Origin of the sequence: Streptacidiphilus albus JL83 (assembly GCF_000744705.1) — a bacterium.
In the GTDB taxonomy this organism is placed as follows: Bacteria; Actinomycetota; Actinomycetes; order Streptomycetales; family Streptomycetaceae; genus Streptacidiphilus; species Streptacidiphilus albus.
Map to the genome: position 1 here is coordinate 399763 of NZ_JQML01000001.1, position 113730 is coordinate 513492.

The following is a 113730-nucleotide window of genomic DNA, read 5'->3' on the forward strand; positions in this document are numbered from 1 at the left end:
TGGAGGTTCCGATGCTGTGCAGGGCGGTGGCCTGGGTCGCCGTCAGCGGCTGGCTGTAGACCGACACGTCGGCGATGTCGCCGTCGAAGGAGTCGGCGTAGCCGGTGTAGTTGTCCGTCGCTTGGTGCGGTTCGTCCGGCCAGGTCCCGCCCCAGAAGCCCGCGCCCACGTAGACGTAGCTGCTTCCGTAGGCGTTGTAGGGCTCGACCTGCCCGGTCGCGTCGCCGACCAGGGAGCCGTCCAGGTACATCGCCTGTGTCGTGCCCGCGGCCGCGAGCACGACGTGGTGCCACGCGCCGTCGGTGACGACCTGGCCGGAGGCCATCGGGTCGACCTCGCCCGAGTACCAGAACTCCCCGTGCAGCTTCCCGTCCGAGCCGACGTACAGCGACGGCGTGTAGTAGCCCCCGACGTAGGTGGCGGAGGTGACCGGGGCCGTCTGGTAGGAGAACAGCACGCCGGCCGTGGTGGTCTTGAACCACAGCGAGATCGACTGGTTGCTCGCCGCCGTCGCCAGGGTGCTGGGCAGTGCCAGGCTGGAGCTGGTGCCGTTGAACCGTGCCGCCGTGGCGGTGGAGCCGGCCAGCGGGCTGCCGTCGGCGCCCAGCGTCACGTTCGCGTAGGTGCCCGCGTCGTCCTGCTCGTTCGCCAGGACCGAGGAGGCCGCCTTGCCGCTGCCCGCGGCGTCGTCCAGCCGCCAGTACGAGGTGGGGCCCGCGTCCAGTGCCGCCGCCGGATAGTTGGACCCGGGCGTGTAGGTGTAGCCGTAGCAGCTGGTGGACGCGGTCGCCGACGCGGCCTCCGAGGGCGGGCAGACCGAGGTGAGCTGGTCGCCGGTGTAGCCGTAGCTCCACAGCGAGGCCGTGGACGCGACCCCGGACGTCGCGTCGCCCGTGGTCACCGTCGCCACGTGCGCGTGCGCGGCCCCCGACGGGGTCGACCAGGCGAAGTACAGCGAACGCGAGGAGACGTTGTTCTCCTCCTGCGTCAGCTGGTAGGACGCGTTGTAGGTGAACGACTCCGAGAGCCCCGCATGCGTGGTGATCTTCGACAGCAGCCAGGTGTTCGTCCCGCCCGCCGCGCCGAACGTGTACGTCGTCCCGTCGGTCTGCGTCAGCCCGTAGCCGCCGCCCGACAGCGCCACCAACGTCGCATAGGTCCCCAGCGGAGGTATGTATCCGGAGCCGGAGTAGCCGTAGCGCTGCTCCTGGCCGCCGTCATTGGTGATCACGACGTTCTTCGTACCGTCGTCGTCCATGACGGCCCGCATGTCCGGCAGCGAGGACCAGCCTGCCCCGAACGCCCCCGCGGTACTGGTGTCCAGCGAATTGTAGGAGCGGTCCACCTCCAGCGCCGGCCCGGCGGTCGCCACCGTGGCATCCGTCGCACTGGTCGTGTAGTTCCCCGCCTCCTCGTCGTACCCGTGCCCCGAGTTCTGCGCCAGCCGCGAGGCCACCAGCGGCTGCGACACCTGCGTCGTGAACGCGCTCGTACTGCTCGTCTTCGCCAGGAAGCCGTCGTACGCCGTGACTGTCCAGTAGTAGCTGGTGCTCCAGGACAGGTCGCCCGACGGGACCGTCCACGCCGTGGAGGACTGCTTGGCCGAGGACACCACCTCCTTGCCCGCCGAGTTGTACACCGCGAAGTCGTAGGTCAGGGCGTCCGGCCAGGAGTCCGGGTCGACCGCCTGCACCTGCAGCTCGGGCGTCAGCTTGGGCGACACATAGCCGGAGGCCGGGAACATGTGCTCGACATCGGGGGCCGCGTCCGGCGCGTAGGTGATCGTCAAGTACGGGGTCTCGTCGACCACCTGCGAGGAGTCGAACTGCTTCCACGCCGAGGAGTTCGTGCCCGAGGAGAACACCGCCAGGCCGTTGTTCGCTGTCGTGCCCAGCGCGATGTCCTGCAAGTACGAGGTCGACAGCGTGGTGTCCTGCCACTGCCCTGTCGACGAGTCCAACGACGAGTTGGAGCAGGTGGAGGCTGCGGCTTCACCGGTCCAGGTCCCGATCGCGGCAGCGGTGGGGGGCAGATCCGACCACGACTTCGCGCCGGTCACGCTCCACGACGCGGTGATCGGATACGTCGAGTAGGACTGGGAGCTCCCGCAGGTGGCCGACCAGATGTCGAACATGTGCAGGACGGCGCCCTCGATGCGATAGCCGTTGCTCGTCGGCACCGTGGGGAACTTCAACAGCGACTCGCCGATGTGCGCACCGCCGTCATAGGTGCCGACCTTCAGCTGCCCGGCGGAGGAGAAGTCCTCGTCGTAGGGGTACTCCGCATAGGTGGTCTCCGTCTGCCCGGGCAGCGACACGTTGATCGACGGGTCCACCGTCACCGGGAACTGGATGTCCGAACCCGCGAGCCATGTCGGGTCCAACGACATCTGCACCGACGGCACGCCGTCCACCGTCGCCACCGTGTACGACACCGACCAGTTCTCGTGGTGCTCCCCCGAGACCGGGTCCACGTAGGAATCGTACGCGTACGCCTGCGGCAGTGTCGCGACCACGGCACCCGTGCCGTCGACCAGCTCCACCGTGCCGTCCGCAGCCGTCGTCAGCGACAGCCCCGTCAACGTCATCGGGAAGTCCCAGGTCGTCGCCGCTGCGGACGAGGTAAGAACCATGGACTCCTTCACACCGTCAGCGGTCGGCTGCAGCACCAGGTTGGTGTCCGGCAGGATCCCGTCGTACTCGGCCGTCGACCCGGTCACCGACACCGGCACGTCATCCGCGCCCGCCAGTGACCAGGAGACCGACTCGGAGGAGGAGACCGTCAGCGTCGCCAGCGCGCCGGTCGAAGAACCGCCGGAGACCACCGAGTCGGCCTGCACCGCACGGCCGAAACTCCACGGCAATGCTGATGGACCGGCCGAAGGCGTCAAGAACGAGGCGTCCTGGGCCGTGGAAGGGGCCGGCGTCGGCACCGGGGACGCCGCGGCCGCTCCCGTGGACGTGGGCGCGAACGAGACCTTCAGCGAGTTGGCCTTCTCCTGCCACCGCCCATCGCCAGCCCGCTCCAGGCCAGTGTCCAACGGCTGCCAGGAACCGTCACTGGCCTGGTAGTTGATCGGGTTCTGCGACACCTTGCGGGTGAAGCTGCCGTCCGCGTTCTGGTAGTAGTCGAACTTCTGGCCCGACTTGGCCGCGACCAGCTTCGACGTCCGGGTGTCGAACCCGCGGGACACCCGGCCGGAGGCACCCACCGCCGGGGCCGCCGCCCGAAAAGCGGCGTACGCCGGCACCTGCCCGCGCCCCCGCCCCGGCGCCGAACCGCTCGGGTGCCCGGCCCCGCTGCGCGCCCGGTGCACCTGCGACGCGTCACCCGTCTCCGAACGGACACCGCCCGAACCCGCCGCCCGGAGCCACTTGGCGAACGACCCCGCCGCAGAGCCGAGTGACGGAGTCGGGACAGACGCCGCGAGCGCGGCCCCGCCCTGCGCCCAGAACCCGAGCACCAGAGCGAAGACAACCACCCAGGACTGCCAACGCGAAACGCGACGCACCGCACACCGACTCTCAACGCAGAAACAGCGCAGCACCAACACCGCGACCACGGCGAAGGAGTACTGCGCATGAGCAGCAAATAACTACCGGCAGCGGAAAGCGCCACGCGAGATGCGTATTCAAACAGAAATAGGAGCGGCATCCTTCCGTGATCAAACGAAAGGATTTAGCAGACACTCCTCACAAGTCGGACTCCCATGGAAGGCACCACTGGACCCCGACCACTTTCGTGGACACTGGAAGTAGTTCATCGCAGTGTCAAGTGGGAAGTGCACGATGGTTTCAAAGCGGAAGAAGTACGCTCCGGAATACAAGGCAGAGGCCGTAGAGCTTGTAGTGAGCTCCGGCCGGCCCGTGGCTGAGATCGCCCGGGACCTCGGCCTGAACGAGGGAACCCTCGGGAGCTGGGTAAATGCCGCAAAGAGGAGCGGAAGCATCAAAGACAAGCCGCTTACTATCGATGAGCGCGTCCATATGAAGGAACTCGAAGAGGAAAACCGAAAGCTCCGAATGGAGCGGGATTTTCTAAAAAAAGCAGCGGCGTGGTTTGCAAGCCAGAATCAATAAAGTTCGCCTTTATCCTGCAAGTCAGAGACGAGCAGGCTGGCAAGCCGCGCCGCTTCAGGTATCCCATCAACTTCATGTGCCAGATGCTGCATGTATCTCGAGCCGGCTTCTATGCGTGGATCGGCAGGGAGGAGTCCCGGCACGCGCGGCGCGATGTCGAGCTCACGCGACTCATCATCGCCATCGACAAAACGAATAAGGGAAGGTACGGAATCGATCGGATACACGCCCAGCTGGCCCGCCAGGGCGAGCGCGTGTCGCCCAAGCGTGTCCGGCGCCTGGCCAGGGCTGCTGGACTGGCCTGCGTCCACCCCAGCCCCTACAGGGCCACCACCCTCCAGGACCCCGCGAACCGACGGGGCCTGGTGGATCTCGTCGAGCGCAACTTCGTCCCGGAAAAGAAAGACCAAATATGGTACGGGGACATCACATATATTCATACCGCAGAGGGCTGGGCCTATATGGCCACGGTGATCGACGGATACTCGCGCAAGCTCATCGGCTGGTCCATCGCTGACAATATGCGTGAAGACATGGTGGTCCAGGCGCTCGATATGGCCATCCGCAACCGCCGGCCAGGCCAGGGAGAAGCCGTGATGCACACGGATCGTGGCAGCCAGTACACCGGCAGTAGATTTCGCGACCACTGCCTTGACAACGGGGTCATCCCTTCGGTAGGAAAGACGGGGATCTGCTTCGACAACGCTGCGGCCGAGTCCTTCAACGCAACCCTCAAGAAGGAACTCATTCACCTGCATGTATGGGCAACAATCAAGCAGGTCAAAACCGCCATATTTGAATATGTCGAGTCCTACTACAATAGAAGCAGGATTCAGCGGGAACTTGGCTACCTATCGCCCTATGAATTCGAGAGCAGGTCTACATTTAGCGCAGCACTAGCAGCATAGAAGACTGTCTTCGAAATCGGTCGGCCTCCACCACCGAACTGCACTGATGCCAGCAAATGGCGGCGCGCCGACCCTGACGCCCGGCCACCGCCGGAAGTGGTATCCACTCCCGGTAGAATTTCCACAGCCGATCAACAGGCTTCGCACAGGCAGAGAAATGGTAAGGATATCTTGCCTTCAATGCATACCGGCCCACCACCCGCGACATACCGAGTGGCTATGATCCGCAGGAGAAATCGCACCGGGGACGGAGAAGTCAATGCGAAGGACGCCGAAGCCGCGCACGGCGGCCATCGCGGCAGCCGCGGGCACCCTGGCGGCAGCGGCGGCCGCAGTGATCGGCCTCTCGGGCGGCGGCACTTCGCACGCGAGTACCCCTGCGCCGGTGTCGAGCATCGACAGCGAAGCACGGGCCTGCCTGCTCACCGGCCCCGGCGCGAGCCCCGCCCTGACCGCAGCCGCCTGGACAGGCATGCGCCAAGCCGCCGCCTCCTCAACACACCTGCTGGTGCAGCAGTTCGCCCTCCCGCCCAACGCGACGCCGGCGACCTTCCTCGACACCCTCACCCAGATGCGCTGCACGACCATCGCGACCGTCGGCAGCAGCCTGGACACCGCAGTACCCCCCACCGCCAACCGCACACCGTCCGTCCGCTTCCTGATCATCGGTGGCGCCCCGGCCCTCGCCCACAACATCATCGACCTCAGCCCAACGCAGGCAACACCAGCACGCGTGGCCCAGGAAGTCAGCAAGGCCGGTTGACCGGGGCGGACTCTGAACAGTCGGCGGCACCACGGGACAGACGCACCGAGGTGGCGTGCAAGGGGCCGTTGTGCAGGCTGTATCGGCAGGCAGCGGCATTCTCGCCGCCGAGCGAGCCTTGCCGTTCGTCCCCGCCGGCCCCGCTCGTTTCGGGCACCGGCAGCATGCGGGTGGACCTCATTGACGGGTGGAGTGGACCGATACGGTCCACTCCACCCGAACCACTGCCGGACGGCCCGTCAGGCGACGGTCGCCGGGGCGTCCCGCAGCGTGACGTTGGCGTGGCTCTCCTGGAAGCTCTGCTCGGAGACCAGGGTCAGCCGGGCCGTGGACCGGAACTCCGCAAGCGTGGTGGAACCGCAGGAGACCATCGTGGTCCGGAGTTTGGCAATGGTCAGGGCGAGCCCCTCATTGAGGTCGCCGGCGTAGGGGACGTAGCCGTCGACGCCCTCCTCGAAGATCAGGCCCTGGCCGCCCTGGCCGTAGCGCTGCCAGTTGCGGGCCCGGTTCGAGCCCTCGCCCCAGTACTCCTTCACAAATCCGTCCCGGGTCGGGAGCTTCGCGCCGGCCGCCTGGTCGAAGCGGGCGAAGTAGCGTCCCATCATGACGAAGTCGGCGCCCATCGCCAGAGCCAGGGCCACGTGGTAGTCGTGGACCAACCCACCGTCGGAGCAGATCGGCACGTATGCGCCGGTGCGCTCCGCGAAGGCGTCCCGGGCCGCGGCGACGTCCAGCACCGCGCTGGCCTGGCCGCGGCCGATGCCCTTCTGGTCGCGGGTGATGCAGATGGAGCCGCCGCCCACGCCGACCTTCACGAAGTCCGCTCCGGCCTCGGCGAGGAAGGTGAACGCCTCCCCGTCGACCACGTTGCCGCCGCCGGTCGGGATCTCCGGGTAGTGCTTCTTCACCCAGGTCAGGGCCTGCGCCTGCCAGTCGCTGTAGCCGTCGGAGGAGTCGAAGCACAGGACGTCGGCGCCCGCCTCCAGCAGGGCGGGGACGCGCTCCCGGTAGTCGTGGGTGTTGACGCCCGCGCCCACGCGCAGCCGCTTGGCAGCGTCCACGGCCTGGTTCGGGAAGCGCTTGTTATCCGCATAGTCGGACCGGAACACCAAGTACTGCAGGTGTCCCCCGGCGTCGAGGACGGGGAGGCAGTCGAGCCGCTGGTCCCACAGCCGCGCGTTGGCCTCGGACAGCGTGGTGTCGGCTGCGGCGTGGGGCAGGTCGGCGATGGCGGTCATCCGGCCGCCCACGGGCCCGTCGAGGTCGTGGCGGCCGGGGTGGAAGTCGCGGGAGGTCACCAGGCCCAGCAGCCGGCCGGTGGCGCTGCCGTCGTCGGTGACTGCGGCGGTGCTGTGACCGGTGCGCTGCATGACGGCGACCATGTGCCGCAGGCTGTCGTCCGGCCGGACATTGGTGTCACTGGTGACGAACCCGGCCTTGAAGTTCTTCACCTGGCAGACGGCCGCGGCCTGGTCCTCGATCGACTGGTTGTGGTGGAGGAAGCTCAGGCCGCCGTTGCGTGCCAGCGCGATCGCGAGTTCCGGCGTACTGACCGCCTGCATGATCGCGGACGTGAACGGCGAGCCGAGTTCGATCGCCGACCGCTCCCCCGCCACGTGGCGGACCAGGGGTGTGCGCAGGTCGACCGTCGCGGACGAACAGTCGGTTCGCGTCCGGTTCGGCAGGAGCAGAAACTCGTTGAACGTCCTTGAGACCTCGGCGATGATCTTTGCCACTCGTTCCTCCTGGCCCTTCGACCGGGACCCGACTGCCCGGCCGGTGAAGACCGTCCGGTGCCCCGAGACCCGGGCAGCCAGGTTCCGGCACGGCAGTCGTGGAGGTGCCACGAACTGCGGCAGAGCCTGACCCTCCCGTGGTTCTCACCGGGTGCGGTCGTGACCTGGAACCTTATCGACTGCCCGGCAGCTGCACGAATCGCCTCCGCCGGGGGCCGGGCCCGGACGGGATGACGGTCAGTCAGTTACCGTTGGCAACCTAACAAACGCTTGGTAGCGTGCTTAGGTCGTTGCCGCTCCAGGAAAGGCAGACGCGCCATGGCTGACAGGCGAATGACAGCGGATCAGGTCGTCGCGGAGCTGCGCTCCGGCATGACCGTGGGCATCGGCGGCTGGGGGTCGCGGCGCAAGCCCATGTCCCTGGTGCGCGCCCTGCTCCGCTCCGACCTGACCGATCTGACGGTGGTCGGCTACGGCGGTCCCGACGTGGGGCTGCTCTGCGCCGCGGGCAAGGTGAAACGGCTGGTCTACGGCTTCGTGTCGCTGGACTCCATCCCGCTCGAACCGCACTTCCAGGCCGCCCGCCAGTCCGGCGCGGTCCTGGCCACCGAGTACGACGAGGGCATGCTCCAGGCCGGGCTGTACGCGGCGGCGCAGCGGCTGCCGTTCCTCCCGGTCCGGGCCGGGCTCGGCTCCGACGTGATGCGGGTCAACCCGGAGCTGCGCACCGTCGCCTCCCCCTACGGGGACGGCGAGGAGCTGGTGGCCGTCCCCGCGCTGCACCTGGACGCCGCGCTGGTGCACCTGAACCGGGCCGACGCTGCCGGGAACGCCCAGTTCCTCGGCCCCGACCTCTACTTCGACGACCTCTTCTGCGCCGCCGCCGACCGCGCCTACGTCTCCTGCGAGCGGGTGGTGCCCACCGAGGAGCTGGCCAGGACCGCCGACATCACCCGGCTGCGGATCCACCGCTGGATGGTCGCCGGCGTGGTCGAGGCCCCCAACGGCGCCCACTTCACCTCCTGCGCCCCCGACTACGGCCGCGACGAGGGCTTCCAGCGGGAGTACGCCGCCGCTGCCAAGGACCCGCAGGCGTGGGAGCTGTTCCGGAAGACCTACCTCGGCGGCGACGAGCAGGACTACCAGCGCGCGGTCGCCGACCGCGCCGCCCGGATCGGAGCGAGCGCGTGAACGCCACCGTCACCAGGGCCGAGGTCTGTGTCGCCGCCTGCGCGGACGCCTGGCGCGGCGACGGCGAGATCCTGGCCAGCCCGATGGGCCTGATCCCCGGCATCGGCGCCCGGCTCGCCCGGGCCACCTTCGAGCCCGACCTGCTGCTCTCCGACGGCGAGGCCACCCTGGTGGCCGGCGTCTGGGCGATCGACGAGCCGGCCCCGGCCACCGCCGAGGGCTGGGTGCCCTACCGCACCATCTTCGACCTGCTGGCCGGCGGCCGACGGCACGTCATGATGGGCCCCAGCCAGCTCGACCGCTACGGCAACGCCAACATCTCCGCCATCGGCGACTTCGCCCGGCCCAGGCGCCAGCTGCTCGGCGTCCGCGGCGCCCCCGGCAACACCGTCAACCACGCCACCAGCTACTGGGTGCCCCGGCACACCGCCCGCACCTTCACCGAACGGGTCGACGTGGTCTGCGGCGTCGGCCACGACAGCGCCGCCCGGGCCGGCTACTCCGCCAGCCGCTTCCACGACCTGCGACGGGTGGTCACCAACCTGGCCGTGCTGGACTTCGGCGGCCCCGGGCACACCCTGCGGCTGCGCTCGCTCCACCCCGGCGTCACGGTGGACGCCGTCGCCGCCGCCACCGGGTTCGCGCTGCACACCGACGGCGAGGTCCCCGAGACCCGGTTACCGACGGCGGAGGAGCTCGCCCTCGTCCGCACCGTCCTCGACCCCAGGGCGCTGCGCGACCGGGAGGTCCCGCAATGACGCACCCCGCGCTGCACACCCCGCTCTGCGAGCTCTTGGGGGTCCGCTACCCGATCGTGCAGACCGGCATGGGCTGGGTGTCCGGGCCCGAACTCACCGCCGCCACCGCGCGGGCGGGCGGTCTGGGCATCCTGGCCGGCGCCACCCTCTCCCCCGACGGGATCCGGTCGGCGATCCACGCGGTGCGCGAGCGCACCGACGCGCCGTTCGGGGTGAACCTGCGCGGTGACTCCCCGGACGTGGCCGAGCGGGCCGCGATCCTGATCCAGGAGGGGGTCAGGGTCGCCTCCTTCGCGCTCGCCCCCGACGAGAGGGTGCTCCGCACCCTCAAGGACGCCGGACTGGTGGTGGTGCCCTCCGTCGGCGCCCGCCGGCACGCGGAGAAGGTCCAGGCGTGGGGCGCGGACGCGGTGGTGGTCCAGGGCGGCGAGGGCGGCGGCCACACCGGCAGCGTGCCCACCTCGATCCTGCTGCCGCAGGTGGTCGACGCGGTCGACATCCCGGTGGTCGCGGCCGGCGGGTTCCACGACGGACGCGGCCTGGTCGCCGCCCTCGCCCAGGGCGCGGTCGGCATCGCGATGGGCACCCGCTTCCTGCTGACCAGCGACAGCACCGTGCCGGAGGCGGTCAAGGCCGAGTACCTCAAGCGGGGCGTCGCCGACACCGTGGTGACCCCGGTCCTGGACGGCGTTCCGCAGCGGGTGCTGCGCACCGAGCTGGTGGACCGGCTGGTCGCCGCGGGCCCGGTCGCCCGCTCCGCCCGCTCGCTGCGCCATGCCGTGGCGTTCCGGCGGATGTCCGGCCTCCCCTGGTCAGCCATGGTCCGCCAGGGCCTGACCATGCGCCGCGACCACGGTCTCGGCTGGTCCCAGGTGCTGATGGCCGCCAACACCCCGATGATGCTGCACGCCGCCATGGTCGACGGGCGGGTGGACCTGGGCACCCTCGCCGCCGGACAGGTCGCCGGGCTGATCGAGGACCTGCCCAGCTGCGCCGAGCTGATCGACCGCATCGTCGCCGACGCCGACGCCGTGCTCCGCAGGCTGACCGCCGACACCCCCGCAGTCGACGCCCCCGCACCCGTCTCCCCCGCAGGAGGACACCGATGACCGACGAGAAGAGCGTCACCTGGGGCGTGGACGCCCGCGGCATCGCCGAGGTGGTGGTCGACCGTCCGCCGGTCAACGCGCTGCCGGTGGCCGGCTGGTACCGGCTGGCGGAGGTGCTGGAGCAGCTGGGCCGCGACCCCGCCGTCCGGGTGGTGGTGCTCCGGGCCGAGGGCCGGGGCTTCAACGCCGGGGTGGACATCAAGGAGATCCAGGCCGACGCGGGCTTCACCGCGCTGATCGGCGCCAACCGGGGCTGCTTCGCGGCCTTCGCGGCGGTGTACGACTGCGCGGTGCCGGTGGTCGCGGCCGTCCACGGCTTCTGCCTCGGCGGCGGGATCGGCCTGGTCGGCAACGCGGACATCGTGGTCGCCGCCGACGACGCCGTCTTCGGCCTGCCGGAGGTGGACCGGGGCGCGCTGGGCGCGGCCACCCACCTCTCGCGGCTGGTGCCGCTGCACCGGGCGCGGGCGATGATGTACACCTCGGCCACCGCCACCGCGGCCGAACTGCACGGCTACGGCTCGGTGCTGGACGTGGTCCCGGCCGAGCGGCTGCGGGGGCGGGCACTGGAGGTCGCGGCCGGGATCGCGGCCAAGAACCCGGTGGTGATCCGCGCCGCGAAGGAGGCCTTCGCCGGGATCGACCTGTGGGACGTCAAGCGCAGCTACCGCTACGAGCAGGGCTTCACCTTCGAGTTGAACCTCTCGGGGGTGGCCGACCGGGTGCGCGACGGCTTCGGCGCGCGGCCCACGACCGAGGCGGAGCGCTGAGATGGACCTGACCTGGAGCGCGGCGGAGCAGGACTTCCGGCAGCAGGCCAGGGTCTGGCTGTCCGCCAACGTCCCGGGCAGCCCGCTGCCCTCCGGCGACACCCGCGCCGGCTTCGCCGCCCATCTGGAGTGGGAGCGGCGGCTGTTCGAGGCGCGCTGGTCGGTGGTGTCCTGGCCGGAGGCGTTCGGCGGCCGGGACGCCACGCTGTGGGAGTGGCTGATCTTCGAGGAGGAGTACTACCGGGCCGGGGCTCCGCAGCGGGTCACCCAGAACGGCATCTTCCTGCTCGGGCCGTCCCTGTTCGAGTTCGGCACCCCCGAGCAGCAGCAGCGGCTGCTGCCCCGAATGGCCGCCGCCCAGGACCTGTGGGCCCAGGGCTGGTCCGAACCGGGCGCGGGCAGCGACCTGGCGGCGATCAGCAGCCGCGCGGTGCGCGACCGGGCGGCCGGCGGCTGGCGGCTGAGCGGGCAGAAGACCTGGACCACCCGCGGCGCCTTCTGCACCCACCTCTTCGGCCTGTTCCGCACCGACCCCGAGGCGCAGCGGCACCATGGCCTCACCTACTTCCTGGTCAAGCTGGACGCACCGGGCGTGACCGTGCGCGGCTTCGAGCGGCTGGACGGCGACGAGGGCTTCGCCGAGGTCTTCCTCGACGACGTCTTCGTGCCGGACCAGGACGTCCTCGGCGGCGTGGACCAGGGCTGGTCGGTGGCGATGGCCACGACCGGCTCCGAGCGCGGCCTGACCCTGCGTTCACCGGGCCGCTTCCTCAGCGCCGCCGACCGGCTGGTGGAGGCGGCCAGGGCGCACCCGGAGCGGGCCGCCGCGCAGCGGGACCAGGTGGTGCAGGCGTGGATCGACGCGCAGGCCTACCAGCTGTTCACCCTGGAGCAGGTCACCGCCATCAGCGAGGGGCGTCGGATCGGCGCCGAGTCCAGTCTCAACAAGCTGTTCTGGTCCGAGCTGGACATCCGGCTGCACCAGACCGCCCTGGAACTGCTCGGCCCCGAGGCCGAGTTGGACGGCCCGTGGAGCCGGGGCTTCCTGTTCTCGCTGGCCGGGACGATCTACGCGGGCACCAACGAGATCCAGCGCACCATCGTCGCCGAGCGGCTGCTCGGCCTGCCGAGGAAGTGAGGTGGGCGATGCGATTCCGGATCGCCGAGGACGACGCGGCGCTGGCGGCGGCCGCCGCCGGGCTGCTGGCCAAGGAGGTCACCCCGCAGGAGATCCGGGCGGGCTGGCCGGGGGGCTCCGCCGGGCGGGTCGACGCCGCCTGGCGCAGACTGGCCGAGCTGGGCGCGCTCGGCACGCTGGTACCGGAGGCGGCAGACGGCCTCGGCCTCGGCCTGGACGAGAACGCGCTCGCGCCGCTGCTGTTCGAGCTGGGGCGGTCGGGCCTGCCGGTGCCGGCGGCGGAGAGCATCGCGGTCGGCGCTCCGCTGCTGGCGGCCGCCGGATCGCCGCTGCTGGCCGAGGTGCTGTCGGCCCGGCTGCTGCTGACCGCCGCGCTGGACGGCTCCGGTCCGGTTCCGTTCGGGCAGCGCGCCGACCTGCTGGTGCTGGAGGCGGGTGCGCAGCTGCGGCTGTACCGGCGCGACGAGCTGGAACTGGAGCCGGTGGCGGCGGTGGACGGCTCGCGGGCGCTGGCCCGGCTCCGGCGCCCGCCGGACGGCGGCGGGGTACTGCTCGCCGAGGGCCCGATAGCCGTGGACCGGGCCCGGCAGCGCGGGGTGCTGGGCACGGCCGCGCTGCTGGTCGGGCTCTGCGAGCGGATGCTCGACCTGACCGTCGACTACGTCCGGCAGCGGCGCCAGTACGGCGCGCCGATCGGCTCCTTCCAGGCGGTCCAGCACGCGCTGGCGGGCGCGGCCGGGGCGGTGCGCTTCGCCCGTCCGGCGGTGCTGGCGGCGGCCTGGTCGCAGGCGTCCGGGGAGCCTGCTGCGGCGGTGGCGACCTCGCTGGCGAAGGTGCTGGCCTCGGACGCCGGACGGCTGGTGGCCCGGACCGCGATCCAGTGCCACGGCGCGATCGGCTACACCACCGAGTACGACCTGCACCTGTACGCCAAGCGGGCCTGGGCGCTCGCCGCCGCCTGGGGCGGCCCCGCCGACCACCGCGAACTGATCGCCCGTGAACTCCAGTTGACGAGAGTGGGTTGAACCCGGATGACCGCAGAGCAGCAGGGGACCGACGACGGGGTGGTCCGGTACCAACGGCGCGGTCCGGTCGCGGTGGTGACCATGAACCGCCCCGAGTACCGCAACGCGCAGAACTCCGCCATGACCTACGCCCTGGACGACGCCTTCTACCGGGCCGCCGCCGATCCGGAGGTCAAGGTGGTGGTGCTGGCCGGGGCCGGCGAGCACTTCTCGGCCGGGCACGACATCGGCACCCCGGAACGGGACGTCGACACCTCCTTCGACCGCCGGGCCGGGCTGTGGTGGGACCATGTCGGCCGGTCCGGCGGCGAGAGCCGGTTCGCCCGGGAGCAGGAGGTCTACCTGGGCATGTGCCGGCGCTGGCGGGAGCTGCCGAAGCCGGTGATCGCCCAGGTGCAGGGCGCGTGCGTGGCCGGCGGGCTGATGCTGGCCTGGATCTGCGACCTGATCGTCGCCGCCGACGACGCCTTCTTCGCCGATCCGGTGGTGCGGATGGGCATCCCCGGCGTGGAGTACTTCGCGCACCCGTGGGTGATGGGGCCCCGCTTCGCCAAGGAGTTCCTCTACCTGGGCGAACGGGTGCCCGCGGAACGGGCGCTGAGCCTCGGCATGGTCAACCGGGTGGTGCCGCGCGGGCAGTTGGAGCAGGAGGTGCTCTCCATCGCCGGGCGGATCGCCGAGATGCCCGCGCTCGGTCTTGCGCTCACCAAGAAGGCGGTCAACCAGGCCGAGGACCAGATGGGCCTGCAGACCGGCATGGACTCGGCGTTCGGCCTGCACCACTTCGCCCACGCGCACAACGCCGAGGTCGGCCGGGACTCGCTGGCCGGCCACGACGCCCGCAGCATGCGGGACGCGCAGCGGACGAAGGGGAGCGGGGAGTGACGGGGAGCTGCGAGGGCCGGGTGGTGGTGGTGACCGGCGCGGGCCAGGGCCTGGGGCGCGAGCACGCGCTGGCGCTGGCCGCCGCCGGGGCCCGGGTCGTGGTCAACGACATCGGCGCGGCGGCGGAGGCCGTGGCCGAGGAGATCACGGCGGCGGGCGGCGCCGCCGTCGCCGACGCGGGCGACGTCAGCGACTGGGCCTACGCCGCCGCGCTGGTCGACCGGGCGGTGGCGGAGTTCGGCACGCTGGACGCGCTGGTCAACAACGCGGGCGTGAACCGGGACCGGATGCTGGTGTCGATGACGGAGGAGGAGTGGGACCTGGTCCTCCGGGTCGACCTCAAGGGGCACTTCGCGCCGCTGCGGCACGCCGCCGGCTACTGGCGGGAGCAGCGGAAGCAGGGGCGCGAGGTGGCCGCGCGGATCGTCAACACCAGTTCCGGCGCGGGCCTGATGGGCAGCGTGGGCCAGGGCAACTACGGGGCGGCCAAGGCCGGGATCGCGGCGCTGACGCAGATCGCGGCGGTGGAGCTGGCCCGCTACGGCGTCACCGTCAACGCGATCGCGCCGTCCGCGCGCACGCCGATGACGGAGGCGGTCTTCGCCGAGCGGATGCGCGCGCCGGAGTCCGGCTTCGACGCCATGCACCCCGGCAATGTCTCCCCGCTGGTGGTGTGGCTGGCGGGGGCGGAGTCGGGCGACGTGACCGGGCGGGTCTTCGAGGTCGAGGGCGGCAGCATCAGCGTCGCCGACGGCTGGCAGCACGGCCCGCAGCTGTCGCGCGACCGCCGCTGGGAGCCGTCCGAGGTCGGCCCCGCCGTCCGCGAACTCCTGCGCCGCGCCCCCGCCCCGGCCCCGGTCTACGGGGCGTAGCGTCCGGCGCCTGAAGTTCGATGAACCCGGACGTCGACGAGCGGCCGAACTGGCGGGACCTGCGGCCACTGCTCGACAACGCGCACCTGCTGCTGGCACTCCGCGTTGCTGTACCGGACGCCCGGATCGTCACCCGCGCCAACGGCGACGGGCTCACGGCGTGGGTCCACGACAGCACCGCATCCTGGGCGCGGCTGACCGCAGCCACGATCCGGCAGGGCGGTCCACGGCGCCTCGCCGACGAGTTGGACGCCGCCTGGGACCAGTGGCTCGGCCTCGGCTCGCCGGAACTGTACGACTACGGGCTGACCGTCACTGCAAGCGAGCAGCACGCGTGGGCGATCGACCCGCAAACCGGGCCGCGGTGGCCGGCACAGGCCAACTCGCCCGTACCCAACCGTCAGGAGCACCGTACGGGCCGAGCTGCGCGCACCCTCGGACGAGAACGTCAACGCCGTTCCGGCCGCCGCCGCAAACGGGACGTCACCTGGTCGTCCCGGGCGGCCTGTTCCTGCCGCTTCGTACCGGAAGGACTTGCTGCCTATTCGGGCGGGGCCTGAGCCGGATCGATGCCGGATCGTGCTCCGTCTTCGAGGCCGGCCTCGATGAGCGCGGCGGTGATGGTCTGTTCAAGTGAGGGGAACTCAGCCCCATCCAGAATCCGCAGTGCCTGGTGCAGCCGTGTGCGAGCGGTGTCGCGGTCTGCCTCGTCCTGGGTCATGGCGATGCGGGCCAGGCCGTAGGCCGCGCGGGCCCTGACGACCGCTTCCGATTCCTCCTCCGAGGCAAGCACTCCTTGGTAGAGCTCTGCGGCACCGGCGAGGTCACCAAGGGCGAGCAGCGCGTCGCCGCGGTGTTGCGGCAGGGGCAGGACCCACCGGTGATAGGGACGGTCTTGCTGACGAGCAGCGGCTTGGTCGAGAAACTCCAGGGCCGCGGCTGGATCGTCGGCTCGCAGGGCGTTGACCCCGAGCTCGAACAGAGCTTCGGTTTCCTCGCCCCAGTCGCCGATCTCTCGGGCGAGTTCCTGCGCGCGCCGATACTCGCGGGCGGCTTCCTGGTAGTCGCCGCGCTCGGTGGCAAGCATGCCGAGGACGTTGATCGCACCGGCCAGGCGTCGGTGGGCGCCGGTCTGCTCGGCGAGGGCCGTGGCCTCGGCCAGGACGGCGGCGGCCTGGTCGTGCTCGCCGAGCAAGCTCCTGGTCAAGCCGATGGGGATCAGGACGAACGTCTGGTGGTCCTTGTTCCCGGTCTCCTGATACAGCACCAGGGCCTGGGTCAACCAGTCCAGGGCTTGACGGTGACGGCCCATTGCGCAGGCGCCGATGCCCATGTTGTGCAGGCAGCTTGCTTCGCCGTGGCGGTTGCCGGTCTCCCGCATGAGGGCGAGGGCCTCATGGAAGATCTCCATGCCCTGCCCGTACTGACTCATGTCGGACAGGACGCAGCCCAGATTGCCGAGGGTGGCTGCGGTCTTCGCACGGTCGCCTGCGATCTTGCGCAGCCGTAGAGCCTCACGGGTGTACGGCAGTGCCCGGTCCAAGCGGCCCGCCACGACTTCGAAGTTTCCGCGGGCGTGCCAGAGCTCGGCCTGCGCGGCGGCGTTGCCGTCCGCCTCGGCTGCGGCCAGGCCGTAGTGAAGGCTCTGGGCCCAGTCGGAATTGAGGCCCGATGCGTAGTAGTAGGCCCACAGTGCCTGGGTGAACCGCCAGGCGTGTCCCGTCCAACCCTCGGTGGCGGCGTGCCGGGTGGCCGCCAGCAGGTTCGCACGCTCGGCCGACAGCCAGGCGCGGGCTTCCTCGTCATCGGTCGGCTCAGCCACCGGGAGTGCCGGCGGGCGCGGCAGGTCGCCGTTGCGGTACCGGTTCCGGTTGACCAGGTCCGTGACCGCGTAGACGGAGTGCAGGTACCAGTCCAGCCACCGGGTCACTGCGGCATTCCGTTCCGCGAGCGAATCGACGGCCCGACTGGTCTCGCCGGCGAAGGCCCGCACCAGGTCGTGCAGCTCGTATCGGCCGAGTACCTGCTGTTGCACCAGGTGCTCGTCCTGCAGCATCTCCAGCAGCCGGTCGGCCTCGTCCAGGTCGATGCCGGCCATCGCTGCGACAGAGTCGACGGTGGCGTCCAATCCGGGGTCGGTGCCCAGCAGGCGCAAGACGCGCTGGGCGGTCTTCGGCAGCCCCTGGTAGGACAGGTCGAGTACCGCTGTCACGCCCGGTTCCGGGCCTGCTCCTTTGGCCAGTCGGTCAGCGAGCTTTTGCAGGCTCCAGGCCGGACGGGAGCGGAGCCTGGCAGCGGCCAACGCCACGGCCAGCGGAAGGCCACCGCTCAGTTCGACGAGCCGCCGCGCGCTCTGCGGCTCGGCGTCGACCCGGTCTGCGCCGGCGATCCGGGCGAGCAACTGCAGGGATTCATCCTCCCTGAACACCTCGAGCCGCACCACTGTCGCCTCGGGTAGCTCGGTCAGGCTGCGCCGACTCGTGATCATCACCAGGCAGGTGGGGCTGCTCGGGATCAGCTCCCGTACCTGGCCGACATCTGCCGCGTTGTCCAGAACCACCAGGGCGGCGCGACCGTGCATGCGGTCGCGGAACATAGCCGCCCGTTCCTCCAACGCCTGCGGGACGTGCTGGGCCGCGACTCCCAACTGCCGCAGAAAGGAATCCAGCACGGCCGCCGGGTCGGCGGGCGGCCGGTCAGGGTCGTACCCGCGCAGATTCGCGTACAGCTGGAGGTCGCTGTAGTCGCCGGCCCGGACCAGCCTGTGCGCGGCATGCAGCGCCAACTGGGTCTTGCCGACTCCGGCCATGCCCTCGATCACCGATATCCGCACCGTCGGCTCCCCGGCAGACGGCCCCGTGGCAGTCTCCAGCAGCCGGGCGATCTCCCTGTGCCGTCCCGTGAACGTGGCCAGGTCCGCCGGCATCTGCCGGAGCACACCAGCCTCCCCTTCCGTCTTCGCCTCGCGGTGAACCCGAAGACAGGCCTCTCGCCAACAACCCACGCCCTCCTCGTCCACCCCCAGGGCCCGCACGATCGCCGTCACCAGGTCCACATCGAGACGGCGGCGCCCGACTTTGAAGGTGTCCACGACCGTGGATGGCGACACGACACGCGCCGGCCGCACCACTGCTCCGACCCGCTTGGCCAGCAACCGGTACGAGGGCATCCCCGCCCGTTCCCGTAGCTCGCCCAGCAGGCCGATGAACTCGGCCAGATCGACCGCACCGCTCGGATCCGGCACCCTGCCCCGCTGCTCGACCACAACGCCCCCGCGTCATCCAGCTGTGTTCCTGACAGGCGAAGTCTACGAGTCAGATGTGTGGATTCGTGCGGGAAGCGGGACTCAAGACGGGTGCCCCGGGCACTGTGGTCGTGCTGCTTCGCGCTAGACCGGTCCAAGCGGCGCAAAACGGGGAGGCTGCCGCGCCTGCACGGGTGGCGGCTCAGAGAAGCATCCGGCCGTCGCACACGCTGCGGCCATATGCGTCTCCGCGCTTCCGGTCCGGATGGACCGTCAGGTACCGGGCCGGGAGCTCGCCGCCGCCGTGGACGGCGAGGTCCGCGCCGTTGACGTAGCCGGCCAGCGGGCCGGCCAGGAAGAGGCAGGCGCCGGCGACGTCGGCCGGGACGGCCATCCGGCCCATCGGGATGATCCCCGCCAGCGCCGCGCCGCCGTCCTCGCCGTAGCCGGCCGCCGCGCTCTCGGTGCGGATCAGCCCGGCGGTGATGTGGTTGACCCGCACCCGCGGCGCCCACTCCAGCGCCAGCGCCCGGGTCAGCGCCAGCAGCCCGGCCTTGGCCGCGGTGTAGGCGGCGGTGCCGGGCTGCGGGTCGTGCGCGGAGACGCTGCCGATATTGACGATGGCGCCGCCGTCCGGCTGTTGACGCATCACCAGGTTCGCGGCCTGCGCGACGTAGAAGGGGGCCAGCAGGTTCAGCGCGACGATCTTCTCCACGAACCGGGGCGAGACGGTGGCCGCGTCCGCGTCCGGGGAGCCCCCGGCATTGTTCACCAGGACGTCCAGCCGCCCGAACCGGGTGGCGGCGGCGTCGACCAGCGGTGCCGCCTGCGCGGGGTCGCGGACGTCGCAGGTGTGGAACGCCGCCGTCCGTCCGCCCGCCGAGGGCAGCGCCGCCGGTTCGCCGCGCCCGCAGACCAGCACCTCCGCCCCGGCGGCGAGGAAGGCCTCGGCGATGGCGCGGCCGATGCCCTTGGTGCCACCGGTGACCAGTACCGCCCGGCCGGTGAAGTCCAGCGGGTTGCCGGTGCTCTCGGTCATGCTGCCTGCCTTCTCTGTCGCAGTGTCAGTTCCTGGCCGACCGACGATCACCCTAACAAGCGTTTGTTCATCGGACCAGGCTTCGGCCGCCCCGGCCGGCCGCCGACTCCCGCGGCCCCACAAATCGTGGGCTCCGCGAGAGTCGGGTCGACCCGGCCCCGGACAACCGGGCACTATGGGACCGAGTGCCGGACAGCCGCAGCCTCAGCCCTGGTGCCACCGGCCCGTTGGCCCCGACGCAGGAAGTGGGTAGGACACCCGCATGTATGACGCAACCCTGAGCCGTCCCGGCTACCGGGTCCCGGCGAACACCCTGTTCGCCCAGACCATGACCTATGTGGCGGGCACCGCGGGCCTCTTCGCGCTCGGCTCCTACCTCGGCCGGAACCTGACCGGGTTCGCGAGCCTGATCGGCTTCGTCGCCGCCTTCGTCTGCCTGCTGGCCATGCGGGCCACGACCGGCCGGTCCCGTGCCGGGACGCTGGCCCTGCTGGGCGCGTTCGGCCTGTTCATGGGCGTGTCCGTCGCCCCGACCATCGCGTACTACGCCGCCGCGAACCCGCAGGCGCTGTGGCAGGCCGGTGGCGCGACCGCCCTGTTCATCGGCGCGCTCGGCTCGGCCGGCTACGCCACCCGACGCGACCTGTCCGGGCTCTCCCGGGCCTGCTTCTGGGCGCTGCTGGTGCTGATCCTGTTCGGGATCGTCACGATCTTCGTCCGGATCCCCCACAGCTCCCTGATCTACTCGATCGCCGGACTCGTGATCTTCGCCGGATTCACGCTGATCGACTTCCAGCGGCTGCGGCGCTCGCAGAACATCGAATCGGCCCCCTTCCTCGCGGCGTCGATCTTCCTCGACATCCTCAACGTCTTCCTCTTCTTCCTGAACATCTTCGGTCGGCGCGACTGAGGCGAGCCGCCCGGGTCCGTTCACACGCGCTGGGTCAGCGCGTCCTCGGCGACGGCACCCGCGGGGGCGGCGTGCTGCTGTCGCTCCGTCAGGAACAGCGAGCAGAGGAACCCGCCCAGGCCGAGGGCGGCGATCAGCACGAAGACGGCGCGGACGCTGCTGCTGTCGGCGGGGCCGCCGAGCGCCGGGGTGAGGAAGCCGCCCAGCGACAGTGACAGTGACAGTGCGAGCGACAGTGACAGTGACAGTGACAGCCCGAGGGTGGCCCCGCTCGCGGTGCCGACATGCCGGGGCAGGTAGGCGTGCGAGAGCGTGATCTGCGGGGCGAAGGGCAGGAACAGCCCGCATCCGAGGATCCCGGAGGCGGCCACCACGGTGATGGTGTCCCGGGCAGGACGATCACGACGGTCGCCAGCGCGGCCAGGAGGTAGCCGCCGCGGATGGTCCGCATCCGGCCGAACCTGTCCGCTGCCGGCCCCCTACAGGGGGACCGCCAGTAGGTCGGTGCCGCGGTGGGTCCGCTGGTACAGGACCTGCTGTCCGGTGCGGGTGCGGGTGACCAGTCCGGTGCGGTGCAGGATGCCGAGGTGGTAGGAGACCGTGCTGGTGGTGAGGAAGTGGCGCTCGCTCAGCTCCGTGGTGGTGCGGCCGGTGTGCAGGTCGGACAGCAGGCGTGCCCGGGTCACCCCGAGCAGGTCGTGGACCGTTGGCCTGGTGCGGGTCTCCGGCCCGCGCCGGCAGGGGTAGGCGAACATGGGCTGCCGTGTGGCGGGTCCCGGTATCGAGTCGATGACCACCCGTAGGTCCGTGGTGAACACCGAGGGAGTCAGCACCAGCCCGGTGCTGCCGGAGATCCGGCCTCGGAAGCGGCTGACCAGACTCAGTTGATCGTCGCTCCAGAGCAGTCCGGGATGCAGGGTGGCCAGCATGCCGGACAGTCCGTGGCGGGCGGTCGTCCGCGCCCGCCGGCCGATGTCCTCCTCCATGAGGGTGCGCAGAGCCATCCACTGCGGGGCGACGGCCCCCTCCCACAACTGGTGCAGCTCCGCCGCCGCCCGCTCGGCGAAGTCATGCTCCCCCTGCTCCAGGGCGTCGCGCACGGCCACGGGAACCGTCCGGCCCGCCAGGCGCTCCTCGCTGACGCCCCGGGCCATGGCCTGCAGCTCCCAGCGCAGACGGGCGGCATCGACGGTCGCGACCGCGTGCAGTTCCTCCTGCAGCTCGGCCGCCGGGGTCCGGGGCTGCGGGGTCAGGAAGTCCGGCACGTAGTCCCACGAACCGCTGAACAGCGAGCCCAGCAGCACGAGCCTCCGGTCGCGGACCGTCTCCTGGATCCTGCCCCGCCAACCACCGCCGCCCGGCGACGTGTTGTCACGCAGGAGGCCGAGCGCGCCGATCGCGGTGCTGAGCGGCGAGATCGCGAACCGGGTATTCGCGACGACGGCGCGGTCCATGTCGAGGTGGAGCACGGGACCTCCCGAGGTGAGCTGCCGGCCGCCCGAGCGTCCGGCGTCATGAGTATTCGAACCTGATCGAATCACTCGAGAGGCAGGCCCGTCCTCCGGTTTCCTTCAATCGGGAACGAACGGCAGGACGCCGATCACCTCTGCCGTCGTCGCTCCCACCGGTCGTCAGAGGGGAAGAGCCATGACCTAGCTCACGCGTACTGCGGTGTCCGGCGCCAACGCCGGACGCCTCCGGGGGTTCCCTCACGACGCCCCCGGACTCCGAGGAGCGATCTCGACTCCCGGAGCCAATCAGCCACCGAACACCAGGAGACACTGATGATCAGGAAGCACACCTCCGTCCGCCTCGCCGCTGCCGCCGCCACCGTCGGCTCGCTCTGCTTCATCGGCGTCGGGACGGCCTCGGCCACCGTGGTCCCGCCCGGCGACGGCGGCACCGCGTCCCTGCAGAACGCGGCGACCGGCAAGTGCATCGACGACAGCAACTACGGCCTGCGCGACTTCGTCTGCCAGGACCCGACCGGTCCCTACGCCGGCTTCCAGCAGTTCTCGCTCATGGTCCAGCCCGACGGCAACTTCGTGCTGCAGAACGCCGCCACGGGCAAGTGCATCGACGACAGCAACGCCGGTCTGCGGGACTTCGTCTGTCAGGACCAGAGCGGCCCCTACGCCGGCTTCCAGCAGTTCTCCCTCACGGTCCAGCCCGACGGCAAGTACGTGTTCAAGAACGCCGCCACCGGCAAGTGCATCGACGACAGCAACTACGGCCTTCGCGACTTCGTCTGCCAGGACCAGAGCGGCCCCTACGCCGGCTTCCAGCAGTTCTCGATCAGCTAGCACGGAGCGGTCAGCACCGCCCCCGGAGGTGCCGCTGCCCGCTGCCGAGGAATTGTCGGCAGCGGGCGGCGGGTGGGGAGAGCGCTAGAAGGCGCTCAGGCCGTTGGGGGTGCCCATGCCGGTGGGGCCGTCGTAGCCGGGCTTGGCGGTGCACTGGTAGTCGCCGCCGCAGTTCAGTTTGTAGACGTTGCTACCGGTGGTGATGTCGTTGAGGCCGGCCTTGGCGGCGGGAGCGTACAAGGCGGAGGCATTGGGGAACTTGCCGGGGTTGCCGGCCAGGGCGATGACGCCGGCGACGAAGGGGGTGGAGACGCTGGTGCCGCCGACCTCGCCCCAGCCGTTGAAGCCGTCGCTGGTGGCGTAGATCGCGGGGGCGGTGCTCGGGTCGCCGTCGGCGGCGACGTCCGAGGTCATGCGGCCGGGGCAGTTGGGGTCGGTCTGCCAGGCGGGCTTGGCGAACCAGGCCGAGCAGCCGCTGCCGCCGCGGTTCAGGGCGGATTCGGTCCAGCCACGGGCGTTGGTGGCCTTGGTCAGGGTGGTGGCGCCCACGGCTATGACGGTCGGATAGGCCGCCGGTGCCTCGGGGATGCCGTAGCCGTCGTCGCCGGAGGAGGCCAGGATGGCGACGCCGGGGTGGGAGTAGTCCTTGGCGAACTGCACGGCGGCGCCGGATTCGTCGTAGCCGTAGCTGTTGGAGATCTCGGTCGCGCCCAGCGTGGCCGCTTCGTCCACGGAGGCGGCCGTGTCGGCCTCGTTGCTGGAGTTGGCCTCTACCAGCAGGATGTGGCACTGCGGGCAGGCGGCCGAGACCATGTCGAGGTCGAGGGCGATCTCCACGCCCCAGTTCTGGTCGTAGGGGAGCGGGGCGGCGGCGCCGGTCTGGTTGACCTTGTGGAAGCAGCCGTTGGCCGTGGTGCAGGCCGGCAGGCCGTAGGTCGTCCGGTAGACGGCCAGGTCGGCTTCGGCGGTGGCGTCGTCCCCGGCGTCGACGATGGCGACCGTCTGACTGGCGCCGCCGGTGGCGGGCAGCTTGTAGGCCGATCGCAGGTCGGCGGGGCTCAAGCCCTTCGGCAGGGCTGTGGCCGCGCCGGTCTTGGCGGCCAGGCCGCGTACGCCGGTGCCGCCGTGGACGTCGGTGCGCAGCTCGGCGAAGCAGCGCGCGTGGCCGGGCGTGGCCGGGCCGCACACGTCGCGGACATTGCTCGTCGGCGGGGCCGCGTTGTGGCTGGTGGCCGCGTCGGCCGTGGTCGGAGCCAGGGTCAGCACGGCGGCGGCCAGTGCGGCGAGGCCCGCGCGGAGACGGTGGGTGTTCGAAGTCGTCATGTTCTGCTCCCGCGCTAGCTCAGTGAGCCGATGGTGTAGGCATTGGCGACGGTCTGGCTGATCGAGCCGGCGACGGCGTCGGTCGCGGTGACCTTCAGCCACGGGGTGGTGCCCTTGGCCGCGTTGTTCGGCCAGGTCGCCTTGTAGTGGCCGCCGCCGGTCGACACTGCCGTCGCCGCGACCCAGGTCTTGCCGGCGTCGTAGGACACCGAGACCGTCGCGCCGGTGATGGCTGCCGTGGAACCGGTCCCGTTGTAGCTCTGGTGCCCGACGGTCAGGTCCAGGGTCTGCACCGCCGAGTGGCTGGTGTTCAGGCCGTCGGTGCCCTGCAGGGCGTAGCTCAGGTTCAGCAGCGGCAGGATCTGGCAGCGGGTGGTGCTCGTGCCCTGTGCGGAGCAGGTGTCACCGGACGGCAGGGTCGGGTTGCCGGTCGGCTGGTACCGGAACGAGAGGTCGGTGTGCGTCGAGGTGGACTGCGTGAACCCGAAGGCGCTCAGGTCCTGGTCGAGCACCATGCGGTAGGTACCGGCCTGCTGGGTGATCCCGGTCAGTTCGGTCTTCGCGGCGTTGGGGACGGATGCCACCTGAGTGCCGTCCCGGTAGACGGTCAGGCTGCCGGTGACCGCGCCCCCGATCGAGCCGGAGGAGTCCGGGTTGGTATCGTCCAGCGGCGACAGGCCGAGGTCCATGGTCGTGCCGTCCACGCAGGCGTTGCACGGGAGTGCGCCCTTGAACTGGCCCACCTGCGGGGTCAGCGGACCCTGGCCCCACGTGCGGGTGACGGTCTTGCCCACCGGGTAGGCGGTGGCGGGGTTGCTGGTGTCCAGCGAGACCGACCCGTAGACGGGGTTCGTCGGGAGCGAGGCGTAGAAATAGCCCTGACCCCAGCTGTAGCCCGGCAGCGGGGCGCTGAGGTAGTCGGTGAGCGTGCCGGGGGTCGGCACGGACTCCGAGTCCTCGATCGCGCTCGCGGCGGCGGAGACGGGGCCGACCTCGTAGGTCCCGCTGTCGCCGCTCGCGACGGCCGGGTCGATGTCGAAGACGTCGCGGTTGGTGGCCAGTTGGCTCTGGGCGACGCTGAACACCTGCTTCGCGTCGATGTGGTTGGCCGACGGGAACATCAGGTCGTAGCGGTACTGGTCGGAGGTGCCGGCCGGTCCGACGCCGGCCCAGTCGACCTGCTCGGCGAAGGAGCCGACCTTGGCCGCCGGTGCCGGGCTCACGTAGATCGGCCCGCCACCGAACAGGTTCACGCTGCCCGTCAGACCGGCGGCGTCACCGCGAGTCAGGTTGACCTGTGCCATGTCGGCGGTGGCCGGCTTCGGCGTGGCGACCGTGACCGGAACCGTCGCGGTCCGCTCGTTGACGTTCAACTGCGTGGTGACGGAGGGGGCGACCGTGAAATCCTGGGTCGCGACCAGGTACGTCGTCACGACGCCCGTCGTGGGGTTGGTCTCGTAGAACGTGGTGTAGGCGGCGTAGTGGCCGGTCGGCACCGCGACCCGGGCGACGCCGCTCGCGATGGCCATCGGCGTGGACCATCTGGTGACCGAGTCCGTGTTCACCAGGAACACCGACCCGCTGGCCGTGGTCGTCGAGCCGGTGAGGTCGGTGGCGTTGACCTGCAGGATGCCCATCACATAGTGCGCGACCGCACCGTTCGGCCCGGCCGCGGCAGCCGGGGCGGCCGAGGAGAGCGTGGGGATGTCGTACTTCGACATGTCGATCGGGGGGCGGCCCGCGGCCAGCGCCGCCAGCGGGATCACGTAGGCGTGGCCGGCACCGACGTCGTACTTCACGGCCGGGACCGGGCGGCCCTTCGCGTCGAGCACCGAGTACCCGGCGTGCGCCCCCGATCCGTGGACCAGCACGCGGTCTCCGCTCGGCAGGGGGTACGCCCGTGCGGAACCGCCGACTGACGATCCGTTCGCGGGAATGCCGTTCGCGGACGCTCCGGTCGGGGCGACCACAACGAGCATGCCGCCCGCGAGCACCGCAGTCGCGGCGAGCGCGACGCGTCGAGATATCGCTACCAAAACACTTCCTCCATACCTGGTTCGGTCTCTGTGATGCATCGAGGCGATGAACCGACCGGAGAGACGAAGCAGCACCGGACCAGGTTGTAAAGAGATGGCAAAACTCCCAGGAATGGCAACTCCCTGGGTGAGCACCGCACTGTCGAATCCGCCGCAGGTGCGGGCCGACCTGCTCGGCCGGTCTCCGCACACGGAGGGATGGCTGTACGCGAACATCGACGCCGGGAACAGCATCGCCGCGGCGCTCGGCCGTCAACGCGATTTCGCTCGCCGTCGAAATCGAATTCCTGCACGCTTCCTGCACGTCCGGCCGGACGGTCCCCCCAGCCCATCCACCCATCGCCACGGGAACGAGTCCGGCCGACGCACCCCCGGGGCCGGAACTCCGAACTCTCATCGACGGCGTCACCAGCGGCTGCGGTCCTGGTTCGCCCGGGCCCGCCAGTGAGCGAGGTTGTGCTCGGTGATGAGGGTCTCGGGGTGCTTCGGTCCGAGTACTCGCCGACGGTCGGCCAGCAGTTGTTCGTATGCGGTGACGGCGGCGGCCGGGTCGCCTGCCTGGCCGCGGAAGTGGGCGAGGTTGTTGCGGCTGGTGAGGGTGTCGGGGTGGTCCGGGCCGAGTACCCGCAGGCGGTCGGCCAGCACTTCCTCAGCAGCGGTGGCGGCGCCGGCCGCGTCCCCTGCCCGACTCCGCCAGAGGGCGACATTCTCCCGGCAGGTGAAGGTCTCGGGGTGGTCCGGGCCGAGCACGCGCACCACGGCGGTCAGCAACTCGGTATAGGCATCGACGGCGCCGGTCGCGTCCCCTGCCAGACCCCGACAGCGCGCGAGCGAGTTCCGGGTGCGGAGGGTGTCCAGGTCGTCCGGGCCGAGCGCCCGGACGATGCCCGGCAGTACCTGTTCGAAGCCGGTGACGGCGCCGACCCTGTCCCCCGCCTCTCCCCGCCAGTGCGCCAGCAGACCGCGGTGGTTGAGGGTGATGAGATGGTCCGGACCGAGTACCTGGACCATGTCGGACAGCAGTTGTTCGAGCGCGGCGAGGGCGCCCGGAACATCCCCCGACTGGCCCCGCCAGTGCGCTTGTACGCCCCGGGTGTTGAGGGTGTCGGGGTGGTCGGCGCCGAGCACCCGGACCATGTCGGTCACCAGCTGTTCGAACGCGGCGCCGGAGCCCACCGCATCCCCCGCCTCGGCCAGCGAGGAGGCGTGGTAGTGCTGGGTGGCGAAGGCCTCGAAGTGGTCCTGGGCCTCCAGCCGCCGCACCGCGTGGTCCAGTGCCTGGCCGAAGTCCGGGTCCTGCTGGGCGGCTTCGTCCAGCGCCTCCCGCACCCGCTGCCGGGTGCGGTCGCTCGGTGCGTCCTGCCCGGCCTCGGCCTCCTCGGCCAGCTTCCTGAGCGCGGGGGCATCGCCCAGCTTGCGGCTGACCAGATCGTGGAGCCGGTCCGTCCAGGCCTCCAGGGTGTACTCGACCTCCGCACCCGCCGGTTCCGCCCGCTGCTCCTCCCCGCGGGCCGCCCGCGCGAACACGTACCCGACCGCGATCTCTCCGACTGCCACCGAACCCCCAGTTGATCTCCGACGTCGGAGCAGACCGTACCCGTCACCCGCCCGGAGAAGAAACAGCCGATCACCGGCAGGCCGGTGTCCGCCGGCTCCGTCGGCCCCCGCTGAGCTGGGCTTCGGCCCGGGCAACCACTGTGCCGCGCCTTGATTTGCGCAGTCGGATTGCGTAGTTCTACCGATGCGTTCGGCTTCCGCCGCTGGGCAGAGTCGGCTCGGGTCTCGCGGTTGCTCGGAGCGACTGGCGCGGACGGCGACCCGGACGCGCACGGCGTCACAGCCGTTCGAGCAAATCGGTCATGCGTTTCACAGTTGACACACAGTAAGGCAAATCTCGGCCCATGCCTGCAGATGAGCAGACCGTCCCGGTGCCCGGGACCGCGCCGAACCCCACGGCGCCGCAGGCCGAGGCGAAGGGCAGCTCCTGGAAGACGCTGCTGGCCGTCGCCGTACTGGTGGCGCTCGGCGGCTCGCTGGCCGGGTGCCGCTGACCGAGAGCGGCAAGTCGAGCACCACCGGCAGCAGCAGCGCCGGGCGGGTCCCGGCCGCCGCGAAGTCCCCGACCGCGACCGCGACCACGACCACGACCGCCGGCGCGGCGAACCCCGGTGCCTCGTCGGCCGGCGGCCTGCCCGGCTCCGTCGGCGGCGGCTCGGCGTCCGCCACCGCAGCGAGCTACACCCCGCTGGTGAGCAAGGTCGAACTGGACATCCCGGCGAGCCTGTACGCCACCGAGGCCGACCAGGTCGACCTGGTCGGCGGCAAGGTGGCCCCTCCCACCACCGCCCCGAAGTGGGCGCTCGAACTGGTGCACGCGAGCCCCACCGGTAGCGCCACGGCCGACTCCTTCACCGGGGCCGGCTTCGACCCCTCCGACTTCGCCGTGCTCACCGACCCGGCGTCCACCCCGGCCCAGTGCAACACCGCGATCGACACCCAGCCCGAAGCCACCGTCGGCTTCGCCCAGGTGAACGGCGGCCGGCTGCTCTGCATCCGCGACCGCGGCACCAACAGCATCGCGATCGCCACCATCGAGACCGCCGACGTGCAGACCGGCGAGGTCAAGCTCTCGGTGAGCACCTGGCAGGCCGACTCCTGCCCCCGTTCCACCCGGCCCGGCTCAGCTGTCCGCGGTGAGTTGCTCCCACGCGGGGTCGGGCCGGTGTCCGGCCATGAAGTGCAGGAACTCGGTGGTGAAGGCGGCTCTGGTGAGGTCTCCGTCGGGGGTGGTGGCCAGTTGGTGCGAGAAGCCGGTGTGCAGCAGCCGGTGGTACTCCTCGGGGGAGATCGTGCCGCTGTGCTCGCTGTCGGTGGCGTCGAACAGGACGTCGGCGAGGTTGACCAGCGCCGGCGTGGGCAGGGTCGAGGCGCCGTCCACGTACTGCTGCATGGTGATCACGCCGTCGCCGTCGGCGTCCAGGGCCGTGCTCAACTCCTGCCACCAGTCGTGGAACGCGGCGTACACGGCCGACTCCGGTTCGGCGTCCAGGTCCAGGCGGCAGGCGACTTCACGGGCGAGCGAGGCCAGGTCGGGCCAGCCGAGAGTGCCGTCGCCGGTCTGGTCGAGCACCTGGGTGAAGAAGCGCTCCGCCGGCCACGCCGCGGCCTCCCGGCCGGGCCGGGCGGTGGCGGCAGTGGCGGTGGCGGCCGCGTTCGGGCGGACGGTTCGGACGACCGAGGTCAGGGCGCTGGCACCGCGCAGCAGCGCCCCGAACACCGCGGCGACCGGCTGCTGGTCGTCCTCGGCGTCCAGCAGGTCCGCCAGGGCCCAGGGACTGGTCACGCTCGGCAGACAGAGCGCTGCCAGGCCAGTGCCCTGGTACGCGCCGACCATGAGCACGTCCGAGAGGACGGTGCTGTTGATCCGGACGCGGTCGCGGAACGTCGGAGGCAGCGAGGCGATGGTGATGTGGGCGGCTATCGGCCCGGCGATCGAGCGGACCGCGACCCACGCGCTCCGCTGGCTTCGCAGCAGCGGGGGCGGGGGCACCGTGTCGAGCAGGCGGTGCAGGACGGAGTCGACGGCGGCGGAGTGTTCGAGGCGTTCGGAGAGCATCCGCTCGTAGTAGGGCCAGAAGTGCGGGAGCTGCTCGGGCAGCGCCGCCGGGTCGTCGCCGAAGGCGGCCAGCAGCAACCGGAACTCCGCGTAGAGCTGTTGCTGGGCGGCCCAGTCCAAGGGACGGGTGCTGTTGCGGCGCATGGCCACCGTGGATTCGAAGAGGGTCGCGTGGACCCAGGCGCGCGCCTCCGGGTCCATGGCGGTGAACCCGGCCCCGTCCGCGCCGACGCCCGTGATCCGGGCGTGCATCCGGTTGAGCCTGGCCACTTCGCGTTCCCGCACCTCGGAGCGCTCGTCGAAGAGGCGTTGCAGGCTGACCATGGTGTTGTGCAGCCGCCGCCACGGATGGGTGAGGAAGGTGGAGTCATCCATCAGGGCGGCGGCGATCTGCGGATGGGCCGCCTGCAGGACGACCGCGCGGACCATCGCGAGCCCCCAGCCGAGCTCGCCGCTCAGCTCGCGCAACAGGGGGTACGGGGTGGTGTCCGGCATCGATTCAGGCAAGGTTCGCTCCCATGGGGACATGCGCGGTGGTCTGCGGGCGGGCGCCGAATCGGCGCTGACGGCGGCTGAAGGCGTCGAGGCACCGCAGGAAGGGTTCGGTGCCGAAGTCGGGCCACAGCTCCGGCGGGAAGATCCACTCCGCGTAGGCGACCTGCCAGAGCATGAAGTTCGAGATCCGCTGCTCCCCCGAGGTGCGGATGACCAGATCGACATCCGGTGTGTCGGGGAGCGGCAGATGCGCTGCGAGCAGTTCCTCGGTCACCGCGTTCGCCGGGATGCCGCTGCGGATCAGCGACTGGGCGGCCTGGACCAGATCGCCGCGTCCGCCGTGGCCGAACGCCGCGGTGAGCGTCATGCCGCGGTTCTCCCGCGTCAGATTCTCCAGATCGGCGATGTCGCGGCGCAGCGCGGCGGGGAACCGGGGGTCGGCGGCGCCCAGGAAGCGGCAGCGGATGCCTTTCGCGTGCAGCCCCAGCGCGTGTCGGCGGATGGTGCGCTGCACCAGCTTCATCAGGAACGCCACCTCGTCGGGCGGGCGGCGCCAGTTCTCGCTGGAGAACGCGTACAGGGTGAGCCAGCGCACACCGACGCTGCGCGCCGCGTCGATGACATCCAACGCCGCGTCCTGGCCGGCGCGGTGACCGGCGTTCTCCGGCAGGGATTGCCTCGCGGACCATCTCCTGTTGCCATCCATGATGCAGGCCACGTGGGCGGGAGGAGTAAACGACACAAGAGCATGTGTGCCCGCCGAATGGCCGGGAAAGCCCATATGACACGAACGAGGTACGCAATGCGATGCGTCGAGCTGCCCTGGCAGGACGGCGACTTGGCGGCACCGGGCCAGGATCCCGGTGTCCGGCCGAGGCGTTGGTCGCGTCGGGTGGCACCGGGTGGCACCGGGTGGCGCGTCCCGGGTCAGCCCCGGAGCCGGTCGGTGACCCATGCGTGGAACGCCCCGATGTGGTGCTCGCTCGGCACCAGGACGCCGCCGGCCCGGTAGGCGCGCGAGTCCATGGCGGGCTGGCAGCGCTCGCAGGCCTCGAAGTCCTGCACATTGACCCGGTGGAACAGCTCCACCGAGCGGGAGACGTCGGTGCCGGCGTCGACGACGTCCTTGACGAAGAGCCAGTCGCACTCGACCACCGTGCGGTCGGCGGCGAGCGGGAACATCCGGTGCACGATGACGTGGTCGGGCACCAGGTTCACGAAGACCTGCGGCTTGACGGTGATCGCGTAGTACCTGCGGTCCTGGTCGTCGGAGACGGTCGGGATCCGGTCCACGCCCGCGCTGCCGTCGACCGTGAAGCCCTCGACCTCCCCGGCGAACTCGGCGCCGTGGCCCACGTAGTACTGCGCGGCGTATCCGCTGGCGAACTCGGGCAGTACCTCGGTCAGTTCGGGGTGGATGGTCGCGCAGTGGTAGCACTCCATGAAGTTCTCGACGATCAGCTTCCAGTTGGCGCGCACCTCGTAGCGGATCCGGCGGCCGACCGAGAGCCCGTCGATCTGGTAGCGGTCGATGGCGGCCGGGTCGCCGAGCCGCTCCGTCGCGGCGGCGATCACGTCCGCCTCGAACGACGGCGGTTCGTCGGCCAGGCAGACCCACACGTAGCCGAGCCACTCGCGCACCTGCACCGGGACCAGCCCGAAGGCGGTCCGGTCCACGTCCGGCATGCTGGTCAGGTTGGGCGCGGCGACCAGCTTGCCGTCCAGGCCGTAGGTCCAGGCGTGGTACGGGCACTGGAAGGCGCGCTTGACCTCGCCGCTCTGCTCCGTGCACAGCCGCGCCCCCCGGTGCCGGCAGATGTTGAGGAACGCCTTGACGCCGTGGTCGCGGGCGCGGGTCACCAGCACGCTCTCCCGACCGACCTGCACCGTCCGGAAGCTCCCCGGCCGGTCGAGGTCGCCCGCGCGGACCGCGCAGAACCACATCCGCTCGAAGATCTGCTCCTGCTCCAGCGCGAAGATCTGCGGATCCGTGTAGGAGGATCCGGGAAGGGTGCGGATCAGGCTCGGAGGGAGCTCGGTCGCGGTCACGGCGGTGTGCCTTTCGTCAGGAGAGCGCACGGCTGGGGAACGTCCGGCGGGGGCCGGCGCGGCGGGGGCGGGCCCGGCGGGGCGGCGCGGGTCGAACCGCGCGCGGCGGGCGGTCAGCAGCGGAGCCGGGTCATCTTCGGGTCGAACAGCGGCTCCTCGGTGACCGTGGCCGGCAGGTGCTCGCCGAAGTACCCGACGGTCACCCGGGTGCCGGGTTCCGCGGCGGCCCTGGGCAGCCAGGCGTAGGCGATCGAGGCGCCGATGGTGTAGCCGTACGCCGCGCTGGTGACGTAACCGGCGGGGGCGCCGTCCAGGTGCACCGGCTCCCTGCCCATGACCACGGCCCGCGGATCGTCCAGCAGCAGGCAGGCGAGCCTGCGGGACACGGTCTGCTCGCTGAGGCCGAGCAGCGCGTGGCGTCCGACGAAGTCGCCCTTCTCCATCCGGACGGCGAAGCCGAGACCCGCCTCGTAGGGGTTGTGCTCGGCGGTCAGGTCGGTTCCCCAGGAGCGGTAGCCCTTCTCCAGCCGCAGGCTGTTGAAGGCGCTGCGTCCGGCGGCGACCACGCCGAGGCGCTGCCCGGCGGCCCACAGGGTGTCCCACAGCCTGGGGCCGCAGTCGGCGGTGGTGTAGAGCTCCCAGCCGAGCTCGCCGACGTAGGACAGCCGCATCGCGGTGACCGGGACGTCGCCGAGGGCGGCCTGCTTGGCCTTGAAGTAGCCGAAGCCCCGGTGGGAGAAGTCCGCGTCGGTGAGCGGCTGGACCAGGTCGCGGGCGAGCGGACCCCACACGCCGATGCAGCAGGTGCCGGCGGTGGTGTCGCGGACCTGGACCGTGCCGTCCTCGGGCAGGTGGCGGGTGATCCAGTCGAGGTCCAGGGCGCCGTTGGCGCCGACCTGGAACCGCTCCCGGCCGAGCCGGGCCACCGTCAGGTCGCTGCGCACGCCGCCGGTCCCGTCCAGCATCAGGGTGTAGGTGACGGAGCCGACCGGCTTGTCGAGCTGATTGGTGGTCAGGTACTGCAGCAGGGCCAGCGAGCCGGGACCGGTGACCTCCAGCCGCTTGAGCGCGGTCATGTCGTACATCGCCACGCGCTCGCGGGTGGCGATGGCTTCGGCGCCCGCGATCGGGGACCAGTAGCGCGAGGCCCAGGACCCGCGACCGGGGACGGCCGCGACCTCGGGCAGCTCCCCGTTGGCCTCGTACCAGTGCGGCCGCTCCCAGCCGGTGGCCTCCAGGAAGAAGGCGCCGAGCTCGCGCTGGCGCGCGTGGAAGGGGGACACCCGCAGCGGGCGCGGCTCCGCCATCGGCTGGAGGGGGTGGATGATGTCGTAGACCTCGACGAAGTTCTGGCAGCTGCGCCGGTGGACGTAGGCGGGGGTGAGCTGCACCGGCTCGAAGCGGTTGAGGTCGCACTCGTGGACGTCGGTCCGCGGCGCGCCCTCGACCAGCCACTCGGCCATCGCCTTGGCCACGCCTGCGGAGTGGGTCACCCAGACCGCCTCGGCGACCCAGAAGCCGCGCAGCTCCGGGGACTCCCCCAGCAGCGGGAAGCCGTCGGCGGTGAAGGAGAAGATCCCGTTGAAGCCCTCCTCCACCTCGGCCCGGGCGAGCGCGGGCAGCAGTTGCCGCGAGTCGGCCCAGGACCGGGCGAAGTCCTCCTCGGTGAACGGCAGCACCGAGGGCATCGGCGCCGTCGGCGCGGTCGGGGGCGGAGCCACGTCGTCGATGTCGACGGGCATGGGGCGGTGGGCGTAGGAGCCGATGCCGATCCGGTCGCCGTGTTCGCGGTAGTAGAGATCGCGGTCCTGGTGGCGGAGGATCGGCTTGGACGCCTCCAGCTCGTCGGTGTTGTGGCCGGCCAGGTCGGGCACCGGGGTGGTCCTGGCGTACTGGTGCGCGAGCGGGACCAGCGGAACGGTCAGCCCGGCCATCCGGCCGATCTTCGGGCCCCAGAACCCGGCGCAGGAGACGACCACATCGGCGCGGAAGTCGCCCCGGTCGGTGACGACGGCGGTGATCCGCCCGCCGGACGACTCGAAACCGGTGACGGTGTGGTGCGGCAGGAACCGGGCGCCGCGTTCGATCGCGCGCCGGGCCTGCGCCTCGCCGGCGCGGACGGCCTTGGCCAGTCCGTCGGTGGGCACGTACAGGCCCCCGAGGACCCGGTCGCGGTCGAGCAGCGGGTGCCGGGTGGCGCACTGGTCGGGGTCGAGCAGTGCGGCTGTCACTCCCCAGGAGGTCGCCAGCCCGTGCCTGCGGTTCAGTTCGGCGAGCCGCTCCGGGGTGGTCGCCACCTCCAGCCCGCCGACCTGCCGGAAGCACCACTGCCCGTCGAGGGTGAGCTCCGAGTACTTGCGCACGGTGTACGCGGCGAACTCGGTCATGGTCTTGGACGCGTTGGTCTGGAAGACCAGTCCGGGTGCGTGCGAGCTCGACCCGCCGGTGGCGAAGAGGGGGCCCTGCTCCAGCACGGTGACATCGGTCCAGCCCCGTGCGGTGAGCTCGTCGCTCAGCGCGCAGCCGACGATGCCGGCGCCGACGATCACGACTCTCGGTTGGACTGTCAAAGCATCCGTCCCCTCGGGAGGTTGCTGCGGCGGGCTGGGGCCGGCCGGCGGTCCAACCGGCTGGGACAGCGGGCCGATCGGCCAGGACAGTGCACAAGTTGCATATAGCGCACCGCTATGCGTGATGTGAGACAGCCTCATCCGCGCGGCGCGGCCTGTCAAGAGCCCCGCCCCGGGAGGCGCGGCCGGGGTCGACGGCGCCCGCCCGCCACCCCCCTTGACAGGGGTATGGGGCCCTTCCATACTCACCGCAAGTTGCGGATGGGGACAGACGTCTCGCATCGCGCAACTCCCTGAGGAGGCGGCAGCCTGTGCCCTCATCCACCGACCCAGCGCGCCTGCTCATCGACGGCGTATGGACGCCCGCCGAGTCGGGCCGACGACGAGCGGTCGTCAACCCCTTCGACGCGTCCGTGGTGACGAGCGCCGCCGAGGCGTCGGCAGCCGACACGGACCGCGCCGTGCGCGCCGCCCGGGCCGCCTTCGACGAGGGCTCCTGGGCCCACGCGCCGACCGCCCGCCGTGCGGGCGTGCTCACCGCGACCGCGGACGCACTCCAGGAGCACCGCGAGGAGTTGGCCCGGCTGGAGACGCTCGACACCGGCAAGACCCTGGCGGAGAGCCGGATGGACGTCGACGACGCCACGGCCGTACTGCGCTACTACGCGGCGCTGGCGACCTCCGACGCGGGCCGCACGGTGGACACCGGACGACCCGACGCGATCAGCCGCGTGGTGTACGAGCCGGTCGGCGTGTGCGCGCTGATCACGCCCTGGAACTACCCGCTGCTGCAGATCTCCTGGAAGCTCGCCCCCGCCCTCGCCGCGGGCAACACCCTGGTGGCCAAGCCCAGCGAGGTCACCCCGCTGACCACGGTCCGCCTCTTCGAGCTGCTGCAGGAGCAGTTGACGCAGGCCGGCGCCCCCAGCGGCACGGCCAACCTGGTCCTGGGCGGCGGCGCCGTCGGCGCCGCCCTCGCCGAGCATCCGCAGGTCGACCTGGTCTCCTTCACCGGGGGCGCGGTCAGCGGCCGTTCGGTGATGCGGGCCGCGGCCCTGACGGTCAAGAAGGTCGCCCTGGAACTCGGCGGCAAGAACCCCAACATCGTCTTCGCGGACGCCCACCTCGACGCCGCCGTCGACTTCGCGCTCACCGCCGCCTTCCTCCACTCCGGCCAGGTCTGCTCGGCAGGCTCACGGCTGCTGCTGCACCGCAGCCTGCACGCCGGCTTCACCGCCGAACTGGCCCGCCGGGCCGACCTGATCCGGCTCGGCGACGGTCTCGCAAAGGGCACCGAGACCGGTCCGCTGGTCACCGCCGAGCACCGCGACAAGGTCGAACGCCTGATCGCCGGCGCCGTCGCCGAGGGAGCGGTGCTCCGGGCCGGCGGCGGTCGGCCCACCGAGCCGGAGCTGCAGGCGGGCTTCTTCCTGCGGCCCACCGTGCTGGACGGCTGCCACGCCGGCATGACCATCGTCCGCGAGGAGGTCTTCGGACCGGTGCTGACCGTCGAACTCTTCGACGACGAGGACGAGGTGGTGGCCCTGGCCAACGACACCCCCTACGGCCTGGCCGGCGCCGTGTGGACGCAGGACGTGGGACGCGGCGAGCGCGTCGCGTCGCGGCTGCGCCTCGGGACCGTCTGGATCAACGACTACCACCCCTACGTGCCGCAGGCCGAGTGGGGCGGGTTCAAGCAGTCCGGCACGGGTCGCGAGCTCGGCCCGTCCGGTCTCCGCGAGTACCAGGAGGCCAAGCACATCTGGCGCACCGTCACCCCTGCCGCCCAGCACTGGTTCGCCGGCTGACGGCAACAGCTCTCCCCGGTCCTCGCAGCACGCACACTCCCCACGCCCCTGCCTGCCTATGGAGCGACCATGCGCAATCCGGGAACCACCAGCACCACGGCGCCGCCGAACGAGGACAGCACCGACCTCGCCCGCTTCGGCTACACCCAGCAGTTGGAGAGATCCCTCGGCTCCTTCTCCAGCTTCGCCGCAGGCTTCAGCTACATCTCGATCATGACCGGCGTGTTCCAGCTGTTCGGCTTCGGCTTCGCCTCCGGCGGCCCGGCCTTCATCTGGACCTGGCCGCTGGTCTTCATCGGCCAGGGGGCGGTGGCCCTCTGCTTCGCCGAGATGGCGGGCCAGTTCCCGCTCGCCGGCTCCGTCTACCAGTGGTCCAAGCAGATAGCGCGACCGGGCACCTCGTGGATGTCCGGCTGGATCATCACGGTGGGTTCGATCGTCACGGCGGCCGCCGTGGCCGTCGCCTACCAGATCATCCTGCCGCAGGTCTCGCTGGTCTTCGAGATCGTCGGCGGCTCCTCCGACGCGGGCGTCACCACCACCCCCGCCGGCGCGCAGAACGCGATCATCCTCGCCCTGGGCCTGGTCGTCTTCACCACCATCGTCAACATCGTGGGCGTCCGACTGATGGCGAAGATCAACAACTTCGGCGTGGCGGTCGAACTGGTCGGCGTCACCCTGCTGATCATCATGCTGGCCATCCACATCAAGCGGGGCCCCCAGGTCGTGCTGCAGACCCAGGCCACCGGAGCCGGGCACTCCTGGGGATATCTGGGCGCCTTCCTGGTGGCCTCGCTGATGAGCGCCTACGTCTTCTACGGCTTCGACACCGCGGGCTCGCTGGCCGAGGAGACCAAGGAGCCCCGTCGCCACGCACCCCGCTCCATCCTCCGCGCCCTCACCGCCGCCGCCATCGCGGGCGGGCTGCTCATGCTCGTCGGCATGATGGCGGTCGGCAACATCAAGTCGTCCGAGATCGGCACGCTCGGCATGCCCTACCTGATCAAGAGCACGCTCGGCAACAGCCTCGGAGACGTCTTCCTGCTCTGCTCGGCGATCGCCATCACCGTCTGCTGCCTCGCCGTGCAGACCGCTGCCATCCGGCTGCTCTTCTCCATGGCCCGCGACGGACGGCTCCCCTTCGGCGCCCGCATCGCCAAGGTCAACCCCAGGTCCGGCACCCCGGTCCTGCCCGCCGTCATCACCGGCGTGCTGACCATCGTGCTGCTGCTGGTCAACATGGGCAACCAGCGGGTGTTCTACATCCTCACCTCGGTCGCGATCATCCTCTTCTACATCCCCTACCTGCTGGTGACCACCCCCATGCTGGTGCGCCGCCTGCGCGGCGACTGGCCCCGGGCGGACCACGGTCCGTTCTTCAGCATGGGCCGGTGGGGGGTCGTGGTGAACCTCGTGGCCGTGCTCTACGGCGCGGCGATGACCGTCAACCTGGCGTGGCCGCGGGCCGCCGTCTACGGCAGCGACCACTGGTACTACCAGTGGGGCGCCATCGTCTTCACCGGCGCGATCTCCGCCGTCGGCGGCCTGCTCTACCTGCGCTACCGGCACCGGACCGCACCTCAGGGTCCGGCGACGGTACGGCTGGTGACCGCCGAGGGCCCCACGGCCGAGTCCTGACCACTCCACCGGCGGCGTGAGGTCGCGGAGGAGGGGCGCCGGGTGCTCCCGGCGCCCCTCCTCCGCGACGTCACGCCGGGCGGAGGTACCCGAGCCGTGCCGAGACCTCGTCGGCGGCGGCCCGCACGGCGGCGGCCACGGCCGGGATGCGCTCCTCGGTCAGCCGGAAGGACGGCCCGGAGGCGCTGATGGCCGCCACCACCTGCCCGTTCAGCGCGTGCACCGGAGCCGCGACGGCGTTCAGGCCCTGCTCCAACTCCTCGACGCAGAAAGCGAAACCGTCCGTCAGGATCTGCTCCAGCTGGGCGGCGAGAGCCTTGCGGCCGGTCACGGTGCGCGGCGTGTACCGCTCCAGCGGGGCGGCGAGCCGCTTCTTCAGGAGTTCCGCCGGCAGATGCGCCAGCAGCACCTTGCCACTGGACGTCGCGTGCAGCGGCGTGCGCTGGCCGACCCAGTTGTGCGTGGTCAGCGCCGAAGGGCCGAACACCTGGTCGATGTTGACGGCCTGGTCGTCGTCGAGGATCGCCACATTGATCGTCTCGGCCACCTCGACCGCCAGCCGCTCGCAGACCGGGCGGCTCTGCTGCGACAGGTCCATCCGCACGGTCGCCGCACCCGCGAGCCGGACCAGGCCCAGGCCCAGGCGGTACTTGCCGCGCTCCCCCGGCTGCTCGACCAGGCCGCGCATCTCCAGCGCCGCCGTGAGCCGGAACGCCGTCGACTTGTGCACACCGAGCGCTGCCGCGAGCTCGGTGACGCCGGTCTCCCCCCCGCGGGCGAGGATCTCCAGGATGGTCACCGCACGGTCGACGGACTGCACCGGGGACTCCGTCCGCTGCGAGCTCCCCGGCCCCTCGGAGGACTTGCCGTACCGACTGTTGCTCATAACGCAACATTATGCACGCCGCCCGGTCGCGGCGGGTCGACCCCTTGACAAGCCCCTGGCGAGCCGAAACCATGTTGCGCAATACGCATCGAGTTGTGTAATACGATGCGCGCCCCGTCGGTGGGGTGAGGATCCGAAGCTGGAGGTTCCCATGATCACGGTGTGCCGGATCGAAGACCTGCCGCCGGGCGAAGCACTCCGAGTGACCGAGGGCGTACCGGCCCCGGTCGCCCTCTTCAACGCCGACGGCACCGTGTACGCCGTCGACGACACCTGCACCCACCAGGACGCCTCACTGGCCGACGGCTGGCTGGAGGGCTGCTTCGTCGAGTGCCCGCTGCACGCGTCCTCGTTCGACCTGCGCAGCGGCCGGCCGACCTGCCCGCCCGCGAGGCGGCCGCTGAAGACCCATCAGGTCACCCTGGTCGACGGCTACGTGGTGCTGCACGTCACGGTCGGCGAGCCCGCGTGAGGCCGGCCACCGACCGGCCCGGGGCGCCGGGTCAGGCCCCGACCGGCCGGTGCCGGTAGAACCGGGCCGGGTCGGGCTCCAACGGGGTGTTGCCCAGGATGAGGTCGGCGGCCTTCTCGGCGAGCATCATCACCGGGGCGTAGATGTTGCCGTTGGTCACGTACGGCATCGCGGACGCGTCGACCACGTGCAGCCCCTCCAGTCCGTGGACCCCCAGGCTGGACGGGTCGAGGACCGACAGCTCGTCGGTGCCCATCCGCGCGGTGCAGGAGGGGTGCAGGGCGGTCTCGCCGTCCTTGGCGACCCACTGCAGGATCTCCTCGTCGGTCGCGACCTCCGGGCCGGGCGAGATCTCGCCGTCGCTGTACTCGGCGAAGGCGTCCTGGCCGAGGATGCTGCGGGTGACCCGGACGGCCTCGACCCACTCCCGCCGGTCCTGCTCGGTGGACAGGTAGTTGAACCTCAGCGCCGGATGCTCGCGCGGGTCCCTGGACCTGATCTTCACCGAGCCGCGGGCGTCCGAGTACATCGGGCCGATGTGGACCTGGTAGCCGTGCCCGCCGGCCGGGGCGGAGCCGTCGTAGCGGACCGCGATCGGCAGGAAGTGGAACATCAGGTTGGGGTAGTCGACCTCCTCGTTGCTGCGGACGAAGCCGCCGCCCTCGAAGTGGTTGGTCGCCCCGGGTCCCTTGCGCAGGAAGAGCCACTCGGCCCCGATGAAGGGGCGCCGCCACATCTTCATGGCGGGCTGCACGGACACCGGCTGCTTGCACGCGTGCTGGACGTACACCTCCAGGTGGTCCTGCAGGTTCTCGCCGACGCCGGGCAGGTGCTGGAGGGTCCTGATGCCCAGCGCCTCCAGCTCCGCCGCATTGCCGATTCCGGAGAGCTGGAGCAGCTGCGGGGAGTTGACGGCGCCGCCGGAGAGGATGACCTTGCCGCCGCCGACCCGGTGCACGGTCCTGCCCCTGCTGTACTCCACCCCGGACGCGCGCTTGCCGTCGAACAGCACCCGGGTGACCAGTGCGCGGGTCCGCACGTCGAGGTTGGGGCGGCCCATGACCGGATGCAGGTAGGCGCGGGCGGCGCTGAGCCTGCGGCCGCGGCGCAGGTTGCGGTCGAAGGCGGCGAAGCCCTCCTGGCGGAAGCCGTTGACGTCGTCGGTGAGCGGGTAGCCGGCCTGCTGCACGGCCTCGAAGAAGGCGCCGAACAGCGGGTTGGTGACCGGTCCGCGTTCCAGCACCAGGGGGCCCTCGTGTCCGCGGAAACCGTGCCCCGCAGCGGCTCCGGGTCCGGCGTCCCGGCCCTGGTCCGCGAGGCAGTTCTCCATCCGCTTGAAGTAGGGGAGGCAGTGGGCGTAGTCCCAGTCCTCCATCCCGGCGTCGGCGGCCCAGCGCTCGTAGTCGAGCGGATTGCCGCGCTGGAAGATCATGCCGTTGATGCTGCTCGAACCGCCGAGGACCTTGCCACGGGCGTGGTAGATCTTCCGCCCGTTCATGAACGGCTCCGGCTCGGACTCGTACTTCCAGTCGTAGAACCGGCTGCCGATCGGGAAGGTGAGCGCGGCCGGCATGTGGATGAAGACGTCCCACGGGTAGTCGGGCCGGCCCGCCTCCAGCACCAGCACCCGGTTGGCGGGGTCGGCGCTCAGCCGGGCCGCGAGCGCACAACCGGCAGAGCCTCCGCCGACGATGATGAAGTCGTACTGCTGCAAGGTCATTGTGTCCTGCCGTTGCTCTCCGGGGCGGTGACGCCGATTTCCGAGTCAGGCGAGGTGCTGCGAGCAGCGAGTTTCTCTACACGAAACTGCGTTCGTACTGCGCAACAGTTTCGGGAACCCGTCAGGAGCCGTCAAGGCCGCGACCGCCCCCTTGCAAAACTGTTGTGATAGGCGCAACAGTGTGCATAGTCAGAAACAGTTGAGCTCCTGCCCCCGCCCTCGGACGCCGCCGACTGCACCGACCCCCGACGCCGCACCTCTCCAGGAGTCCCGCGATGTCCCACCAGCTGCCCGAGCACCCCGACTGGCTGTGGCGCACCCCCGACCCCAAGCGCTCCTACGACGTGGTCATCGTCGGCGCGGGCGGGCACGGGCTGGCGACCGCCTACTACCTGGCCCGCAACCACGGCATCAGCAACGTCGCCGTGCTGGAACGGGGTTGGCTGGCCGGCGGCAACATGGCCCGCAACACCACCATCATCCGGTCCAACTACCTCTGCGAGGAGAGCGCGGCGCTGTACGAGCACGCGCTCAAACTCTGGGAGGGGCTGCCGGCGGAGCTGGACTACGACTTCCTGTTCAGCCAGCGCGGCGTGCTCAACCTGGCGCACACCCTCCAGGACGTCCGCGAGGGCACCCGCCGGGTCAATGCCAACCGGCTGGGCGGCGTCGACGCGGAATGGCTCGACACCGAGCAGGTGCGCGACTTCTGTCCGATCGTCAACACCTCCCCCGACGTCCGCTACCCGGTGCTCGGCGCCACCCTGCAGCGCCGGGCCGGCATCGCCAAGCACGACCACGTCGCCTGGGCGCTGGCCCGCCGGGCGGACGAGTACGGCGTCGACCTGATCCAGGGCTGCGAGGTCACCGGGTTCCTGCGGGACGGCGACCGCGTGGTCGGCGTGCGGACCGACCGGGGCCCGATCGCCGCCGGGAGGGTCGCGCTGGCCGCAGCCGGGCACAGCAGCGTCCTGGCCGAACTGGCCGGGCTGCGGCTGCCGGTGCAGAGCCACCCGCTGCAGGCACTCGTGTCCGAACTGCTGGAACCCGTGCACCCCACCGTGGTGATGTCCAACCACGTGCACGTGTACGTGAGCCAGGCGCACAAGGGCGAGCTGGTCATGGGCGCGGGCGTGGACTCCTACAACGGCTACGGCCAGCGCGGCTCCTTCCACCTGATCGAGCACCAGATGGCGGCCGCGCTCGAACTGTTCCCGATCTTCGCCAGAGCGCACGTGCTGCGCACCTGGGGCGGCATCGTCGACGTCACCCCCGACGCCTCGCCCGTCATCGGCCCCACACCGGTGGCCAACCTCTACCTCAACTGCGGCTGGGGCACCGGAGGTTTCAAGGCCACCCCCGCCTCCGGCTGGGTCTACGCGCACACCATCGCCACCGGCGAGCCGCATCCGCTGGCCGCCCCCTTCGCGCTGGACCGGTTCACCACCGGCGCCCTGATCGACGAGCACGGCGCCGCCGCCGTGGCCCACTGACCACCACCCGGCAGGAGTCCCCATGCTGCTGATCGCCTGTCCCTGGTGCGGCGAACGCGAAGAGCTCGAATTCCACTACGGCGGCCAGGCCCACGTCCCCTACCCGGCCGACCCGTCGGCGCTCTCCGACGCCGAGTGGGGCGAGTACCTGTTCGTCCGCGACAACCCCAAGGGGCCGTTCGCCGAGCGCTGGTCGCACGCCGCCGGATGCCGGCGCTGGTTCGACGTCGTCCGCCACACCGTCACCCACGAGATCCTGGCCGTCCAGGGCGTTCGCCCGGTGGCGACCGACCAGCCGAGGCCGGTGATCACCCCATGACCACGCCGCACCGACTCCCCGGCCGCCTCCCCTCCGGGGGCCGCGTCGACCGCTCCGCTCCGCTGCGCTTCAGCTACGACGGGGTGCAGTACACCGGACTGCGCGGTGACACCCTCGCCTCCGCCCTGCTCGCCAACGGCGTGCCGGGCGCGGCCCCCAGCCTCCACCGCAGGCGGCCGCGCGGCATCGCGACGGCCGGGGTGGAGGAGCCCAACGCCCTGGTCCAGCTCGACGGCCCCTGCTCCGAGCCGATGCAACTGGCGACGACGGTCGAGCTGTACGACGGCCTGACCGCGACCAGCCTCTCCGGACTCGGCCGGCTCGACCCCGCCCCGGACGGGTCCGGCTACGACAAGATGCACGTCCACACCGACGTCCTGGTCGTCGGCGGCGGCCCGGCCGGCCTGGCCGCCGCCCTGGCGGCGGGGCGGTCGGGCGCACGTGTGGTCCTGGTCGACGACCAGCCGGAACTCGGCGGATCGCTGCTCTGCGACCGGGAGGAGATCGACGGCGCGCCGGGCCTCGACTGGGTGCACGCCGTCCGCACGGAACTGTCCGCGCAGCCCGACACCCGGATCCTCAGCAGATCGACCGCCACCGGCTACTACGACCACAACTACCTGCTCGTCGCCGAGCGCCGCACCGACCACCTCGGCCCGCACCCGGTCCCCGGCGTCTCCCGGCAGCGGCTGTGGCACCTCCGGGCCCGGCGGGTGGTGCTGGCGACCGGTTCCCACGAGCGGCCGATCGTCTTCGCCGGCAACGACCTGCCCGGCGTCATGTCCGCCGCCGCCGTGCGCAGCTACGTCAACCGGTACGCGGTGCTCCCCGGCCGCCGCGCCGTCGTGCTGACCACCAACGACCACGCCTACGCGACCGCGCTCGCGCTGGTCGCGGCCGGGGCGGAGGTGCCGGCGCTCGTCGACACCAGGCCCGAACCGCCCACCGGCCTGGTCGAGGCGGCACGCCGCGCCGGGATCGAGGTCCGCTGCGGCTCGGCCGTGGTCGGCACGCGCGGGGACGCGCGCATCACCGCCGTCCGGATCGCCGCCCTCGACGCCGACGACGCGATCACCGGCCCGGTCCGCGAACTGCCCTGCGACCTGCTCGCCGTGTCGGGGGGCTGGAGCCCGGCCGTGCAGCTGTGGAGCCAGTCCCAGGGCACCCTGCGCTACGACGAGGCCCTCGCCGCGTTCGTCCCGGACCGGGCGGCGCAGCAGGTCGACAGCGTCGGCGCCGCTCGCGGCGTCCTCGACCTCGGCGGATGCCTCGACGACGGGTTCGCCGCCGGCGCGCGGGCGGCGGACCTGGCCGGCTTCCCGGTCTCCGTGCCCGCCACCCCGCCGCACTCCGGCGAGGCGCCCCCGTCCCGGCCCCGGCCGGTGTGGATCGTCCCGGGCGAGGAGGGCGAACCGGGCGACTGGCAGGAGCACTTCGTGGACCTGCAGCGCGACGCCACCGTCGCGGACGTCCAACGGGCGGTCCGGGCCGGGATGCGCTCGGTCGAGCACATCAAGCGCTACACCACCATCGGCACCGCCCATGACCAGGGCAAGGCATCCGGGGTGGCCTCGACCGGCGTCATCGCCCGGCTGCTCGGCGCCCGCTCTCCGGGCGAGGTCGGCACCACCACCTTCCGCGGCCCCTACGTCCCCCTCTCCTTCGCCCTGCTCGCCGGCCGCGAGCGAGGCAGGCTGTTCGACCCGGTGCGCACCACCGCGATCCACCCGTGGCACGTCGAGCACGGCGCACGCTTCGAGAACGTCGGCCAGTGGAAGCGCCCCCGGTACTACCCGCAGCCCGGGGAGGACCTGGAGGCAGCCGTCCTCCGCGAGTGCCGCGCGGCCCGCGAGGGCGTCGCGGTGATGGACGCCAGCACCCTCGGCAAGATCGACGTCATCGGCCCGGACGCCGGGGCGTTCCTGAACCGCGTCTACACCAACGGCTTCGCCAGGCTGGCCGTCGGCTCGGCCCGCTACGGCGTCATGTGCCGGCCCGACGGCATGGTCTTCGACGACGGCGTGACCCTGCGCCTGGCAGAAGGCCACTACATCATGACGACCACCACCGGGAACGCCGCAGCCGTGCTGGACTGGCTGGAGGAGTGGCTGCAGACCGAGTGGCCCGAGCTGCGGGTCCGGGTCACCTCGGTCACCGAGCAGTGGGCCACCGTCGCGGTCGTCGGCCCCGGGTCCCGCGCGGTCGTCACCGCGCTCGCCCCCGACCTGGACGTGTCCAACGACGCCTTCCCGTTCATGACGGCCCGTGAGACCCGCCTGGCGAGCGGCGTTCCGGCCCGGATCTGCCGGATCTCCTTCTCCGGCGAGTTGGCCTTCGAGATCAACGTCGCTAGCTGGTACGGCCTGGCCACCTGGGAATCGGTGGTCCGGGCCGGTGCCCCGTACGGCATCACCCCCTACGGGACCGAGGCCATGCACGTCCTGCGCGCCGAGAAGGGCTACCCGATCGTCGGGCAGGACACCGACGGCACGGTCACCCCGCAGGACCTCGGCATGGAGTGGGTCGTCTCCAAGCAGAAGGACTTCCTCGGCCGGCGCTCCTTCCGGCGCCCGGACACCGCACGCGGCGACCGCAGGCAGCTGGTCGGCCTGCTGCCGGTGGATCCCGCCGTGCTGCTGCCCGAAGGCGCACAGCTGGTGGCGAGCGCCGACGTGGCCGCCCCCACCCGGGCGCTGGGGCACGTCACCTCCAGCTACCGCAGCGCGGCGCTCGGCCGCACCTTCGCCCTGGCCCTCGTCGCGGGCGGGCGGGAACGGCTGGGCGAGACGGTGTACGCGCCGCTGCCCGGAGGCGTGATCGCCGCGACCGTCACCGACAGCGTCCTCTACGACCCGAAGGGAACCCGCCGTGACGCCTGAAACCCTGCGACGCAGCCCGCTGGGGCACCTCGCCGACGTCCTGGCAGCGCACTCCGGCAGCGGCGAGCGGGGGGTGAGCCTGCGTGAGATCCCCTTCCTGACGCAGCTCGACCTCCAGCTGCAGTCGCACGGCCCGGCCGCGCAGCGGATCGGGCGGTCACTCGGTGCGCCACTGCCGACCGACCCGAACACCGTCGCGGCGACGGGTGGGCTGCGGGTGCTCTGGCTCGGCCCCGAGGAGTGGCTCGTGCTCGGCCCGGACGGCTCCGCGCCCGCCACTGCGGCGAGGCTGCGCGCCGCGCTGGAGGACGAGCCAGGATCGGTGGTGGACGTCTCCGCCAACCGCACGACGCTCGAACTCTCCGGCCCGGCCGCCCGCGAGGTCCTGGAGAAGGGCTGCGCCCTCGACCTGCACCCGCGCGCCTTCCGGCCGGGCCGTTGCGCGCAGACCCTGGTCGCGAAGGTGAACGTGGTCCTGCACCAGGTCGGCCCGGAACCGGCCTACCGCCTGCTGGTGCGCGGCTCCTTCGCCCAGTACCTGGCGGACTGGCTGCTCGACGCCATGGAGGAGTACCGCCACCCGCGGCTCACGCCGTGACCGGCCGCCAGACTGTTGCCGTCCTGTCCCTCGCCCCCGCACCGTCACCCCGTGCTGGTGGCGCGCGTGGGCGAGGCGGCCCGGAGGCGCCGGTGGCGTCGTGGCCGGGGTGGTGGCCGAGCAGACCGAAGATCCGGCGCAGGGGCTCCGGCACGGACCGCGAGCCGGGTCTTGCCCACACCGGCCATGCCCTCGATCGCGGAGACCACCACGGTCCTCGCGCCGTCACCGTGCTGCCGGTCGGTCGCTGCCGCGATCAGGCGCGCGAGCTCCTCCCGGCGGCCGGTGAGCGTGGCCGGACCGGCTGGGAGCTGTCCGGACACCCCGACCCGGACCTCCGGTCCTGGCTGACCTGTGCGCCTTGATGCACGCTTCACGCCAGCGGGCCACACCGGCCTCGTCCACGCCCAGCGCCCGGACGATCGCCACCACCAGGTCGAGGTCGAGGCGACGCCGGCCCGCTTTGAACGCGTCCACGGCCAGATCGACCGCCCGGCCCGGATCCGGCATGCCGGGCTGTTCACCCATGACACCCCCATGTCGCTGTGCTTCTGCCCTGACGAGTCCCTGAGGAGGGTGTACGGATTCGTGCGGGAAACATGACTGCGCACCGATGCCGCAGGCAGTCTGGTCGTGTCGTTCAGCGCTGGTCCGCCAGAGCCGCAGGACGGCCAACTGCCCAGGGGGAGACATCGCCGTGGGGGCGTGGGGCTCTCCCTTCATCTCCGGACGAAGGATGCGTTTGATGATCACTCACCGTACGTCCATGCGGTCCGCCGTCGCCGCCCTCGGTGTCGGCGCCGCGATCGCCCTGACCGTGTCCTCGCCCGCATTCGCGGCCAACGAGGGCACCTACCAAGGAAATTGGGGTGGCTGCACGGCGACCGAGGAGATCCAGGTGCAGTACGTCAACGGCGGGTACCACGACCAGATGGAGTTCTTCCCGACCGGAACCGGGCCCAACTGCCTGTTCGACATCATCGACAACAATTCCGTGGTCTGGACCTCCACCGGCGCCGGATCCGGCTGGCGGTACGACGGCCCGGGGAACTACATGTGCCCCCAGATCCACGACAAGGTCACCGGCGTACTCAAGTGGCAGGGCGTGTGCAACTGAGGTCGCCACGCACCTCCGGATGATCACACAACCCGGTGGCCGGCACTCGATTTCGGCCACCTCACCTTCAAGAAGGAGCCGTCCCATGCTGACTCGCCGCACGTCCGTGCGATCTGCCATCGCCGCCCTCGGCGTCGCTACCGCGATCGCCCTGTCTTCCGCGCCCGCCTTCGCCGCCAACGAGGGGACCTACTCGGGCTCGGTCGGGCCCTGCTCCGCCGTCGAGAAGATCCAGCTGGCCAACGTCAACGGCGGGTTGCACGACGAAATGGAGTTCTACCCGACCTCGACCGCCACCGGTTGCCAGTTCTCCATTTTCAACAACAACAGCTTCTACTGGGGCTCCACCGGCGCCGGATCCGGCTGGATCTACGACGGCCCGGGCAACTACCTCTGCCCCGTCATCTACTACTACACGGTGAGTGACCACCTCCCCTGCAACTGAAGTCCGACGGCAGGGCTGCGGGCAGCGCCGACCTCGATGCGTCAGCGGTGGCCGCCCGCGGACCGACGGAGGAGCGGGCTTCCCGTGGGCTTACGAATCCCTGACGCTTCGTCTCCTTCGCGGCTATCGGGGGCTGCGGCGTCTAGTGTGCCCGGGTATGGACGTACTTCTCACCGGCGGAGCCGGATTCATCGGTTCCGCCGTCGCCCGCCGCCTCGTCGGTGCGGGCCACCGGGTCCGGGTGCTGGACGCGTTGCTGCCGGCCGTGCATCCGTCGGGCAGGCCGCCGGGCCTGCCCGACGGGGTGGAGTTCCGGCACGGCGACGTCAGGGACCGGACGACGGTCGAGCAGGCACTGCACGGGATGGAGGCGGTCTGCCACCAGGCCGCGATGGTCGGCCTGGGGCTGGACCTCGACGACGCGCCCGACTACGTCGGCTGCAACGACCTGGGCACGGCCGTGCTGCTGGCGGCCATGGCCCGGGCGGAGGTCTCGCAGCTGGTGCTGGCCGGGTCCATGGTCGTCTACGGAGAGGGGCGCTACACCTGCGCGGAGCACGGCGCGGTGGCACCGGGGCCCCGGCGGACGGTCGACCTGGACGCGGGACGGTTCGAACCGCCGTGCCCGAGGTGCGGGGCGCCCCTGGCACCGGACCTGGTGGACGAGGACGCCGTGCTGGACCCGCGCAACGTCTACGCGGCGAGCAAGGTCGCGCAGGAGCAGCTGTCGTCCGCCTGGGCCCGCGCGGCCGGAGGGCGGGTGACCGTGCTGCGGTACCACAACGTCTACGGACCCGGCATGCCGCGCGACACGCCGTACGCGGGAGTGGCGTCGATCTTCCGGTCCGCGGTCGCCCGCGGCGAGGCGCCGCGGGTGTTCGAGGACGGCGGTCAGCGCCGGGACTTCGTCCATGTCGCGGACGTGGCCGAGGCCAACCTGGCGGCACTGGAGGCGCTTCGCGGACGCGACCCCGGAAGTGTCCGCTGCTACAACGTGGGCAGCGGGTCCGTCCACACGATCGGGGAGATGGCCGCCGCCCTCGCCGCGGCGGGGGGCGGGCGGGCGCCGGTGGTGACCGGCCAGTACCGGCTGGGGGACGTCCGGCACATCACGGCCGACTCGGGCCGGCTCCGGGCGGAGCTGGCCTGGTCCCCCTCGGTGTCGTTCGCGGACGGCATGGCGGACTTCGCCCACGCCCCGCTGCGCGGCGTGTGAGCCGCGCACCCGGGGCCGGTGACGCTCCGTAGGACTTCCGTAAGGTGCCGCTGCGGCATTTGTCCGAGTCCAGCTCCTAGCGTGGTCACATGACAGATTTTCCCCCGAGGCCCGTTCCCGCGGCCGTCGACGTCGTCCTGCCCTGCCTGGACGAGGCGGCCGCGCTGCCGTGGGTGCTGGGACGAATGCCGGACGGCTACCGCGCAGTGGTCGTGGACAACGGCTCGACCGATGGCTCGGCCGAACTGGCCCGCTCCCTGGGCGCGCTGGTGGTGTCCGAGTCCCGGCGCGGCTTCGGCGCCGCCTGCCACGCCGGGCTGCTGGCGGCCACCGCCGAGTACGTGTGCTTCTGCGACTGCGACGCCTCGCTCGACCCGGCGGACCTCCCCGGACTGGTCGCCGCCGTCCACGCCGGCGGCGCCGACCTGGTGCTGGGCCGCCGCCGCCCGACCGGTCGCGGCGCCTGGCCGCTGCACGCCCGGCTGGCCAACGCCGAACTGGCCCGCAGACTGCGCGCCCGTACCGGGGCGGACCTGCACGACCTGGGCCCGATGCGGGCCGCCCGCCGGGACCGGCTGCTGGACCTGGGGCTGGGCGACCGCCGTTCCGGCTATCCGCTGGAGATGGTGCTCTCCGGCGCCGCCGCCGGGATGCGCATCTCCGAGCGGGAGGTCGGCTACCGGCCGCGCACCGGACGGTCCAAGGTCACCGGCACCCTGCGCGGCACCCGGCAGGCGGTCCACGACATGCGCGCGATCCTGGCCGCGCGGCCGGCCACGCTGCTGGTCATCGCCAAGTCCCCGCAGCCGGGACGGGTCAAGACCAGGCTGACTCCGGCCTGCACCCCGGAGCAGGCCGCCCGACTCGCCGAGGCGGCGCTGGTGGACACCCTCACCACCCTGGCGCGGGTGCCGGCCGGACGGAGGCTGCTGGTCCTGGACGGCCCGCCCGGCCGCTGGCTCCCGCCCGGCTGGGAGGTCGTCCCGCAGCGCGGCGGCGGCCTGGACGCCCGGCTGGCCGACGCCTTCGCCTCGGCGTCCGAGGGCCCCGACAGCCCTCCCGCGCTGCTGGTCGGCATGGACACCCCGCAGCTGCGGGCGCGCACCCTCGCCGAAGCCCTCTCACGCGCGGGCAGGACCGGGACCGACGCCTGGTTCGGGCCCGCCGCCGACGGCGGCTTCTGGGCCTTCGGCCTGGCCCGTCCCGATCCGGACCTCGCTCGGCGCCTGCTGCTCGGGGTGCCGATGTCCAGCCCGTCGACGGGCGCGGCCCTGCTCGACCGGCTCACCGCAGCGGGGCTGCGGGTGGCGACCCTGCCCGTCCTCAACGACGTGGACACGGTCACCGACGCCGCCGAGGTCGCAGCGCTCGCACCCGCCGGCGGCTTCGCCAGGACCTGGCGCACCGTCACCGGTGCCGCCGGCGCACTGGAGACGAAGCCCCGGGCCACGGCGCACGGTGCGGCCGGATGACCGTCCCCGGGGTCATCGCCCCCCGTCCCCGCCCCTGGTCGGACGATCCCTTCGCCGAGGCGATGCGCACCGGCAACGGCCCGCTGTGGCTGCGCCGCGACGACGGCCACCGGCATCCGCTGGAGGTCGAACGCTGGTGCGCCCCGCCCGACCCGGCCGACTGGACCCTGCTGTTCCGCTGCCTGCGCCGAGGCCGACCCGCCCTGGACATCGGCTGCGGTCCGGGCCGACTGATCGCGGCGCTGCAGAGCTGCGGCCTGCCGGCCCTGGGGGTGGACCTCACCCGCACCGCGGTCCTGCGCGCCCGCGGTGCGGGCGGCAGTGCGCTGTGCCGCTCGGTCTTCGACCGGCTTCCCGGCGAGGGCCGCTGGGGCACGGCTCTGCTGGCCGACGGCAACCTCGGCATCGGCGGGGACCCCGCCGCCCTGCTCCGCCGCACCGCCGACCTCCTCGCGCCGGAGGGCCAGTTGCTGGTCGAGGTCGAACCCGACGACCTGGACGAGCGGGTCACCGTCACCGTCGAGGACGCGGCCGGGCGCAGCGGCCCCGCCTTCCGCTGGGCCCGGCTCGGCGCACCTGCCACCGTCCGCTGCGCGGAGGAGGCCGGGTTCGCCCTCACCGACGCCTGGACCTGCCAGGGACGGCACTTCCTCGCGCTCGGGCGCTGAACCGCCCCTCCCCCACCGCCGACAGGAGTACGCCACCGTGACCACGACCAGCACCGCCCGTCCGCACCGGCCCGACCCGGGCCGGGCCGCGACCGGGTGGTGCGCAGCGGCGCTGGCCGCCTTGGTGGCGGCGCTGGCCGGGACCTTCACCGGCGGCGGCTCACTGGGGCACCGGGACCCGCTGTACGGCTGGTACGCGGCGGACGTCCTGCTGTTCGTCGTCGCCATCGTGCTGCTGCGGCGGGTCCCGGCCCGCCGCAGCACCGCGCTGGTCCTGCTCGGCAGCCTGGCGGTGGCCCTGACCGGACTGCTCGCCACCCCCCGGACCAGCGACGACGCCTACCGCTACCTCTGGGACGGCCAGGTCCAGGCAGCAGGCATCTCCCCCTACGCGGACGCCCCCACCGCTCCGGCGCTGGCCGCGCTGCGGGCCCGGAACCCGGCGCTGTTCCCGGTCACCGGGACCTGTACCGGTTGGGACCTGCACCGGGCCGACGGGATCTGCACCCATGTCAACCGGCCGACCGTGCACACCATCTATCCGCCGGTCGCCGAGTTCTGGTTCCTCGGCCTGCACCAGGCCGGACGGATCGCCGGTCGCACCGGCATCGGCGTGGCCCAGACGGGCGGGGCGCTGCTGGCGGTGGCGACCACCGGTGCGCTGCTGCTGGTGCTGCGGCGCACCGGGGCGCCCGCGCACCGGGCCGCGCTGTGGGGCTGGTGCCCGGCGGTGGCGGCCTGGTCCGTGAACGACGCCCACGTGGACACCCTGGGAGCGCTGCTGCTGGTCGGCGGTCTGGGCCTGCTGCTGCCGGGCCCGGCGGGCGGCGGACGGCGCGGGCCGGCCGGGGTGCTGCTCGGCCTGGCCACCGGTACCAAGCTGATCCCGGTGCTGGCGCTGCCGGGCGCCATGTCCGGCTGCCTGGCCCGGGGCCGCCGCCCGGGCCCACGCGACCTGTTGCTGCCGGCCGCTGCGGGGCTGACCTTCCTGCTCTGCTACACGCCCTACGTCCTCGCCTCCGGGCTCGGCGTGCTCGGCTTCCTGCCCGGCTACCTCCAGCAGCAGGGGTACGACCAGGGCACCGGCTTCGGCCTGCTCGCGCTGCTCGGCATCCCCCAGCCGCTGCTGCCCGTCACGGTCGCCGCCGTCCTGCTGGCAGCGGTGCTGCAGGTGCTGCGGTACGGCGATCCAGGTGCGCCCTGGCGCGGCGCGCTGACCGTCACCGGCACCGCCCTGTTCCTGGCCGCGCCCGACTACCCCTGGTACGCGCTGCTGGTGGTGGCCCTGGTCGCGCTCGACGGCCGCTGGGAGTGGCTGGCCCTGCCGGTGGCGGGTCAGGCCATGTACCTGTCCGACGGCGCACTGCAGCAACCGGCCTACGCGGCGGCGCTCTACGTGGTGCTGGCCGGTGCGGCGGTACGCGGGCTCACCCGCGTCGCCCGGGTGGGAACGCCGGCCCGCCCGCCCCACCCCCGCGTCAGCCCTTCCGCGCCCGGGGTCGGCGTTGACGGCGGCCTTGACGGGGGCGTTGACGGGGGCGTTGACGGGGGCGTTGACGGCGCAGCTGGAGGCGCCGCTGACGACCGGCACGGACGGTGGACGCCAGCAGGCACAGCGCCGAGGCGGCGAAGAGCACAGCGGTGATCAGCAGCCAGTGTCCGAGGAACGTGCCAGCGGGCAGCCCGGTGGTGGGCCCGAATCCGGGAACCCGGCGCAGGACGAGCGGGTACCAGACGACCAGGAGCAGCAGCGAGACCAACCCCGGAACCCGGACGTAGTTGACCGACCCGCTGCCCGCCCGGGAGCCGGGGCCGCCGTGGCGGCCGGGCAGCAGGCCTTGCAGCGCGCGGTCGGTGACGGTGTAGAGCGGGAGCAGTACCAGGTCGTGGACCAGGGCGGCGGCCACGAACCAGACGGCGACCGCGACCGTGTCGCCCTTGAGCAGCCGCAGTCCGGCGTACAGGGCCAGCGCGAAGGAGCACAGGACGGCCAGCAGGTGCAGCGGGGAAGCGCCGTAGCGCTCGCGGGCGCCCTTCACGAGGCGGCTCCGAAGGTCAGCCGGGTGACCCACTTGGTGTTGTGCACCCCGGGGTTGGCCGGGACGATGATCCGGGCCGGGTAGCCGTGGTCCGGGGACAGGTCGGCGCCGTTGACCCGTAGCGCGAGCAGCGAGCGCGGGTCCTGGACCTGGTTGGCGCGCAGCACGGTGGAGCCGAAGGAGCCGCCACGCTCCACGGACTCGACGAACACCTCCGGCGCCCGGCCGGTGAAGCCCGCCATGGCGGCCAGGTCCCGCAGTCGCACCCCGCTCCAGTGCTGGTCGGCGGTGGACCAGCCCTCCACGCAGGCGATCGGCAGCGCAGCCTCGTGCTGCGGCAGCGCCAGTACCTGGTCCCGGGTCAGGACACTCTCGTGCCCGGGGCCGCGGACCACCAGCCGCCACTGCGGGCCGATGTCGGCGGCGCGGATGCCGACGGACGCGGCGGTCTTGTTGATCTGGAAGCCGTCGGGTCCGCCGCCCGGCTCCTGGCCGTGCGGCGCCAGCAGCGCGGTCCGACGCAGCGAGCCGCCGATGCTCTGACCCGCCGTCACCGCGAACAGCACCAGTGAGCCCAGGCCCACCGTCCCGAGCGCGCCGCGCCGTGAGATGGTCGCCGGGGCGGGCCGTGGGGACACCAGGCCGGTGTCGTCCGGCGGCTCGGGCAGCGTCGCGCCGGTGCTGGTCCGCATTTCGGTACGCAGTCGACGGCTGCGCAGGGCCCGGACCATCACCGGGATCCTGAACGCGGTGTGCACGACGAAGGCGCCGATGAACACCCAGGCGCCGTAGAAGTGCAGGGTGTAGAAGGACCCCGGGAAGATGTAGTGCAGCTGGATGTTCAGCAGGCCGGTGACGAACTCGAACAGCGCACCGCCGACCAGCAGCAGCAGTGACAGCCGGTCCAGGGCGTGGGCCGCCGACCGCACCGGCGGCCAGGAGAACAGCCTGGGGATCACCGACCACAGCTTGGCCAGCAGCACCGGCACCAGCACCACGCCCAGGGTGACGTGCACGCCCTGCGTGAGCCGGTAGAGCCAGGACGGATCGGTGGGCCAGGAGAAGAGGTAGAAGCCCAGCCAGCCCTTGTCCGGGGTCTGGTCGTTGACCGCCGCCAGATCCGGGTTGTAGGCGGCGTAGGACAGCAGCCCGGTCACGAACATCACCGGAATGCCGACCAGCAGGACCGCTCCGAGGACCGAGGTCAGCCACGGGCCCCGGATCGGGCTGCGCCAGAACTCCGGACGCGCCGGACCGGGCGGCGGCCCCCGGCGAGTGCGGCCCGCAGCCGGCGGCCCCTCGCCCCAGCGGCTTCGATCGCCTGCCGCAGCCGCCCGGGGCGGTGCGCCTCACGCGGCGGTTCCGCGCGCCCCCTGCCGGACCCCGTGCCGGGCGCGGCAGCAGTGCTGCCTCCTCGATCGGGCCGTCGGGGCGCGGGTGACGGAGTGTCAGGGTGGCTGTCGTCGGGATCCATCAGTCGTTTCCTTGGCAGGTCGGGCGTCGGCGGGTGGCCCCGCTGGCACGACCGTAGGCCGCGGCCGGATGAATCAGCCGAAACGACTCATTACGACACCCTGACGTCCACCCGGCCTGCCCCTGGGCGAGGGGACCGGCCCGGGGGCCCAGGCCGGCCCGCGATGTCGGTGGCAGGTGACAACGGGCTCGACCGGCTCAGGGCCGACGGGCCGACGGGCCGAGCCGGATCAGCAACGTCGCCTCCGGCGCGATCGAGGCAGCCAAGCGCACCTTCGACGCGGGCGTCAGGGCTGTCCGGGCGCGGTTCAGGGTTCGAGGTTCTCCAGGTCGGCGAGCAGGCTCGGGTGGGTCGGCTGCCAGCCGAGGGTGGCGCGGGTGCGGGCGCTGGACGCGGGCTGGTCGGTGGCGAAGATCGGGCCGAGGGTGCCGAAGTTCTCCTGCGGTACCGACTCGACGGGCAGGCCGAGCCGTCGGCCGATGACCGCGGCGATGTCGCGGACCGTGTCGCCCTCGTCGGCGACGGCGTGCCAGGAGCTTCCGGCCGGGGCCTGCTCCAGGGCGAGCCGGAACAGCACGGCGGCGTCCCGCGCGTGGACGGCCGGCCAGCGCTGCGCGCCGTCTCCGGGGTAGCCGGCGACGCCGGTTCGGCGGGCGATGTCGGTGAGCAGCCCGGCGAACCCGCCCCGGCCCTGGTTGTGGACCGTGCGCGGCAGCCGTACCGCCGAGCTGCGCACGCCGCGGGAGGCGAGTTCGAGCGCGTGCGTCACCGACCGGCTGCGGCCGGCGACCGGTCCCTGGGTCGGCAGGGCGTCGTCCTCGGTGGAAGCACGCCCCGGCTGGTAGGGCGTGCCGGCCACGGTGACGAGCGGGCGGTCCGTGCCGACGAGGGCGTCGCCGAGCGTCGCGAGCGCGGCGGCCTCCTCGGCGACGCCCCGGGCCAGGGCCTCGGGCGAGCTGAAGTCGTTGCTGAAGGCGAGGTGGATGACGCCGTCGGCCCGCTCCGCGCCGGCTCGCAGCACGGCGAGGTCGGCGAGTCGGCCGCGGAGCACCTCGGCGCCGGCGGCCTTGGCCTGCGCCGCGGAGGCGTCGGAGCGGGCGAGGGCGGTGACCGAGTGTCCCGCGGAGAGCAGTTCGGTGACGACGGCCGAGCCGATGAGGCCGGTTCCGCCGGTGATGAAGACGCGCATGACGAGCTCCAAGCAGTGATGCGACTGGTGTCCCATCACCGTAGCGGATGATGCGACACCTGTCCCGTCGACTACGATGGCGACATGCCGAGATGGAAACCGGATGCGCGTCAGCGTCTGGTCGTGGCGGCGCTCGGGCTGTTCGCCGAGCAGGGCTACGACGAGACGACGGTCGCGCAGATCGCCGAGCGCGCCGAACTGACGCGCAGCACGTTCTTTCGCCACTTCACCGACAAGCGCGAGATCCTCACCGCAGGGCAGCAGGCCCTGAGCCGGCTGCTGGCCGAAGGCATCGACGCAGCCCCCGAGGAGGCGACGCCGATGACAGCCGTCGCGGCCGGCCTGGAGCGCGCGTCGGGAGAGATGACAGCGTTCAACCGCTCGCTCGGTCCGCTGCTGCACGCGGCGATCGAGGCGAACGAGGAGCTGCGCAGCCGCGCGGCGCTGAAGAGCGCCGGCATGGCCGCGACGATGGTCGACGCACTGAAGCGGCGCGGCGTCGCGGAACCCACCGCCCAGGTCGCCGCCGAACTGGGCGTGCTCGCGTTCAGGCTGGGATACGCACGGTGGACGGACCCCGCCCGCGACGACGACCCCGGCGAGCTGGCCGCCCTCACCCGAGCAGCCTTCGACGAACTCCGCACGGCGGCCGCGGGCCTCAGCTAGGGCGCGCCATCGCGGCGGGATCAATGAGCGTCAGGCGGCCCAGGCGCGCGTGAGGAACGCGGCAGCCGCGTTCAGGGCGCGGTCCGCGTCGTCCAGGAGGGCCGCGAACCCCTGGAAGACGTGCGGAACCTCGGGCCAGACCTGGAGCTCGACCGCGACGTCGTGGTAGGCGGCGCGGGAGGCGAGGCGGAGGGCGTCGTCGAGCAGGATCTCGTGGGAACCGACCTGGATGAGCAGCGGTGGCAGCCCGGTGAGGTCGGCGAAGACGGGGCTGGCCAGCGGTGTGGCGGTGTCGCGCTCGCCGAGGTAGTCGCGGGCCCTGGTGCGCAGGGCCTGGGGGGTGAGGGCGGGGTCGAGGGCGGCCTTGGTGGTCGCGCTGGCACCGGAGACGGTCAGGTCGACCCAGGGGGAGAAGAGCGCGGCCGAGGAGGGCTGGGGCTGGTCGGCGTCCCTGAGCGCGACCAGGGTGGCCACGACCAGGCCGCCGCCTGCGGACTCGCCCACGAACGCGATCCTTGTGCTGGGAACACCCTGGTCGAGCAACGCGCGGTAGGCGGCCACGGCGTCGTCGAGGGCTGCGGGGAACGGGTGTTCGGGGGCGAGGCGGTAGTCGACCGATACGACCCTGGCTCCGGCGCGCCGGGAGACGTCGGCGGCCAGGCCCACGGAGTCGGGCGCCGAACCAAGGGCGTAGGCACCACCGTGGAAGTACAGCAGGACCACTGAGGGGTCGTTGGCGGGCGTCTCGACAGTGATGACCGGCACCCCGCCGAGCTCGCCATGGGTGGCCGAGACGTCCTCGGGCAGCGGCACCGAGGCCGTCATCTCATGGAAGACCGCCCGCTGCTCGGCGATGTCGCCGCCGACGTCAAGCGGTCCGTGGCGCAGGAGTTCATCGAGGTCACGGCGCTGCTGCTGAGTCATGGTGATGCCTCTCGGGAATCCGGGGTCGTCGGGAACGTGGGACGGACCGGTCAGCGCGGCGGGCCGAGGATGATGTTGCCGTACTTGTCGGCGATGCCGGGATCGGGTGTCACCTGGAAGCCGGGCGGGCGCGGGGTGGACTTGTCGCGGCCGGTCTCGCGGAACATCCCCTCGATGCCGGCCGGCGTGTTGATCATCAGCAGGTCGGCCTTCTTGGAGGTGATGCGGTAGCCGTGCGGGACCTGCTTGGGCAGGTACACGATGCCGCCCTCGGCGAGTTCGTACTCCTGGTCGTCGCACCACACCAGGGCGGTGCCCTTGAGGAGGAGGAAGACCTCGTCCTCGCGGGTGTGCGTGTGGTACGGCGGCGCCTCGCCCTCGGAGACGTCGAAGCGCCCGATCATGAGTTGACCGTCGGTGGCCCTGCCGTCGAGCAGCATCGCCAGGGTGCCGCCGTCGAGCCATTCCAGTTGCTGCTGCTGTTCGGGTTGCGCGAGGTAGACCATGCTCATCTGGGAACTCCGTTCAGGTGCGGGGTCGGACAACCTCTTGCACTTCCTGCTCCATCCTGGCCGTGGGCAGCGCATCACAGGGCCGAGTTCGGCGCAAGACCGGGCGGCGACGTACGGTCGGTGTGCCGGATCCCATGGCTCGGCCGGTGAACCGACCCCGTGTCCTCACCCGCCCCGGGAGGCACGGGATCGGACGGGAAGCGGGCGGCGACCCGGGTGGCGGTGGCGGTGGCGCGGCGCGTGGTGATCGCCAGGCCGGTCACCACGATCAGCAGTCCGCTCGCGGCCAGGATCCACCAGCCCGGGTGGCCGGCGGCGGCGAGGCCCGCGCGACCTGCTCCCCCGGCGTGCGCGGCGACGATCGAGCCCAGAACCGCCACGCCGAGGTTGTTGCCGACCTGGCGGCCGGTGGTGGTGATCGCGGCGGACACCCCGGCCTGGGCGCGCGGCATGCCGGCCACCGCCGAGCTGGTGATCGGGGTGTTGACCAGGCCGAAGCCGATGCCCAGCAGCACATAGGCGGTGAGCAGGACCGCCCATGGCGTCGTCGCGGTGAGCGTGGTCAGCATCAGCGCGGAGGCCGCGATGAGCAGCCCCGCGGCGACCAGTGGCAGCCTCGGGCCACGGGTGGCGGTCAGGTGCCCGGACAGCGGTGAGGCGAGCGCGATGCCGGCCGCCATCGGTACGGTCAGCAGCCCGGCGTCCAGCGCGCTGCACCCGCGCACCTCCTGCAGGTACAGGGTGTTGAGGAACAGGAACCCGGACAGGACGACGAAGGCGGTGACGGCCACGACGAACGCACCGGTGAACGGGACCGAGCGGAAGAACACCGGGTCCACCAGCGGCTGCTCGCGCCGGCGTTCGTAGCCGGGCAGTGCCACGGCGGCGACCGCCGCCAGGAGGAACAGGCCGAGGATCGGCAGGCTGCCGTAGCCCCGCCGGGAGCCCTCGATGATCGCGAAGATCAACGAGGTCAGGAGCGTGACCACGAGCAGCTGACCGACCGGGTCGGGGCGCCGCACCGTCGCGGCCCTGGACTCGGGGATGAACACCGCGGCCAGCACCAGGGCGGTCACGCCGATCGGGATGTTGATCCAGAAGATGGAGCGCCAGCCGGCCGAACCGACCAGCAGGCCGCCCACGACGGGTCCGGCGGCCAGGGACAGGCCGACGGTGGTGCCCCAGAGCCCGATCGCACGGGCGCGCTCGCGCGGCTCGGGGAAGGCGTGGGTGATGATCGACAGGGCGACCGGGTTGAGCATGCTGGCGCCCAGGCCCTGGACGACCCGGAAGGCGATCAGCCAGCCCAGAGTCGGGGCCAGCGAGCAGGCCAGCGAGCCGACGGTGAACAGGGACAGTCCGGCCTGGAACACCCGGCGCCGTCCGATCCGATCGGCGGTGGACCCGGCCAGCAGCATGAAGGCGGCCACCGCCAGGGTGTAGCCGTCGACGGTCCACTGCAGACCGCTGACCGGGGCGTGCAGATCGCGGCCGACCGCAGGCAGGGCCACGTTCACGGCGGTGGTGTCCAGAGCGGTGATCAGCAGGCTCAGGCAGCACACCGCCAGCACCAGCCCTCCCCGCCGGCGACCACCGCCGGTCGGGGGCGTGTACGTCCTCATGTCCGTCCTCCTCGCTGATATTGGTGCGGTTCTGGCATGTGCAGTGCCCCGTTGGGCCGCGAACGGTGCGGTGAGCGTCAGCGGGTCGCCCGCATGCACGGCCGGGCGATGCCGGTGGATCAGAGCTCGATTCTGATGCCGGGTTCGACGATGTGGACGCTGGTCCCGGGGGCGAGGTCGCGGGAGGCCTCCTGGTAGTGCAGCGGGTTCTTGTCGCTGCGGGTGATCAGCCGGTCGCCCAGGAAGCCCTTGGTGAACGCGTAGTGGTGCGGGACGGCCAGCTCGGGCCTGAGGATCGCGGTCAGTTCGGCCGCCTCCCGGGCGTTCATGACGACCTGCAGGTTGTCGGCGGGCCGGACGTGCAGGCCGTTGGTGGGCAGCAGCGCGAGCGATATGTGCCCCAACCGGTCGGGGATCTCGGCGAGTTCGGGGATGAGCATGGTGTCCCCGGCGAAGTACACCGCGTCGGCGCCGGCGCGCAGGACGAAGGTGACCTCGTAGACGCCGTGCTTGGCCGGGGTCGCGGTGATGGTGACACCGCCGGCCTCCACGTCCTGCCAGGGCTTGAGGGCGGTGACGTCGGTGAAGCCGTGTCGTCGCGCCGCCTCGACGACGGTTTCGGCGACGAACAGCGGCACCGAGCGGTCGCGGTAGGCGGCGAAGGCCTCCAGGTCGCAGTGGTCGTAGTGCTCGTGGCTGATCAGCACGCCGTCGAGCCGGGGCAGGTCGGCGATGCCGATGGCGATCGGCTCGCCCTGGTAGTAGCCGGGCCTGGTGCTGAACCAGGGGTCGGTCAGGAAGGTGCGGCCGCCGATCTCGATCAGGTGGCAGCTGTGGGTGATACGGGTGACTGCGGTCCTGGGCATGGTCGGTTCTCCTTGGGCAGCGGGCGACGGGCGGGGCGAGGGCGGCGGGGGCGGCAGGCGGAACACGACTCAGCGGGCGAAGGCGGAGAAGTCGGTGTCCCCGCTGCCCCAGATCGCGTCCACGACCTGGTCGGGCGTCTCCATCTGCGCGTTGTGGCCGGTGGCGGGCAGCAGCTGGAATCGGGCCAGCGGGATCGCGGCGGCGTAGGCGCGGCCGTAGTCGCTGTCCACGATCCCGTCGCTCTCCCCCCACAGCACCAGGGTCGGGACCTCCAGCGTCCCCAGCCGCGCGGCCAGGGTCGGGTCGGTCATCGCAGCGCCCGCGTAGACGGCGATCGCGGCCCGGTTGCCGGCCGCGACGGCCTGCGCCGCCGGGGGCAGGGTGGCGGCGTTGAAGCGGAACGGGTCGGGGTTGTGGAAGCTGAGCTCGAAGACCTGATCCATGGTCAGCGAGAAGAAGTCGGCGACGGGGTGGCCGGGGACCTCGATCCCGACCGCGTCGATCAGGACGATGCCGCTGACCCGCGGCGACTTCAGCAGCGCGATCTCGGCGGTGACCCAACCGCCGATGGAGTTGCCGATGACGGTGACGTCGGCCAGCTCCAGCTGGTCGAGCAGCGCCTGGTAGAGCGCGGCCAGGCGGGCGACGGAATCCAGGGCCTCGGGCCGGAGGGTGCCGCCGAAGCCCGGGTGGGTCGGGACGAGCACGCGCACCTCGTGGGCGGCGGCGAACTTCTCGGCGAAGCCGCTCACCGACTGCGGGCCGGCCCCGCCGTGCAGCAGCAGGAACGGCTGCCCGGACCCGTACTCGGCGACGGACACCTCGATCGGGCCGATGCCGGCAAGGCTGACGGTGTACTGCGTGGTGGTGCCCATGGCTATCTCCTCGTTCGGTTCGTTCGGTTCGTTCGGTTCGTTCGGTTCGTTCGGTACTGGTCCGGCGCGGGACGGGTCGCGGGGCGAGCGCTCAGGCGAAGTCGGTGGCCGGTTCGGTGGCGTAGTGGCTCATCGCCTCGATCGTCGCCTCGGGGGTCAGCGGCCGGCCGTCGGCGATCATGTCGCGCAGGTCCCGGAAGTAGTTGACGTACAGGTCCGGGGTGAAGGTGTTGAGCAGGACGGTGGTGCCGTCGGTCGGGTTGGCGAAGGTGTGCGGGGCGCCGGGCGGGATCATCACCAGCGTCCCGGCGGGAGCGTCGTACTCGGTCTCGCCCACGGTGAACCGCGCCGCGCCCGACACCACGTAGAAGCCCTCGTCGTGCCGGGCGTGCCGGTGCTGCGGCGGCCCGTCGGTGTGCGGGGCCAAGGTGATCTCCCCGACGCCCAGCCGGTGCCCGGTGGTGCTGCCGTCCTCCAGGATCCGCATCCGGGTCGGACCGAGCTGGATCGACTCACCGTCGCCAGGACCGACCACTGAGACATCTGCCATCTGAACCTCCAGTGAAGAGAGAGCCATCGTTATTGGGGTTGACTCTCATGAGAGTAGGCGAGTCGTTCGCTTTATGCACGTGGACTCTCATTACGAGAACAGACTTTCCTAGATGGGCTCGGTCCGTAGCCCACGGGTCGCGGGCGGGCGCGGAGCCGGGGCAGGCCCCGGAGGCAGGACGGCTGCAGGGCCTGCCGCCGGGCGTGATCTTCGACTTCGCACCGCGCTACGCGATGTGCGGATTGCCGTTCGAGGCGCCGAGCCCGCCGTCGACGCGGATGTGCGCCCCGTTCACATAGCTCGCCGCCGCACTGGCCAGGAACGTGATCACCGAAGCCGCCTCGGCCGGGTCGCCGAAGCGTCGCAGCGGTACCCGGTTGAGCGCGGCCGCGACGATTGCGTCGCTCTGCAGGAATCCTGCGGTCATGTCGGTGGAGATCATGCTGGGATGGACTGCGTTGACCCGCACGCCTTCGGCGCCGTGGTCGAGCGCCATCGCGTTGGTCAGGTTGGTCACCGCGCCCTTGGCGGCGTCGTAGGCGGCCAGGCACCAGTCGCCGCCGAGCCCGGAGGCCGAACCGACATTGACGATGCTGCCGCCCACGGCACGCAGATGCGGAAGCGCGGCCCTGGAGGTGAAGAAGACCCCGTCCAGAGTGGTGGACATGACGCGTCGCCAGCCCGCCGTGTCGATGTCGGACACGGAGCCCAGCGGCTCGCACGTCGCGGCATTGTTCACCAGGGTGTCCAACCGGCCGTGCTCGCGGGCCACGGCGTCCACCAGCCCGGTGATCCCCTCCTCGTCCGAGACGTCCCCGACCCGGGCGATCAGCGTCCGGCCCGCCGGCGCGCCGGACACCACCTGGTCCAGCTTCGCCTGCGTCCGACCGATGATCACCACCGTGGCGCCCTCGGCAGCGAAGAGGCGAGCGGTTGCCGCGCCGATGCCCGATCCACCGCCGGTGACGATGACGACCTTGCCCTGGAACCTGTCTCCAGCCATCGGAAATCTCCAATCCCTGTTGAATCAATCCCTGATGAATCAAGCGACGTTGAATCGAGCGACGTTGTCTGCCGCGCTACTTCGCGGCCGGCAGGCCAGCCCGCTCGTGAACAGCGGTCACCCCCCGAGCCCCGGTGCTCCTGCCCCGGTCTGGCGCAGCAGGGTCACCGCGTCGGCGACCGCCCAGTGCTCGAAGAGCTGCCCGTCCCGGTAACGGACCAGGTCCATCACCCTGAACTCGACCCGGTTGCCCGACGGCGGGATGCCGAACCAGTCGCCGGTGTGCCGGCCGCGGAACAGCTTGTGGGTGGCCACGAGCTCTCCGTCCCCGATGCAGTGCAGGACTTCGACCTGCAGGTCGGAGAACGCCTCGTGCAGGGCCGCCATGGTCTCGCGCACTCCCTGGCGGTCATCGCGCTGTCCGGGCTCGACGGTGTGGTTCCGGAAGTCGGGATGCACGAGCGCGTCGATCAGGTCGAGGTTTCCCTTCTCCTGCACCTGCTCGACGAAGTACCGCATGCGGTCCGGGAAGGAATCCTGTCCCCTCACGCCGCCACCACCTCTCTGTCCAAGGCCGTTCCGACGGGCCGTGGTCCGGCCCGTGGTGATGGTCCGTCGCGGTGCGAACGGTGGTCCACGAAGATGCGGAAACTGCAAGACTGCGGGTCATGGCAACCGTCCCGGTGATCCCCCAGCGCCAGCAGATAGCCCAGCTGCTCCCGGAGATCGGCTCCCGGCTGCGCGTGCTGCGTCAGGCAGCCGGATTGACGCTGGATCAGGTGGCTGCGCTGACCGGCATCGGCGCCTCCACGCTCTCGCGCCTGGAAGCCGGGCGTCGCCAGCCCTCGCTCGACCTGCTCGTCCCACTGGCCGCCGTCTACCGGACGCCGGTGGAGGAGTTGGTCGCGGTCGTCGACCACGCGGGAGAGCCTCCGGTCGTCCACTCGCCGCAACGGCGCCGCGGCATCGCCGCGCAGCGGCTGTCCCACCACACCGGCGGGGTCCAGGTCTACCGGCTGGTCCTGCCCCCGCACGAGACACCGGACCAGCGGCGCCACGAGGGCTACGCCTGGATGTGCGTCCTGACCGGCCAGGTCCAACTGGTCCTGGCCGAAACCGGGCTCACCCTCGGCCCCGGCGACGCGGCCGAACTGGACACCCGGACCCCCCACTGGTTCGGCGCAGCCGGCGACGCGTCGGCTGAAGTCCTCTACCTGGCAGGCGCGGACGGACTCCGGGTCCGCCTGCGGGCCCGTGCGGCCGGCCACCCCGCCGGTGGTCCGTTCCCGCCCACGAACACCACGCCCCCGGAGCCCACCTGAAGCCGTCCGGGGATACAGGTCCGTTCCCCTCCGAAGGGTGGCCCGGGTGCGGTCCATGAGCACGACGCTGCACCTCCTCGTGGATATGTACCAAGCCAGAGCCAGGGGTTGTCCCTGCCACTGAAGCTTAGGAAGATCGGAGCAGCGCAGGCTTGAACCACAGCGCCATCCGGACAGAACATCAGCGCCAGGCTGCGCCGGAGCAACGGAGCGACGGAGCGACGGAGCGACGAAGGCGGAAGGACGGCCGTTGATGAACAGCGCTGGAGTGAAGGCCGGCGAGTCACGCGGAGCGGCCGGCGGCGAATCCGCACCCGCCGGCACCGCACCGGGACCGTTCGACGCCTTCCGCAACGGCTGGGAGACGGAGATCGGCGACGGCTTCCCGCTGCCGACCTTCAGCGCGGAGACGACCCGCGACTTCCGGGTCAGCAGCCGCGCCACCACAGTGGGCGACGTGGCCATCACCGACCTCCACGGCGCCTCGGCCATTCGGACCGAGGGTCCGCTGAGCGGCGTCGAGGACCAGGTGCGGATGTACGTCGTCCAGCGCGGCTCCTGGACCTTGGGCGCGCCGCTGGCCCGCGACGAACAGACCGTGACGGCCGGACAGTTCCTCATCCGCCACATCGGACGGCCGCTGCACTTCGAGACGGTTCCGGGCACGACGGCGAAAGTCCTCGTCCTGCCCGCCGCCATGCTCAAACCACTGCTCGGGGCACGGCAGGCTGTCACCGGGCCGGCCGACTCCGCCGAGGTGCGCCTGCTGACGGCCCACTCGAACATGATCTACGAAACCGTCGCCGACCTCGGACCGGCCGGAGTCCAGGCCGCCCACAGCACACTCATCGAACTGGCCAAGGCGGTCGCCAGGCGCCGGTTCGACGACACCGAGCCGCAGTTGGCGCCCGCACTCGCACAGGCCGCGAAGGAGCTCGCCGACAGCCACCTGGCCGACCCGGAGCTGTCCGGGACGATGCTGGCCCGCGAACTCAATGTCTCGGTCCGCAACCTGCAGCGCGCATTCGCCGCAGCAGGCGGGTCAGTCACCTCCTACATCCGCGAACGGCGGCTGGAGGAGGCCCGACTCGCCCTCACCGCGCCCTCCGGTCGGCCGAGCATCTCCGAACTCGCCGCCCACTGGCAGTTCGCCGACAGCAGCCACTTCATCCGCGCCTTCAAGCAGCACTACGGCCGGACGCCCACCGAGTACGCCCGCTCGACCACGGCGAGCGGGCGATCGGGGCGGGGGTGAATTCGAAGATCGCGTAGGAGAAGGGAGCGGCCTCCATCGTGTTCCCGTCGGCGACGGTGACGCCGTGCGCCACCAGTGCCCGCAACCGCGGTCCGGCCGTGAAGGTGTGGAAGGCAGCCGGACCGGTGCCGATTGTCGCCCCGTCACCCTCGCCCGTGGCGGCGCAGGAAGTCGCTCATGCGCCCGGGGCGATCTGGATCTTCCGCCCCACCCCGGCCTTGAACTGGTCGATCGCCGCGGCGTAGCGGTCGAGCCCGAAGCGGTGACTGATCATGACGTCGGGTTGCAGCACCCCGCCGCTGAGGAGGTCGCCGGCCCGTTCGAAGCTGCGCAGGACCGCCATCGATCCGATGATCCGGATCTCCTGGTTGTAGACCTTGTAGGGCTCGATCTGCACGCGGGAGGCATAGGAGGCGACGCCGAACTGCAGGAAGGTCCCGGCCTTGCCGACCCGGCCCAGTCCGTCGGTGATGGCCGCCTCGACGCCGGTGCAGTCGATGACGGTGTCCCAGAGGTGCGGACGGTCCAGGACGTCGGCACTGCCCACCGCATCGGTGCAGCCCAGCTGGAGCGCGGTCTTGAGCCGCTCCGGGTTGATGTCGACCATGGACACGCTGGCTGCGCCCGCCCGCTTGGCGAGCTCCATCATCATCAGGCCCATCGTGCCGCAGCCGTAGATCAGGTAGGTGTCGCCCAAGCTGGGCTGCAGCACGTCGAATCCGCGCAAGGCGCAGGAGAGCGGTTCGACCAGCGAGGCGTCGCCCAGGTCGAGCCCGTCGGGGAGCTTCCAGCAGTTGGCGGCGGGTGCCACCGCGTACTCGGCGGCTCCGCCGGGCTTGGTGACACCGATCGCGCCCCATCGCTCGCAGAGGTTGTTGCGTCCGCGTCGGCACTGGTAGCACTCGAAGCAGTACAGGGACGGATCGACCGCGACCCGGTCGCCGACCGCCAGGTCCGTGACGTCGTCGCCGAGGGCGACGACGGTGCCGGAGAACTCGTGGCCGGGGATGATCGGCAGGGTCGGTGCGAACTCGCCGTCGAGGATGTGGAGGTCGGTCCCGCACAGCCCGCACGCGGCGACCTCCACCACGACCTGGCGCGCGCCGGGGGCGGGGTCGTCGACCGTGGTGATCTCGATCCGACCGGGGCTGGTGATGATGGCGGCCTTCATTTGACGGCTCCCAGGGACAGGCCCTGGACCAGTTTGTCCTGGGCGGCGAAACCGGCGGCGAGCACCGGCACGGAGATGACCGTGGCCGCGGCGCACACCTTGGCCAGGAAGAGTCCTTCGCTGGTGACGAAGCCGGTGAGGAAGACCGGAGCGGTCTGGGCGGCAACGTCGGTGAGCACACTGGCGAACAGCAGTTCGTTCCAGCTGAAGATGAAGCAGATGAGCGCGCACGCGGCGATGCCGGGAGAGGCGATCGGGACGATGACCCGGCGCAGGATGGTGACCAGCCCGGCACCGTCCAGGGCAGCGGCCTCCAGGATCTCGTGCGGGACCTCGGCCAGGAACGAGCGCATCATCCACACCGCGATCGGCAGGTTCATCGAGGTGTAGAGCACGATCATCAGCCAGATGTTGTCCAGCAGGTGGGTGTGCTGCGCGAACAGGTAGATCGGCAGCAGCCCGGCGACCGGCGGCAGCATCTTGGTGGACATGAAGAAGAACAGCGCATCGGTCCATTTGCGGACCGGCTTGATGGCGAGCGCGTAGGCCGCGGGGATCGACAGGGCGAGGACCAGCAGCGTGGAGATGACGCTCGCGCTGACGGAGTTGATGAGAGCGGGCCAGGGTCCCGAACCGGAGGCGTTGCTGAAGAACTCGCGGTATCCGGCCAGGGTCAGCGGCGCGATGATGCTCGGCGGGTTGGTCGCCGCGTCGGGCTCGCTGTGGAAGGAGGTCAGCACCATCCAGGCCACCGGCACGAAGAACAGCAGGCCCACGACCCAGGCGAGCAGGCCGAGCCACAGATTCGGGCGCCTGCGCCGGGGGCGGCGGTGGCGGTCGGCGGCCACCGGGGCCGCCACGGCTGATGCGGTCATCGTCCTGTCTCCTCGCGCAGCAGGGAGGAGACCACTCGCAGCGCGAAGGTGGCGACGGCGATGGTGCCGGCCACCACGACCACGCCCTCGGCCGAGGCCAGGCCGTAGTCGTGCGCGCTGAAGAAGGTCTCGTAGATGGTGTAGGGGAGGTTCGCGGTGCCCAGCCCTCCGGAGGTGATGGTGAACACGGCGTCGAAGTTCTGCAGGATGAAGATGCTGCAGAGCAGCGCGCTCAGCTCCAGGTAGGGGCGCAGGTGCGGGAGCGTGATGTGGCGGAACATCTGCCAGGGCCCGGCCCCGTCGACCCTGGCCGCCTGCTGGACCTCCCCGTCACGGGACTGGAGGCCGGCCAGCAGGATCAGCATCATGAACGGCGTCCACTGCCAGACCAGTTCGGCCTCGACCATGATCTTCGGGTGGAGGTCTATCCAGGCGGGCTGCGGGGGGTTGTGTGCGCCGAACAGGTGCCAGACCCCGGTGACCGCTCCGTTGAGCAGGCCGTAACTGGGGTTGTAGACACCGTGTTTGAAGAGCAGGGCGGCGGCGACGGGGACCACCAGGAAGGGTGCGATCATCATGGTGCGCACGATCGCGCGCCCGTGGAAGGCGCGATCGAGCAGGAGCGCGACGCCGAGACCGATCAGCAGGCTGGCGATGACCACGGACGCGGTGAGCACGACGGTGGTGAGCACCGAGTCACGCAGCTGCGCATCGGTGAACACCTCCCGGTAGTTGGCCAGCCCGGCGAAGCCCCGGTCGTTCGGCTCCATCGCGTTCCAGCGCATGAAGGAGATGACCAGGGTGGCCACGAAGGGCAACTGGGTCACCGTGATCAGGAAGATCAGGGCGGGCAGGAGCGGTGCCCGGCGCGCCCAGCGCGCCCGTCTTGCGAACGCCCCCGCAGCTGACCTCGTGAAGCGCCCTGACGTCGCTTCCGCGGCAGCCGCCGCTGGGACCGTGCTCTGCATGGCTCGTCTCCAGGTCGGGTGTGGATGGGTGGTCGGGTGGATGGGTGGTCGGGTGTGGTCGGACGGGGGGAGGCGGCGGTGCGCCGATCGGGGAGGCGACTGCGGCGCACCGCCGCGAGAGGAGTGCTACTTGTACTTGTCGCCCGCGGTCTGGGTCAGCGCCTGGACCTGCTTCAGTGCGCTGGCCACGCTCATCTGGCCGGCGATCGCGTCGCTGAGCAACTGGGAGGCCTGGGTGCCGAAGTCGGTGAACTCGGGAATGTCGACGAACTGGATTCCGGGCGTGGGCCGCGGCTGCACCCCCGGGTTCTGCGGGTCGGCCGTGTCGATGGCGGTGAGCGTCGGCGCTGCGAAGGCCGAGGCGCTGGCCAGGTAGTTCGGGTTGGAGTAGGTCGAGGTACGGGTGCCGGGCGGCACCTGTGCCCAGCCAAGCTTCTGGCCGACCAGGTTGATGTAGCCCTTGCCGGAGGCCCAGGAGATGAACTTCCAGGCGTCGGCCTGGTGGGTGCTGGCCTTCTCGATCGCCCAGGCCCAGGTGTACAGCCAGCCGGAGTTGCTGGTGTCCACGACCGGCGCCGGGACGTAGCCCACCTTGCCGGTCACCGGGGAGCCGGCGGTGTCCAGCGATCCGGCCGCGGAGGTGGCGTCGTACCACATCGCCACCTTGCTCTGCTGGAAGTCGTTGAGGCACTCGGTGAAGCCGGACTGGGCGGCGCCGGGTTCGCCGGCCTGCTTGATCAGGTTGACGTAGAAGTTCGTGGCGCTGGTGAAGCCGGGGGCCGTGACCTGGGCGTTCCAGTTCTGGTCGAGCCAGGTGCCGCCGAAGGTGTTGACGACGGTGGTCAGCGGGGCCAGGACCTCGCCCCAGCCGGGCTGGCCGCGCAGGCAGATCCCGCGCATCCCGGGCTCGGCGCCATTGAGCTTCACCGCCAGGGCCGCGACCTGCTGCCAGGTCGGGTGGGCCGGCATGGTCAGGCCCTTGGCCGCGAAGACGTCCTTGCGGTACATCAGGAACGAGGACTCGCCGTAGAACGGCTCGCCGTAGAGCTGGCCGTCCGCGCCGGTCAGCGACTCGGCGATCGGCTTGAGGATGTCCGCCTGGTCGAACCCCGGGTCGGCGGCGACGTCGCTGTTCAGCGGCGCGAGCCAGCCGTTCTTGGAGTAGAAGGGAATCTCGAAGTTGGACAACGTGGCCACGTCGTACTGCCCGGCCTGGGTGGAGAACTCCTGGCTGGCCTTGTCGCGCAGCGAGTCCTCGGGAAGCACCGTGAAGTCGACCTTGATGCCGGTCTGCTTGGTGAAGTTGGCCGCCGTCAGGTTCTCCAGGTCGACCATCTGCGCGTTGTTGACCATGAGCACGTGGATGGTGTTCGCCGCGTCGGCACCGCCGGCGGTGCCGGCGCCGGCGCCGGAGCAGGCGCTGAGCGAAGCGGCCGCCATCGCTATGGCAGTGACCGGTACCAGTACACGGAATCTCGGGGATCGCATGGTTGTGCCTGCCTTCTCTTCCGGTTGCCGTCGGTGTACGTCGGCAGGAGACGTGCCTCTCCAAGGGGTGGTGTTTCTCCGGGCGGCGTCCGTGCTGTGGACGTCGAAAAGTGAGCGGTGGTGCGGTTGGTACCGGTCGAGGCGTCAGACCCTCGTGACGTCGATCCCTCGGGAATGAAGTTCCGCGGCGTGCTCCGCTGTGAGGGCGGTATCGGTGACGAAGCGTTCGAAGTCACTGAGGCCGGCGAATCGGACGAAGGAGTCCACGCCGTACTTGCTGCTGTCCGCGACGAAGATCCGACGCCGCGACACCCGCATCGCCATGCTCTTCACAGCAGCGACCGCGCCGAAGGGGACGGTGACTCCGTGTTCGAGGGTGACGCCGTTGGCTCCCATGAATGCCAGGTCCAGGACGAAGGTCTCCAACATGGCCACCGCCCAGTGGTCGACGACGGCCAGGGTCTGCGCCCTGACCCGTCCGCCGATCACGATCACCTCGACGTTCGGCCTCTCGACGAGCGCGGTCGCGATGGCCATCGAGGGCGTCACCACCGTGATCGGGCGCTCGGGCTTCAGGTGCTCGGCGACCAACTGGGGAAGGTGGCCCTCGTCGATGTAGATCGACTCGGCGGACCGCACCAGGCCCACGGCCGCTGCCGCGATGCGGTTCTTCTCCTCGTGCCGCCGCCGTGCACGCATCGGCAAGTCACTGTCGAAGGTGAGCCGTTCCACCGGTACTGCGCCGCCGTAGACCCGGCGGACCAGGCCTTGGCGCTCCAGCTTGCCCAGGTCGCGACGGATGGTCTCCTGGGCAAGGCCCAGCTCCTGGGCGATCTTTGACACGTCCAGCCGTCCGGCCGAGCGGGCCCGTTCGATGAGCCACTGACGCCTCTCCAGTGCGTACATCCCGGCTCACCTCCGCTGCCCGATCGTGTCCGACTGCCACGAGTTTTGTGTGTGACATGTCACCCGTCAAGAGCCCTGGACGGCCCCTGGGCAACGGGAATGACCGGTTGTGCCCGGTCGGCGGTATCCCTGCCCGAGGACCCCGTCAGGGCTGCCCGCTCCCTGACCGCGTCGTTCCCGATCGGCTCGGCAGACCGGGCATTCCGGTGTCGGACTTCGAGATCCCCCTGGACGGCAGGGTGACCCATCTCGGCAGCGGTCTGCAACGAAGAGTCTCAGGTACAGCCGTACCGGCGGCGTCATGAATGAGCCTGGAAAGGGAACCCGTGCTTGAGAACCGAGGACTGGAAATCATCATCCTGGCGGTCGTGGTCCTGCTCCTGTTCGGAGCCAAACGCCTGCCCGACTCGGCCCGTGCCCTGGGCAAGTCGCTGCGCATCCTCAAGTCCGAGGTCGGGGCCATGAAGGCGGACGATACGGACGCGGCCCCAGCCCACCTGGTCGAACCGACCAGGACGATCCCGGCCACCCTCGGACAGAGCGCCGAAGCCGAACCCCGCCGCGACACCCAGCCCGCCGAAAGGCCCTGATGGTCTGTCACCACAACATCCGGTGCGGCACGAATGGGACTGTGCCGTGTCCCCGCCTCCTGAAGGACTGCGGGAACACGGCGCCGGGTGTCTCGGCAAGGGCCATTGGCAGCCCTTCCCGAGCGTGGGGCCCGACGTCACCGGCTCACCGCCCGGGGGAGGTAGGTGAACCGGAGCAGGAGGGGCGCCGGCAGCCAGAACTGCCATGCCGGGAGTCCAGCGCTTCCCGGACCCGCTGGAGGCGAACCCCGGCAAGGCGAGAAGCTGTGCAGCAACTCTGCGGCAACCACCCCTGATTCGCTGCATGACGGGCCCCGGATTGGCCTACCGGGCATGCCTCGCGAGCTTTCACTCCAGCGGGTGAGCAGAGCAATGCCGCAAGGCGTGCCAGGCCCCTTCCGGAACGGCCGGTGCCGTAGCAATTCACGCCTCGGAAGCTCGAACGACCCGGGCTTCACAGGGAGACTCCGATGTCTCCGGCAAGGCCCGGTCCAGCAGCATGGACGTGACCGTCACTCCAGGAGCAAAAGGCCAGGCCAGAGGCGCTTTCAGCCACCCCGCCCATGGCGGTACGATCTCTCAACCGGATGGATCAAAGGTCTGGCTCCTGCAGCTGACGCGGCGTCGCCGCCGAAGAGCTTCGGACAAGTGGCGAAGAATCATCGAGAAGGGAGGGTGCAGGCATGGTCCAGGTTCGCCGGGAACCGCTGGCCGATCAGGCGGCCGAGCTGCTGCTCACGCGCATCCGATCGGGCGAGTGGAAGCTCGGCGAGAAGCTTCCCGGGGAGACCACCCTCGCCCCGCAGCTGGGCGTGGGCCGGTCCACCGTCCGTGAGGCGATCAGACAGCTCGCCGGGCGCGGGGTGCTCGCCACCCGCCAGGGCGCGGGCGTCTTCGTCACCGCCCTCGACGCGCCCGAGGACTGGAACACCGTGCTGCGCCGTGTCGGCATCGTCGCCGTGATCGAGGCCCGGCTCGCGATCGAGACCGAAGCCGCCGCGCTCGCCGCCGAACGCCGCACACCCGCCGAGCTGCGCACCATCCGGCGCGCCCCGAAGCAGCGCACGGGCCACCGCGCCGACACCGACACCGACTCCGACACCGAGCAGCACGTCGACGCCGACACGGCGTTCCACCGCTCCGTTCTCGTGGCCGCGCACAACGCGATCCTCACCGAGCTCTTCGACGACTTCACGCCGCACAGTCGGCGCGCGATGATCGACATGCTCCGCCTCGGCGAGTCCGACCCCGAGCTCGACCACGACCTCCATGTCCGTCTGGTCGAGGCGGTCGCCGACCGCGACGGCGCCGCCGCGGCCGAACTGAGCCGCAACCACCTGCTCGTGATGAAGGAGCGGCTGGCGTGAGCGGCACCGCCGTCCCGCCCGGAGCACCGGACGGTTCCGGCCGGCCATGGAGCGCGGACGTGGTGGACCGGCTCTCGGCCGAACTCGGACGCCGGTTCGGAGCGGCCGGACTCGGACCCGTCCCGACCGTGGCGACGCTGGTCGAGGACGACGGGGAGCGGACCAGGCACCGGATCCTGATCGAGGACGAGCCGGTGCCCCTGACTGTGGACGTGCTGGTACCGACCGGGCAACGGCCGTCCCGGACCGTCTTCCTGCTGCCGGGCGGCGGGCTCAACACGGCTGCAGACTTCCTCACCCCACGCGGTCGCGGACTCGCCGACTTCCTCTGCGCGCACGGATTCCTCGCCATCGGGATCTCACGCCGCGAGGACGGTCTGACCTCCAACTCCACCTCGACCGGGACCTCGACCGGGACCGGAACCGACGTCCGCGACTGGGGCCTGGTCCGGCACCGAGGGGATGCCCTCCGGGTCGTGGCGGCGGCGCAGACGGTCCTCCCCCAGCCCTACGACCTGCTCGGGCACTCCGCCGGAGCCGTCCTGGCCCTGGACCTCGCCGCCACCACCCCGACCGGCCCCGCGCCCGGCCCCGCACCGGGCCCCGGCCCGGACCGGGTCATCGTGCTCGACACGACCGGCCCCTACGACCCCCGGGCCGAGCCCGCACTCGCGGCCCGCGCGGAGGACCTCCTGACCGCGTGTCAAAAGCTGCTGGAGCAGGGCGTACAGGTGGTGGACCCCGGCCTCAAGGCCCTGTTCGCCCGGGCCGCGACCGACCCCGAGGGCGCAAGCCCGGTCCCGCGCCCGGTCGCGGGCCCCGCCACCTCCTTCAGCAACGCGGGCCTGCTGCACTACGCGCTGATCAGGACGTCCGACCTGCCCGGTCCGGCCAACTGGATCTACCGCCAGGGCTTCAGCGGCGGCCGGTACCTCTTCGCGGACTCCCCCGCCGAGGACCGGTTCGAGCTGGACCACACCCCGATCGGGGTGTGGTCGGCGGCCGTGGCCCGACTCGGCAGCGGACTCCAGCCCACCGCGCTGCTGCGCGACCTGGCCGCCGTCTGGGCGGGCCGCGAGGAGGTCCACCGCATCGACTGGTCCGCCATCCGCGCGGAGGTGATCTGGGTCAACACCGGCCTCGGCCGGGGCGACCACGACCACGGCCCCCGCCTGATCCGCGAGCGCGCCGGCACACCGGTGCGCTTCACCGTGCTGCCGGGCTACGGGCACGGTGACGTCGTCTGGTCGGCCACCGCCGAACAGGACCTCTGGCGCTCACTGCTGCCCGGGGCCTGACCGGCGCCCCGTCGGCCCCGCACTGTTGGCAGTAGCGCTGCGGCCCCGGCTGCGGCAATGACCCCATGGCATCGACGATCCGGCGCCCGTCCCGGCCTGTCACTACCGGATCCAGCCGAAACCTGCAGGTCAGAGCCTCACTTGCCGCAGGAGTCCGTCAGTGCCACGGTAGTTGTGCCCACCGGGACCGGCTCACGCACGCGGGCGGCCCGGCCGACGACCTCGTGGGCGCACTGCTGGGATCGGTGGCGTGACGGCCCTCGCTCGCATGCGCTTCGGCGCGGACCGGGACGCCTGCGGGCCGAGTCCCGGAGCCGCGCCGGTCGCGCTCGGTCAGCGGGAGGTGGTGACCAGGCCGGCCTCGTAGGCGAGGATGACCAGTTGGACCCGGTCGCGGGCGTTCAGCTTGGAGAGCAGCCGACTGACGTAGGTCTTGACCGTGGTCACACTGAGGCACAGCGCAGTGGCGATCTCGGTGTTGGACAGGCCCTGGCCGATCAGTGTCAGCACCTGCGTCTCCCGGTCGGTGATGGCACTCAGCTCGGCCGGTGGAGTCGCAGGGGCAGGGGTCGTGCTCGGCCGTGCCGCGCTGAAGTCGGCGATCAGTCGGCGGGTCACGCTCGGGGCGAGCAGGGCGTCGCCGACGGCCACGACCCGGACCGCTCCCAGGATGTCGTCCAGCGCCATGTCCTTGACCAGGAACCCGGATGCGCCCGCGCGCAGCGCCCCGTAGACGCACTCGTCGTCGTCGAAGGTGGTGAGGATCAGTACCCGGCAGTGCTCGTCGGCGCTGACGATCCGTCGGGTGGCTTCGAGGCCGTCCATCCCGGGCATCCGGATGTCCATCACCACCACGTCCGGCCGGAGCTCCCGCGCGAGCTGCACCGCCTCGGCCCCGTTGCCTGCCTCCGCGACCACCTCCAGGTCCGGGGCGTCGGTGACGACCATCCGCAGCGAGGCGCGGACCAGTGGCTGGTCGTCGACGAGCAGGATCCGAACTCGCGCGGACCCGGTGGTGGGGATGGTCACGGTGCTCCTGTCGGTATCGGCAGCCGGGCGGCGACGCGGAAGCCGCCGCTCGGGCGGGGGCCGGCGGTGAAGTGGCCGCCGAGCAGGTCCACCCGCTCGCGCATGCCCAGCAGACCGTAGCCGACTCCCTCCCGCTCCCCCGTGCCCTCCCGGGCGCGTGGTGGGCCGGCAGCGTCCAACTCGCCAGGGTCCTGGATCTCGACGGCCAGTTCGCGCTCGCCGCAGTCGACCAGGATCAGACACGACCGCGTGTCCGCGTGGCGGACCACATTGGTGACCGACTCCTCGACGATCCGGTACGCCGCCAGGTCCACCTCGGCGGGCAGCGGCCGCCGGTGGCCCGACCAGTGGACCTCGACGCGGACGCCTGCCGCGGTGGTGTTCCTGGCCAGCCGGTCCAGGTCGGCCAGGCCGGGCAGCGGACCGAGCCCGGTCTCGGACCGGGTCGCATCCGGCGGGCCGTCGGCCGCGCGCAGCGCGACCAGCATCCGGCGCAGACCGGACAGCGTCTCCCGCCCGGCCGCCTCCACCTCGCCCAGAGCGTCCCGGGCCGCCTCCGGCTGGGTGGTGAGCACCCGGCGTGCCGCACCCGCCTGCAGCGCGACGATGCCGAGGGTGTGCGCGACCATGTCGTGCAGTTCCCGGGCGATTCGCAGCCGCTCGGCCGCCACCGCACTCTCGGCCGCGTGCGCCCGCTCCAGCGCCCGCTCCGCCGCCTGGTGCTCGTGCGCCTGCCGCGACAGGTTGCCGAGCAGCCAGGCGACCACGGCTGTCAGCGCGACGGCGAGCAGGGTCGAGGTGCCGATGACGAAGCCGAGCCAGAGCCGCACCGCCGGAAGGCCGACCAGGACCGCCGTCGTCATCGCCGCCGCCACCGTCGACTCCCGGCGCGGCCGGCCTGCGGCGATGGACCAGAGCGCGATGTCCGCGGGCAGGAAGGTCGGGAACTGGATCTCGGTGGAGCTCAGTGCCAGGGCCGCGAACACCGAACCCAGGAGCAGCAGCCCGAGCGCGACCGGTGGCCGGCGGCGCAGCAGAGCGCTCCCGAGCAGGACCGACACGGTACCCGCGCTGAGGTTGACCATGCTGTGCAGGTGCAACTGCCAGCCCGTGTAGCCTCCCGAGGCCTCGCCGGGCAGCCGGACCAGGAAGGTCAGCGAGTAGGCCGCGCCCACGACCCAGGCCAGCGCCGTCCACACCCCCATCGGCACGCGCCTGAGGAGTGGACGGGTGGGTGTCCGGCGTGGTGCGGACGCGCGCAGGCTGGGAACGGACATGCAGCGATCGTAATCAGCGCCCCGGCCCCCCGGCATCCGACCACGGCGGTACTACCAGGGATGACAGCCGGTCCGTCAGTTGTCCACGCCGGTAGGACGACGCGGGGGTGCCTGCCGGACAATCGTGGACCCCGTGATCGAAACCCACGACCTCACCAAGCGCTACGGTCCGGCCCTTGCCGTCGACCGTCTCACCTTCACTGTCCGCCCCGGCTGCGTGACCGGCTTCCTGGGCCCGAACGGAGCCGGGAAGAGCACCACGCTCCGCATGATCATCGGCTTGAACACCCCGACCGGCGGCAGCGTCACCGTCCAGGGCACCCGCTTCCGCGACCACCCGCGCGGTCTGCGCCATGTCGGCGCACTGCTCGACGCGAGCGACGTCCACGGCGGGCGGAGCGCCGCCGCCCATCTCGGCGTGCTGGCCCGCACCAACGCGATACCGCTGCGGCGGGTGGCGGAGGTACTGGACGAAGTCGGGCTGGCCGACGCCGCACGCCGCCGGATCGGCGGCTTCTCGCTGGGCATGCGGCAGCGCCTCGGCATCGCCGCCGCGCTGCTCGGCGATCCGCCGGTGCTGCTCTTCGACGAGCCGCTCAACGGCCTCGACCCGGAGGGCGTGCGGTGGATTCGCGGCCTGTTCCGCCGGCTGGCCGCCGAGGGCCGCACGGTGCTGGTCTCCAGCCATCTGATGAGCGAGATGGAGAACACCGCCGACCGGCTGATCGTCATCGGCCGCGGCCGCCTGATCGCGGACGAGCCGCTGTCGGCGTTCGCCGCACGCGGCACCGGGGCCGGCGTCCGGGTCCGCACTCCGGATGTCCCGGCACTGGCCCGCGCGGTCACCGCGGCCGGGGCGGCGGCCCGCCCCGACGGTCAGGACGCGCTGCTGGTCACCGGCCTGAGCAAGGACCGGATCGGCGACCTGGCCTTCGAGCACGGCCTGCGGCTGCATGAACTGGTCGTCAACAGCGCCTCCTTGGAGAGCGCATTCATGGAACTCACCGCCGACAGCGTCGAATACCCCGCAGGAGACCAGCGATGACCGCCCTCGACTCCGCCTCCGCCATCGCTCCGGCCGAACGGCCCCCGGTGCAGGGTCCGCCGCCGCACGCCCGTGACCTTCTGGCCGGCGAATGGTTCAAGCTCTGGTCCATGCGCTCCATGCGCTGGGGCTTCCTGCTGGCGGCCGTCGGCGTCGTCGTGCTCAACTTCGACGCGGCGCTCGCCGACGTCCAGAACTGGTCGCAGTACCCGGCGGCCATGCGGGCCCAGTTCCGGCCCTTCGGCTCGTTCGGCGACGTGTTCACCAACAACGCCGGCATCACCGAACTGCTGGTGGCAGGCACCCTCGGGGCGATGACCCTGGTCGGCGAGTACGCGTCCGGGCTGGCCAGGGTGACCTTCGCGGCCGTCCCCGACCGGCGGGCGCTGATGGCCGCCAAGATCGCGGTGCTGACGGCGGTGATGCTGGGGTTCGGCGTCGTCGTGACCGGTACCTCGTTCTGGCTGGGCCAGGCCGTCCTCGCCGGCAAGCACGTCGGCATCTCGATCACCCAGGCGGGCATCTGGCAGGGGCTGGCCGCCGCGGCGCTGCTTCCGACGGTCAGCGCCCTGGTCGGCCTCGGCCTGGCCGCGGTGATCCGGCACAGCGCGGCGACGATCGTCGCGACCGTGACCGTGCTGCTGCTGATCCCGAACTTCATGACCGACCATCACCACTGGTCGGCGTGCCTCTACCACGCCACGCCGTTCCGGGCCTTCCAGGTGCTGTACCAGCTGACGCCGACCCAGGCCAATCCGAACCTGCAGTATCCGGCCCACCCCGGTGGCGAGTGGTGGGTCTACCTGCTCTGGCCGCTGGTGTCGGCCGTGCTCGCACTGGTCCTGGTGGACCGCCGGGACCTGTGAGTGGACGGTACCGGGGTGGATCCCGGTGGGGTTGCCGAGGCCGGCGGCGTCCAGGGCGTGGACCACCGCATCCCGCCCCCCTGAGCGGTCCGGCCCCACCCGACGCCACGGCCCGGGCCGGACACCCGACCCGACACCGGGCCGGGCCGGGCCGGGCCGTGGCGCTTCCCTGACGGCCGGTCGGCCGGTCAGCCGGCCTCGAACGGCTTCGGCTTGATCACCATGAAGATGCCGCCCTGCGGGTCCTTGAGCCCGGCGATCCTGCCCACCGGGGTGTCCGCCGGCGGCGCCAGCAGGGTGGCGTCCGCCCGCACCGCGGCGTCCACCACGCTGTCGGTGTCGTCCACCGCGAAGTAGGTGGCCCAGTGCGCGGGCGTGCCGGGCGGGAAGTTGCCCAGACCCTGCGCACCGCCGACCGTCCTGCCCTGGACCTGCAGCTCGTGGTACTCCGGCATGTCCGGCATCGGGACGAACTCGATGCCGAGGGAAGCCCGGTAGAAGGCGGCGGCGGCCTTCACGTCGGTGGTGTTCAGCTCGTTCCAGATCACCGCGCCGGCCTCGTTGACGATCTCCGCGCCGCCGAAGTCCACCGGCTGCCAGACGCCGAAGACCGCGCCGGTCGGGTCGACGGCCGGGAACATCCGGCCCACCGTGCCGACGTCCATCACCGGGAAGAGCAGCGTGCCGCCGTTGGCGGTGACCTTGGTGGCGGTGGCGTCCGCGTCGTCGGTGGACAGGTAGGTGGTCCACACCGTGGGCGGCGGCGGGTTGCCGTCCACCGCCATGGCCGGGCCGATGCCGGCCACCGGCTTGCCGTTGAGCGACATCATCGCGTAGCCGCCGAACTCCTCGGGGCCCTTCTCGCCCTGCCAGCCGAACAGGTCGCGGTAGAAGTCGATGGCGGCCTGCAGGTCGGGGGCCATCAGGTCGACCCAGCAGGGCGTGCCGGGCGGGTAGGGGGTACTGACCACGGGCATGGGTTCGTCGCCTCCAGGCAAAGAGTGGGCCGGGGCACAGGGTCCCTGGCCCCGCGGGTCCAGCCTGTCGCTGTCGGTGCCGCGCATGCCACTCAACACGCGGGCGGAGCGCGTCGGGTCGCCCGCCCGGCGGTCATCAGTACGATTCTCTCGGGTGTCACACCACTGCATTGCAGCCCTAGGCAAAATCTGTCAATGATTCAGTACGGTTATTGCAGGCCGCTGTTGTGAACGTTAGAGTCCTCGGCGAAGCGAGCCGCCGCCCCGCGTCTGCGGCGGTCGTGCCCTGCCCCGCGCCACCCACACCGGCCCGGCCACTCACCGGGCACGACCCCGGGCCCACCGCGCCCGTCGAGCAGCCGAGCGCACGGCAGGACATGGCTGCCCGCGCTCAGGGAGGAACGCGAGTGAATCTCAAGGGACATCAGGCCGTGCTGCGGCGCCACCGGCCGGGAGGCGGGCGGTTGGCCCGAGTCGTCGCGCTGGCCGTGGCGGCCGTGCTGCTCGGCGGCTTACACGCCGGCCCGGCCGCCGCCGCTCCGGACCTCCGGGCGAGCACCTCGGCCACCACGCCGATCTGGTCCACCCAGCTCGACTTCGACAACAACGGCACCGCCTGGTCGGAGTCGTACTTCGCCGGTCTGGCGGCCGACGGCCTGACCACGGCCGAGCTCGACATGCCGTGGGGCGCCATCGAACCGCAGGCCGGCACCTTCACCTTCACCGAGTTCGACCAGGAACTCGCCAATGCCAGTGCGGCCGGGATCCAGCTCGTCCCGATCTTCTGGCAGTCCGGCTGGGGCGGCAGCCCCGCCCCGTGGATCACCGACTTCGAGGTCGGCAGCGGCGGCGCGCAGGGCACGGCGCCCGCGTGGTGGGACCCGACGGAGCAGTCCGAGTACTTCACCTACGTCACGGACACCATCCAGAACGCCGCCGGCCTGCCCGGCTACGGCGGCGCGATCCTGGACTACGGCTTCCTGGACGCCCAGTGGGACCTGAACGGCGCGGGCGGCGGCTACGCGGCCGACGACGTCAGCGAGTTCCAGAACACCTACCTGCCGCAGACCTACGGCAGCATCGCCACCTTCAACTCGGACAACGGCACCGCGTACTCCGCGTTCAGCCAGGTGCCCGCCGCCGCTCCCGGCCAGGCCCTGTTCGGCGTGTTCCAGGCGTTCCGGGCGTGGAGCGTGAGGCAGACCTACGGCCAGCTGACCGCCGACGTCCGCAGTGTCGCCGCCGGCACCCCGCTGTACTACTACTTCGGCGGCGGCTTCGGCAACGCGACCTCCTACGCCAACAACCCGGACACCTTCTTCCAGTTGGCGAAGCAGTACAACGTCGCCATCATCGACGACTCCGCCGGGTCCCAGGGCCTCACCCTGACCTTCGCCAGCCTGGCCCGCGCCTACGGCGTGAAGCTGGCGCAGGAGTGGACCGCTCCGAGCGACAACACCCAGCTGGCCGCCCAGGCCGTGCAGTGGATCTCCAACTACGCGATGGGACTGCCCGAGGGCGCCGGCGAGGACTTCTTCATCCATGACGGCACCCAGAAGGACACCGTCGGCTTCCCGATCTACCTCGACTGGCTGTCCACGCTGAAGGGCCTGTCCGGGAGCTATCCGCAGCAGCCGGCCGCCGTGTACATCGACTTCTCCCAGGGCTACGGCAACACCGGCGGCGGCAGCCTGAACAACGTGCAGAACGAGATCGCCAACCTCTGGCTGAACGACCAGGCCGGCTTCAGCGTCGTCACCAGCCAGGAGGTGGCCGACGGCGCGGTGAGCCTGTCCTCGTTCAAGGCGGTGCTGCCGCTCAACGGCGTCGACGCCAACCTCAGCGCCTACCGGTCCGGCGGCGGCACCGTGCTGACCCAGCCGGAGCAGCTCACCCAGTACACGACGGCGTACGCGCAGATCGACTCCCCCGGAGTGGGCGTGCTGCAGACCGTCCCGGCCGTGGCCGCCAACGGCTCCGGCGCCTCCATCACCCTCGCCGACATCACCTCCGGCACGGCCTACGACGACCCGATCGCCTTCAGCCCGGCCGGGCTCGGGCTGAACGCGGGCAACTACCACCTGGTCAACGTCGCGACCGGGGTCGCCGTGCCGCAGACCCAGCAGTCGAACGGCCTGGTGTGCGCGTCGGCGGACATCGGCGCGGCGACCCTCGCGCAGTGGACCATGGTGGCCGGCTCGCCGCCCGCCGGCACCGCGTCGTCGAGCTGCCCGGTCACCGGGACCGGCGCCGACTCGGTGACGGCCACGGCCGGCCAGGCCGGCGGCGGCCTGCAGTTCCTCGGGATCGGCCAGACCAACGCCGGCTCCGACGGCAACCTCACCCAGATCACCCAGGCCGGCGAGACCGCCGAGGAGACCTGGACGACGTCGCAGAGCGGCTCCGGCGACGCCAACGTCTACCTCCAGCTCGACCCGCTCTCGGCGGTCGAGGCAGCGGCCGACGTGACCGTGCAGGTCACCTACTGGGCGACCGCCGGGCAGGGCTTCGTGGTCCAGTACGACACACCCGGGAACGCCTACCAGAACGGTCCGACAGTCAGCAGTCCGGGCACCGGGACCTGGGCCACCGCCGGCGTCCAACTGACCGGCGCGCAGTTCGCGGAGGCCCAGAACGGCGGGGCCGACCTGCGCCTCAACGTCACCGATGCCGCAGCGCCGCTGATCGTGCAGAGCGTCACCATGTCCGTCACCGGCAGCTCCAACCCGACGCCGACCCTCACCGCCTCGCCCACCTCGGTGAACCTGGGCAGCGAGGCGGTCGGCTCGACCGGCGCGGCCCAGACGGTCACCGTCACCAACACCGGCACCGCAGCGGCGGCGATCTCCTCGCTCACCACGGCGGCCCCGTTCGCCGAGACCAACACCTGCGGCTCCTCGATCGCGGTCGGCGCCTCCTGCACCGCCTCGGTCAGCTTCTCCCCCACCGCGACCGGCGCGGCCTCCGGGACGCTGACGGTGGCCAGCAACGCCACGGACGCCTCACTGACGGTCGCCCTCACCGGAACCGGCACCAGCGGCGGCGGCGCCTCGCCGGTCGACCTCGCGCTCGACCAGCCCGTCACCGCGTCGAGCAGCACCTCGGGCTACCCGGCGACCAACGCCGTCGACGGCAACACGTCCAGCTACTGGGAGGGCACCGACGGCGTCTGGCCGACCACCCTGACCACCGACCTGGGCGCGACGGACTCGTTGAGCTCGGTCACCGTCGACCTGCCGCCGGCCACCGCCTGGTCCACCCGCCCCCAGACGCTCTCGGTCCTGGGCAGCAACGACGACGCAACCTGGAGCACACTGGCCGGTTCGGCCACGTACACCTGGAACCCCTCCACCGGCAACACTGTGTCCATCAACCTGCCCACCGGCACCGCCGACCGGTACGTCCGGCTCGACTTCACCGCCAACAGCGTCCAGAACGGCGCCCAGGTCTCCGAGTTGGAGGTGTTCGGCACGGCCTCGGCCAACCCGGACCTGGCGCTGAACCAGCCGATCACCGCGTCGAGCGCGACCGGCGGGTATCCGGCGACCAACGCGAACGACGGCAACAGCTCCAGCTACTGGGAGGGCACCGACGGCGTCTGGCCGACCACCCTGGCCGTCAACCTCGGCTCGGCCCGGACGATCGGGAACGTCGTGATCGACCTGCCGCCGTCCAGCGCCTGGTCCACCAGGTCGCAGACGCTCTCGGTACTGGGCTCGGACAACGGCTCCAGCTGGACGACGCTGGTGGCCCCGGCCGCGTACACCTGGAACCCGTCCACCGGCAACACCGTGTCCATCAACCTGCCCACCGGCACCGCCGAGCAGTACGTGGAGCTGGACTTCACCGCCAACAGCGTCCAGAACGGCGCCCAGGTCTCCGAGTTCGAGATCTTCGGCTGAACGGCTGAACGGCTGACCGCACCCGACCCGGGCTGCGCCTTGCCTCCGACGGAGGTGGGAGCAGCCCGGGTCGGCCACCGGACAGCCAGGCGGCGAGGCGGACGGCGAGAGGAGCGTATGGACGGTCACTCTGCCAACGGCTTGCTCGGCTGATCGATCCACACGCGGTGGCCGTCCTCGGTGACGCTCACGCCGTAGCGTTCACGCACGGGCCTGCCGTTCCCCTTGTACCGCGTCCAGGCCCGCTCCACGACGTCCCACAGACGCCGGGGGCCGCCCTGTAGGGCCTGACCGTCCTCGACCCGCGCCCAGGAGCCGTCAGCGGCCCAGAGCTGCGCCGCCACGTTGACCCCGCCCTCGGTCTCACTGGCCATGCCGACGCTGGGCAGCATCAGGGACAGGGCGAACTTGAACGCGTCCTCGGTGAACGGGACCGAGGGGTCCACGATCGCGGGGCGGTGCGCAAGGGCGTCCGGCTTGCCGGGGTACGGGACCCCGCCGTTCCCGCCCGCCTCCCGCACCGCCATGAAGAACGACCCGCCCGGCAGGAATCTGCCCTCGGCCCGGCCGTTGTCACCGACGACCAGCCGCACGTTCCCCCAGCCGAGGGGACTCACGATGATGCCGCCGGGCTTGACCTGCGACAGCCATGCGGCCGGGATCCCGTCCATGCCGACGGTGGCGATCAACCGGTCACGCTGCCCACCCTCGACGTGCCCCCTACGGCCGTCGCCCACCAGGACCAGCGGTGAATAGCCGCAGGCGGTCAGGCGACGCCTGGCCAGGGCAACCAGATCCGGGTCGATCTCCACGCTGGTCACGTTCTCGCTGCCCAACCGCTCGCTGAGAAGGGCAGCGTTGTACCCGCTCCCTGTAGCGATCTCAAGCACCGTCATGCCTTCATCGACCGAGAGTGCTTCAAGCATGGTCAGCATGAGGTCCGGCTGACTTGATGATGAGGTGGCCCTGCCGTCGGTCACCTGCGTGGTGAGCGATACGTCTGCGTAGACCTCCTCCAGGTAACCCGGCCTGCCCTCGGCGACCGCCTCCCACACGCCCGAAGGCTGCTGCCGGAGGAACTCCGGGACGAACACGTGCCGGGGTACCGTCTCGACCGCGCGCCGCCAGGCCGGGTCGGTCAGGGTGCCGCTCTCGGTCAGGTGGGCGGCCAGTGCGCCACGCAGAGCCGAGGCGGCGGTCGTGTCGAGCGTCAATGCACTTCTCCTTGTAAGAGGTTGGCGTGAGCCTCGGCAATGCGGAACCCGGTGCTCCGGGCGATGAACTGCCATTGCCCGGCCGGGTTGCACTCAGCGCGTCGTAGTCGCTCCGCCAGTCCACTTCTGCCGCCTCGCTCCCGGCATGGACGGCAGCGGCGAACATCTCCTGCCCGACCACGGTCAGCCGGACCTCGAACGCCTGGGCCCGACGCCGCGCATGGTCAGCCCTGTTGGTGATCAAGTTGCGAGGCACTCGCAGCCCTGACGCCTGAACGGCCACCGGGACCGGCCGGCTCAGTAGCCGCCGCTGCCGTAGGCGATGTCCTCAAAGGGTCTCCCCCTACGCCGGAACCCCTCGGTGAGTCGTCCAGGCCTCGGCCGCCGCGAGCATCGCGCGGAGCCAATCGGCATCCGGCTTCCGCTCAACGAGGGACCGGTACATTCGGACATTGGCCGCTGCAAAGGCGTCCAGCGCCTTCTGGTCCCCGCCCTCCCATGCCGCGCAGTCGGCGGCCCAGCCTTCGGCGGACGCGGCCGAGTGGCCAGCCGCGATGAGTTGCAGGACGAGACAGGCAGGGTCGATGAACGCCGCCCCGCGCGTCGGCCATGACCAGTCCACGACCCAGTTGGTCAGCTCGCCGATCAATAGGTTGTCCGGGTTGATGTCCGTATACAGCAGCGCATCGCCCGTGAACAGCGACGCGTCACCTTCCGCGAATCGGTCCCACCGGGACTCCGCCCAGCTCTCCGCCACGGCAGGCAGTTCCAACCGTCCGATGCGGTCGATCAAGTCCACCACGGCGGGGAGGTCCGCCGATCCCGGTTTGAAGCCGCTGAACCGTCCATCGATCACCTCGAAACCGAGAGTGGCCCACCCACCCTCATCGGTATGCCACAGCAGCTCCGGGGAGAGGGGGCGTACGAACGGATTGATATCCCGTTCCCGGAGAAGGGAGTCGAACCGTCCCCCCGGCCGGTTGCGCATGGCCTTGACGAAGAACGGCCCCTTTCGGCACTCGACCACAGCCGTAAAGTCCGAACTGAACCCCCGCGCGGTGTGCTGTACATCGGTCACATCACCGGTGTACGGGTAGATCTGAGCCCAGAACTCCGGGCCGGGGAGGCTGTCGCTCACGTGTGCCTACTGCTTCGGGTCGCAGGTGCTCGGCGGGGTGCCAGGCCTGCACTCAGCGTTGTCGTCAGGGCTGCAGAATCAAGGGAGATCATCCGTCCTCCTCCGCTCGGGGGCGGACTCGCGGGCGGCGACCAGCAGTCTCAGTGCCTCCGTGATCGTCTCCAGCACGGGGACGGACATGGTCCCGACGCGGATGCGTTCCTCCCCGAAGGGATCGACCATGACAGCGGGGGTCGCCCCGTCCAAGCGCAGGAGATGCATCTGCGTCATGAAGTCCAGGCGGGCCACGTAGGTCCGATCGGCGCGCGGTCTCTTCACCGCCGGGGCTTCGTCGCTGTACTCGGTCTGATCGTCCACGGCCCGTGCTCCTTGCTGGGATGGCGATGACTCGGCCCCGCAGTCCATCGGTCGCACCGTGGCCACCTCCCGGGGCAGTCGGCCCGTCATGCCGCCTGCCTTCCCGCAGCCGGCCGAGCGCAGCGCCGGCACTCGCAGGGCGGGTACTGCTGCGACTGCAGCGGGCCGTCGCTGACGAGCACCTGATCCCGCAGTAGCGTCCGCTCTCCCGTCGCGGCGTCGACGGCGTAGACCCGCACCCGGATCGCCGGTGCGTCGCTCACGTCTCGACCCGCAACCCGCAGCAGGACTCGACGACGGGGCCGCCGTCGAACACCACGACACTGCCCTGCTCCGGGACGGGAGGGTCGGGGCGGCCGAGGTCGAAGCCGGTGTCCGCCATGGCGGCCCGGAGCCGTCTCGCCATACCCAATAGCGGGGTGTCCCCGGGTGCCCTCGGGGTTTTCCTTTCCTGCTGCGTGTTCTTCTGGGTCATCGCCCTGTCCTCCCGAGGCGTCGTCAGGCAACCTCTCCCCACCGACCGGTGGGGAGCGTGCCGATCACGGGCGTGCTCGTGAAAGCGTTCCGCGCAGGCACGGCCATTCCTCTCTGTAGCGGTTCCACTACCGAGAGATCCGAGCGTGCCCTACAGTTCAGAGGTCTTCAACTTGCGCTGTTTGCACGAAGAGCTGGGAGGAGAACGGGTGAACCGGAAGCATCTGGACCCACAAACGTCGCCAGGGGCGGCGTTCGGCGATCGTTTGCGCACGTTACGGGATGCCCGTGGGTGGACACAGGACGAGCTCGGCGAGCGCATGGGCTACTCGGGAACGCACATCTCTGCCGTCGAAACTGGGCGGCGCTCCCCAACTCCTCACTTCTCGGCCAGTGCTGACAGGGCGTTTGGCACAGGGGATCAGTTGGAGCGCCAGGGCAGAGCAGCACGCTCGGACTCCCTTCTTGAGGGCTTCCCGGAGTTCGTCGCGCATGAGGCGAAGGCAGCCGAGATCAGGCTCTTTGAACTGGGGATTATCCCCGGATTGCTCCAGACTCCTGAGTACGCGGCAGCCATCACAAGAGGCGCGGTACGACGCGGAGCGATCACGGAGAGCCAGGGCGAGGAGCGGCTGGTGCTCCTCGCCAATCGACAGTCGTCCCTTGAAAGGACTCCGGCCCCTCTGGTCTATGCGGTGATAGACGAGAGCTGCATCCGTCGGCCGGTGGGCGGGGAAGCAGTCATGGCGGCACAGTTGGACCGGCTCGCCGAGTTTGCCGAGCTGCCTACCACGGTCCTCCAGGTGGCACCGTACGATCTCGGCGAACGACGCGCATTCGACTTGCCCGTGACACTTCTGACCCTCAAAGACAGAGCTCACATTGCCTACGCCGAGTCTGCCCAGCAGGGCCATCTCGAACGGGAAAGTGCGTTCGTGCTGCCCATGCTGACGGCCTACCATCAGCTACAGGCCGAAGCGCTCTCGCAGGCGGCATCTGTGGCCATGATCAGCAAGTTACGAAAGGGCACCCCGTGACGACCCAAGACCCGCAGTGGTTCAAGTCCTCCTACAGCAGCAACGGCGGCCAGTGCATCGAGGTCGCCGCAAACCTCGTCGCCACACGCGGCATGGTCCCCGTGCGAGACAGCAAGGACCCCCAGGGGCCGGCGCTCGCCTTCCCCGCTGCCGCCTTCGCGGCCTTCGTGAGCGCCGTCAAGGCCGGGGAGTTCCCGTCGACCTGAACGGGCCCCGCAGCACCCCTTGAGCCCCCCGGCGCCGATCCGTTGACCCTGGGGGGCTCTCGCGTCCTGCTGAACCCCACGCCGTCACGGCCCTTACAGAGGGAAGCAGCTGGCGACCGGAGGAGCGGGAATTGACTTAGTGCGACCGGCGCTTGCCGAGTCCCCGCAGTGGACTCGACTGACGCGCGGATCGATGGCCTTCGCCAGGAAATCGCAGCACTGAACGTCTGATGAGAGGAGCCGGTTCCGAGCGGCATGGATCACGGGCGTGCACAGGCACTTCCCCGGCGAGCCGAAGCCGGGCTACGTGGCGCCCTGGGAGGAGACTCCGGAATGGGAGCGCCAGGCCGCCGCGAACACCTTCGCGCTGGTGCGCGAGCACATCGCCGCCTCGCCCGCCGAGGGCGACCGCGAGGCCAGGGGCCGCGTGGTGGCCTCGCTCTGGCGGCTTCAGATGGTCGAGCACTTCGGCAACACCAAGCCTGGCTACACCGCCGAGTGGGACGCTCTCCCCGAGTGGCAGCGCGAGGTGGACGCCGACATCTACGACGCGATTGAGCGGGACTGACCCACCTCTCGGCACTCGGCGGCGACGATGCCCCGCCCTGGAGCGAATTCGAGATCTTCGGCTGACCGCCCGAACGCAGCCGACCCGGGCTGTTCCTGTCTCTCTCGGAGGCAGGAACAGCCCGGGTCGGTCGCCGGAACCGGTGGGGGGCTCAGTAGCCGCCCGTGCCGTAGGCGATGTTCTCGAAGGAGCCGTAGGTGTAGTTCGCGTAGCGGACGCTGGCGATGATCGAGTCGACCGGGTTCATGATGTCGGTGTAGCCCGGCAGGTCCCACGTGTCGAAGGTGGGCTGGATCATCTGCATCAGGCCGTAGGTGCCACCGTAGAGCGCCTGGTTCTCGTCCCAGTGGTTCTCGGCCAGCGGGTTGCCGGAGGACTCGGTCATGGCGCGGGCCGTGATGGCCGCGGCCGAGGGCACCTGGTCGCCGTCGGCGGCGAGGACGGCCTGGGCCTGGGCGATCCAGCCGGACAGGTCGTTCGGGTAGCTGGTGGGCGTGGCGGCGCTCGCGGCACCGACGGTGGTGGCGGCGATGCCACCGACCATCGCGGCGGAGACGGCCAGGCGGACGGCGAGACGGGTGTGCTTACGGGCGCGGTTGCGCATGTCACTCCAGGGACAGGGAGGGAGTGGCGGTGACGCCCGGAATCGAGCCGTCGGTCCGTCCTGCTGGGAGCAGTCGGTGCCACTTTTTGCAGGTACTGCTGTGGGGGAGAAAGGCGGCTCGCTCCGCGCGGCAGTCGCACCTGCCGACCCTCGAACGAGAGTGTGAGCGGAGTCACCCTGGGGCCTAAACCCCGACGCGGTCCCTTCTCGGTCACCGCGTCGTCGAATCCTTCAACACCGTCACACGCTCCCGTTGCGACGGGCAAGAAAAAACGCCCCGAAGTGTCCCAAACCACACGAGTCCCGACAGGCCCGCCTGGCACCCCCCGACCACCCTCATCGGTGCGTTTCCGCAGGTCGAGACCGGTTTGGCGGCGCCTTCGGACGCCCTGACCGACCGAGCGACGGACCCGGCCCAGGGCCCGGCCGGGGCACCGGCGGCGGCCGGGGCAGCGGTCTCCGGGACCGCAGCAACCCCCTCGGACGCACCCCGAAACCTGTGCGATTGGCGCCGGATCCACCCGACGGCCACGGCCGACGGCGGGACCATGGTCCCGGCCCCCACGGCACCGCACCGCACCGCCCGGACAGTGGCGGAGCCGACGGCGCCCCGCCGAACGGGACGACTGTGGTAGGGGCCCGCCGTCCCCTCCTTCGGCGTCCCTGGTGAACCGGGCGCCCGACCCGCGCCGGCGAACCCGCGCAGCCGGTGCAACCCTTTCGCCGGCCGGTGCTGTCTTGTGGTTGTCCGGCAAGGACGACCCAACAACCGCCCCCATCGGGGTCCACTGCTGCAAGGGGGGCACTTCATGGCGACGCTCCGGCGCGATGCCGAGTTCACCACGTACGTGCAGGCCAGGAGGCCCTGGCTGCGCCGCATCGCCTATCTGCTCTGCCACGACTGGCACCGCGCCGACGATCTGACCCAGGCCGCCTTCCTGCGGCTCTACCTCAACTGGGGCCGGGCCCAACGCGCGGAGAACCTCGACGCCTATGTGCGCAGGATCCTGGTCAATGTCTTCCTCAACGAGCAGAGGAGCTCCTGGTGGCAGCGCACCTCGCACCACCAGGTCGACGTCGACGAAATCACCCGGTCGCCGACCGACGAGGTCGACGGCGCGATCGACCTCGTCGTCGCGCTCGCCCGGATCCCGCCGAGGCAGCGCGCGGCGCTGGTGCTGCGCTACTACTGCGACCTCTCGGTCTCCGAGACGGCCGCACTGCTCGACTGCTCCGACGGCACCATCAAGAGCCAGAGTTCGCGCGGGCTCGACGCCCTCCGCGCGGTCCTGGCCGACACCCGAACCCCGTCCGGCCCGACCACCACCCAGCAGTGAAGCCCGACCAAGGAGAGCCAGATCATGACCAGTAACAGCGAAGCGCTCGCCCGGGGCCTGCACGCGGCGGTCGACGGCCCGATCCCGGACGACCACGTCGACCTGGGGCAGCTGCTCAGCGAGGGCCGTCGGCTGGTGCGGCGACGGGCCCGACGCCGGGTGGCCGGGGCGGTGACCGGGCTGGCCGCCGTCTGCCTGGCCGCGGCGTTCCTGCCGTCCGACCGGCCCACCACGACGGTTCCGGCCACGCCCTCGCAGTCGCCCACCGCCACCGCCACGACCCCGGCCACGGGCAGCGACCCGTTGCTCCAGAGCGCCGCCTTCGGCTGGCTGCCGCCCCAGGACACGTCCGTCTTCTACGAGCACAACCCTCTTGAGCGCCAGCACCCGTACGGTGAGAACGATTCCGCGTCCAGCGCGACGTTCGACTACGAGGTCGACCTCTTCACCGACGAGGAGCCGGGAGTGTCGCTGGAGGGGCACATCGGCGGAATGACGCGCATCGGCCCGATCAACGGGCACGAGGCGTACGAGAGCACCAGGACCGGCGACATGGGACTCACCAAGGTCTACGTCGAGGTCATCCTGCAGTCGCCGTCCGGCCAGTGGATCTCCTTGGAGACCAACAACCTCTCGGAGCAGGTCGCGGTCAGGATCGCGCGCAGCCTGGTGTTCGCCCCGGTGCAACGGCCGCTGCCGATCCGGCTGAGCGGTCCGCTGGCGGCCTCCTCGGCCTCGGCCGCAGCCCAGCTGATGCTCGGTCAGGGTTCGCTCAGGCAGGCATTGGTGAACGTCGCGGTCAGCAAGGGCGTGATCGCGCAGATCGCGGTGACACCCGGTGGCGGCGCGACCCAGAGCGGGCCGGTCACCGCCAGCGAGAACCTGAACGGCCTGCACATCTCGCTGACGCTCAACAAGAACGGGGACCAGGGGTCGAGCTTCGCCGATGTCCCGGCCGGCTCCGAGGCGAAGCCGCTCGGCAGCGCGACCGCATACCTGGCGTACATCACCTCACTCGGCAGTGACCCGGCCGACTGGTCGACCGGCGTCTTCAGCACCCGCTGAACACGGGTCCCCGCCTCTCCGGGGCCGGCCTGCTCAGGGCCACGCCCACCGCCCGCCACCTGCCCTTTCGCGCAGTGCACCGTGCCCGATCAGCCGTTGTGGGACGACGGTCCGGTCGGCTATCCAGGTAGATCAACTACTCGTCCCAGAACGCTGCGCGCCCCAGCAGGCTGCTCGCCCCAGAAGGATTTCCATGCACGCCAAAGACCCCCGCAAGCCGTCGACCGCGGAGCAGCAGCGCACCCCACAGCCGCAGGGCGTCGTGGCTCCGACGACCGGGGCGGCGGCGAACCTCGGCGGGATGTCCCCGGCGAGCGTCATCGACCTGCAGCGCAGCGCCGGCAACGCGGCGGTCTCCCGCCTGATCGAGCAGTCCCGGCACCAGCACGGCGCGGGCTGCGGCCGGCAGCACGGCGAGCCCGCGGTCACCGCTCCGGTGCAGCGCGCGCTCTGGACCTTCAACGGGACCACCAGGACCAGGACGCCCGAGGGCGGCCGTTCGACGGGCCAATGGCACCTGAAGGACAACCCCCGACAGGTGTCCGAACCCACGGAGGCCGGGGGCGTGGCGGCCCGCCTGGCGCATACCGACCCCCGGCACGGCGACGAGTACGACGACGTCACGCACCAGGTGTACAGCAGCGGCAATGCCCAGATCACCAAGGTCGGCACGGTCGACAAGCCCGATCAGCGCGAGGGCATCGTCCGCCTGGCCCTGGTCGACGCCAAGCGGAGGATGCACCAGACGATCGCGGCGCTCACCTCGGCGGCCGGCCACCCGCAGGGCCGGCTGCTCGCCGCCCTGCAACGCTCCTTCCCGGTGTTCCAGCAGGCACAGGGGCAGATCGACATGCAGGACTGCATGGCGCACATCGCGCAGATACTGGTGCGCGTGGTCGACGGCCTGGAGTCGCCGACGGGCGCGAGGATCGCGATCGTCGGCGTGCCCGGCCTGCTGGACATCTCCGCCCAGAGTGCGGTGACCGCAGGTGCGAACGGCTGGGTGAACCCGTCGACGACGGACCTCGCCATGCGCCTCAAGCCGGGGTACATGCAGGAGGACAAGGTCATCGACCCGTTCGAGCGCAGTGGTCCCATTCATCTGCGCGAGGGCGGCCAGGAAGCCTGAACCATCATTCACGAGGCCACGCACAGGTTCGCCGGGACCCTCGACTACCAGTACACCCCCTACGAGGGGGAGAAGTCGCGGGACGCGGTCGCGGCGGAGATGGCCGCCCTCGGGATCGCCCCGACCGCCGGCCCGGGAGCCCGGTTCGACGACAACCGGGTGCAGCTCCCCTCGGACCGGTACACCGGCCAGGACGAGGCCGACCTGCAGCTGAAGCAGTACAACTGGTACGCGCTTGGGAAGCGCGCCTTCATGAACGCCGACTCCTACGCGCAGCTGGTCGAGATGTTCACCAAGGCCCCCTGAGGCTCGGTGCGAGGCCGACGTGGCGGTGCGCCGCCCCGGCCTCGGCCGGGGCGGTCGCCGTCACTGCAGCCAGCTCCCGCTGGAGGGGCCGAAGAACTCGATCTCGGCGATGGCGACCTGGGTGCTCGCGCTCGCGCCGTAGGCGGACTGCAGGACGAAGCGCACCGAGGTGACGTTGCTCGCCTCGAAGCTCCTGCTCTGGACGCCGCCCTGGTCGAGGGTGATGTTCCGGGTGCTGGTCCGGCCGTCGGAGGTGGTGATGACCGCCTGGATGACATGCGGAAGCGCCGACTGGGACAGCTGGTCGGGCTCGGCCGAGACGCCGGGGGTGATGACCAGGTTCAACAGCTGCACCGGCTGCGGGAAGTCGGCCTGCAGCCACTCGCCCTCCCCGCTCCCCGAGATCCCGGGCCCCCACCAGGTGTTGCTGACCTCGTCGAAGGCGTTCTGCGGACCGTGGCCCGCGTAGGAGTGGGACGCCGACTCGGAGCCGGGCTCGATCAGGACGCGCTTGGCGAAGTGGTTGCCCACCGCGTGCACCGCCGTGCCCGCGTTCAGGGCGGCCGTCAGCAGCAGGCCGACGATCACCGCGCCGATCACCCAGTTCAGCAGCCGGCCGAACCCCCGGCGCAGCCGCGGCCGGTCACCGGCCCAGGGCGCGGGGCGGTTCCGGTAGTCGAGCAGCCGCCGCCACCAGGGGCGTCGGCCCGCGTCGGCCGGGTTGCCGGCCATCGGCATGGCGCAGCGGCGGCAGAAGTGCCGGTCCGCGCGGTTGCCGGTCCGGCACCAGGGGCACGGGGTGCCGCCCTCGTCCTCCAGGCTCGCGTCGGGGCCCTTGACCAGCAGCCGTGAGGCGACCGGCCGGGCCGGCAGCACGGGGGCGACGGAGGAGGCCTCCGGCGCCCGGTGCTCCGGATCGGCCACGGGCACGAGCAGCGCCCTGGCCCGGTCGGAGGCGGACTGCTCCAGCTGCTCGGTGGGCGCGGTCTCGGTGAGACCGGCGTCGGCGGGCCCGGGGTAGCCCGGCGCGGGGTAGCCCGGCGCGGGGTGGGTGAAGACGGGGTTGCTGGGCACCGTGTCCGCTTCGGCGGCGGACGGGGCCACGGGCGCCGACTCGGGCATGGCCGGGGTGTCCGCGACGGGCGCCGCCCGCAGCAGTCCTGACGAGATCTCGGCGTACGTCGGGACCGACGGTGCTCCCTTGGCAGGGCTGGGTGCCGAAGGCGCGGGTGAAGGCGCGGGGGTGAAGGCCGACGAAGGCGCGGGTGCGGGCGCGGGCGAAGGCGCGGGCGCGGGCACGGGTGAAGGCGCGGGCGCAGCCGGAGGCGTAGGTGCAGCCGGAGGCGTGGGCGTCGGCGGGGTCCACTGGAGGACGGCACCGCAGCCGTCGCAGAAGGACTGGCCGGGGATCGGGGGCGTCCCGCACTCGGCACAGGGCCGGGCCGGGTTCTGGGGCTCGCTCACGCGTCGGGGGTCCTTTCGGCTGCGGTCACCTGGACCGTGTAGGGCATGTGGGCGGGGCGGGCCGCCGCGACCAGGGCGTCCAGCCGGTGGCGGTCGGCCGGGCCCGGGGCGGCGAGCCGGACGGTGACGTGCAGCTCCGGGCGGCGTCCGCCGGGGACCGGGCCGAGCGGCCGCGCGTCCCAGGCGGCACCGCCGCTCTCGGTGATCTCGGGCTGCACGCCGAAGGCGAGTTCCACCGCCTCGGCGAGGCCCTGCCGGGTGCCCCGGATCCGGTGCAGGTGGACGGCGGCGGCGACCGCCGCCCGCAGCTGCGCGGCGCTCCGGGCGCGCTCCGCGTCGGAGCCGTACTCGCCCTCCTGGCCCGAGGTCTCGGCGCCGATCCAGCTGCCGACCCAGGCGGTGAAGTCCAGTGGGGCCAGCGCGGGGCTGAAGTAGGCGTCCAGGCAGTCCAGGACGTTGAGGATCGGGGCGATGACCTCGTCCAGGCCGGCCACGAAGGACTGGGCCAGCTCGTCCTCCGCGAAGACGGCCGGCAGCATCGGCCCGAGCGGGGCGGAGGAGCCCAGACCGTCGATGGACCCTCTCATGCCGTCTCCCCGATCACCCGGACGCGGTGGTCGAAGGAGAAGGCCAGGGACGTCGGTTCGAGGTCGATCCGGTCGGCCGGGTCGCCGCGCTTGCCGGTCAGCGGGTCGGCGGGGTGCAGCAGCACCTGGTCCACCAGCTCCACCCCGGGCACGCGCTGGAGCACCGCGAAGACCTCGCCCGACTGCACCGGTCGGCCGAAGGGCCAGCCAGTCCCGTGCGCGCCGCCGGTGAGCGGGTCGAGGTGCCGGTAGAGGGCGTCGTGCGCCTGGCGCCGGACCCGGTCCAGGTCCATGCCGCGGAAGGCGTGCACCGTGGCCACGACGGTGACTCCCTGGTAGTAGGGCGGGCCCACCGCCAACCGGGTGCCGATCAGCCGCCGTTCGTCCAGGTAGCGGGTGATCCGGTCCAACAGCTGGTCCCCGGGCACCAGTTGCTCGAAGCGCAGCCGCCCGCCCGGGTCGGGCACGGCCTGCGGGACCACCAGTACCCGTACCGCGTGGGCGCCGTGCTCGTCCGCGTCGGCCTCCAGGCAGGTGATCCGCGCCGTCTCGGGGGCCGCGCGCCGGGCGAGCTCCTCGTAGTCGCGCAGGGTGACCGCGCGCTCCTGGGCGCGCAGCGTGATCGGCGCGCGGGCCTTGGCCTCCTCGACGGTCTCGCCGTCGACGCCGCCCTTGGCCGCCTCCCGGTTGACCACCGAGGCGACGTAGGGGACGGAGCTGCGCAGCACCTGCACCGCCCCGCGCGCGACGTTGCCCGACCGGCCGCCGCCGGTCCGGTAGCGGCGGGCCCGGAGCACCGCGCCCTTCGGCGGCACCGCGCCGTACTGGCGCAGCGAGCCGTCGGCTTCGCGCACGGCGGGGCCGAAGGTGATCTCCCCGGTGGTGGCGTCCAGCAGCAGGTGCCGGTCCTGCGGACCGGAGGCAGCGAAGTGCGGGACGACCTCCCAGTCGGTCCAGCCCTCGCGCTCGGCGGCCTGGAGCCGCAGCGGCGGCACGTCGCCGACCACGGGTGCGTGGGCCAGCCGCAGCCGCTGCCCCGGCAGTCCGGTGGACTCCCCCAGCCCCTCGTCGCTCACCGTCTCGGCGTGCACGGCGCCGGTCGTGCCGCCGATGGTGTAGGCCTCGGCCGAGCGCACCGTTGGCGAGGTGGTGTAGAAGGGCTGCTGGGGCTCGGGTTCGGTGACCCGGCAGCGCAGCCAGCCGGCCTCGCGCCGCCCGGTCCTGGACAGGGTGTGCCCGCCGGGGACGTGGAGCACGACTTCGCCCGGGCGGTTGAGCCCGCCGGTGCTGTCCCGGTCGACCTCGCACGCCGCCCAGCCGTCCTCGGTCCACGCCTCCCACACCAGCGGCGGCTGCCGGGGGTCCACGCCGACGCCGTCGACCTGGCTGTCGAGCGTCAGCACCGCCGCGCAGTGCGGGACGGCGGCGCTGAGTCCGAACAGCAGGCAGTCCCCGGGCTTCGGGGCCTCGGTGAAGCAGAGCAGGTCCTTGCCCTCGGCGAGGTCGTCGGTGCGGTCGACCAGCGGCTGTCCGCCGGCCTGGACCACGAGGTAGCGCAGCTCGCAGGGCACCACCGTGAGATCGCGCTCGGTGGCGAAGACCACGGCCTGCTCGCTCTCGGTGCGCGCGGTGGCGACCTCGGTCCCCACCGGCAGCTGGACCGGCTCCTGCTGCGGGGCGGACAGCCAGAAGGTGACGTCGGTGCGGGCGGCCGAGGGCGGGAACCGGGTGATGCCGATCAGGTCGAGGAAGGCGAGGTGGTTCTTCTCCGGCACCCGGTTCAGCCGGTAGACGATCTGGTCCGCCATGTGGGCGACCGTCTCCACCAGGGTGACGCCGGGGTCGGAGACGTTGTGGTCGGTCCACTCCGGGGCGCGCTGCTGGATGTAGCGCTTGGCGTCGTCGACGAACTGCTGGAAGCGGCGGTCGTCGAGGTTGGGCGAGGGCAGTGCCATCAGCGGTCGCTTTCGGTGGCCGGTCCGGGTCCGCCGGACGCGGGCTCGTCGTGGGAGGGGATGACGTAGAACGGGAAGACCAGGCTGCGCGGGTTGTTGGTGCCGCGGATCGCGTAACGGACGTCGATGAAGAGCACGCCGGCGTCCTTCCCGGCGGTCACCGCGACGTCGTGCACCTCGATCCGCGGCTCCCAGCGGTCCAGGCTGGTGTGCACCTCGTGCTGGATCCGTCCGGCGGTGGCCTCGTTGACCGGGGCGAAAACCATGTCGTGGATGGCGCAGCCGAACTCGGGACGCATCGGCCGCTCCCCCGGCGCGGTGGCCAGGACCAGCCGGATCGCCTCCTCGACCTCGCGCTCCCCGCTCACCAGGGCGATGCCGCCGGTGGGCCCGATCCGCAGCGGGAACGCCCAGCCGGAGCCGACGAACTGTTCAGGCATCAGACCACCGGGCTGTCGTTGGCAGTGACGATGCCGGCCAGCTGGACGGCAACGGCCTTGATGTTGATGTCGGCGACGGAGGTCAGGCTGGTCATCCCGACGGCGTTGAGGACCAGCACCCCGGCCGAGTTGACGGTGAAGGCGAGCGACTTGGTGTTGATGTCCGTGGCCTCGATGTCCAGGACGCCGGCGCTCTTCAGCGAGAGCGCACCGCCGGACTTCAGCGTCAGGTCGCCGCCGGCCTCGATCGAGACCGAGGTGGTGCCCTTGATGCTGACGCTGCCCGTGCTGTCCACGGTGATGCTGGTGCCGGTGCGGTCCAGATTCACCGTCAGCCGGTCGTCACCGGTGCTCAGCCGGACCCCGCTGCGGCGCGCGCCGTTGCGCTCGTCGAGCAGGTCGATCCGGTTGCCGGAGCGGTCGGCCAGGGTGTGTCGACTGATCCGGCCGCTGGTGCCGTTGTAGAGCGGCACCTCGTTCGGACGCGGCCGGTCCTCGCCGTTGTAGAGCCCGCCGATGACGAACGGGTGGTCGAGCGCCCCCCGGTCGAAGGCCACCAGCACCTCGTCGCCGACGTCGGGGGCGATCACTCCCCCGCCGCGCACCCCGCCGAACTGGACGGTGCGGGTCCAGTCGCTGACGTAGGCGTCGTCCAGCCAGGGGAAACGCAGCTTGACCCGGCCCTGGAAGAGCGGGTCCTTGATGTCGGTGACCAGGGCGTTGGCCACGCCGGGCAGTCGCGGGGCACTGCTGCTGCCGCCGGAGGCGAGCCCGTACAGCGAGCGCCACTGCCGGCCGCTGACGGTCACCCAGGTCCGGTAGGGCCCGTTCATGCCGAACACGTGGCGGGCGGCGGTGACCGTGTACTTGCCCTCGAAGGGGTGGCCGACGTCGGCGAGGGCCACCGGGACTCCCGGCCGCATCGCCGGGTTGCCGCGCACGGTGACCTCGACCTCGGCGAAGGCGGCGGTCACATCGTCCGCGAGCGCGGCGGCGGCCTTCTTGACCTGGCCGTCCTTGTCGTAGGGCGTGTCGGTCTCGACCAGCTTGGCGCTGCCGAACTTGGCGGCGACCCTGCCGGGGGTGGTGCCGATGCTGATCCCCTGGTTGGCGTCGGCCTCGGCCTCCTCGCTCACGGTCTTCTTCGCGGTGACGTCCCAGCCGCGCACCTCGACCTCGCTGACCTGGTCGGCGGAGGTGACCGCGATCCGGCAGCGGAGGATGTCGCGGCGTGCCTTCAGCACCTTCGGGCTGCTGTCACTACCACCGGACGAGGGCGCGCCGGCCGCAGGAGTCCGACGGACGAACTGGAACTTGCCCATGGGGCTCAGCGACATCACCATGTCGTTCTCGTCGGCGAGCCGGGAGAGGAAGTCCCAGTCGGTGACATTGGCCTGGGTGATGAACGGGTAGACGGTGCCGGTGTCGGTGATCTCGCCGATCAGGATCTTGTCCAGGCCCACCAGGTGGCGGGCTATGTCGGCGGCGGTCATGTCGTGGTAGGCGAAGACCCGGCGCTGCCGCAGCATCCGGTGGCCGAAGTCGTAGCCGCGGACGATGGTGAAGGTGCCGGTGCCGTCGTAGTCGGCCTCCAGCCCGGTCACCTCACCGGTCAGCAGCGGCGTGGTCGCGCCCTCGCCGTCGGCGACCGGGGCCAGCACCACGGGCACGCCGATGTCGATGCCCGCCAGGTTGAGCAGTTCCCTGGCCGGGTCGCGGAAGGAGAGCTGGAACGCCCCCGGCACGCCGGCCCCGAGGTCCACCCAGCCCTCGACCAGCAGCTTGGCCAGGTCCTCGTGGAGCGTCACGCCGCCGACGACGACATGGAAGATGTTGGAGAAAGCGGCCTCGGCCATCAGCGGCTCACCTCCTCGGCGGCCGGCAGCACGAGTTCCGTGCCGGGCCGAACGCGCGCCGGGTCGTCGATGCCGTTCGCCTCGGCGATGGCGCGCCACACGCCGGCGTTCCCGTACTCGCGCCAGGCGAGCGACTGCAGCGAGTCGCCCGCGACGACGCGGTGCACCCGGCGGGCGGTGAGCGCGCCGGAGGTCGGGTTCTGCCCTGCGGTCTTGGTGGGGATCTCGTTGAGGCTGAGCTTGCAGCGGGCCCGGATCGGCACCCCGGTGCTGCTGAACAGGGTGTAGCTGGCCGTGACCGAGCTGACGAAGGCGGTGAAGCGGGCGGTCGTGAAGGACCCCCACTGGAAGACCACCCAGGGGGTGGACGGCTGGTTGGCGTCGATGCTGTTCTCGGTCACCTCGCAGCAGGAGAAGAGCAGTTCGACCTTCTTCAGCAGGTCGGTGCCGCCCGGGTCGTGCGAGTTGTCCAGGAAGACGTCGACCTCCATCTCACGCGGCTCGGGCCCCATGAACTCCGGCAGCGCGCCGTCGCGGACCGCAGCCGTCGGCGTGGTCTTCCACAGCGCGCGGCGGCTCAGCACCAGCTGGGTGGGGTTGAAGTCGAACTCGAATTCATCCGTGATTGCGCCCGGGGTGGTGCTGTAGCCGAGCGGCGGCTCGTGGATCTCCAGCTTGGCGTGGATCAGGCTCTGCCCCGTGCCGGCCTGGGCCATCTACGCCGCCCCCGCATCGGTGAAGCCGTGGTGGGTGATCTCCAGAACCTCGGTGGCCACGCCGGGGTTGGCCGGGTCGAGGGACGGCCCCTGCCAGCTGACCGGCAGCACGTCGATCAGACCCCAGCGCGCCACGATCGAGCCGTCCGCGCGCATGGCGGAGATCTGCGCGGTGGGACGGTCGATCCCGGTGGGGATGGTGGAGATCCACGCGGCCACCTTGGCGGTGTCCTGGGTGAGCGGGCGGGTGAGCCGGATGTTGGTGAAGCTCACCCGGCTCGGAAACTGCCAGACGAAGCCGTTGTTGCCGCCCTCCTGGTGCTGCTCGACCTCGACCTGGGAGGAGAGCCCCTCACAACCGTTGAAGGCGCCCAGGCTCTTCCCGTCGATGGTCAGGGTGAAGAAGACGGTGGACCCCGGGTCCTGTGGGCTGGTCATCGGCGGTGGGCCTTTCTGCGGGCAACTGCGGGTGCGTCGGAGGTCATGTGGTGTCGCGGGCTCAGCGGCGTGGATCGCGCAGGCGCCCGATGCGTTCCCGGTCCAGCCTGAGCTCGGCGCGCAGCAGCCGGGTCAGCGGGCTGATCAGGCGGTGCGTCAGCTCGTCCAACTGCCCGTCGCTGAGCTTGCGGGCGTCGAACTCGGCGCCCTGCTCCTTGGCCTTCTCGTCCTTGTCCTTGTCCTTGCCCTTGGAGGCGGAGGCGGAGGCGGACGTGGAAGTCGAGGTCGAGGTCGAGGTCGCGGCGGAAGTGGAGGCGCGGGCCGGCAAGGGGCCGGGCCCGGGCGCGTCATTGCGCTGGACGGTGAAGGCGGAGCGCGGCGCGGCAGCCGTGAAGCCTGGGAATGGAGGCGTTGCGGAGGGCGAGGGCGAGGCCGATGCCCGCTGCACCGGCAGCACCATCGGTGCCGGGGGCGCGCCGACAGCGATGCGCTCCACCGGCAGCGAAGCGGAAGCCGGGGCGGACGGTGAAACGGCCGGTGAGACGGACGGCTGCGGTGCCGAGGACGTGCCGGGCGCCTGGACGGGCAGGGCAGCACTGCGCTGCACCGACGGTGCCGCCAACGGCGAGGACAGCCCTCCCGGAGGCATGCCGGGTGCCGGGACCGTGCCGACAGCGAAGCGCTGCACCGACGGTACGGCGGACGACGCGGGAGCGGACGACAGTACCGGAGGCAGGCCCGCTGCCGAGTCGGGCGCGGCAGCGAGGCGCTGCACCGGCGACGGGACGGCGGACGACGGTATCGGGCGCGTGGCCGCTGCCTGGGCCGACGCGGCAGCGCTGCGCTGCACCGACGGTGCCGCCGACGGCGCCACGGCGGCAGCCGGTGCCGATGTCGATGTCGGCTGCACCGGAGGCACGGTGGGCAGCCGGGTCGCGGCTCCGGTGGCGCGTTGGACCGGGGCTGCCACGGGCGGCGTGGCGGTCGCCTGCTGCACCGGCAGTGCAGCGGACCGCTGAGCAGCGGTGCCGATGGCGAGCTGCGCGGTGCTGCGGGCGCCAGCTCCGGCTCCGGCGGTGTCCCGGAGCAGCGTGCCTGCTGCTCCGGGACGACGAGGCGCTGCGGGCGACGTCGGTTCACCGGCTGCGGTCGCGGATGCGTGGCGGACCGGCGCCGCTTCGGTTGCCGAGTCGCGCGCCGCTGGGGCAGCGGCCGAGCGCTGAATCGGGGTGTGGACGGGCGGCGTCGCCCGGGGCGCCGGCGTTGCCCGGCGGACCGCCCGCGCGTCCGGCGCGGCGGACGGCGCAGCAGGCGACGCAGCGGGCGAGACGGTCGACGGGCTCGCCGACGCTGCCGGCCCCGGCCCGTCGCCGCGCCGCGCGGCAATCGCCAGTCGTTGAACCGCACTGCGGAGAAGGCTGGTTGGGGCCGGTGCGGTGGTGTTCCCCGACGCACTCGGCTGCTCGGGCCCCCGCTGCTGGACCGGCCGAGGGGCCGTGGCCGGGACCGGGACCGGCTGCTGTCGCTGGACGACGGGACGCAGCGGCACCGCGACCGGGGCCGTCCGCACGGACGTCGCGGCGGCGAGGGTGCTCGGCAGCGCGGACGTCAGCGGCCTCGCCGACGCCAACGGACGCGCCGGGCGCGGGGTGGAGACGACTCGACGCTCGCTCCGTCCGGACGCCTGCGCGGGCCCCGCTGAGGGCTCCGCCGGGGCCAATGGCGCTGGGGCCAATGTTGCTGGGGCCAATGGTGTCGGGGCCAATGGTGTCGGGGTCGTGGTCTCGCGCTGCACCGCGACTGTGTGCGCGGGCGTGGGCGTGGGCGTGGGCACCACCGAGGCGCTCGGGGTCGCCGGTGCAGGCCGTGCGGTGTCCCGGCGGTCGCCGACCGGAGACGTCGGCACCACGGCCGCCGACGGCGCTGCCGCAGCGGCGTGCCCGTCCCCCGCCACCGGGCGGCCGACGTCTCCTGACGCCCGGACAGGCCGAACGCCCGGCTGTCCCGGCGTGGCGGCAGTCGCACGCTGGACGGCGACGGGAGGAGCGCCGTTCCTCACCACCGCAGCCGCAGCCGCAGCAGCAGCCACAGCCGGGGGCTTTCCGGCCAGCGGCTCCGTGTCCGTGGGCGGCGTGGTCAGTGGCGCGCCCAGCAAGGGCCGGTGGCGCTGTGCCTGTGCCTGTGCCTCCGCCTGTGGCGGGGCAGCGGCGTCCGGCGTTCGGGCAGCGCTCGGCGACGGCGTCACCGGCGTACCCGTGCCAGGAGCCTGGACGGCGCGGGAAACGACGGGAGCGGCAGCGGCCGACTGGATGGGTGCCCCGAGTCCGACCCGTCGTGGCCCCGCCGACCGGGTGGTGCTCGCCGGCACCGCGCTGGACACGCTGCGTTGCACGGGCGGCCGCACGACCGGTCCGGCGACAGGGGCAGTGACGGGGCCGGGAACAGGGGCCACCGGTGCGTCCGGAGCCGTCGTGAAGCCACTGTCGGCGTGGGTTGCCGGGGTCCGCGAAGCGCGGTCGGCGCCGGGCGTCGCAGCGTCCGTCCGAGCCGGGCCGACCGCCCGCTGGACGGCAGCGCTGCCCTGCGGGACCACAGCTGCAACAGGCTCCGCACCCACTGCCGCAACCACAGCCGCAGCCGCAACCGGCTCTGCGGCGGGCTTCGCAGCCGCTTCCGCAGCCACCGCCGAAGCCGACTCCGCCGACGCCGGCCGGGCCACGGCCGGCAGCACCCGCTGAACCGTCGCGGTCCGGCTCGCCCTGGTCAGCGCGGCCGCTCGGGCCGGACGGACGGGCGGAGCGACCGGCGTGACCGGCGTGACCCGAGGGCCCCTCGGCAGTACGGCGCGCTGGACGATCCGGGTGGACCGGACCGCCGGGGCAGACCCTGCGTCCTCGGGTGCCGGAAGGGCCACCGGCAGGGTCAGCGAGGGCAGTTCGAGTCCCGCGACCGGTCCGGCCGACGCTGCGAGCACGCCGCTGAGCAGCCCTCCGGGCGCGTCGTCGAGCACGGCGTGGGAGAGCGTCCCGGCGAAGGAGTGGTTCTGCAGGGCTGCCAGGGTGCCGCCGAAGCCGGCGTCGGTCACCGCTCCCGAGGCCGGGCCCCGGGCGCTGACGCGCTGGATCGGCGGCAGGCCGACCCACTCGGCGCGCGCCGCCGGGCGCGGCGGTCGGGTCGAGCCGTCCGCCGCAGACGCAGCCGGACCGTCCTCGTGGCCGTCCGGTCCCACGGCCTGCTCGGGCGGGCGTCCCCGCCACCGGTCGAGTAGTCCCATGTCCGCCGCTACCGCTCCGCCATGGCCCGGGTGACCAGGGAGCCGATCTGCTCGGCGTACTGGCGTCGGTCGCGGTGTTCGAGGTCCAGGATGTCCTCCAGGTTCCAGTGGAAGTGGTAGGCGATGTACGCGATCTCCTCATGGATCCGGTCGGTCGCGTACGTCACGATTCCCCCAGGCGGCTCCCGCCGAGCTCGACCTCGAACGGTTGTGAACAGTGCGGACAGGTCACTCCGGCACGGGTGTGCCCCTCGGCGTTGACCTGGCGGTAGAAGTCCTGCAGAAAGGCGAGGTCGGAGGCGAACATGTTCTCCACCACCCCGTCGTGGACGATCGGCAGACTGCCCAGGCGGGTGATCACCCGGCCCAGCAGCACCACCGACAGGTACGCGGGATTCTCCTGCACCCGGACGTCCCGCAGCGGGACCAGCTCGTCCCGGGCGGTCGCCAACCTCATCACGCCGTCCCGGTGCACGGTCCCGGACTCGTCGACGTATCCCCGGGGCAGCTCGAACGCGAACTCCGTCTGCAGCTGCCGCCGGAGCGACGGCTCCGGGGCCAACTCCCCGGGCAAGGCCGCCGCCGCCACGGATTCGGCGGCGGCGGCCGGCAGCCCGGGAGCCGAACGACGCATCAGCCCATGACCAGTTCTTCGTAGGTGATGGTCACGGACTCGGTGACGGCGGACGCCTCGCCCGCCTTGGACGAGCTGGTGTCGACCTTGCTGCACCAGGCGTTGCGCAGGTCGTAGCGCTTCACCGTGTTGTTCTGGAAGTCCATCAGCATGATGGTGGCGTTCTTCCGGGCCATCGCCATGTTGCCGGCCATCGACTGGTTGATCCAGTCGGTGAAGGTGCTCGACTGGCTCATCCCGCGCACGACCGTGCAGGTGCCGGCCTTCTTGGCGCCGGGGATCTTCCGGATCATGGGCTTGCCCTGGGCGGACACCTGCTGGAACTCGATGACGTCCTGTTCCATGCTCAGGCCGCTGACCTCCTGGAGGTACTCGACCAGGACGCCGTCGATCTGGAGGCCGAAGTTGTGTGCCGCGAGGGCATCACCGGTTTGCAGACTACTCATCGTCTCTGAACTGTCCTTCTACTGACTGGGCGGGTTGGGCTGGACCGGACCGGGCCGTGGGTACGGCTACTCGTCCAGCTCACCGCCGCCGCTCGAGAACTGGGCCAGCCGGAAGATCACGAACTCGGCCGGCTTGACCGGCGCGATGCCGATCTCGCAGACGACCCGTCCGACGTCCACCGACTCGGTGGGGTTGGTCTCCTCGTCGCACTTGACGTAGAAGGCGTCCTCCGGCCGGGCGCCGAAGAGCGCGCCGCCGCGCCACTCGTTGACCAGGAAGGCCGAGATGTTGCGCCGGATCCTCGCCCACAGCGCGTCGTCGTTCGGCTCGAAGACGACCCACTGGGTGCCGATCAGGATCGACTCCTCCAGGTAGTTGAAGTACCTGCGGACGTTCAGGTAGCGCCAGGCCGGGTCGGAGGAGAGGGTGCGCGCGCCCCAGATCCGGATGCCGCGGCCGGGGAAGGTGCGGATGCAGTTGACCCCGATCGGGTTGAGCAGGTCCTGCTCGCCGCGGGTGATCTGGATCTCCAGATCGACCGCGCCGCGCACCACCTCGTTGGCCGGGGCCTTGTGCACGCCGCGCTCGGAGTCGTTGCGGGCCCAGACGCCGGCCACGTGGCCGCTCGGCGGCACCAGCCGCGCCTGGCCGGTGGCCGGGTCGAACACCTTGATCCACGGGTAGTACAGGGCCGCGTACTTGGAGTCGTAGTTGGACGTCTCCTGCCGCCAGACCCGGATCTGGCGGGCGTTGAGCCCGGGCGGCGGGTCGATCAGCGCCAGCCGGTCGCCCATCAGCTCGCAGTGCGCGATCAGACCCAGCTGGACGGCCTTGACCGCCTCCAGGTCGATCGACCCGCGCTGGTAGGCGGCCATCAGGTCGGGGACGGCGACCATGGAGATCTCCTCGATCGCCTCCAGGCCGCCGAAGCCGGTGCGGTCGGCCGAGTCGCCGAGGTAGTCCCCGGCGCCGATCGGGGCGCTGCCCTGGGCGGCGGGCGCCGGCGCGGGTTCCGCCGCCGCCACCGGCGCGGCCAGCGCCACGGTCTGGTTGTCCGGTCGGACCACCTGCGCGGCCGGAGCGGCCTCCTGCACGGTGATCAGCTTCGAGCGTTCCTTGACCTGGGTGACGACGTAGGACCTGTTGCCCTTCTTCGCCGTCACGTCGAAGCTCTCGGCGACCGTGTCGCCGTCCCTGACGACCAGCTTGAAGCGGTCCGCCGGGCCCTCGCCCTCCGCGTCCGCGACCTCGACGCTGAGGCCGCCGCTCTCGCCGACCGCGAGCGCCGAGACCTTGAAGGCGCCGAGCTGCTGCGGCTCGCCCGGGGGCAGTGCCGCCGGGGTCCGGCGGCCGACCGCCGCCGCGTCGCGGCCGCTGCCGGAGGCTCCGCTCTCGCCGCCGTGGACGCCGCCGACCCGGACCACATAGGCGGCGGAGCCGCCGTTGTTGAAGAAGCCGTAGACCGAGTGCGCCAGGTAGTACCCGTCGGTGAAGTCACCGAACGCCGCGACGTACTGGCTCCAGTTGGTCACCAGCGTCGGTTCGTTGAGCGGTCCGGACGGGGCGAGCCCGACGAAGGCCGCCACCGAGGTGCCGACGCCCTCGATCGGGCGGGAGCCGCTGGCCACCTCCTCGACGTAAACGCCAGGTGACAGGTACGACGGCATGCTGGGTGCTCCTCGGAGTACGAGACAGGTACGTTCCCCACTCTTCCCGCGCGAAGCGCGCCCGCGTCAGGTCCTCCGGGACCTGACCGGGGGCACATCCGGTGCCCGAGCGGCCACTTGGCCCTGCCCGCGAGTGGGGTGCCGGCGGTCGCAGCGCCCGGAGTTGCCCCCAGGACTGCCCCGAAGTCCCTTCCCCCGCCGGGCCGGAGCGCGTAGGCAGTATCCGGAGAGCCGCACACGGACACCAGCTCGTCGAGGAGCCGCCACATGCACGCCCAGGAGCAGACGGAGAAGGCCGGGGGGACGGGTCGCGCGCTCCCGCTGCGCTCCGCCGCCGGCCCGGCGGCCGCGTCGCCGGTCGCCGTGCCCGGCTCCGCGCAGTCGCTGCTCGCCCTGCAGCGGACCGCGGGCAACGCCGCCGTCGCGCACCTGGTGCAGGCGCAGCGGTCGGCGCAGGCGCAGCGCGCGGCGGAGGAGGAGCAGCACGCCCACGGCGCGGGCTGCGGCCACGACCGGCCGCAGCTCCAGCGCTCCTCCGTCGGCGACGTGATCAGCTCCCCGGGACGCGCGCTGGACGAGCCGGTCCGGACCGAGATGGAGGCCAGGCTCGGCGAGCCGCTGTCCGACGTCCGGGTGCACACGGGCCTCGCCGCCCAGCGCTCGGCCCAGGAGCTGGAGGCCCGCGCCTACACCGTCGCCAACCACGTGGTGATCGGCCAGGGCGGGGCCGACAAGCACACCCTGGCGCACGAGTTGACGCACGTGATCCAGCAGCGCAACGGTCCGGTGGCCGGCACCGACAACGGCGGCGGGGTCAGTGTCAGCGACCCGTCGGACCGCTTCGAGCGGGCGGCCGAGGCCAACGCCACCCGGGTGATGCAGGGCCCGGTGCCGGTGCAGCGGGCCGCCGAGGAGGGTGCGGCGACCCGGGCGGACGACCCGGGCACCATGGCGGTGCAGCGGGTGAACTACTCGGCGACCACCGCCAGCAACCTCCACGAGAGCGACAGCGACTACAGCTCCGAGGACAACCTCACCGCCCATCAGTCGAGCCTGCCCGCGGCCACCTCCGAGGGCGAGGTCGCGCACGCGGTGGCCACCGGGGCGAACGTCAACGTCACCCTGTACCGGGGGGCGCTGATGGAGGACATCAACGCGATGGTGGCGCACGGGTCCGCCGGCGGGCGGTCCGCCGACGCCAACACGGCCGCCCCCAGCCAGCGGCAGGCCGCGGACCAGGTGCACAACGGCCGCAGGCACCCGGAGTTCAGCACCGACCCGTACATCAGCCGGCAGTTCAGCCGGCGCGGCGGCCGGGGCGTGGTCGTGGTGATGATCAACACGTACTACCTGACCAAGGGCTCGGTCTCGGAGGACGGCTGGGTCGCCCTGGCCTCCGCCCCGGTCACGGTGCTCCACGTGGTCGACCGCAGCGACGGCCGCCCGGCGGCGGGCGGGGCCGGCGCCAACGCGTCCTGAGGCGGCTGCCCCGGCGGACGGCGGCGGGCCCGGAAGGGCAGCCGGCACCGTCCGCCGGGGCAGCGGCTCTACCCCGGAGCCTGCTGACCGCTCGTCCGACCTCCGGTTAGCGTCCGGGGGGTGAGTATCTGGACCTCCCTGGAACCCGCGTCCACCACGGTGGACCCCGGCGGCACCGCCACCGTACGACTGCGGCTGCGCAACACCGGCGACGTCGTGGACGAGTACCGGATCGTGCCGGTCGGCCCGGTCGCACCCTGGACCACCGTGGAGCCGCCGACGATCCGGCTCTATCCGGGGACCACCGGCACGGTGCAGCTCGTCTTCACCCCGCCCCGCAGCCCGGACGCGACGGCCGGGCCCAACCCGTACGCGGTCCAGATCATCCCCACCGAGCACCCGGAGGCGACCACCGTCCCCGAGGGCAATCTGACGGTCACTCCCTTCACCGAGGTCCGGGCCGAACTGGTGCCGCCGACCTGCCGGGGCCGGTTCCGCGGGCGGCCCCGGCTCGCCGTGGACAACCTGGGCAATGTCAGGCTCACCGCGTCGATCACCGGGGGCGACAACCGGGAGCAGCTCTCCTACGAGATCCACCCCGGCAATGTGCAGATCGAGCCCGGCCGGGCGGCGTTCGTCCGGACCACGCTCCGACCGCACCGGATCACCTGGTTCGGACAGAAGGAGACCCGCCCCTTCGCCCTCTCCGTGCTGCGCTCGGGGGCCGAGCCGCTCGCCGTCGCCGGGAACTACGTCCAGCAGCGGGTGATGCCCCGTTGGCTGCTCACCGTGGTCAGCCTGCTCGCCACCCTCGCGGTGGCCTTCGTCCTGCTCTGGGTGGCCTTCCAGCCGCACGTGCAGAGCCTGGCCCAGGAGCAGGTGGCGCCGGTCGCGGCCACGGAGCTGCCGCCGCCCTCGCCGACGGCGGTGGCGACGACGGCCGCAGCCGCCCCGACGCCGACCGCGAGCGCGAGCGCGACCCGGGCGGCGTCGTCGTCCGGAGGCGGCGGTGGCGGTGGCGCGCCGACCCCGAAGGCCTCGCCGACGATCGTGACCGCAGGGCAGGCCGTCGCCGCCCTCAACGCCTCCCTCGGCGGGAACGCGGGCTCCGCCATGGGCCGACACATCTGCTACCGCGCCTACGTGAGCGACATCGGCTGGCAGAAGCCGGTCTGCGACAGCTCCCTGGCCGGCACCACCGCGGCGACCCTGCCCATCGAGGGCCTCGACCTCGCGGTGTCCGGCACCGGTGGCGTCTGCGCCAACGGCTACGACACGAACACCGGCTGGGAGCGGTCGAGCTGGCTGTGCGCGGTCGACGGCGGCGACCTCTACATCGGGAAGCCCGGCACCGGAAGCTGGATGGACGGCATCGGGATCAGCGTCGGTTCGGGCACCGCCTGCGCCTCCGCCGATCTCCAGGGCTCCGGCTGGCCGCAGAACCCGACCTGCACCACCCCGGGCCACTGGGTCTTCTTCGGCAGCCTCAGCTACTCGGTCCGCATCTACGGCCTGACCTTCACCGTCTGAGCCTTCAGGTCGTAGTCATTGCATCTTCGGATCGTGATCTCCCTGCTCTCAGTACGCATCGGTTGCTTCTTCCGCCCCGGCTGACTCCTCGTCCAGGGCACGATGCCGGGGGTGTGCTCTTCCGGAGCCTGCCCCGCCGCTGAGGCAAGGAGTCGGCTCTTCGCTGCCGGCCCGGAGGTCCGGGCGAGTATGGTTGCCGCCTGTAGCGGTTCGGTCACGGACTTCGAGGTGTGCCCAGTGATGGAGTTCAACAAGATCATTGGCAAGCGCATCGAGAAGGGCCGGAGGCGCAAGGGCTTGCTGCAGCACGAGCTCGCAGCTGCAGTCGGCCGGTCCGAGTCGTGGGTGGGCCAGGTCCAGCACCGCGAGACCCTTCGCCGCGTCACCGAGCTGCACCACGGCCTGCGGACCCACAAGACCGCGGGGACGCGGAGCCTTGGTGAACACGTGATCGATACCCGAAGCCTGCTCAAGACCACCGGGAGTGTCGCATGAGCCGCCGTACAGGCCTGATCCTCGACTTCGGCGGAGTCCTGACCACAAGCGTGCCCGCCTGCGCGGTGGGCTTCGACCGCCGGGCCGGCCTGCCCGAGGGGATGTTCTTGTCCGTCATCGCCAAGAACCCCGAAGGCGCCGCCCTCTACGCGGACCTGGAGCGAGGGACGATCACCCAGGCCGAGTGGAACGAGCGTACGGGCGCCCTGCTCGGCATCGACGGCACCAACCTGCTCGGCCGGGTCCTCCTGGACCTGCACCCCGAGCCGTCGGTCATCGCCGCAGCGCAGGCCGCTCGTGCGCAGGGCGTGAGGGTCGGGATCTTCTCCAACAGTCTCGGCAGCGAGCCGCACGACGTCTACGCCGGTTACGACTTCGACCGGCTCTATGACACTGTGCTGATCTCCGAGCACTACAAGCTGCGCAAACCCGACGCCGAGATCTACACGATCATGCTCGGTCTCATGGAACTGCCCGGCGAGGCATGCGTCTTCGTGGACGACACCGCCCGCAACCTCCCGCCCGCCGAAGACCTCGGAATCGCCACCATCCTCGCCAAGGAGCCGGCAGACACGATCGCGCAGATGGAAGCCATTCTCGGCATGCCGCTAACCGCTCGACGCTGAAGCGGAAAACCGCCCTGCCGGTCAGGCCGGCCGTGACTGCCGTCCGCCGTGGGGCCCACCGGGTCGGCGCTCGTCCGGGGCAGCGCTCGGTTCGGGTCCACACGCGCTTCGACGGCAGTTGGCACCCAGCCGGAGAGCCACGGAAACCAAACAATGACTACCTGCGGGCGGGCGGGCCGGCCTTCACCAGCTGCCCGGCTCCAGTACCAGCCGCCCGGCCTTGCGGTACTCGCGCCGGGCGCCGGAGAGCAGGTCGGCGCCGGTGACCGGGGAGCCGCGGCCGGCCGCGGCATAGGCGGCGGTGACCGCGGCGCTCCGGATCGAGCCGCCGGCCAGTTCGAACTCGGCGGCGCAGGGCTCCGGGTCAAGGCCCTCCGCGCACGGCACGTGGGCCAGGCTGTGCCGCCACAGCGCGAGCCGCTGCTCGGCGTCGGGGAAGGGGAAGTCGACCACCAGGTCCAGCCGCCGGGTGAACGCGTCGTCGATGTTGGCGCGCAGATTGGTGGTCAGCAGGACGATGCCGTCGAAGGACTCCAGCCGCTGGAGCAGGTAGGCGCTCTCCAGGTTGGCGTAGCGGTCGTGGGAGTCCTTGACCGCCGAGCGCTTGCCGAAGACCGCGTCGGCCTCGTCGAAGAGCAGCACCGCGTCGGTGCGGTCGGCCTCGGTGAAGATCCGTTCCAGGTTCTTCTCGGTCTCCCCGACGTACTTGTCGACGACCGAGGAGAGTTGGACGACGTAGAGGTCCAGGCCGAGCTCGGCGGCGACCACCTCGGCGGACAGCGTCTTGCCGGTGCCGGACTCGCCGGCGAACAGCGCCAGCGTGCCCCGGCCGCGACCGCCGCCCGCGCTGAGCCGCCACTCGCCGAGCACCCGCTCCCGGTGCCGGGCCCGCAGCACCAGCTCGTGCAGCTGCGCCAGCGGCGCCTCGGGCAGGACCAGGTCGCCCCAGCCGACGGCGGGCCGGATCCGGCGGGCGTGCCGTTCCAGCCCGGAGGCGGACTGCTGCCGGGCGGCGAGCCGCAGGTGGTCGGCGGAGAGCGGGGCGCCGTCGAAGGCCGCCAGGTCCAGGGCGGCCCCGGCCGCGCGGCGGATCCGCTCCGCGCCGAGCCGGTAGGGCGCGACCGCCTGCGCCAGGTCGAACCCGGGTTCCCCGGCGGCGGCGAAGGCGTCCGACCACAGGTCCACCCCGCCCGAGCGCTGCCGGGGAGCGTCGAGCACCAGCACCTCGCGGTCGCACCACTGCGGGTCGTACGGATGCGGACCGGTCAGCAGCACCGGCACCGTACTCCCGGCCAACTCCCGCACCAGCGGCCCGGCCTGTTCCGGCAGCGGGGAGACGACGATGGCGCAGCCGCGCAGCCGCGCCTCGCGGAGCAGCTCCGGCAGCGGCTCCGGGCCGCCGTCCCCGGCGCTCAGGTGCAGCGCCGCGAGGCCGGCCGCGGACAGCGCCGCGGCGGCGCAGGCCAGGCCGTCCCCCTCGCGCTGTTCCCGCAGGTACACCGTCGCCGGTCCGGCGGCCAGCCGCTTCGCCAGCTTGGCGGTCAGCGGATCGGGGCCGGCGTCCGCTGCCGCTCCCGCCCGCGCGGCCCGCACCGCCGGCACCGCCGGCACGGCCTGCTCGGGCAGCAGCCGAGCGTGTCCGGCGAGCGCCGCGTCCGGGGCGTCGTCGCCGAGCAGGAACGCGGTGACCCGGTCGGGCACCTGCAAGGAGCGGCTGAGGAAGGGGCGTTCGGTCTCCGCGAGCGCCAGCAGCCCCAGTGCGGCCAGCGGCGCCCCCGGATGGAACCGCGCGCGTCCCACGGCCGAGTGCGCGGGCAGCCCGCACAGGTCGAGCGCCAGCCCGACGGTCGCGCGGCGGCGGCCGACGTCGTCGTTGAGGTAGCCGTAGAGCGGCTCGAAGCTCCGGTCCAGGTCGGGTGCGAGCGCCAGCAGCAGGATCCGGGCGTCCAGCGTGCTCAGCCCCAGCCGCTCGGCGAGCTCCAGCAACCGGTCGCCGTCGGTTCCCGTTCCGGTCCAGGTCTCCGGCTCGACGGCCTCCTCGGCGGCGGGCCGGAGCAGGTGTCCGACCGCCTCCTCGGAGAGGTAGAGGCCGCGCAGCGGGTCGGCGGCGGTCGGGTCGACGGCGCTGCGCCGCTCGACCAGGAGGGCGACCCGCTCCCGCAGCCGGGCCAGTCGGTCCAGCAGCGGCGCCGCCGTGGGGTGCTCGCTCACTGGGACCGGGCCCCCGGGGCGCGGCGGACCGCGTTGCGGCTGAAGTGCCGGGGCTGGTGCCGGCGTTCGGCCGAGTCCTCCAGGGTCCCGTCGACGCCCCTGACCCGCACCGCCGCGCCCTCGGTGACCGGCGGCCCGGCGTCGTACTCGGGGTAGGCCGGGAAGGGGGCGGTGATCACCACGTCCAGCGAGGGCTTGAGTTCGCCGCCGAGGGCGGACCAGATGTCGGCCAGGGACCGCGACTCGGCCGGCGGTCCGGCGACGGTGATCGGCACGGCCAGGCCGAGGTCGGCGAGCGCCCCGGTCAGTGCAGCGGGCGGCAGGACCTCCTGCGGCAGCAGGGTGGCCAGGACCGCGGACAGCAGCCGGTGCTCGTCCTCGGGCCGCTTGGTCCAGGCGGTGATCAGGTAGGAGAGCCGGAACCAGCGCGGGGGCTGGCGCCTGCTGACCACGAACCCGCGCTCGTCGCGGACCGCCACCGCTCCGCGCTCGCGCCGGTTGGCGTCCTCGCGGATGTCGTAGAGGTAGGCGTCGAGGGTCGGCGCGTTGCGCCGGGCCGCCCAGTCCCGGGTGGGGGCGTCGAAGGCGATCTCGACGCCGGTCCCGGCCAGCGCGCCGCCGCGCAGCATTCCCCGGAGAACCTCGTCCACCTCATGGATCACCTGTGCCACTCCTGCCTTTCGCCGCTGCTGACGATCCTGCCGCCCCCGGGTGCGTCCGCGCGGGCACGGTGGCGCGTCTCGGGGGCAGGTCCGCCTGCCCCCGAGGACCGGCGGGCCGGGCCGGGACCGGCGCGGACCTCAGATGTGTCCCTCACGCAGGGCGTAGGCCACCGCGTGGGCCCGGTTGCGCAGCTGCAGCCGGGTGGT

The 113730-nt window shown here is 71.7% G+C and carries 104 protein-coding genes and 1 pseudogene (2 of these 105 cut by a window edge); 50 read left to right on the top strand and 55 right to left on the bottom strand.

Translation table 11 applies throughout. From position 1 onward, the window contains the following. Positions 1-3193 carry the start of a LamG-like jellyroll fold domain-containing protein gene (locus BS75_RS51270; RefSeq protein ID WP_042441023.1) on the bottom strand. 6068 nt of this gene lie to the left of the window's left edge, so the window shows 3193 of its 9261 coding nt (coding positions 1-3193); the start codon lies at positions 3191-3193; its stop codon lies off the left edge, out of view. A gap of 595 nt (positions 3194-3788) precedes the next feature. Here BS75_RS51270 and BS75_RS45860 point away from each other — a divergent pair. From BS75_RS45860 to BS75_RS01845, 3 genes are all read left to right on the top strand, one after another. Beyond that, complete coding sequence (locus tag BS75_RS45860; protein WP_081982048.1) at positions 3789-4079, top strand: transposase; 291 nt, start codon at positions 3789-3791, stop codon at positions 4077-4079. Beyond that, positions 4055-4987, top strand: a complete 933-nt coding sequence (locus BS75_RS01840) for an IS3 family transposase (protein ID WP_081982160.1) — start codon at positions 4055-4057, stop codon at positions 4985-4987. Before BS75_RS45860 ends, BS75_RS01840 begins: the two co-directional genes overlap by 25 nt. 259 nt (positions 4988-5246) lie before the next feature. After that, positions 5247-5750, top strand: a complete 504-nt coding sequence (locus BS75_RS01845) for a hypothetical protein (protein WP_034086920.1) — start codon at positions 5247-5249, stop codon at positions 5748-5750. Between the two features lie 239 nt (positions 5751-5989). On the opposite strand, the gene BS75_RS01850 is transcribed toward BS75_RS01845, so the two are convergent. Continuing rightward, positions 5990-7486, bottom strand: a complete 1497-nt coding sequence (locus BS75_RS01850; protein ID WP_034086921.1) for an IMP dehydrogenase — start codon at positions 7484-7486, stop codon at positions 5990-5992. A 318-nt stretch (positions 7487-7804) separates the two neighbouring features. Between BS75_RS01850 and BS75_RS01855 the strand changes: the two genes are divergently transcribed. From BS75_RS01855 to BS75_RS01895, 9 genes are read left to right on the top strand one after another with little or no spacing between them, the layout of a single operon-like run. Next, positions 7805-8677, top strand: a complete 873-nt coding sequence (locus BS75_RS01855) for a CoA transferase subunit A (RefSeq protein WP_034086922.1) — start codon at positions 7805-7807, stop codon at positions 8675-8677. Beyond that, positions 8674-9435, top strand: a complete 762-nt coding sequence (locus BS75_RS01860; protein WP_034086923.1) for a CoA-transferase subunit beta — start codon at positions 8674-8676, stop codon at positions 9433-9435. The genes BS75_RS01855 and BS75_RS01860 overlap by 4 nt, the downstream gene beginning before the upstream one ends. Then, positions 9432-10544 carry an NAD(P)H-dependent flavin oxidoreductase gene (locus BS75_RS01865; protein ID WP_042438837.1) on the top strand — a complete coding sequence of 371 codons (1113 nt, stop codon included), beginning with the start codon at positions 9432-9434 and terminating at the stop codon, positions 10542-10544. The genes BS75_RS01860 and BS75_RS01865 overlap by 4 nt, the downstream gene beginning before the upstream one ends. Continuing rightward, a complete protein-coding gene (locus BS75_RS01870; protein ID WP_034086924.1) occupies positions 10541-11314 on the top strand; it encodes an enoyl-CoA hydratase family protein in 774 nt (257 codons plus the stop codon). The genes BS75_RS01865 and BS75_RS01870 overlap by 4 nt, the downstream gene beginning before the upstream one ends. A gap of 1 nt (position 11315) precedes the next feature. Then, the gene (locus BS75_RS01875; RefSeq protein ID WP_034086925.1) at positions 11316-12452 is read left to right on the top strand and encodes an acyl-CoA dehydrogenase family protein; all 1137 of its coding nucleotides are present in this window, start codon (positions 11316-11318) and stop codon (positions 12450-12452) included. A gap of 8 nt (positions 12453-12460) precedes the next feature. Further along, positions 12461-13477: an acyl-CoA dehydrogenase family protein gene (locus tag BS75_RS01880; protein ID WP_052069106.1), complete on the top strand. Its 1017-nt coding sequence runs from the start codon at positions 12461-12463 to the stop codon at positions 13475-13477. A 6-nt stretch (positions 13478-13483) separates the two neighbouring features. Then, the gene (locus tag BS75_RS01885; protein ID WP_034086926.1) at positions 13484-14362 is read left to right on the top strand and encodes an enoyl-CoA hydratase; all 879 of its coding nucleotides are present in this window, start codon (positions 13484-13486) and stop codon (positions 14360-14362) included. Further along, positions 14359-15234: an SDR family oxidoreductase gene (locus tag BS75_RS01890; protein WP_034086927.1), complete on the top strand. Its 876-nt coding sequence runs from the start codon at positions 14359-14361 to the stop codon at positions 15232-15234. Before BS75_RS01885 ends, BS75_RS01890 begins: the two co-directional genes overlap by 4 nt. Before the next feature lie 20 nt (positions 15235-15254). Continuing rightward, complete coding sequence (locus BS75_RS01895) at positions 15255-15794, top strand: hypothetical protein (protein WP_052069107.1); 540 nt, start codon at positions 15255-15257, stop codon at positions 15792-15794. On the opposite strand, the gene BS75_RS01900 is transcribed toward BS75_RS01895, so the two are convergent. Further along, on the bottom strand, positions 15776-18499 hold the full coding sequence (locus tag BS75_RS01900) for a tetratricopeptide repeat protein (RefSeq protein ID WP_052069108.1): 2724 nt from the start codon (positions 18497-18499) through the stop codon (positions 15776-15778). The genes BS75_RS01895 and BS75_RS01900 overlap by 19 nt on opposite strands. Before the next feature lie 181 nt (positions 18500-18680). After that, positions 18681-19517, bottom strand: a complete 837-nt coding sequence (locus BS75_RS01905; protein WP_042438835.1) for an SDR family oxidoreductase — start codon at positions 19515-19517, stop codon at positions 18681-18683. A 262-nt stretch (positions 19518-19779) separates the two neighbouring features. Between BS75_RS01905 and BS75_RS01910 the strand changes: the two genes are divergently transcribed. Continuing rightward, positions 19780-20427, top strand: coding sequence for a Bax inhibitor-1/YccA family protein (locus BS75_RS01910; protein WP_034086928.1), 648 nt, complete (start codon positions 19780-19782; stop codon positions 20425-20427). A 20-nt stretch (positions 20428-20447) separates the two neighbouring features. Here BS75_RS01910 and BS75_RS01915 read toward each other — a convergent pair whose 3' ends face one another. Further along, on the bottom strand, positions 20448-20798 hold the full coding sequence (locus BS75_RS01915; protein ID WP_152645986.1) for a hypothetical protein: 351 nt from the start codon (positions 20796-20798) through the stop codon (positions 20448-20450). A 108-nt stretch (positions 20799-20906) separates the two neighbouring features. Beyond that, on the bottom strand, positions 20907-21896 hold the full coding sequence (locus tag BS75_RS01920) for an ArsR/SmtB family transcription factor (RefSeq protein WP_034086930.1): 990 nt from the start codon (positions 21894-21896) through the stop codon (positions 20907-20909). Between the two features lie 315 nt (positions 21897-22211). Between BS75_RS01920 and BS75_RS01925 the strand changes: the two genes are divergently transcribed. After that, positions 22212-22730 carry an RICIN domain-containing protein gene (locus BS75_RS01925; protein ID WP_034086931.1) on the top strand — a complete coding sequence of 173 codons (519 nt, stop codon included), beginning with the start codon at positions 22212-22214 and terminating at the stop codon, positions 22728-22730. 84 nt (positions 22731-22814) lie between these two features. Here BS75_RS01925 and BS75_RS01930 read toward each other — a convergent pair whose 3' ends face one another. The 3 genes from BS75_RS01930 to BS75_RS01940 form a co-directional block, all read right to left on the bottom strand. Continuing rightward, positions 22815-24053 (bottom strand): S53 family peptidase, encoded by a 1239-nt coding sequence (locus BS75_RS01930; protein WP_034086932.1) that lies wholly within the window; start codon positions 24051-24053, stop codon positions 22815-22817. A gap of 14 nt (positions 24054-24067) precedes the next feature. After that, positions 24068-25924 (bottom strand): hypothetical protein, encoded by a 1857-nt coding sequence (locus tag BS75_RS01935; RefSeq protein WP_034086933.1) that lies wholly within the window; start codon positions 25922-25924, stop codon positions 24068-24070. Positions 25925-26494: 570 nt separating this feature from the next. Next, the gene (locus BS75_RS01940; protein ID WP_052069109.1) at positions 26495-27646 is read right to left on the bottom strand and encodes a tetratricopeptide repeat protein; all 1152 of its coding nucleotides are present in this window, start codon (positions 27644-27646) and stop codon (positions 26495-26497) included. 344 nt (positions 27647-27990) lie between these two features. Here BS75_RS01940 and BS75_RS47670 point away from each other — a divergent pair, with 344 nt between their 5' ends. After that, positions 27991-28140: a hypothetical protein gene (locus BS75_RS47670; protein WP_156164196.1), complete on the top strand. Its 150-nt coding sequence runs from the start codon at positions 27991-27993 to the stop codon at positions 28138-28140. A gap of 184 nt (positions 28141-28324) precedes the next feature. On the opposite strand, the gene BS75_RS01945 is transcribed toward BS75_RS47670, so the two are convergent. The 5 genes from BS75_RS01945 to BS75_RS01965 form a co-directional block, all read right to left on the bottom strand. Then, positions 28325-28729 carry a hypothetical protein gene (locus BS75_RS01945; RefSeq protein WP_152645985.1) on the bottom strand — a complete coding sequence of 135 codons (405 nt, stop codon included), beginning with the start codon at positions 28727-28729 and terminating at the stop codon, positions 28325-28327. 40 nt (positions 28730-28769) lie between these two features. Beyond that, on the bottom strand, positions 28770-30212 hold the full coding sequence (locus BS75_RS01950) for an oxygenase MpaB family protein (RefSeq protein ID WP_160312276.1): 1443 nt from the start codon (positions 30210-30212) through the stop codon (positions 28770-28772). Then, the gene (uppS, locus tag BS75_RS01955; protein ID WP_174515064.1) at positions 30205-30981 is read right to left on the bottom strand and encodes a polyprenyl diphosphate synthase; all 777 of its coding nucleotides are present in this window, start codon (positions 30979-30981) and stop codon (positions 30205-30207) included. Before uppS ends, BS75_RS01950 begins: the two co-directional genes overlap by 8 nt. A 146-nt stretch (positions 30982-31127) precedes the next feature. Further along, positions 31128-32249 (bottom strand): aromatic ring-hydroxylating oxygenase subunit alpha, encoded by a 1122-nt coding sequence (locus BS75_RS01960; protein WP_034086936.1) that lies wholly within the window; start codon positions 32247-32249, stop codon positions 31128-31130. 113 nt (positions 32250-32362) lie between these two features. Further along, positions 32363-34798 (bottom strand): GcvT family protein, encoded by a 2436-nt coding sequence (locus BS75_RS01965; protein ID WP_408022511.1) that lies wholly within the window; start codon positions 34796-34798, stop codon positions 32363-32365. A gap of 332 nt (positions 34799-35130) precedes the next feature. On the opposite strand from BS75_RS01965, the gene BS75_RS01970 reads away from it, so the two are divergent. Both BS75_RS01970 and BS75_RS01975 read left to right on the top strand, forming a co-directional pair. Next, complete coding sequence (locus BS75_RS01970; protein ID WP_231607653.1) at positions 35131-36627, top strand: aldehyde dehydrogenase family protein; 1497 nt, start codon at positions 35131-35133, stop codon at positions 36625-36627. A gap of 69 nt (positions 36628-36696) precedes the next feature. Beyond that, positions 36697-38265, top strand: coding sequence for an amino acid permease (locus BS75_RS01975; RefSeq protein ID WP_042438828.1), 1569 nt, complete (start codon positions 36697-36699; stop codon positions 38263-38265). A 70-nt stretch (positions 38266-38335) separates the two neighbouring features. Here the strand turns inward: BS75_RS01975 and BS75_RS01980 are convergent, their stop codons facing one another. Next, positions 38336-39085 (bottom strand): IclR family transcriptional regulator, encoded by a 750-nt coding sequence (locus tag BS75_RS01980; RefSeq protein ID WP_034092239.1) that lies wholly within the window; start codon positions 39083-39085, stop codon positions 38336-38338. Positions 39086-39302: 217 nt separating this feature from the next. Here BS75_RS01980 and BS75_RS01985 point away from each other — a divergent pair, with 217 nt between their 5' ends. Beyond that, positions 39303-39623 (top strand): bifunctional 3-phenylpropionate/cinnamic acid dioxygenase ferredoxin subunit, encoded by a 321-nt coding sequence (locus BS75_RS01985; RefSeq protein WP_034086938.1) that lies wholly within the window; start codon positions 39303-39305, stop codon positions 39621-39623. A gap of 31 nt (positions 39624-39654) precedes the next feature. Here the strand turns inward: BS75_RS01985 and betA are convergent, their stop codons facing one another. Then, the gene (betA, locus tag BS75_RS01990; protein ID WP_034086939.1) at positions 39655-41343 is read right to left on the bottom strand and encodes a choline dehydrogenase; all 1689 of its coding nucleotides are present in this window, start codon (positions 41341-41343) and stop codon (positions 39655-39657) included. 275 nt (positions 41344-41618) lie between these two features. Here betA and BS75_RS01995 point away from each other — a divergent pair, with 275 nt between their 5' ends. The 11 genes and pseudogenes from BS75_RS01995 (at position 41619) to BS75_RS02040 (ending at position 51550) form a co-directional block, all read left to right on the top strand. Then, positions 41619-42836 carry a sarcosine oxidase subunit beta family protein gene (locus BS75_RS01995; RefSeq protein WP_034086940.1) on the top strand — a complete coding sequence of 406 codons (1218 nt, stop codon included), beginning with the start codon at positions 41619-41621 and terminating at the stop codon, positions 42834-42836. A gap of 22 nt (positions 42837-42858) precedes the next feature. Next, the gene (locus tag BS75_RS02000) at positions 42859-43155 is read left to right on the top strand and encodes a sarcosine oxidase subunit delta (protein ID WP_034086941.1); all 297 of its coding nucleotides are present in this window, start codon (positions 42859-42861) and stop codon (positions 43153-43155) included. Continuing rightward, entirely contained in the window at positions 43152-46034 is a 2883-nt protein-coding gene (locus BS75_RS02005; protein WP_034086942.1) for a sarcosine oxidase subunit alpha family protein, read from the top strand. The genes BS75_RS02000 and BS75_RS02005 overlap by 4 nt, the downstream gene beginning before the upstream one ends. Beyond that, positions 46024-46632 carry a sarcosine oxidase subunit gamma gene (locus tag BS75_RS02010; protein ID WP_034086943.1) on the top strand — a complete coding sequence of 203 codons (609 nt, stop codon included), beginning with the start codon at positions 46024-46026 and terminating at the stop codon, positions 46630-46632. The genes BS75_RS02005 and BS75_RS02010 overlap by 11 nt, the downstream gene beginning before the upstream one ends. A 354-nt stretch (positions 46633-46986) precedes the next feature. After that, a complete protein-coding gene (locus BS75_RS02015; RefSeq protein WP_034086944.1) occupies positions 46987-47235 on the top strand; it encodes a hypothetical protein in 249 nt (82 codons plus the stop codon). Between the two features lie 142 nt (positions 47236-47377). Continuing rightward, complete coding sequence (locus tag BS75_RS02020) at positions 47378-47749, top strand: hypothetical protein (protein WP_152645984.1); 372 nt, start codon at positions 47378-47380, stop codon at positions 47747-47749. An 85-nt stretch (positions 47750-47834) separates the two neighbouring features. Continuing rightward, complete coding sequence (locus BS75_RS02025; protein ID WP_034086946.1) at positions 47835-48194, top strand: hypothetical protein; 360 nt, start codon at positions 47835-47837, stop codon at positions 48192-48194. Positions 48195-48351: 157 nt separating this feature from the next. Continuing rightward, on the top strand, positions 48352-49410 hold the full coding sequence (locus BS75_RS02030) for an NAD-dependent epimerase/dehydratase family protein (RefSeq protein WP_034086947.1): 1059 nt from the start codon (positions 48352-48354) through the stop codon (positions 49408-49410). A gap of 89 nt (positions 49411-49499) precedes the next feature. Further along, a pseudogene (locus BS75_RS49825) lies at positions 49500-50273 on the top strand (glycosyltransferase family 2 protein); the annotation flags it as partial. A 45-nt stretch (positions 50274-50318) separates the two neighbouring features. Beyond that, positions 50319-50882 (top strand): TIGR04282 family arsenosugar biosynthesis glycosyltransferase, encoded by a 564-nt coding sequence (locus tag BS75_RS49045; protein WP_231608089.1) that lies wholly within the window; start codon positions 50319-50321, stop codon positions 50880-50882. After that, positions 50879-51550: a methyltransferase domain-containing protein gene (locus tag BS75_RS02040; protein WP_042438825.1), complete on the top strand. Its 672-nt coding sequence runs from the start codon at positions 50879-50881 to the stop codon at positions 51548-51550. The genes BS75_RS49045 and BS75_RS02040 overlap by 4 nt, the downstream gene beginning before the upstream one ends. Before the next feature lie 1478 nt (positions 51551-53028). On the opposite strand, the gene BS75_RS45865 is transcribed toward BS75_RS02040, so the two are convergent. The 3 genes from BS75_RS45865 to BS75_RS02060 form a co-directional block, all read right to left on the bottom strand. Next, positions 53029-53589, bottom strand: coding sequence for a hypothetical protein (locus tag BS75_RS45865; RefSeq protein WP_042438823.1), 561 nt, complete (start codon positions 53587-53589; stop codon positions 53029-53031). Beyond that, a complete protein-coding gene (locus tag BS75_RS02055) occupies positions 53586-54746 on the bottom strand; it encodes a molybdopterin-dependent oxidoreductase (RefSeq protein ID WP_408022512.1) in 1161 nt (386 codons plus the stop codon). The genes BS75_RS45865 and BS75_RS02055 overlap by 4 nt, the downstream gene beginning before the upstream one ends. Positions 54747-55370: 624 nt before the next feature. Beyond that, positions 55371-56252, bottom strand: coding sequence for an SDR family oxidoreductase (locus BS75_RS02060; protein WP_034086950.1), 882 nt, complete (start codon positions 56250-56252; stop codon positions 55371-55373). A gap of 84 nt (positions 56253-56336) precedes the next feature. Here BS75_RS02060 and BS75_RS02065 point away from each other — a divergent pair, with 84 nt between their 5' ends. Continuing rightward, positions 56337-56918: a TetR/AcrR family transcriptional regulator gene (locus BS75_RS02065; protein ID WP_034086951.1), complete on the top strand. Its 582-nt coding sequence runs from the start codon at positions 56337-56339 to the stop codon at positions 56916-56918. A 30-nt stretch (positions 56919-56948) separates the two neighbouring features. Here the strand turns inward: BS75_RS02065 and BS75_RS02070 are convergent, their stop codons facing one another. The 8 genes from BS75_RS02070 to BS75_RS02105 all read right to left on the bottom strand — a co-directional run bounded on the left by BS75_RS02070 (position 56949) and on the right by BS75_RS02105 (position 63820). Then, the gene (locus BS75_RS02070) at positions 56949-57842 is read right to left on the bottom strand and encodes an alpha/beta hydrolase (RefSeq protein ID WP_034086952.1); all 894 of its coding nucleotides are present in this window, start codon (positions 57840-57842) and stop codon (positions 56949-56951) included. A 50-nt stretch (positions 57843-57892) separates the two neighbouring features. After that, the gene (locus BS75_RS02075; protein WP_034086953.1) at positions 57893-58354 is read right to left on the bottom strand and encodes a cupin domain-containing protein; all 462 of its coding nucleotides are present in this window, start codon (positions 58352-58354) and stop codon (positions 57893-57895) included. 74 nt (positions 58355-58428) lie between these two features. Beyond that, positions 58429-59976, bottom strand: coding sequence for an MFS transporter (locus BS75_RS02080; protein WP_081982053.1), 1548 nt, complete (start codon positions 59974-59976; stop codon positions 58429-58431). 119 nt (positions 59977-60095) lie between these two features. Beyond that, positions 60096-60842, bottom strand: a complete 747-nt coding sequence (locus BS75_RS02085) for an MBL fold metallo-hydrolase (protein WP_034086954.1) — start codon at positions 60840-60842, stop codon at positions 60096-60098. A gap of 69 nt (positions 60843-60911) precedes the next feature. Then, the gene (locus BS75_RS02090) at positions 60912-61718 is read right to left on the bottom strand and encodes an alpha/beta fold hydrolase (RefSeq protein ID WP_034086955.1); all 807 of its coding nucleotides are present in this window, start codon (positions 61716-61718) and stop codon (positions 60912-60914) included. A 91-nt stretch (positions 61719-61809) separates the two neighbouring features. Further along, complete coding sequence (locus BS75_RS02095; protein ID WP_034086956.1) at positions 61810-62268, bottom strand: cupin domain-containing protein; 459 nt, start codon at positions 62266-62268, stop codon at positions 61810-61812. 226 nt (positions 62269-62494) lie between these two features. Beyond that, entirely contained in the window at positions 62495-63271 is a 777-nt protein-coding gene (locus BS75_RS02100) for an SDR family NAD(P)-dependent oxidoreductase (protein WP_034086957.1), read from the bottom strand. Between the two features lie 117 nt (positions 63272-63388). Further along, on the bottom strand, positions 63389-63820 hold the full coding sequence (locus tag BS75_RS02105; RefSeq protein ID WP_197091884.1) for an ester cyclase: 432 nt from the start codon (positions 63818-63820) through the stop codon (positions 63389-63391). Between the two features lie 119 nt (positions 63821-63939). Between BS75_RS02105 and BS75_RS02110 the strand changes: the two genes are divergently transcribed. Next, the gene (locus BS75_RS02110) at positions 63940-64593 is read left to right on the top strand and encodes a helix-turn-helix domain-containing protein (RefSeq protein ID WP_042438816.1); all 654 of its coding nucleotides are present in this window, start codon (positions 63940-63942) and stop codon (positions 64591-64593) included. A gap of 253 nt (positions 64594-64846) precedes the next feature. After that, positions 64847-65848 carry a helix-turn-helix domain-containing protein gene (locus BS75_RS49830; RefSeq protein ID WP_042438814.1) on the top strand — a complete coding sequence of 334 codons (1002 nt, stop codon included), beginning with the start codon at positions 64847-64849 and terminating at the stop codon, positions 65846-65848. 175 nt (positions 65849-66023) lie between these two features. Here the strand turns inward: BS75_RS49830 and BS75_RS02120 are convergent, their stop codons facing one another. The 5 genes from BS75_RS02120 to BS75_RS02140 form a co-directional block, all read right to left on the bottom strand. Then, the gene (locus tag BS75_RS02120) at positions 66024-67019 is read right to left on the bottom strand and encodes a zinc-dependent alcohol dehydrogenase family protein (RefSeq protein ID WP_034086958.1); all 996 of its coding nucleotides are present in this window, start codon (positions 67017-67019) and stop codon (positions 66024-66026) included. Continuing rightward, positions 67016-67894, bottom strand: coding sequence for a carbohydrate ABC transporter permease (locus BS75_RS02125; RefSeq protein ID WP_034086959.1), 879 nt, complete (start codon positions 67892-67894; stop codon positions 67016-67018). The genes BS75_RS02120 and BS75_RS02125 overlap by 4 nt, the downstream gene beginning before the upstream one ends. Then, positions 67891-68862, bottom strand: a complete 972-nt coding sequence (locus BS75_RS02130) for a carbohydrate ABC transporter permease (RefSeq protein WP_034086960.1) — start codon at positions 68860-68862, stop codon at positions 67891-67893. Before BS75_RS02130 ends, BS75_RS02125 begins: the two co-directional genes overlap by 4 nt. 126 nt (positions 68863-68988) lie before the next feature. Next, positions 68989-70302 (bottom strand): ABC transporter substrate-binding protein, encoded by a 1314-nt coding sequence (locus BS75_RS02135; RefSeq protein WP_331281392.1) that lies wholly within the window; start codon positions 70300-70302, stop codon positions 68989-68991. A 192-nt stretch (positions 70303-70494) separates the two neighbouring features. Further along, positions 70495-71256, bottom strand: a complete 762-nt coding sequence (locus BS75_RS02140; RefSeq protein WP_042438811.1) for a DeoR/GlpR family DNA-binding transcription regulator — start codon at positions 71254-71256, stop codon at positions 70495-70497. A 326-nt stretch (positions 71257-71582) separates the two neighbouring features. Here BS75_RS02140 and tatA point away from each other — a divergent pair, with 326 nt between their 5' ends. The 3 genes from tatA to BS75_RS02155 all read left to right on the top strand — a co-directional run bounded on the left by tatA (position 71583) and on the right by BS75_RS02155 (position 74511). Next, entirely contained in the window at positions 71583-71846 is a 264-nt protein-coding gene (gene tatA, locus BS75_RS02145; protein ID WP_034086962.1) for a Sec-independent protein translocase subunit TatA, read from the top strand. 683 nt (positions 71847-72529) lie between these two features. Then, positions 72530-73213: a FadR/GntR family transcriptional regulator gene (locus tag BS75_RS02150; RefSeq protein WP_034086963.1), complete on the top strand. Its 684-nt coding sequence runs from the start codon at positions 72530-72532 to the stop codon at positions 73211-73213. After that, on the top strand, positions 73210-74511 hold the full coding sequence (locus BS75_RS02155; protein ID WP_034086964.1) for a hypothetical protein: 1302 nt from the start codon (positions 73210-73212) through the stop codon (positions 74509-74511). Before BS75_RS02150 ends, BS75_RS02155 begins: the two co-directional genes overlap by 4 nt. Positions 74512-74844: 333 nt before the next feature. Here BS75_RS02155 and BS75_RS02160 read toward each other — a convergent pair whose 3' ends face one another. Both BS75_RS02160 and BS75_RS02165 read right to left on the bottom strand, forming a co-directional pair. Beyond that, a complete protein-coding gene (locus tag BS75_RS02160) occupies positions 74845-75540 on the bottom strand; it encodes a response regulator (protein ID WP_034086965.1) in 696 nt (231 codons plus the stop codon). Then, complete coding sequence (locus BS75_RS02165) at positions 75537-76817, bottom strand: sensor histidine kinase (protein ID WP_042438804.1); 1281 nt, start codon at positions 76815-76817, stop codon at positions 75537-75539. The genes BS75_RS02160 and BS75_RS02165 overlap by 4 nt, the downstream gene beginning before the upstream one ends. Before the next feature lie 133 nt (positions 76818-76950). On the opposite strand from BS75_RS02165, the gene BS75_RS02170 reads away from it, so the two are divergent. Both BS75_RS02170 and BS75_RS02175 read left to right on the top strand, forming a co-directional pair. After that, positions 76951-77862, top strand: a complete 912-nt coding sequence (locus BS75_RS02170; RefSeq protein ID WP_034092248.1) for an ABC transporter ATP-binding protein — start codon at positions 76951-76953, stop codon at positions 77860-77862. Next, entirely contained in the window at positions 77859-78728 is an 870-nt protein-coding gene (locus tag BS75_RS02175) for an ABC transporter permease (protein WP_052069110.1), read from the top strand. The genes BS75_RS02170 and BS75_RS02175 overlap by 4 nt, the downstream gene beginning before the upstream one ends. A gap of 188 nt (positions 78729-78916) precedes the next feature. Here the strand turns inward: BS75_RS02175 and BS75_RS02180 are convergent, their stop codons facing one another. Next, the gene (locus BS75_RS02180) at positions 78917-79705 is read right to left on the bottom strand and encodes a VOC family protein (protein WP_034086967.1); all 789 of its coding nucleotides are present in this window, start codon (positions 79703-79705) and stop codon (positions 78917-78919) included. 407 nt (positions 79706-80112) lie between these two features. Here BS75_RS02180 and BS75_RS02185 point away from each other — a divergent pair, with 407 nt between their 5' ends. Further along, positions 80113-83607: a discoidin domain-containing protein gene (locus tag BS75_RS02185; RefSeq protein WP_152645982.1), complete on the top strand. Its 3495-nt coding sequence runs from the start codon at positions 80113-80115 to the stop codon at positions 83605-83607. 125 nt (positions 83608-83732) lie between these two features. Here the strand turns inward: BS75_RS02185 and BS75_RS02190 are convergent, their stop codons facing one another. The 4 genes from BS75_RS02190 to BS75_RS02205 form a co-directional block, all read right to left on the bottom strand. Beyond that, positions 83733-84821, bottom strand: coding sequence for a methyltransferase domain-containing protein (locus tag BS75_RS02190; RefSeq protein ID WP_034086969.1), 1089 nt, complete (start codon positions 84819-84821; stop codon positions 83733-83735). 343 nt (positions 84822-85164) lie between these two features. Then, entirely contained in the window at positions 85165-85959 is a 795-nt protein-coding gene (locus BS75_RS02195) for a hypothetical protein (RefSeq protein WP_034086970.1), read from the bottom strand. A 78-nt stretch (positions 85960-86037) separates the two neighbouring features. Then, a complete protein-coding gene (locus tag BS75_RS02200; protein WP_034086971.1) occupies positions 86038-86316 on the bottom strand; it encodes a hypothetical protein in 279 nt (92 codons plus the stop codon). Positions 86317-86575: 259 nt separating this feature from the next. Further along, positions 86576-86722: a hypothetical protein gene (locus BS75_RS02205; RefSeq protein WP_156164197.1), complete on the bottom strand. Its 147-nt coding sequence runs from the start codon at positions 86720-86722 to the stop codon at positions 86576-86578. Positions 86723-86999: 277 nt separating this feature from the next. On the opposite strand from BS75_RS02205, the gene BS75_RS02210 reads away from it, so the two are divergent. From BS75_RS02210 to BS75_RS02220, 3 genes are all read left to right on the top strand, one after another. Beyond that, positions 87000-87827 carry a helix-turn-helix domain-containing protein gene (locus BS75_RS02210; RefSeq protein WP_034086973.1) on the top strand — a complete coding sequence of 276 codons (828 nt, stop codon included), beginning with the start codon at positions 87000-87002 and terminating at the stop codon, positions 87825-87827. Further along, a complete protein-coding gene (locus tag BS75_RS02215) occupies positions 87824-88033 on the top strand; it encodes a DUF397 domain-containing protein (RefSeq protein WP_034086974.1) in 210 nt (69 codons plus the stop codon). Before BS75_RS02210 ends, BS75_RS02215 begins: the two co-directional genes overlap by 4 nt. Before the next feature lie 268 nt (positions 88034-88301). Next, positions 88302-88601, top strand: a complete 300-nt coding sequence (locus BS75_RS02220; protein WP_231607654.1) for a hypothetical protein — start codon at positions 88302-88304, stop codon at positions 88599-88601. A gap of 151 nt (positions 88602-88752) precedes the next feature. Here the strand turns inward: BS75_RS02220 and BS75_RS02225 are convergent, their stop codons facing one another. Continuing rightward, positions 88753-89205 carry a transglycosylase SLT domain-containing protein gene (locus BS75_RS02225; protein ID WP_052069111.1) on the bottom strand — a complete coding sequence of 151 codons (453 nt, stop codon included), beginning with the start codon at positions 89203-89205 and terminating at the stop codon, positions 88753-88755. Positions 89206-90014: 809 nt separating this feature from the next. Here BS75_RS02225 and BS75_RS02230 point away from each other — a divergent pair. The 4 genes from BS75_RS02230 to BS75_RS02245 all read left to right on the top strand — a co-directional run bounded on the left by BS75_RS02230 (position 90015) and on the right by BS75_RS02245 (position 93042). Then, a complete protein-coding gene (locus BS75_RS02230; RefSeq protein ID WP_034086975.1) occupies positions 90015-90542 on the top strand; it encodes a SigE family RNA polymerase sigma factor in 528 nt (175 codons plus the stop codon). A gap of 24 nt (positions 90543-90566) precedes the next feature. After that, entirely contained in the window at positions 90567-91607 is a 1041-nt protein-coding gene (locus BS75_RS02235) for a hypothetical protein (protein ID WP_034086976.1), read from the top strand. A 193-nt stretch (positions 91608-91800) separates the two neighbouring features. Then, positions 91801-92736: a hypothetical protein gene (locus BS75_RS02240; RefSeq protein WP_034086977.1), complete on the top strand. Its 936-nt coding sequence runs from the start codon at positions 91801-91803 to the stop codon at positions 92734-92736. 99 nt (positions 92737-92835) lie between these two features. Next, positions 92836-93042: a hypothetical protein gene (locus BS75_RS02245; protein ID WP_034086978.1), complete on the top strand. Its 207-nt coding sequence runs from the start codon at positions 92836-92838 to the stop codon at positions 93040-93042. A gap of 60 nt (positions 93043-93102) precedes the next feature. Here BS75_RS02245 and BS75_RS02250 read toward each other — a convergent pair whose 3' ends face one another. The 8 genes from BS75_RS02250 to BS75_RS47680 form a co-directional block, all read right to left on the bottom strand. Beyond that, entirely contained in the window at positions 93103-94506 is a 1404-nt protein-coding gene (locus BS75_RS02250) for a discoidin domain-containing protein (RefSeq protein WP_034086979.1), read from the bottom strand. Next, the gene (locus BS75_RS02255; protein ID WP_034086980.1) at positions 94503-95093 is read right to left on the bottom strand and encodes a phage tail protein; all 591 of its coding nucleotides are present in this window, start codon (positions 95091-95093) and stop codon (positions 94503-94505) included. The genes BS75_RS02250 and BS75_RS02255 overlap by 4 nt, the downstream gene beginning before the upstream one ends. Continuing rightward, complete coding sequence (locus BS75_RS02260) at positions 95090-97048, bottom strand: putative baseplate assembly protein (RefSeq protein ID WP_034086981.1); 1959 nt, start codon at positions 97046-97048, stop codon at positions 95090-95092. Before BS75_RS02260 ends, BS75_RS02255 begins: the two co-directional genes overlap by 4 nt. Then, a complete protein-coding gene (locus BS75_RS02265; protein ID WP_034086982.1) occupies positions 97048-97488 on the bottom strand; it encodes a GPW/gp25 family protein in 441 nt (146 codons plus the stop codon). Before BS75_RS02265 ends, BS75_RS02260 begins: the two co-directional genes overlap by 1 nt. Next, entirely contained in the window at positions 97488-99344 is a 1857-nt protein-coding gene (locus BS75_RS02270) for a VgrG-related protein (RefSeq protein ID WP_034086983.1), read from the bottom strand. Before BS75_RS02270 ends, BS75_RS02265 begins: the two co-directional genes overlap by 1 nt. Next, the gene (locus tag BS75_RS02275; protein WP_034086984.1) at positions 99344-100060 is read right to left on the bottom strand and encodes a CIS tube protein; all 717 of its coding nucleotides are present in this window, start codon (positions 100058-100060) and stop codon (positions 99344-99346) included. Before BS75_RS02275 ends, BS75_RS02270 begins: the two co-directional genes overlap by 1 nt. Next, positions 100061-100498 (bottom strand): phage tail protein, encoded by a 438-nt coding sequence (locus BS75_RS02280; protein WP_034086985.1) that lies wholly within the window; start codon positions 100496-100498, stop codon positions 100061-100063. A 61-nt stretch (positions 100499-100559) separates the two neighbouring features. After that, positions 100560-100994: an extensin gene (locus BS75_RS47680; RefSeq protein ID WP_152645981.1), complete on the bottom strand. Its 435-nt coding sequence runs from the start codon at positions 100992-100994 to the stop codon at positions 100560-100562. Between the two features lie 169 nt (positions 100995-101163). Here BS75_RS47680 and BS75_RS02290 point away from each other — a divergent pair, with 169 nt between their 5' ends. Beyond that, positions 101164-101517, top strand: coding sequence for a hypothetical protein (locus tag BS75_RS02290; protein WP_152645980.1), 354 nt, complete (start codon positions 101164-101166; stop codon positions 101515-101517). A gap of 2263 nt (positions 101518-103780) precedes the next feature. On the opposite strand, the gene BS75_RS49050 is transcribed toward BS75_RS02290, so the two are convergent. The 4 genes from BS75_RS49050 to BS75_RS02305 all read right to left on the bottom strand — a co-directional run bounded on the left by BS75_RS49050 (position 103781) and on the right by BS75_RS02305 (position 106520). Continuing rightward, positions 103781-103939 (bottom strand): DUF6760 family protein, encoded by a 159-nt coding sequence (locus BS75_RS49050; protein WP_169790791.1) that lies wholly within the window; start codon positions 103937-103939, stop codon positions 103781-103783. Beyond that, positions 103936-104406 carry a hypothetical protein gene (locus BS75_RS02295; protein ID WP_034086988.1) on the bottom strand — a complete coding sequence of 157 codons (471 nt, stop codon included), beginning with the start codon at positions 104404-104406 and terminating at the stop codon, positions 103936-103938. The genes BS75_RS49050 and BS75_RS02295 overlap by 4 nt, the downstream gene beginning before the upstream one ends. Further along, positions 104406-104852 (bottom strand): phage tail protein, encoded by a 447-nt coding sequence (locus tag BS75_RS02300; RefSeq protein ID WP_034086989.1) that lies wholly within the window; start codon positions 104850-104852, stop codon positions 104406-104408. The genes BS75_RS02295 and BS75_RS02300 overlap by 1 nt, the downstream gene beginning before the upstream one ends. 66 nt (positions 104853-104918) lie before the next feature. Next, positions 104919-106520, bottom strand: coding sequence for a phage tail sheath family protein (locus BS75_RS02305; RefSeq protein WP_034086990.1), 1602 nt, complete (start codon positions 106518-106520; stop codon positions 104919-104921). Positions 106521-106787: 267 nt separating this feature from the next. Here BS75_RS02305 and BS75_RS47685 point away from each other — a divergent pair, with 267 nt between their 5' ends. From BS75_RS47685 to BS75_RS02325, 4 genes are all read left to right on the top strand, one after another. After that, positions 106788-107999: an eCIS core domain-containing protein gene (locus BS75_RS47685; protein WP_052069112.1), complete on the top strand. Its 1212-nt coding sequence runs from the start codon at positions 106788-106790 to the stop codon at positions 107997-107999. Positions 108000-108119: 120 nt separating this feature from the next. Then, complete coding sequence (locus BS75_RS02315) at positions 108120-109529, top strand: hydrolase (RefSeq protein WP_034086991.1); 1410 nt, start codon at positions 108120-108122, stop codon at positions 109527-109529. A 240-nt stretch (positions 109530-109769) separates the two neighbouring features. Next, positions 109770-110024, top strand: a complete 255-nt coding sequence (locus BS75_RS02320) for a helix-turn-helix domain-containing protein (protein WP_152645979.1) — start codon at positions 109770-109772, stop codon at positions 110022-110024. Further along, positions 110021-110650: an HAD-IA family hydrolase gene (locus tag BS75_RS02325; RefSeq protein ID WP_034086993.1), complete on the top strand. Its 630-nt coding sequence runs from the start codon at positions 110021-110023 to the stop codon at positions 110648-110650. Before BS75_RS02320 ends, BS75_RS02325 begins: the two co-directional genes overlap by 4 nt. 183 nt (positions 110651-110833) lie before the next feature. Here BS75_RS02325 and BS75_RS02330 read toward each other — a convergent pair whose 3' ends face one another. The 3 genes from BS75_RS02330 to BS75_RS02340 form a co-directional block, all read right to left on the bottom strand. After that, positions 110834-112861, bottom strand: coding sequence for an ATP-binding protein (locus tag BS75_RS02330; protein ID WP_034086994.1), 2028 nt, complete (start codon positions 112859-112861; stop codon positions 110834-110836). Then, positions 112858-113523, bottom strand: coding sequence for a DUF4255 domain-containing protein (locus BS75_RS02335; RefSeq protein ID WP_034086995.1), 666 nt, complete (start codon positions 113521-113523; stop codon positions 112858-112860). The genes BS75_RS02330 and BS75_RS02335 overlap by 4 nt, the downstream gene beginning before the upstream one ends. Positions 113524-113661: 138 nt before the next feature. After that, positions 113662-113730 carry the 3' end of a helix-turn-helix transcriptional regulator gene (locus BS75_RS02340; RefSeq protein WP_042438798.1) on the bottom strand. It continues 588 nt past the right edge of the window, so 69 of the gene's 657 nt are visible here — the last part of the coding sequence; its start codon lies off the right edge, out of view; its stop codon occupies positions 113662-113664.

What these genes read in the sequence shown, in the direction of transcription:
- BS75_RS45860 (WP_081982048.1), top strand. Translation starts at nt 3,789, where the DNA reads ATGGTTTCAAAGCGGAAGAAGTACGCTCCGGAATACAAGGCAGAGGCC.
- BS75_RS01845 (WP_034086920.1), top strand. Translation starts at nt 5,247, where the DNA reads ATGCGAAGGACGCCGAAGCCGCGCACGGCGGCCATCGCGGCAGCCGCG.
- BS75_RS01855 (WP_034086922.1), top strand. Translation starts at nt 7,805, where the DNA reads ATGGCTGACAGGCGAATGACAGCGGATCAGGTCGTCGCGGAGCTGCGC.
- BS75_RS01865 (WP_042438837.1), top strand. Translation starts at nt 9,432, where the DNA reads ATGACGCACCCCGCGCTGCACACCCCGCTCTGCGAGCTCTTGGGGGTC.
- BS75_RS01870 (WP_034086924.1), top strand. Translation starts at nt 10,541, where the DNA reads ATGACCGACGAGAAGAGCGTCACCTGGGGCGTGGACGCCCGCGGCATC.
- BS75_RS01875 (WP_034086925.1), top strand. Translation starts at nt 11,316, where the DNA reads ATGGACCTGACCTGGAGCGCGGCGGAGCAGGACTTCCGGCAGCAGGCC.
- BS75_RS01880 (WP_052069106.1), top strand. Translation starts at nt 12,461, where the DNA reads ATGCGATTCCGGATCGCCGAGGACGACGCGGCGCTGGCGGCGGCCGCC.
- BS75_RS01885 (WP_034086926.1), top strand. Translation starts at nt 13,484, where the DNA reads ATGACCGCAGAGCAGCAGGGGACCGACGACGGGGTGGTCCGGTACCAA.
- BS75_RS01895 (WP_052069107.1), top strand. Translation starts at nt 15,255, where the DNA reads ATGAACCCGGACGTCGACGAGCGGCCGAACTGGCGGGACCTGCGGCCA.
- BS75_RS01905 (WP_042438835.1), bottom strand. Translation starts at nt 19,517, where the DNA reads ATGACCGAGAGCACCGGCAACCCGCTGGACTTCACCGGCCGGGCGGTA.
- BS75_RS01910 (WP_034086928.1), top strand. Translation starts at nt 19,780, where the DNA reads ATGTATGACGCAACCCTGAGCCGTCCCGGCTACCGGGTCCCGGCGAAC.
- BS75_RS01925 (WP_034086931.1), top strand. Translation starts at nt 22,212, where the DNA reads ATGATCAGGAAGCACACCTCCGTCCGCCTCGCCGCTGCCGCCGCCACC.
- BS75_RS01930 (WP_034086932.1), bottom strand. Translation starts at nt 24,053, where the DNA reads ATGACGACTTCGAACACCCACCGTCTCCGCGCGGGCCTCGCCGCACTG.
- BS75_RS47670 (WP_156164196.1), top strand. Translation starts at nt 27,991, where the DNA reads ATGCCTGCAGATGAGCAGACCGTCCCGGTGCCCGGGACCGCGCCGAAC.
- uppS (WP_174515064.1), bottom strand. Translation starts at nt 30,981, where the DNA reads ATGGGCTTTCCCGGCCATTCGGCGGGCACACATGCTCTTGTGTCGTTT.
- BS75_RS01975 (WP_042438828.1), top strand. Translation starts at nt 36,697, where the DNA reads ATGCGCAATCCGGGAACCACCAGCACCACGGCGCCGCCGAACGAGGAC.
- BS75_RS01985 (WP_034086938.1), top strand. Translation starts at nt 39,303, where the DNA reads ATGATCACGGTGTGCCGGATCGAAGACCTGCCGCCGGGCGAAGCACTC.
- betA (WP_034086939.1), bottom strand. Translation starts at nt 41,343, where the DNA reads ATGACCTTGCAGCAGTACGACTTCATCATCGTCGGCGGAGGCTCTGCC.
- BS75_RS01995 (WP_034086940.1), top strand. Translation starts at nt 41,619, where the DNA reads ATGTCCCACCAGCTGCCCGAGCACCCCGACTGGCTGTGGCGCACCCCC.
- BS75_RS02000 (WP_034086941.1), top strand. Translation starts at nt 42,859, where the DNA reads ATGCTGCTGATCGCCTGTCCCTGGTGCGGCGAACGCGAAGAGCTCGAA.
- BS75_RS02005 (WP_034086942.1), top strand. Translation starts at nt 43,152, where the DNA reads ATGACCACGCCGCACCGACTCCCCGGCCGCCTCCCCTCCGGGGGCCGC.
- BS75_RS02020 (WP_152645984.1), top strand. Translation starts at nt 47,378, where the DNA reads ATGATCACTCACCGTACGTCCATGCGGTCCGCCGTCGCCGCCCTCGGT.
- BS75_RS02025 (WP_034086946.1), top strand. Translation starts at nt 47,835, where the DNA reads ATGCTGACTCGCCGCACGTCCGTGCGATCTGCCATCGCCGCCCTCGGC.
- BS75_RS02030 (WP_034086947.1), top strand. Translation starts at nt 48,352, where the DNA reads ATGGACGTACTTCTCACCGGCGGAGCCGGATTCATCGGTTCCGCCGTC.
- BS75_RS02040 (WP_042438825.1), top strand. Translation starts at nt 50,879, where the DNA reads ATGACCGTCCCCGGGGTCATCGCCCCCCGTCCCCGCCCCTGGTCGGAC.
- BS75_RS02060 (WP_034086950.1), bottom strand. Translation starts at nt 56,252, where the DNA reads ATGCGCGTCTTCATCACCGGCGGAACCGGCCTCATCGGCTCGGCCGTC.
- BS75_RS02065 (WP_034086951.1), top strand. Translation starts at nt 56,337, where the DNA reads ATGCCGAGATGGAAACCGGATGCGCGTCAGCGTCTGGTCGTGGCGGCG.
- BS75_RS02070 (WP_034086952.1), bottom strand. Translation starts at nt 57,842, where the DNA reads ATGACTCAGCAGCAGCGCCGTGACCTCGATGAACTCCTGCGCCACGGA.
- BS75_RS02075 (WP_034086953.1), bottom strand. Translation starts at nt 58,354, where the DNA reads ATGAGCATGGTCTACCTCGCGCAACCCGAACAGCAGCAGCAACTGGAA.
- BS75_RS02080 (WP_081982053.1), bottom strand. Translation starts at nt 59,976, where the DNA reads ATGAGGACGTACACGCCCCCGACCGGCGGTGGTCGCCGGCGGGGAGGG.
- BS75_RS02085 (WP_034086954.1), bottom strand. Translation starts at nt 60,842, where the DNA reads ATGCCCAGGACCGCAGTCACCCGTATCACCCACAGCTGCCACCTGATC.
- BS75_RS02090 (WP_034086955.1), bottom strand. Translation starts at nt 61,718, where the DNA reads ATGGGCACCACCACGCAGTACACCGTCAGCCTTGCCGGCATCGGCCCG.
- BS75_RS02095 (WP_034086956.1), bottom strand. Translation starts at nt 62,268, where the DNA reads ATGGCAGATGTCTCAGTGGTCGGTCCTGGCGACGGTGAGTCGATCCAG.
- BS75_RS02100 (WP_034086957.1), bottom strand. Translation starts at nt 63,271, where the DNA reads ATGGCTGGAGACAGGTTCCAGGGCAAGGTCGTCATCGTCACCGGCGGT.
- BS75_RS02110 (WP_042438816.1), top strand. Translation starts at nt 63,940, where the DNA reads ATGGCAACCGTCCCGGTGATCCCCCAGCGCCAGCAGATAGCCCAGCTG.
- BS75_RS49830 (WP_042438814.1), top strand. Translation starts at nt 64,847, where the DNA reads ATGAACAGCGCTGGAGTGAAGGCCGGCGAGTCACGCGGAGCGGCCGGC.
- BS75_RS02120 (WP_034086958.1), bottom strand. Translation starts at nt 67,019, where the DNA reads ATGAAGGCCGCCATCATCACCAGCCCCGGTCGGATCGAGATCACCACG.
- BS75_RS02125 (WP_034086959.1), bottom strand. Translation starts at nt 67,894, where the DNA reads ATGACCGCATCAGCCGTGGCGGCCCCGGTGGCCGCCGACCGCCACCGC.
- BS75_RS02130 (WP_034086960.1), bottom strand. Translation starts at nt 68,862, where the DNA reads ATGCAGAGCACGGTCCCAGCGGCGGCTGCCGCGGAAGCGACGTCAGGG.
- BS75_RS02135 (WP_331281392.1), bottom strand. Translation starts at nt 70,302, where the DNA reads ATGGCGGCCGCTTCGCTCAGCGCCTGCTCCGGCGCCGGCGCCGGCACC.
- BS75_RS02140 (WP_042438811.1), bottom strand. Translation starts at nt 71,256, where the DNA reads ATGTACGCACTGGAGAGGCGTCAGTGGCTCATCGAACGGGCCCGCTCG.
- BS75_RS02150 (WP_034086963.1), top strand. Translation starts at nt 72,530, where the DNA reads ATGGTCCAGGTTCGCCGGGAACCGCTGGCCGATCAGGCGGCCGAGCTG.
- BS75_RS02165 (WP_042438804.1), bottom strand. Translation starts at nt 76,817, where the DNA reads ATGTCCGTTCCCAGCCTGCGCGCGTCCGCACCACGCCGGACACCCACC.
- BS75_RS02175 (WP_052069110.1), top strand. Translation starts at nt 77,859, where the DNA reads ATGACCGCCCTCGACTCCGCCTCCGCCATCGCTCCGGCCGAACGGCCC.
- BS75_RS02180 (WP_034086967.1), bottom strand. Translation starts at nt 79,705, where the DNA reads ATGCCCGTGGTCAGTACCCCCTACCCGCCCGGCACGCCCTGCTGGGTC.
- BS75_RS02205 (WP_156164197.1), bottom strand. Translation starts at nt 86,722, where the DNA reads ATGGCGAGACGGCTCCGGGCCGCCATGGCGGACACCGGCTTCGACCTC.
- BS75_RS02225 (WP_052069111.1), bottom strand. Translation starts at nt 89,205, where the DNA reads ATGCGCAACCGCGCCCGTAAGCACACCCGTCTCGCCGTCCGCCTGGCC.
- BS75_RS02230 (WP_034086975.1), top strand. Translation starts at nt 90,015, where the DNA reads ATGGCGACGCTCCGGCGCGATGCCGAGTTCACCACGTACGTGCAGGCC.
- BS75_RS02235 (WP_034086976.1), top strand. Translation starts at nt 90,567, where the DNA reads ATGACCAGTAACAGCGAAGCGCTCGCCCGGGGCCTGCACGCGGCGGTC.
- BS75_RS02240 (WP_034086977.1), top strand. Translation starts at nt 91,801, where the DNA reads ATGCACGCCAAAGACCCCCGCAAGCCGTCGACCGCGGAGCAGCAGCGC.
- BS75_RS02245 (WP_034086978.1), top strand. Translation starts at nt 92,836, where the DNA reads ATGGCCGCCCTCGGGATCGCCCCGACCGCCGGCCCGGGAGCCCGGTTC.
- BS75_RS02255 (WP_034086980.1), bottom strand. Translation starts at nt 95,093, where the DNA reads ATGAGAGGGTCCATCGACGGTCTGGGCTCCTCCGCCCCGCTCGGGCCG.
- BS75_RS02260 (WP_034086981.1), bottom strand. Translation starts at nt 97,048, where the DNA reads ATGGCACTGCCCTCGCCCAACCTCGACGACCGCCGCTTCCAGCAGTTC.
- BS75_RS02265 (WP_034086982.1), bottom strand. Translation starts at nt 97,488, where the DNA reads ATGCCTGAACAGTTCGTCGGCTCCGGCTGGGCGTTCCCGCTGCGGATC.
- BS75_RS02270 (WP_034086983.1), bottom strand. Translation starts at nt 99,344, where the DNA reads ATGGCCGAGGCCGCTTTCTCCAACATCTTCCATGTCGTCGTCGGCGGC.
- BS75_RS02275 (WP_034086984.1), bottom strand. Translation starts at nt 100,060, where the DNA reads ATGGCCCAGGCCGGCACGGGGCAGAGCCTGATCCACGCCAAGCTGGAG.
- BS75_RS02280 (WP_034086985.1), bottom strand. Translation starts at nt 100,498, where the DNA reads ATGACCAGCCCACAGGACCCGGGGTCCACCGTCTTCTTCACCCTGACC.
- BS75_RS02295 (WP_034086988.1), bottom strand. Translation starts at nt 104,406, where the DNA reads ATGCGTCGTTCGGCTCCCGGGCTGCCGGCCGCCGCCGCCGAATCCGTG.
- BS75_RS02300 (WP_034086989.1), bottom strand. Translation starts at nt 104,852, where the DNA reads ATGAGTAGTCTGCAAACCGGTGATGCCCTCGCGGCACACAACTTCGGC.
- BS75_RS02305 (WP_034086990.1), bottom strand. Translation starts at nt 106,520, where the DNA reads ATGCCGTCGTACCTGTCACCTGGCGTTTACGTCGAGGAGGTGGCCAGC.
- BS75_RS47685 (WP_052069112.1), top strand. Translation starts at nt 106,788, where the DNA reads ATGCACGCCCAGGAGCAGACGGAGAAGGCCGGGGGGACGGGTCGCGCG.
- BS75_RS02320 (WP_152645979.1), top strand. Translation starts at nt 109,770, where the DNA reads ATGGAGTTCAACAAGATCATTGGCAAGCGCATCGAGAAGGGCCGGAGG.
- BS75_RS02325 (WP_034086993.1), top strand. Translation starts at nt 110,021, where the DNA reads ATGAGCCGCCGTACAGGCCTGATCCTCGACTTCGGCGGAGTCCTGACC.